The 82,824-nt window shown below is 62.3% G+C and carries 75 protein-coding genes and 2 tRNA genes (1 of these 77 running past the window's edge); 35 read left to right on the top strand and 42 right to left on the bottom strand.

What is annotated here, in order from left to right; all coding sequences use genetic code 11:
- Positions 1-6: 6 nt before the first annotated feature.
- The 14 genes from G522_RS0103040 to G522_RS0102970 form a co-directional block, all read right to left on the bottom strand.
- Positions 7-498: a chemotaxis protein CheW gene (locus tag G522_RS0103040; protein ID WP_026789780.1), complete on the bottom strand. Its 492-nt coding sequence runs from the start codon at positions 496-498 to the stop codon at positions 7-9.
- A 2-nt stretch (positions 499-500) separates the two neighbouring features.
- On the bottom strand, positions 501-2,348 hold the full coding sequence (locus G522_RS0103035; RefSeq protein ID WP_026789779.1) for a methyl-accepting chemotaxis protein: 1,848 nt from the start codon (positions 2,346-2,348) through the stop codon (positions 501-503).
- A gap of 74 nt (positions 2,349-2,422) precedes the next feature.
- Positions 2,423-2,926 carry a chemotaxis protein CheW gene (locus G522_RS0103030; RefSeq protein WP_026789778.1) on the bottom strand — a complete coding sequence of 168 codons (504 nt, stop codon included), beginning with the start codon at positions 2,924-2,926 and terminating at the stop codon, positions 2,423-2,425.
- A complete protein-coding gene (locus G522_RS0103025) occupies positions 2,923-4,956 on the bottom strand; it encodes a chemotaxis protein CheA (protein ID WP_026789777.1) in 2,034 nt (677 codons plus the stop codon). Before G522_RS0103025 ends, G522_RS0103030 begins: the two co-directional genes overlap by 4 nt.
- On the bottom strand, positions 4,953-5,321 hold the full coding sequence (locus tag G522_RS0103020) for a response regulator (protein WP_084632668.1): 369 nt from the start codon (positions 5,319-5,321) through the stop codon (positions 4,953-4,955). The genes G522_RS0103025 and G522_RS0103020 overlap by 4 nt, the downstream gene beginning before the upstream one ends.
- On the bottom strand, positions 5,318-5,635 hold the full coding sequence (locus tag G522_RS25325; RefSeq protein ID WP_051228180.1) for a hypothetical protein: 318 nt from the start codon (positions 5,633-5,635) through the stop codon (positions 5,318-5,320). Before G522_RS25325 ends, G522_RS0103020 begins: the two co-directional genes overlap by 4 nt.
- 526 nt (positions 5,636-6,161) lie before the next feature.
- A complete protein-coding gene (locus G522_RS0103010) occupies positions 6,162-7,235 on the bottom strand; it encodes an HD-GYP domain-containing protein (protein WP_026789775.1) in 1,074 nt (357 codons plus the stop codon).
- A gap of 300 nt (positions 7,236-7,535) precedes the next feature.
- Positions 7,536-8,354 carry a phosphate ABC transporter ATP-binding protein PstB gene (gene pstB / locus G522_RS0103005; RefSeq protein ID WP_026789774.1) on the bottom strand — a complete coding sequence of 273 codons (819 nt, stop codon included), beginning with the start codon at positions 8,352-8,354 and terminating at the stop codon, positions 7,536-7,538.
- A gap of 2 nt (positions 8,355-8,356) precedes the next feature.
- On the bottom strand, positions 8,357-9,202 hold the full coding sequence (gene pstA, locus G522_RS0103000; RefSeq protein WP_026789773.1) for a phosphate ABC transporter permease PstA: 846 nt from the start codon (positions 9,200-9,202) through the stop codon (positions 8,357-8,359).
- Positions 9,199-10,155, bottom strand: a complete 957-nt coding sequence (gene pstC, locus G522_RS0102995; RefSeq protein ID WP_156886797.1) for a phosphate ABC transporter permease subunit PstC — start codon at positions 10,153-10,155, stop codon at positions 9,199-9,201. The genes pstA and pstC overlap by 4 nt, the downstream gene beginning before the upstream one ends.
- Positions 10,156-10,306: 151 nt before the next feature.
- Positions 10,307-11,371 (bottom strand): phosphate ABC transporter substrate-binding protein PstS, encoded by a 1,065-nt coding sequence (gene pstS / locus G522_RS25320; RefSeq protein ID WP_036837650.1) that lies wholly within the window; start codon positions 11,369-11,371, stop codon positions 10,307-10,309.
- A 228-nt stretch (positions 11,372-11,599) separates the two neighbouring features.
- Positions 11,600-12,367: a MipA/OmpV family protein gene (locus tag G522_RS0102985; protein ID WP_051228230.1), complete on the bottom strand. Its 768-nt coding sequence runs from the start codon at positions 12,365-12,367 to the stop codon at positions 11,600-11,602.
- A gap of 395 nt (positions 12,368-12,762) precedes the next feature.
- Positions 12,763-13,263: a cytochrome b gene (locus tag G522_RS0102975; RefSeq protein ID WP_026789770.1), complete on the bottom strand. Its 501-nt coding sequence runs from the start codon at positions 13,261-13,263 to the stop codon at positions 12,763-12,765.
- Between the two features lie 148 nt (positions 13,264-13,411).
- Positions 13,412-14,299, bottom strand: coding sequence for a cation diffusion facilitator family transporter (locus G522_RS0102970; protein ID WP_026789769.1), 888 nt, complete (start codon positions 14,297-14,299; stop codon positions 13,412-13,414).
- A gap of 443 nt (positions 14,300-14,742) precedes the next feature.
- Here G522_RS0102970 and G522_RS0102965 point away from each other — a divergent pair, with 443 nt between their 5' ends.
- A complete protein-coding gene (locus G522_RS0102965) occupies positions 14,743-16,899 on the top strand; it encodes a methyl-accepting chemotaxis protein (protein WP_051228178.1) in 2,157 nt (718 codons plus the stop codon).
- Positions 16,900-17,059: 160 nt separating this feature from the next.
- On the opposite strand, the gene G522_RS0102960 is transcribed toward G522_RS0102965, so the two are convergent.
- Positions 17,060-17,446, bottom strand: a complete 387-nt coding sequence (locus tag G522_RS0102960; RefSeq protein WP_026789767.1) for a hypothetical protein — start codon at positions 17,444-17,446, stop codon at positions 17,060-17,062.
- Positions 17,447-17,867: 421 nt separating this feature from the next.
- On the opposite strand from G522_RS0102960, the gene G522_RS25315 reads away from it, so the two are divergent.
- Genes G522_RS25315 through G522_RS0102945 form a run of 3 tightly spaced genes read left to right on the top strand, consistent with a single transcriptional unit; the run spans position 17,868 to position 21,701 of the window.
- Entirely contained in the window at positions 17,868-19,400 is a 1,533-nt protein-coding gene (locus tag G522_RS25315) for a DUF4153 domain-containing protein (protein WP_051228176.1), read from the top strand.
- Between the two features lie 7 nt (positions 19,401-19,407).
- Positions 19,408-20,112: a response regulator transcription factor gene (locus G522_RS0102950; protein WP_026789766.1), complete on the top strand. Its 705-nt coding sequence runs from the start codon at positions 19,408-19,410 to the stop codon at positions 20,110-20,112.
- A complete protein-coding gene (locus G522_RS0102945; protein WP_036837907.1) occupies positions 20,109-21,701 on the top strand; it encodes a sensor histidine kinase in 1,593 nt (530 codons plus the stop codon). The genes G522_RS0102950 and G522_RS0102945 overlap by 4 nt, the downstream gene beginning before the upstream one ends.
- Positions 21,702-21,927: 226 nt before the next feature.
- Here G522_RS0102945 and G522_RS0102940 read toward each other — a convergent pair whose 3' ends face one another.
- From G522_RS0102940 to G522_RS0102885, 10 genes are all read right to left on the bottom strand, one after another.
- Positions 21,928-23,112 carry a Gfo/Idh/MocA family protein gene (locus G522_RS0102940; protein ID WP_026789764.1) on the bottom strand — a complete coding sequence of 395 codons (1,185 nt, stop codon included), beginning with the start codon at positions 23,110-23,112 and terminating at the stop codon, positions 21,928-21,930.
- A 13-nt stretch (positions 23,113-23,125) separates the two neighbouring features.
- Positions 23,126-24,181 carry a sugar phosphate isomerase/epimerase family protein gene (locus G522_RS0102935; RefSeq protein ID WP_026789763.1) on the bottom strand — a complete coding sequence of 352 codons (1,056 nt, stop codon included), beginning with the start codon at positions 24,179-24,181 and terminating at the stop codon, positions 23,126-23,128.
- A 161-nt stretch (positions 24,182-24,342) separates the two neighbouring features.
- Positions 24,343-25,413: a substrate-binding domain-containing protein gene (locus tag G522_RS0102930; protein WP_026789762.1), complete on the bottom strand. Its 1,071-nt coding sequence runs from the start codon at positions 25,411-25,413 to the stop codon at positions 24,343-24,345.
- Between the two features lie 50 nt (positions 25,414-25,463).
- Complete coding sequence (locus G522_RS25310) at positions 25,464-26,534, bottom strand: ABC transporter permease (RefSeq protein ID WP_169453467.1); 1,071 nt, start codon at positions 26,532-26,534, stop codon at positions 25,464-25,466.
- A 74-nt stretch (positions 26,535-26,608) separates the two neighbouring features.
- Positions 26,609-28,093 (bottom strand): sugar ABC transporter ATP-binding protein, encoded by a 1,485-nt coding sequence (locus G522_RS0102920; RefSeq protein ID WP_026789761.1) that lies wholly within the window; start codon positions 28,091-28,093, stop codon positions 26,609-26,611.
- 42 nt (positions 28,094-28,135) lie between these two features.
- Positions 28,136-29,245 (bottom strand): Gfo/Idh/MocA family protein, encoded by a 1,110-nt coding sequence (locus G522_RS0102915; RefSeq protein WP_026789760.1) that lies wholly within the window; start codon positions 29,243-29,245, stop codon positions 28,136-28,138.
- 107 nt (positions 29,246-29,352) lie between these two features.
- Positions 29,353-30,531 (bottom strand): AraC family transcriptional regulator, encoded by a 1,179-nt coding sequence (locus G522_RS25305; RefSeq protein ID WP_051228172.1) that lies wholly within the window; start codon positions 30,529-30,531, stop codon positions 29,353-29,355.
- 206 nt (positions 30,532-30,737) lie between these two features.
- Complete coding sequence (locus G522_RS0102905; RefSeq protein WP_026789759.1) at positions 30,738-31,586, bottom strand: sugar phosphate isomerase/epimerase family protein; 849 nt, start codon at positions 31,584-31,586, stop codon at positions 30,738-30,740.
- Between the two features lie 589 nt (positions 31,587-32,175).
- A complete protein-coding gene (locus tag G522_RS0102890; RefSeq protein WP_026789757.1) occupies positions 32,176-32,535 on the bottom strand; it encodes a PilZ domain-containing protein in 360 nt (119 codons plus the stop codon).
- Positions 32,536-32,755: 220 nt separating this feature from the next.
- A complete protein-coding gene (locus G522_RS0102885) occupies positions 32,756-33,790 on the bottom strand; it encodes a fatty acid desaturase (RefSeq protein WP_026789756.1) in 1,035 nt (344 codons plus the stop codon).
- A gap of 895 nt (positions 33,791-34,685) precedes the next feature.
- Here G522_RS0102885 and G522_RS29390 point away from each other — a divergent pair.
- From G522_RS29390 to G522_RS0102845, 8 genes are all read left to right on the top strand, one after another.
- Positions 34,686-35,417 carry an invasion associated locus B family protein gene (locus G522_RS29390; RefSeq protein WP_084632666.1) on the top strand — a complete coding sequence of 244 codons (732 nt, stop codon included), beginning with the start codon at positions 34,686-34,688 and terminating at the stop codon, positions 35,415-35,417.
- A gap of 53 nt (positions 35,418-35,470) precedes the next feature.
- On the top strand, positions 35,471-37,174 hold the full coding sequence (locus G522_RS0102875; protein WP_169453464.1) for a ShlB/FhaC/HecB family hemolysin secretion/activation protein: 1,704 nt from the start codon (positions 35,471-35,473) through the stop codon (positions 37,172-37,174).
- An 18-nt stretch (positions 37,175-37,192) separates the two neighbouring features.
- Positions 37,193-37,651 (top strand): hypothetical protein, encoded by a 459-nt coding sequence (locus G522_RS0102870; protein ID WP_026789753.1) that lies wholly within the window; start codon positions 37,193-37,195, stop codon positions 37,649-37,651.
- Entirely contained in the window at positions 37,561-38,424 is an 864-nt protein-coding gene (locus tag G522_RS0102865) for a hypothetical protein (RefSeq protein WP_156886796.1), read from the top strand. The genes G522_RS0102870 and G522_RS0102865 overlap by 91 nt, the downstream gene beginning before the upstream one ends.
- Positions 38,425-38,492: 68 nt before the next feature.
- Entirely contained in the window at positions 38,493-46,529 is an 8,037-nt protein-coding gene (locus G522_RS0102860) for a hemagglutinin repeat-containing protein (protein WP_026789751.1), read from the top strand.
- Between the two features lie 9 nt (positions 46,530-46,538).
- Positions 46,539-47,039: a hypothetical protein gene (locus G522_RS0102855; RefSeq protein ID WP_026789750.1), complete on the top strand. Its 501-nt coding sequence runs from the start codon at positions 46,539-46,541 to the stop codon at positions 47,037-47,039.
- A gap of 53 nt (positions 47,040-47,092) precedes the next feature.
- Complete coding sequence (locus G522_RS29385) at positions 47,093-47,431, top strand: hemagglutinin repeat-containing protein (protein WP_084632665.1); 339 nt, start codon at positions 47,093-47,095, stop codon at positions 47,429-47,431.
- On the top strand, positions 47,374-47,823 hold the full coding sequence (locus tag G522_RS0102845; RefSeq protein WP_026789749.1) for a hypothetical protein: 450 nt from the start codon (positions 47,374-47,376) through the stop codon (positions 47,821-47,823). The genes G522_RS29385 and G522_RS0102845 overlap by 58 nt, the downstream gene beginning before the upstream one ends.
- Positions 47,824-48,178: 355 nt before the next feature.
- On the opposite strand, the gene G522_RS0102840 is transcribed toward G522_RS0102845, so the two are convergent.
- Positions 48,179-48,253, bottom strand: a tRNA-Thr gene (locus G522_RS0102840).
- A gap of 227 nt (positions 48,254-48,480) precedes the next feature.
- Between G522_RS0102840 and G522_RS0102835 the strand changes: the two genes are divergently transcribed.
- The 6 genes from G522_RS0102835 to hisD all read left to right on the top strand — a co-directional run bounded on the left by G522_RS0102835 (position 48,481) and on the right by hisD (position 52,995).
- Positions 48,481-48,690, top strand: a complete 210-nt coding sequence (locus G522_RS0102835) for a hypothetical protein (RefSeq protein ID WP_051228167.1) — start codon at positions 48,481-48,483, stop codon at positions 48,688-48,690.
- Positions 48,691-48,744: 54 nt separating this feature from the next.
- The gene (murA, locus tag G522_RS0102830) at positions 48,745-50,034 is read left to right on the top strand and encodes a UDP-N-acetylglucosamine 1-carboxyvinyltransferase (protein ID WP_026789747.1); all 1,290 of its coding nucleotides are present in this window, start codon (positions 48,745-48,747) and stop codon (positions 50,032-50,034) included.
- Positions 50,035-50,039: 5 nt separating this feature from the next.
- Positions 50,040-50,480, top strand: coding sequence for a GNAT family N-acetyltransferase (locus tag G522_RS0102825; protein ID WP_026789746.1), 441 nt, complete (start codon positions 50,040-50,042; stop codon positions 50,478-50,480).
- Between the two features lie 105 nt (positions 50,481-50,585).
- The gene (locus G522_RS0102820; RefSeq protein ID WP_026789745.1) at positions 50,586-51,083 is read left to right on the top strand and encodes an SRPBCC family protein; all 498 of its coding nucleotides are present in this window, start codon (positions 50,586-50,588) and stop codon (positions 51,081-51,083) included.
- Positions 51,084-51,240: 157 nt separating this feature from the next.
- A complete protein-coding gene (locus G522_RS0102815; RefSeq protein ID WP_026789744.1) occupies positions 51,241-51,672 on the top strand; it encodes a DUF2948 family protein in 432 nt (143 codons plus the stop codon).
- A 33-nt stretch (positions 51,673-51,705) separates the two neighbouring features.
- Complete coding sequence (gene hisD / locus G522_RS0102810) at positions 51,706-52,995, top strand: histidinol dehydrogenase (protein ID WP_026789743.1); 1,290 nt, start codon at positions 51,706-51,708, stop codon at positions 52,993-52,995.
- 129 nt (positions 52,996-53,124) lie between these two features.
- On the opposite strand, the gene G522_RS0102805 is transcribed toward hisD, so the two are convergent.
- The 3 genes from G522_RS0102805 to htpG all read right to left on the bottom strand — a co-directional run bounded on the left by G522_RS0102805 (position 53,125) and on the right by htpG (position 57,276).
- Entirely contained in the window at positions 53,125-53,349 is a 225-nt protein-coding gene (locus tag G522_RS0102805) for a YgaP family membrane protein (protein WP_026789742.1), read from the bottom strand.
- 147 nt (positions 53,350-53,496) lie between these two features.
- Positions 53,497-55,179: a methyl-accepting chemotaxis protein gene (locus G522_RS0102800; protein ID WP_026789741.1), complete on the bottom strand. Its 1,683-nt coding sequence runs from the start codon at positions 55,177-55,179 to the stop codon at positions 53,497-53,499.
- Between the two features lie 228 nt (positions 55,180-55,407).
- Positions 55,408-57,276, bottom strand: coding sequence for a molecular chaperone HtpG (gene htpG, locus G522_RS0102790; protein ID WP_026789740.1), 1,869 nt, complete (start codon positions 57,274-57,276; stop codon positions 55,408-55,410).
- 205 nt (positions 57,277-57,481) lie between these two features.
- On the opposite strand from htpG, the gene G522_RS0102785 reads away from it, so the two are divergent.
- From G522_RS0102785 to G522_RS25295, 7 genes are all read left to right on the top strand, one after another.
- Positions 57,482-57,967 (top strand): UPF0262 family protein, encoded by a 486-nt coding sequence (locus G522_RS0102785; RefSeq protein WP_026789739.1) that lies wholly within the window; start codon positions 57,482-57,484, stop codon positions 57,965-57,967.
- Between the two features lie 32 nt (positions 57,968-57,999).
- Complete coding sequence (locus tag G522_RS25300) at positions 58,000-58,515, top strand: arsenate reductase ArsC (RefSeq protein WP_051228161.1); 516 nt, start codon at positions 58,000-58,002, stop codon at positions 58,513-58,515.
- 133 nt (positions 58,516-58,648) lie between these two features.
- Positions 58,649-58,867: a translation initiation factor IF-1 gene (gene infA / locus G522_RS0102775; RefSeq protein WP_026784394.1), complete on the top strand. Its 219-nt coding sequence runs from the start codon at positions 58,649-58,651 to the stop codon at positions 58,865-58,867.
- A gap of 79 nt (positions 58,868-58,946) precedes the next feature.
- Positions 58,947-59,576, top strand: coding sequence for a Maf family nucleotide pyrophosphatase (locus tag G522_RS0102770; RefSeq protein ID WP_026789738.1), 630 nt, complete (start codon positions 58,947-58,949; stop codon positions 59,574-59,576).
- Positions 59,576-59,761 (top strand): DNA gyrase inhibitor YacG, encoded by a 186-nt coding sequence (locus G522_RS0102765; RefSeq protein ID WP_036837638.1) that lies wholly within the window; start codon positions 59,576-59,578, stop codon positions 59,759-59,761. Before G522_RS0102770 ends, G522_RS0102765 begins: the two co-directional genes overlap by 1 nt.
- Positions 59,762-59,949: 188 nt before the next feature.
- A tRNA-Phe gene (locus G522_RS0102760) sits at positions 59,950-60,025 on the top strand.
- Between the two features lie 196 nt (positions 60,026-60,221).
- Complete coding sequence (locus G522_RS25295) at positions 60,222-60,458, top strand: thermonuclease family protein (RefSeq protein ID WP_051228159.1); 237 nt, start codon at positions 60,222-60,224, stop codon at positions 60,456-60,458.
- A 594-nt stretch (positions 60,459-61,052) separates the two neighbouring features.
- Here the strand turns inward: G522_RS25295 and G522_RS0102750 are convergent.
- Positions 61,053-61,457 carry a RidA family protein gene (locus tag G522_RS0102750; RefSeq protein ID WP_026789736.1) on the bottom strand — a complete coding sequence of 135 codons (405 nt, stop codon included), beginning with the start codon at positions 61,455-61,457 and terminating at the stop codon, positions 61,053-61,055.
- Between the two features lie 160 nt (positions 61,458-61,617).
- On the opposite strand from G522_RS0102750, the gene G522_RS0102745 reads away from it, so the two are divergent.
- On the top strand, positions 61,618-62,211 hold the full coding sequence (locus G522_RS0102745) for a TetR/AcrR family transcriptional regulator (protein WP_026789735.1): 594 nt from the start codon (positions 61,618-61,620) through the stop codon (positions 62,209-62,211).
- Between the two features lie 266 nt (positions 62,212-62,477).
- Positions 62,478-63,890 (top strand): CopM family metallochaperone, encoded by a 1,413-nt coding sequence (gene copM / locus G522_RS0102740; protein WP_051228156.1) that lies wholly within the window; start codon positions 62,478-62,480, stop codon positions 63,888-63,890.
- A gap of 16 nt (positions 63,891-63,906) precedes the next feature.
- Here the strand turns inward: copM and G522_RS0102735 are convergent, their stop codons facing one another.
- The 4 genes from G522_RS0102735 to G522_RS0102715 all read right to left on the bottom strand — a co-directional run bounded on the left by G522_RS0102735 (position 63,907) and on the right by G522_RS0102715 (position 66,366).
- Entirely contained in the window at positions 63,907-64,317 is a 411-nt protein-coding gene (locus tag G522_RS0102735) for a low affinity iron permease family protein (RefSeq protein WP_026789733.1), read from the bottom strand.
- A complete protein-coding gene (locus tag G522_RS25290; RefSeq protein WP_084632663.1) occupies positions 64,314-65,081 on the bottom strand; it encodes a siderophore-interacting protein in 768 nt (255 codons plus the stop codon). The genes G522_RS0102735 and G522_RS25290 overlap by 4 nt, the downstream gene beginning before the upstream one ends.
- Before the next feature lie 276 nt (positions 65,082-65,357).
- On the bottom strand, positions 65,358-65,942 hold the full coding sequence (locus tag G522_RS0102720) for a hypothetical protein (protein ID WP_026789731.1): 585 nt from the start codon (positions 65,940-65,942) through the stop codon (positions 65,358-65,360).
- Positions 65,943-66,003: 61 nt separating this feature from the next.
- Positions 66,004-66,366: a hypothetical protein gene (locus G522_RS0102715; protein WP_026789730.1), complete on the bottom strand. Its 363-nt coding sequence runs from the start codon at positions 66,364-66,366 to the stop codon at positions 66,004-66,006.
- A gap of 338 nt (positions 66,367-66,704) precedes the next feature.
- Here G522_RS0102715 and G522_RS0102710 point away from each other — a divergent pair, with 338 nt between their 5' ends.
- Positions 66,705-67,181, top strand: a complete 477-nt coding sequence (locus tag G522_RS0102710; RefSeq protein WP_245586574.1) for a sigma-70 family RNA polymerase sigma factor — start codon at positions 66,705-66,707, stop codon at positions 67,179-67,181.
- A gap of 220 nt (positions 67,182-67,401) precedes the next feature.
- Positions 67,402-67,896, top strand: a complete 495-nt coding sequence (locus tag G522_RS0102705; protein WP_026789728.1) for a ferritin-like domain-containing protein — start codon at positions 67,402-67,404, stop codon at positions 67,894-67,896.
- Positions 67,897-68,008: 112 nt separating this feature from the next.
- Here the strand turns inward: G522_RS0102705 and G522_RS29890 are convergent, their stop codons facing one another.
- The 4 genes from G522_RS29890 to G522_RS25275 all read right to left on the bottom strand — a co-directional run bounded on the left by G522_RS29890 (position 68,009) and on the right by G522_RS25275 (position 71,479).
- The gene (locus G522_RS29890; RefSeq protein WP_156886795.1) at positions 68,009-68,347 is read right to left on the bottom strand and encodes a hypothetical protein; all 339 of its coding nucleotides are present in this window, start codon (positions 68,345-68,347) and stop codon (positions 68,009-68,011) included.
- 35 nt (positions 68,348-68,382) lie between these two features.
- Positions 68,383-69,195 carry a BON domain-containing protein gene (locus G522_RS30430; protein ID WP_051228154.1) on the bottom strand — a complete coding sequence of 271 codons (813 nt, stop codon included), beginning with the start codon at positions 69,193-69,195 and terminating at the stop codon, positions 68,383-68,385.
- A gap of 185 nt (positions 69,196-69,380) precedes the next feature.
- On the bottom strand, positions 69,381-70,274 hold the full coding sequence (locus tag G522_RS25280) for an SDR family oxidoreductase (RefSeq protein ID WP_281168421.1): 894 nt from the start codon (positions 70,272-70,274) through the stop codon (positions 69,381-69,383).
- A 74-nt stretch (positions 70,275-70,348) separates the two neighbouring features.
- Positions 70,349-71,479: a sugar phosphate nucleotidyltransferase gene (locus G522_RS25275; RefSeq protein ID WP_051228152.1), complete on the bottom strand. Its 1,131-nt coding sequence runs from the start codon at positions 71,477-71,479 to the stop codon at positions 70,349-70,351.
- Positions 71,480-71,658: 179 nt separating this feature from the next.
- On the opposite strand from G522_RS25275, the gene G522_RS0102680 reads away from it, so the two are divergent.
- The 5 genes from G522_RS0102680 (at position 71,659) to G522_RS0102660 (ending at position 77,423) form a co-directional block, all read left to right on the top strand.
- On the top strand, positions 71,659-72,156 hold the full coding sequence (locus G522_RS0102680; RefSeq protein WP_026789727.1) for a YciE/YciF ferroxidase family protein: 498 nt from the start codon (positions 71,659-71,661) through the stop codon (positions 72,154-72,156).
- A gap of 383 nt (positions 72,157-72,539) precedes the next feature.
- Positions 72,540-73,913 (top strand): putative bifunctional diguanylate cyclase/phosphodiesterase, encoded by a 1,374-nt coding sequence (locus G522_RS25270; protein WP_169453462.1) that lies wholly within the window; start codon positions 72,540-72,542, stop codon positions 73,911-73,913.
- Between the two features lie 121 nt (positions 73,914-74,034).
- Positions 74,035-74,646, top strand: a complete 612-nt coding sequence (locus tag G522_RS0102670) for a glutathione S-transferase family protein (protein ID WP_026789726.1) — start codon at positions 74,035-74,037, stop codon at positions 74,644-74,646.
- A 114-nt stretch (positions 74,647-74,760) separates the two neighbouring features.
- On the top strand, positions 74,761-75,630 hold the full coding sequence (locus G522_RS0102665) for an SMP-30/gluconolactonase/LRE family protein (RefSeq protein WP_026789725.1): 870 nt from the start codon (positions 74,761-74,763) through the stop codon (positions 75,628-75,630).
- 26 nt (positions 75,631-75,656) lie between these two features.
- A complete protein-coding gene (locus tag G522_RS0102660) occupies positions 75,657-77,423 on the top strand; it encodes an IlvD/Edd family dehydratase (protein ID WP_026789724.1) in 1,767 nt (588 codons plus the stop codon).
- Between the two features lie 16 nt (positions 77,424-77,439).
- Here G522_RS0102660 and G522_RS0102655 read toward each other — a convergent pair whose 3' ends face one another.
- The gene (locus tag G522_RS0102655; protein ID WP_026789723.1) at positions 77,440-78,156 is read right to left on the bottom strand and encodes a FadR/GntR family transcriptional regulator; all 717 of its coding nucleotides are present in this window, start codon (positions 78,154-78,156) and stop codon (positions 77,440-77,442) included.
- A 205-nt stretch (positions 78,157-78,361) separates the two neighbouring features.
- On the opposite strand from G522_RS0102655, the gene G522_RS25265 reads away from it, so the two are divergent.
- Positions 78,362-79,324 (top strand): aldose epimerase family protein, encoded by a 963-nt coding sequence (locus tag G522_RS25265; protein WP_036837634.1) that lies wholly within the window; start codon positions 78,362-78,364, stop codon positions 79,322-79,324.
- Between the two features lie 80 nt (positions 79,325-79,404).
- On the opposite strand, the gene G522_RS25260 is transcribed toward G522_RS25265, so the two are convergent.
- From G522_RS25260 to mmsA, 3 genes are all read right to left on the bottom strand, one after another.
- The gene (locus G522_RS25260) at positions 79,405-80,025 is read right to left on the bottom strand and encodes a YceI family protein (protein ID WP_051228148.1); all 621 of its coding nucleotides are present in this window, start codon (positions 80,023-80,025) and stop codon (positions 79,405-79,407) included.
- Positions 80,026-80,210: 185 nt separating this feature from the next.
- Positions 80,211-81,515 (bottom strand): multiple monosaccharide ABC transporter permease, encoded by a 1,305-nt coding sequence (gene mmsB / locus G522_RS0102640; RefSeq protein ID WP_026789722.1) that lies wholly within the window; start codon positions 81,513-81,515, stop codon positions 80,211-80,213.
- Positions 81,515-82,824, bottom strand: the 3' portion of a protein-coding gene (gene mmsA / locus G522_RS0102635) for a multiple monosaccharide ABC transporter ATP-binding protein (protein ID WP_036837878.1). The gene runs 205 nt beyond the window's last position; 1,310 of the gene's 1,515 nt are visible here — the last part of the coding sequence; its start codon lies beyond the right edge, outside the window; it ends in the stop codon at positions 81,515-81,517. The genes mmsB and mmsA overlap by 1 nt, the downstream gene beginning before the upstream one ends.

The raw sequence follows: 82,824 nt of genomic DNA, 5'->3' as shown, positions 1-82,824 counted from the left end.
GCTTTTTCAGGCGGCTTTGGTCTTATCCTTGCCGCCGAGGGCTGCGATGTCCTTGGCGGTCAGCAGCCTTGCGAGGTCGATGACGACGACGAAGCCCTGATCGCGGCGGACGACACCGTCAATATAGTCGGAGTTCCAGTGGATGCCGATGTCGGGCGCCGCCTCCATCTGCTCGCCCCGGAAGGCGACCACTTCGAACACCCGGTCGGCAACCAGGCCCAGTGACAGCTGGCGGTCACCGAGCGTGATGTCGACCACCAGCACCCGGGTGTGCGGCGTCGGCACGGTGCGGCTGAGGCCGAGCTTCAGCCGGAGATCGATCACCGGCACGCCCTGGCCACGCACGTCGCGCAGGCCGATCAGGTAGTCCGGGCCGTTGGGGATGCGGAAGGCGTCCTCATGATCGAGGATCTCCCGCACCACGGCGACGGGGACCGCGAACACCTCGCTGCCGAGGGCAAAGGTGACGTATTGGGTCTCCGAGGGACGAGCCGTCATGGTCAGGCGCTTTCGCGGAAGTCGGCGTCGTCATCGTCAGGGCCACCCATGTCGAGGTCGAGCGCGAAGCCGCGTACCGCCTCCTGCTGGGCCTTGACGGTCTGACGCAGCATCTTGCCGGAGCCGGTGATCTTCGGCGCGACAGTCGGCTGCGGACGACGTGTGGCGGTCTGGCTGGCAGCCGGTTTGGCGGCCTTGCCGGGCGCCTTGCGCTGGGCAGTCTTGGTGTCAATGTTGTCGACGCGGAAGAAGGCGATCGAGGCCTGCAGTTCCTCGGCCTGGGCAGCCAGCTCTTCCGAGGTGGCCGACATCTCTTCGGAGGCGCCGGCGTTCTGCTGCGTCACCTTGTCGAGCTGCTGGATCGCCTGGTTGATCTGGGCGGCGCCGATGTCCTGCTCGCGGCAGGCCGCGGAGATCTCCGACACCAGTTCGGCGGTCTTGCGGATGTCCGGCACCAGGCGGTTGAGCATGTCACCGGCCTGCTGGGCAGAGGCAACCGTGTCGACCGACATCTGCGAGATCTCGGTGGCGGCGGCCTGCGAGCGCTCGGCAAGCTTCCTGACTTCCGAGGCGACGACGGCAAAGCCGCGACCATGCTCGCCGGCACGGGCCGCTTCGACGGCGGCGTTCAGGGCCAGAAGGTCGGTCTGGCGGGCGATCTCCTGGACGATGCCGATCTTCTCGGCGATGGTCTGCATGGCGGCGACGGCCTGAGTGACGGCCTGACCGGAGGTCTCGGCGTCCTTGGCCGACTGACGGGCAATCTTCTCGGTCTGAGCGGCGTTGTCGGCGTTCTGCTTGATGTTGGAGGCCATCTCCTCCATCGACGAGGAGGCTTCCTCGGCCGACGAGGCCTGCTCGGTGGCACCCTGGGCGATCTGCTCGGAGGCCGACGACAGCTGCTGGCTGCCGGCCGACACGTTGTCGGAGGCAACGAGAGCATCCGCGACAACAGACCGAAGACGCTCCACCATATCGAGCAGCGCCTGGCCGAGCGTGTCCTTGTCGGACAGCGGCTTGGGGCTCACCGAAAGGTTGCCATTGGAGATCTCGGCGGCGATGCTTGCGGTTTCCTGCAGATTGGCGGTCATTTTTTGCATGGCCGACATCAGATCCCTGATTTCGTCGTTGGCCTTATGAGTGACCGTCTGATTGAGATCTCCGATAGCAACGGCTTCGGCGAGGTTGACGCCTCGCTTCAAACCACGCGCTATCGAAAGCGACATCCAGGTGGCGACGACCACCGAGAACAGCGTAACCAAGCCGATGAAGGTCAAAAGCACGAGCCGTGAGGTCGCATACTGCTCGTCTGTCTCCAGGTCGGTTCTCTGCAAATCGTCGGATATTTTGGTCGACATGGAGTCAAGCAAACCAAACAGAGTGGTATTGATTTGCTTGGTAGTCACCATGCTGATTTGTGAGGCTTCCGCATCGCTTGCGGACGTGTTGGTTTGGCTAAGATCCAGTATGCGCTTCCGAAGGGGCTCGCGTTCTTGGAATAGCTTCAGGAACTCTTTGGCTTTGGAAGCGATTTCCGGATCGCTGGACGCGATAAGCTTATTTGTGAATTCGAGTGATTCGTCAGACTTCGAGTCGGAAGATTTCACATATTCTGAGATCTGTGCTGCATCGGTGTTAAGAACGCTATTCTTTTCCGCGACTATGCTCTCGTCGAAGGCCAATACCAGCCCGCGAATATTGTTCATGTCGTTGGCAGGACCGTTGACAATGTCCGAGATGGCCACGTTCAGGGATGAAAGGTCTGAAATGGCCAGCGTTGCCATGCCACCCACAAGAGCGATGATGAACGCAAATGACAGCGCGAGCTTTAGCTTGATAGTGAAACGCATGATACTCTTTCCCTGTGCTGCACCCCGGTCATCTGACGGGTCAACATGGTGAGATGGCTGTTTCGGCGTTTGACTCAGTCCGGTTGGCTCGGGCGTCCCTTCGACGAGAAGATGGCCATGAGATCCGGGAAGATGATGAAGGCGCCATCCCGGTGGACCAGGCATTCGATGAACTGAGGCGGCCATTTAAGGCCGACACGTGGGGGTGGCTCGCCACCGGCCTTCGATAAAGTCGTGACTTCGTTGACGCGATCGGTCCTGAGGCCGACCAGTGATGGCGTTCCGTCGAGGTCCAGTTCCACCACGACGATACGGCTGTCGATGGTGGTGGCCGTGGTCGGCATTCCCATGGCGACACGGATGTCGGCAAGCGGTATGACCTTGCCGCGGAAGTTGATCACCGCGTTGACGAACGGCCGGCTGCCGGGAACGATCGCTTCCGGCAGGAGATCGAGGATCTCGCGCACGATCGCCGCTTCGAGAGCGAAGGTTTCGCCACCGATCTCGAACGTCAGGACTTCGATCTCATCGGCCGAGGTGTCGTGGACGGCTTTGGTCTTCAGGGCTAGATCACTCATGCGATGGCACGCAAATGCGCCTCCTGCTCCTGGCCGAGCGACACCAGGTTGCCCACGTCGAGGATGAGGGCGACCGAGCCGTCGCCGAGAATGGTGGCCCCCGAGAAGGTGGTCACGTCATCATGCAGCTTGGACATCGACTTGATGACGGTCTGGTGGTGGCCGATGATCTGATCGACGATCAGGCCGACACGCTCCTCGCCGGTCGAGACCACCACCATCTTCTGATAGAGGTCGGGCTTGGTTCCGGTGGCAAACAGCTCGCGCAGACGGATGAAGGGCACCAGGGTATCGCGGAGCGACAGGAAGGCGCGACCGCGCGAGCGCAGATCCTCCTCCTGGCTGAGCTCGATACACTCCTCGACGGCCGGCAATGGGATCACGTAATGGCCTTCGCCCACTCGGACGAGCAGGCCGTCGATGATGGCCAGTGTCAGGGGAATGCGTAGAGAAACCGTCGAACCTTCCCCTGGACGGCTGGTAAGGTCGATCGATCCGTGCAGCGACTCGATTGCCTTTTTGACGACGTCCATGCCGACGCCGCGGCCGGACAGGTTCGTGACGGACGAAGCCGTCGAGAAGCCCGGCTGGAAGATCAGCTGTAAAAGGTCCTGGTCGGTCATGGTGGCGCCCGGCTGGATCAGTCCGGCGGCTTCCGCCTTGGCTCTCACCCGCGCCCGATCGATGCCGCGTCCGTCGTCCGTGACCGAAATGATCACCTCGCCGCCTGTCTGGCGGGCCGACAGGCGAATGCTGCCGGCTTCGGGTTTTCCGGCGGCACGGCGTGCCTCGCCGTCTTCCAGGCCATGGTCGGCGGCGTTGCGCACCAGATGAACCAGCGGATCGGCGAGACGCTCGATCACCGTCTTGTCCATCTCCGTGCTCTCGCCATCGGTCGAAAGCTCGATCTTCTTGCCGGTGTCGCGCTGAAGATCGTGGACGAGGCGGCGATAGCGGTCGAACAGTGTGGCGACCGGCACCATGCGCAGCACCATCATGGTGACGCGCAGTTCGCTGCAAAGGCGCTCCATTTCCTCGCTGACGGTCCGCAGCCCGATATCACTGCTGGTGGCGGCGATCTGTTGCAGGCGGGACTGGACGATGACCAGCTCGCCAACGCGATCCATCAGTTCGTCGAGGCGTTCGGCGGGAACGCGAACGCTTTCCATCTTACGCCGCAGCTTCTGATCGGTGGTGTCGGCAGATGGACGCGCGACAGCCTCGGGCGCTGCGCGCTCCGGCGACGGCTCGGCGATCGCCACCGCTGGCGGTGTCTCGGCTTCCGCAAGGGCGGGCTGGAGAGCCTCCGCCGCAGGAGCACTATCGCCCAGCGCCTCGATCTCCAGCGTCATGTCGTCCATGACGAACAGGAACACATCCTCGATATCGGCGCGGCTCCGGTCGGTGGTCAGAGTCACCTCCCAGCCGAAGTAGAGGGCCGTCGGGTCGAGCTTTTCAAGCGGCGGCAGAGCCGATTTGTCGAGAACGACGCGGCATTCGCCCATCGCCCTCAATTCATCGAGGAAGCTCAGCGGGTTGGTGCCGTTGACGAAGGTGTTCTCCGGCAGACCGAACTTGATACGCCATGTGGTGGGAACTGACGACGGTGCCTTGGCAGCCGGCGTGGCTGCCGGCGGAGTGACGAAGGCTGTCCGGATGCCGGAGACGGCGGCTTGCAGGCGTTCGAGAAGGTAGCGCTCCTCGTCGGCATGATCGCCGCTGGGGTCTTCCACCAGGGCACGCATGTGGTCGCGGGCTTCGAGCACCGCCGAGACCAGGGCTGGCGTTGCCTCAGCCTGCCCCTTACGAACGCGGTCGAAGGCAGTCTCGCAATGATGGGTAAAAGCGGCCAGTTGATCGAAGCCGAACATGGCGCCCGACCCCTTGAGGGTGTGGAGCGCCCGGAAGACGGCATCGACCAATGTGCGATCGTCGAGGCGGTGCTCGAGATCAAGCAGGCCTTGCTCCATTTGCTCGAGCAGTTCGGCCGCTTCAATGCGGAAGATATCCGCGGGATCTGGATTGCTCATTTGGCGAGCACCTTTTGTACGAGGCGGATCAACTGATCCGTCTCGAAGGGCTTGACCAGCCAACCGGTGGCACCGGCCGCCTTGGCGCGCCCCTTGAGAGTGGCGTCGGATTCCGTCGTGAGAAAAAGGATGGGCACACCGATCTGGTTTGGCAGGCGGCGCAGTTCTTCGATCATGCGCAAGCCATCCATATTCGGCATGTTGAGGTCGGTGATGACCAGATCAAAGCGGGTCGCTTTGGCCTTGCTGAGGCCGTCGAGACCGTCGACTGCCTCCGTCACTTTATAGCCGGCGCCGGTGAGGGCGATGCGCGTCGTCATGCGCACCGACATCGAGTCGTCGACGGTCAAAATACTCGCGGTCACTGGGCGGTCTCCTCGTGGAGCCAGAATGAACGATCTGCAATTGCTGCGGCCGTCAGAAGACCGCTTCGGTCCAGCGCGCGCCTAAGCTCGCCGCCGGCCGGCTCAAGAAGAGAAAGGGACTTGCCCTGTTCATTAGCTCTCAGCCTTGCGGCCTCGATAAGCTGGAGGAAACTGAGATCAACTGTCGCGTCGGTGGGAATGGCCAGTTGGATACTCGAAGATCCATCAATCGATTCTACGATGGTAGAATAAGATGTGCGGATATCTGAGACGCATAGGTTTGGATGCATCCGAACGACGGTTGTTTTCTCCATTGCACCGCTCCTGCTAGCGGCGGAAATATGGAAGGCAATTGCTAAATTTCCATAAACTACTTTCTTTACGTTGCTGAATTGAATAAATCGGCTGGAAATAGATTCAGATGGAACTGAGTGATCGCGTTAATACTCAAGAGTCACGAAACGCGTGTTGCGAGTACTGAACCTGTAATAAAAAGCAGGAATCCTGCGCGTTTGGCTAGGCTGGCGCTGAACTCAAGGCGATTCAGACTCGCGGGAGTTGTTAAAGGTAGTAGTAGCGCGGTCCCCTACCTCGGTGATTGTGCCGACCTGAAAAAAATGCCTAGGTGTTATTGCGGATATGGTTAAGGCCGAACACCTGCTCGCCGGACGCCGTCAATAGAACTTCTGTCGACGGTCACGGCTACCAACCCGGAAAATGTCGGTGCCATTGTCCAAAGCACTGGTAGGGCCCAGACCTCAAGACGCTTCAGAAAGTAGAGATCACCGAACCGCCTGTCCGATGTATCCGACCATGGTATTGCGCATCACGCGCCGCTGGTCAGGCGGAGCTTTCTGACGGCCAGCCTGCCGGTCCTTCCTCGTCGTCGCGAAGGGTACGGGCGATTTCTTCAATGGCTGGCCAGTTCTCGCAGAATACCCGGACGCAGTCTGGATCGAAATGATTGCCCGAGCAGCGTACAATTTCGTCATAGGCGCGTTTCGGCGTCCACGCCTCCTTGTAAGGTCGAGCTGAGGTCAGCGCATCGAATACGTCGGCGATAGCGGTAATGCGGGCCTCGATCGGGATATCGGTTCCCGAGAGGCCGAGCGGGTAACCGCTGCCATCCCATTTCTCATGATGGCCGCCGATGATGGCCGCCGCCACGCGGATGAGATCGGAGCTACCGTTTTCGAACAGCCGGACGCCATAATTCACGTGTTCGCGGATCTCGGCCATTTCCTCCGGGGTGAGCCGGCCCGGCTTGTTCAGAACGGCATCGCGAATGCCGATCTTGCCGATGTCATGAAGAGGTGCGGCAAGATGGATCATCTGGCAGAAGTGAGGGGCGAGCGACAACCCCTGGGCAATCACCAGACTGATCGACGCTACGCGCGAGATATGGGCGCCCGTACCGCCGTCGCGCATTTCGATGGCCCGCGCCAGGCGCCAGATCATTTCCTTCTCGCGAGACGCCAGTTCGGCGGTCGCTTCCCTCACGGCGTCCTCGAGGCGATGGGCGTGGGCAGCCAGTTCGATCTGAGTGCGGCGGAGCGATATCAGGTTGGTGACCCGCGCCCGTAATTCGATCGGGTCGAAGGGCTTGTTGAGGAAATCGTTGACGCCGGCGAGGATCGCCTGAAGCCGGATTTCGCTGCCCTGCTCGGCGGTGATCATGACGATCGGCACGGCATGATAGTCGGGCCGCAGGCGCAAGGCCTCGGTTACCTCGATGCCGGTGAGTTTGGGCATCAGATAATCGACAATAACGAGGTCGTATTGCCGCGTTGCCGCGAGCGCGAGGGCTTCTTCGGGCGTGTCGCAAAGATCGAGAACGAGATTGGGCAGCTCGGCCAAAGCTGCGCCCATCCACAGCAGTACCGATTTGCTGTCGTCGACGATCAATGCACGCATTGTTTCCGTGGGGTCGCCGGATACGCCATGACCTTCAGTCAGCACAGTCTCGTTTCCTCCGGCGGCGCGCAGAAGCAAGAGTATGGGCTGAGCCCAAGCCGATGGTCAGCCATCCTGGCAGGCAAGGGTGAACTAACGGTTCATCCCGCTGAAGGTGCCTGATGAGGGATCGGAAGCTGAGGATAGGCGGCCGGGAATCGACGCAATTGATGAGCCGGCAAATCTATTGCGGACGAAAAGCGCGGCGAACAGCCCTTGGACCGGGGCAGTTGAATTTGGCAATCACAACGAAGCCTTGGCCTAGCCGAAGCGCCCGGTGATGTAATCGGCGGTGCGTTTGTCCCGTGGATTGGTAAAGATCTTCTCCGTTGCACCGAACTCCACCAGTTCGCCAAGATACATGAAGGCCGTATAGTCCGAGGAGCGTGCTGCCTGCTGCATGTTGTGAGTGACGATGGCGATGCAATAGTCCGAGCGGAGCTCGGAGATCAGCTCCTCCACCTTGGCCGTCGAGATCGGATCGAGCGCGGAGGCCGGCTCGTCGAGCAGCACGACCGCCGGCTCGGTTGCGATGGTGCGGGCGATGCAGAGGCGCTGCTGCTGTCCGCCGGACAGGCTGAGGCCGCTTTGGCGGAGCTTGTCCTTGACCTCGACCCACAGCGCGGCTCGTTTCAAGGCATGCTCGACCCGGTCGTCGAGCTCGGACTTCGGCAGCGACTGATAGAGCCGGATGCCGAAGGCGATATTCTCGTAGATGGTCATCGGAAATGGTGTCGGCTTCTGGAAGACCATGCCGACCATGGCGCGCAGGGCGTTGAGGTCCTGATCACGATCCAGGATGTTGCGCCCGCCGATCATCACCGAGCCCTCCGCCCGCTGTCGGGGATAAAGGCCATAGATGCGGTTGAAGACGCGAAGCAGCGTCGACTTGCCGCAGCCGGACGGCCCGACGAAGGCGGTGACGCGCCGGTCTTCGAGATCGAGGTTGACGTTCTTCAGCGCCTGGAACTTGTCATAATAGAAGTGGAGGTCGCGGACCGATACCTTGACTTCGGCGCTCTCGGTATCGGCGGGCTTGGTATGTACCCTTGGGCGGGCAGTGAGCGTTTCGCCGGCCATCGTCAAACCTTCAGTTGGCTGCGCGCTGAAACAAGTCGCGCCAGTATGTTGAGAACGAGGATCGCAAAGGTGATCAGGAAGGCGCCGCCCCAGGCGAGCTGCTGCCAGTCGTCATAGGGACTGAGGGCAAAACGGTAGATCACCACCGGCAGGTTCGCCATGGGAGCGTTGAGGTCCGTCGACCAGAACTGATTGTTGAGTGCCGTGAAAAGCAGCGGCGCCGTTTCGCCGGAGATGCGCGCCGCCGCGAGCAGCACGCCGGTCAGCATGCCGCTGCCGGCGGCACGCCAGACGATCGACATCATCACCCGCCATTCCGGTGCGCCAAGCGCGGCCGCCGCCTCTCGGAGCGGCACCGGGACAAGGCCGATCATGTCCTGCGTCGAGCGTACGATCACTGGCAGTGCGATGAGCGACAACGCAATTGAGCCGGCCCAGCCCGAATAGTGCTGCATTGGCAGCACCGTGAAGCCATAGACAAACAGACCGACCAGGATGGACGGAGCCGACAGCAGGATATCGTTGATGAAGCGGGCAACACTGCCGAACCGGCTATCGCGGCCATATTCAGCAAGATAGGTGCCGGCAAGTACGCCGACCGGTGTTGCGATCAGCATGGCAAGGCCCGTCATCGCCGCCGAGCCGACGATGGCGTTGGCAAGGCCGCCCCGGCTGCCGGGCGGCGGCGTTTCCTGCGTGAAGAGATCGATGTTGATGGCCGCGAGGCCGCGCGACACCAGCGTCCAACCGATCAGTGCCAGGAACGCTAGCCCCATCAGCGCAGTTGCCACCGATAGCGACAGAACGATGATGTTGACCGCGCTGCGGCGGCGTACGCGAGCGCTCATCGGCGGCCCTCCCGCTTATCGATCGCCAGAAGCATCCACTTGGCGAGGGCGAGCACGGCGAAGGTGATCAGGAACAGGACGAGGCCAAGCGCGATCAGCGCCGACAGATGCTGTTCTTCAAAGGCCTCGTTGAACTCATTGGCGATCGCCGCCGAGATGGTGGTGCCCGGTGCCAGGAGCGACGCACTGATCTGATAGGTGTTGCCGATCACGAAGGTGACGGCCATCGTCTCGCCGAGCGCCCGGCCGAGACCGAGCATGACGCCACCGATCAGGCCGACGCGGCAGTAGGGAATGACGATTTTCGTGACCACCTCGGTGGTGGTGCAGCCCATGCCGTAGGCGGATTCGCGCAACAGCGGCGGCACCGTCATGAACACGTCGCGGGTAATCGAGGTGATGTAGGGGAGTACCATGATGGCGAGAACGATGCCGCCATCGAGAATGCCGATGCCGAAAGGCGGCCCTTGGAACAGGGCGCCGATGATCGGTAGCGGGCCGAGGGTATCGATCAGCGCCGGCTGGACATATTCCTGCAGCACCGGCGTCAGGTAGAACAGGCCCCAGATGCCGAAGACCACGCTGGGGATGCCGGCCAGAAGCTCGATGGCGGTGCCGATCGGCCGGCGCAGGAAGACGGGGCAGATCTCGGTCAGGAACATGGCGATGCCGAAACTGACCGGAATGCCGATCACCATGGCAATCGTCGCGGTGATCAGAGTGCCAGTGATCGGCGCGAGCGCGCCATAGACGTCTTCGACCGTGTCCCAGTCGGATGTCCAGAAGAACGACGGCCCCATGGCCGCTAGGGCCGGCAAGGCACCGTGCACCAGAAAGACGATCATGCCGGCAAGCACGACGACGACGATCGCGGCCGATAGGAAGGTGACGGCGCGGAACACGGCGTCCTGACGGCGATAGAGGCGCAAGATGCCGGTCATCTCGGAAGCCATTCTTGGCTCTTCGATAGCCGCGGCGAGGGTTTCATCGGTCATAGGGCAGGGCATCGCCATGAGGATGGTGCGACCGGAACTACGGTCGCGGAGACGGGGGCGCACGGTCCGTGCACCCCCGCAATGTTCTGTCGTCGACGTGCGACTTTTGTTACGAAGCCGGCTTGTACAGCGGGGCGTTGTTGTCGCCGACGGTGACGTCGCGAATCCAGGTGGCACGAGCCGAAGCCTTGACGGCGGCCGGCATCGGCACGTAGTCGAGCGCCTTGGCGGCGGCATCGCCGTTCGAATAGGCCCAGTCGAAGAACTTCAGGGCTTCGGCGGTGGCAGCCGGATCCTTCGGGCGGGCTTCGACCAGGATGAAGGTCGCGGCCGTCATCGGCCAGGCCTGAGCACCGCTCTGGTTGGCAAGGATCAGGTAGAAACCGACGGCCTTCGACCAGTCGGCGCTGGCGGCGGCAGCGGTGAAGGTGGAGACGTCGGGCGAGACGACATTGCCGGCGGCGTTGACCATCTTGGTGAAGGCAACGTTGTTCTGCTTGGCATAGGCGTATTCGACGAAGCCGATCGAATTGGCGGTCTGCTTCACCGTGGCGGCAACGCCGTCATTGCCCTTGGCGCCAATGCCGGCCGGCCACTTCACGCTGTTGCCGGAGCCGATCGACGACTTGAACGACGGGCTGACCTGCGACAGGTAGTAGGTGAAGTTGAAATTGGTGCCCGAGGCATCCGAGCGCCAGACGGTGGCGATGGCGGAGGCCGGCAGGGTGAGGCCGGGGTTCAGCTTGGCGATCGCCGCATCGTTCCACGTCTTGATCTTGCCGGCGTAGATGTCAGCGAGCGTCGGACCGTCGAGAACCATCTTGTTGGGGCCGATGCCCTTGAGGTTGACGATCGGTACGATGCCGCCCATGACGGTCGGGAACTGGACGAGGCCGGCAGCCGCCAGCGCATCCTTCTTCAGCGGATTGTCGGTGGCGCCGAAGGTGACCGTCTTCGCCTTGATCTGCTTGACACCGCCGCCCGAGCCGATGGCCTGATAATTGAGGCCGACGCCGGTCTTGGCCTTGTAGCTCTCCGCCCACTTCGAATAGAGCGGGTAGGGGAAAGTGGCGCCAGCGCCGGTGATTTCGGCAGCGGCAGCGGAGCCTGCCACGAGACCGGCGCCGATGAGGAGCGCGCCGAGCTTCAGCGCGACGGACTTGAGAATTGACATAGGGTGCCCCCGATAACTGTACATTGCCGGCTGCGATTGCAGCGGCAGCCTGCATCGCATAGGCCTCGCATGTGTCAGTCATGCTTCAGTTCTGTGAAGGTTGCCCAACGGTCGGTCTTTGGCGAAACGCCTTGGGAAAATATCAACTCCCGACCGAACGATCTTAAGCGAAACCGGGTGCCACAAACATCGCTTGGCGGCTTTCCCGCTCGGTGCTCGTGACCATATTCAGAAAGGCAGCGAGAAGCTGTGGCTGAGAGAAATGCCGGCCGTGTTCTGGAGGCGTCTACCGGAGTTCGACGCAGTAACCGGGCTTTTGGCGGCATTTCCGGTCAGATCGTCCAGGCGGTCATAGAGATCCAGCGACCATGTCGGCGAGATCTGATAACTGACCGAGGCTGTAAGCCCCGCCGATTTCAGTCCCGCTCCAGGATGGAAAGCCGACAGACCGGACGCGGCGGCCTCGCCGGCCGAAACGCCAAAGTAACTTTGCATATAGGACGCGTCGGCAAAGGAGAGACGAGGTCCTATCGCGAGAACCCAATCTTCGCCGAGGCGGGTGAACCAATCGACGCCGGTATCGACTTGCAAGCCACTGCCGTTGCTGAGGGCTTGGCGGACTTCGGTGCGAAAGCGAAGCCGATCGGGGATGATCCAAGTCTGAAGAAAGGCGCCCGCATCAACGTCGAACGCGACGTCGTGCAATCCCTTGAGGCCTGCAGACGCAGAGTTCCGGCGATCGCGAAAGCCGATCACCGGGCCAAGCTCGAATCCGGCAACGTACAAAAGGCCATAGTCGATGCCGTCGTCGAGAGCCGACAATTCTTCGACCTCGTCGAAACGCCGGATGTCGATCGAGGGAAGGGCGCTGAGGCCTGATTTGCGCGCGCCGGGGTAATCCGGCGAGATCTCGGCGGAGGCGCCCAGAGTAATAACAAGGCCGGACCCTTTTGCTGCCCCTGTCTGCATGTCGGCCGCATGTGCCGGGTCGATCATGAAGATCGCAACTATGGCAAGGAGGCCTTCATGAAGGCGCCCGTTTCCTGGTTCACTCATACTACGTTTGCCCCAGGATACTTCGGATAACGTCCAGGTGGCTCCGCCTTACCAGCTCAGCCTGATGCGAATATGAAGCAACAAACCTTTTGGCGCCAATTTCCATTTTCAAGGCGGTTTGGCGCGGATCGAGAAACGGCATGCAGCTCTTCCGGTGAGCCGGTTGTTCACCTGTGATCATCGCGGAAATCAACACCAGCTGCGGCGGGATGCGTGCCCTGGTGCCTCCAAGGCATCCAGAAGCGAACAGGTTCGCCGAACCCGCTGTTCTCTGCGCAAGAGCGGTGTGGCGGGCATAACGCAACGACCGCCACGCCGCTTTTCAGGCCTCCTTGTCAGGAGTTTCTGGGCCTTATCATTCGTACCAAGGTCTCATCCTTCAGCACGAAATGATGGTAGAGCGCGGCTGCTGCATGCAGGACGATCAGGACGATAAAGACGGGCTTCCCAATCGTGTGGATGTCACCCCACGGGTCCCCGACGTATTTTGCCAGAAGACCTGTCACCGGCACGATGACCAGCAGGGCATAGAACAGCCAGTGCATCGCCGTTGCCGCTAAGGTTGCCAGTCCTGGCGCGCCGATTACCTCCGGAGCGCCCGTAAACACCCTTATCGCCAGGCGGATAGCCAGCATGAAAAGGATTGCGATGCCAACCCATAGATGCGCCGAGGATAACTGAAGATCAGCGGCGCCAGGCGCGTTACCTTCCTCCAGAGCTTCGACGACATTGGTCATGCTCTCGCCAAATATGAGCTGAAACAAGACCGCGGCAACGATGAGCCAGTGTAGAACTATCTGTATTGTCGAGTAACCCGTGACATTTTTCTCCGCCATACTGAGCCCCCTAGGTTTGATCGGAGCGTAGATCTGCCCCGATCGCGGCCAAATTAACCGATTCCTCGTCCTCCGACATTGCGGCAATTCGGACGAGGGCTGATATGCCGCTCATACGTTTGGCAAGCGGCTGCACGCCTCGCCGGCGCTACAAAACCAGAACGCCGCGCTGCAAAGCCTGGTTGTCCGGTTCGACATGAATGGTGACGGTGACGTCACCAAACTCCTCCTTGATGGCTTGTTCTATCTTGTCGCAAATCTCGTGGGCCGCGCTGACGCTGATGTCTCCGGGAACGACGAGATGGAAGTCGACGAAGGTCATCTTGCCGGCGTGGCGCGTTTTCAGATCGTGGACCTCGATGGCTCCGACAGCGGCTGCCGAGATGACGGAGCGCATGGAAGTGAGCATGTCGTCCGGCACCGCTTCGTCGAGCAATCCGCTGAGCGACGACTTCACCACCTTCCAGCCTGACCAGAGGATATTGAGAGCAACAAGGCCGGCCAACAGCGGATCGAGAACATACCAGCCGGTTATGACTGCCAACAGAACGCCAAGCACCACGGCGCCGGACGACACCACATCGGAAAGCAGATGATGGCCATCCGCCACCAGGGCCGGCGACTTGTGTCTCCGCCCCCACACGATCAGCACCCAGCACCAGACGCCGTTGATCGCCGTGGCGAGACCATTGACCAGTAGGCCTTCAAGCGGGGCGTCGAGCGGGTGCGGGTTCAAAAACCCTTTGTAGGCTTCTTCGATGATCAGCACGGCGGCAACAATGATCATCACGCCTTCAAGAACGGCGCTGAAGAACTCGGCCTTGTGATGTCCATAGGGGTGATGGGCATCGGCTGGAGCTGAGGCGATACGGATGGCTATCAGCGCAACCAGGGCGGTCGCGACATTGACGATGCTTTCCAAGGCATCCGACATCAGAGCGATCGAGCCGGTCAGCCAGTAGGCGAAGGCCTTCAGTCCGAGAACGGTGACGCCGACAATAAGGCTGCCAATAGCTAAGCGAAGCGTTTGGGTCATGAAATCCTGTCCGGTCGATCTGTAATAGGCCTTCAATAAAGCATCTATTGGTGCTGCTACAATGTAAACAAGAGATATTTTGCAAAAAAATCCGAGGATTTACATGAAAATAGGAGCCATTATCAAATACTGGACTCATTTCGGTTCATAAATTACATCTGAGACCAACAAACGAAGCCAGTGCTACATTCTTACAGAGACACCGTTACCGATCAACTTGCGCTCCTGATCATGCTGCAAGGCATGGCATAAAGCGGTTATCCTTTCCGGCCGCAGAGGAATCGGGTCAATGCGCACCTGCGCCAGACCGAGCCAAGGCCGCTCAATCGACAGTGCTATAAATTACACCCTAAAACTTTCCACGTAAGTAAATACAACACTTACGGCGTGTTGGGTGGTATTTGGACAGTTTTGTTAACGGAAAACAAAAGAATTAATGATGCTTGAAGCCCGAGAAATCCTCCGTTGAACAGTTGCGGGCATTCGAGGCGATCATGAGGTTTTTGGGCGGCCTATCCATCAAGTGGACACTCGGCTTTTTTCTCGGTGTGATGGCGATAGCCGTCTTTACCTATGGTGTGACGGATCTCCTGAGTGCTGTTCGGCAGCGAGCCGAGGCGCGCTACATCCTGTCGTCATCGGAAACCAGCCGAGTTCTCCTCAAGGCGCTGCTCAATACGCGTCTGGAGCGTGGAGCGCTCAATTCGTCTCTGAGCGCCGACGATCCGGCAAAGCCCGAACAGCTCGCCAAGGTGCGTGGTTATCGTGACATCGTGGAAGCCTCCTATGGCGATGTCATCGAGCGTATCGGGACGAGCGGAATCGCAGCGCAGATTGCCACCCTCGATCGTCTCAAGCGGGCACATGACGCGGTGTCCGCGGCACGTCAGCAGCTCGACACCGATGCCGGTCTTGCCAAAGCCAGCCGGCAGGCTCAATCCGCCGCGCTTGCTCAAAGCGTCTATCAAGAGCTTCTCGATGCGCTGACGGCCACGACAGATGTGGTTGACGGCACCATCCGAAATTCGGACCGCACCGTTGACAAGTATCTTGCCATCAAGCGAGCTGCCTGGGCCTCGCGTGTTCAGATCGGCGCGGTGCAGGGAAAGCTGCAGACGACGATCGCCGCCGATCGCGCCTGGGAGCCCAACGAAGCGCTGACAGCCTTTGAGGATCGCGGCCGCGCGCTGAGCGTGTGGGCCAACGTGAAGGAAGCGGTTTCGACGGACGGGGTCGCGCCCGCCGTGGTGGATGCTTTCAAGAAAGCCGACGAAGGTAATTTCAGCGGCGCCGCATGGGATGAAACGAAAACTCTGTTCGGACAGCTGTCGAGCGGCAAGCCGGTCGTCCTGGCCATCTCCGAATTGCAGCCCAAGCACACGGCCGCCGGCGGCTTGATCGTCGACCTGGCAAATGCATCGCTGGATTACATGGTTGGCAGCGCAGAGGCTGTAACGCGGCAGGCGACATCCGCCCTCACCATATCCGTCATGTCGCTGGCGGGTTCTCTGTTGATCGTGTTGGTCGGTCTGTTTGTCATCCACTACCGGATCAGTCGACCGCTGACCTTCCTGAACGGCGTCATGCGGCGCCTCGCGGAAGGCAACGCCGACGTGGCGGTCCTCGCCACCGAGCGCGGCGACGAAGTCGGCGAGATGGCTCGATCTGTTGCCTTCTTCAAGGAAAACCTGGTCCGCAACAGGGAATTGGAACAGCATACGCGCGAACTGCAATCCGAATCCGAGGCGCGGCGGCGGCAGACGATGCTCACCCTCGCGGATGATCTGGAGCACGCGGTTGGCACCACGGTCGCAACCGTATCGTCGTCGGCGACCCAAATGGAGGCATCGGCCCGCTCGCTGGATAACTCGGCGGTGGCTACGCTGTCGCAATCAACGTCGGTATCGGCGGCGGCCGAGGAGGCCTCGGCCAACGTTTCCGCGGTGGCAGGAGCCGCTGAGGAGCTTGGCGCTTCGGTCAACGAGATCGCGCGGCAGATGGAGCACTCCGTCGAGAAGGCACAGTCGGCTGTCGGCGAGGCCGCTGCCGCGGCTGGCATCATCACCGAGCTCAATCAGGCCGCGACGCGCATCAACACCATCGTCGACCTGATCAGCTCGATCGCCGCCCAGACCAACCTGCTGGCGTTGAACGCCACGATTGAAGCCGCCCGCGCCGGAGACGCCGGCAAAGGCTTTGCCGTCGTAGCCGCGGAAGTGAAGCAGCTGGCCGACCAGACCGCCAAGGCGACGAGCGAAATAGGCCAACAGATCAATGGCATCCAAGCGACCACCAATCGCGCGGTCCAGGCCATCAATGGCGTCGCCGAAACCATCGGCGTCATTGATGCGGCTTCGCGGCAAATTGCCTCGACGGTCGAACAACAGTCCAAGGCGACGCTCGAAATCGTCGAGGCGGTGACCCAGGCTTCGGCCGGCACCGGCGAGGTGACCGAGATCATTACCCAGGTGGCTCACGCCGCAGGCGAAACTGGGACGGAAGCCAAACAGATGTTGAACGTCGCCTCTTCCTTGGCTCGACGTGCTGAGGAGTTGCGGGACAACGTCCAGAGTTTCCTTGCGACAATCAGGGCCGCCTGACCTCGGGTGATTTCGCCAATAGCGGGGTGAGCCATGACGGCTCGCCCCGCTGGACTATCAAGATCGTCAACGGGGGCGGGCTGATCCTGGTCGCGGAATTGCCGGCGGTGAGCTGAAGCGCAACGCCGGAGAAACTCAGCCTGGCCGGCGTCCGTGTGGATCACCGCATTTCGAACCTGATAATTCGCTTGTCACGCAAGACGAGGAACAAGCGTTCGTCCAGAAACACCGCTTTTCTGATCGCTGTGATGGTCACGTGATGTGACAGGCCCAATAGAAGAATGGCAAACGCGGCCCCAACAAAAAGCCACCACCATGCGAAGAAGGCGGCCAATGCGATGCCCGTCACAATGGCAGCGGACATGGCTATCCCGAGCAGGAATATCAGGAAACCTGTCCCGGTGCCGCTGAACGTTGTTTTCAAAGCTGAACGACGGTCGACGTGGAGCGCGATTCGCCCTTCCTCGTAGGCACGTTTTGTCTTGGACCATGACAGCGAGTTGATGTCACAGAGCCTGCCACAGGTCGGTCTATCGGCTTCGATCATGGCGTGAAACCCGAACTCACCAATCCAAGACGCCTCGGCTACATCAAGGGATGCGACGGGCTCTTCTACTCTTTAAGGTGGTGGATTCCAAGCGGAGTACGGCTTCCTACGGAGCCGGTCGACGGCTGACGCCAGTCCTGCACGAGCCCTGCACAAAAAACCTGAGAAGCTGCTGAAATCCGCCCAATCCGCTGCGATCCGGCATGCGACGACAGGGCATGTCGATGCGTGTCCGCCCTCATCCTTTCCCCACCCATTGCCTTCCCGATCGTCTCGTCCGGGATGCCTGGTGGCTCGCCGAACCGACGCCCGCCAACAAAGCCGCGCCAAGCCGCCTCGCTCCCGCGCCGCATGACGCGACGGCGATACCTGTCGCGCGTCTTGCGCCGCCTGCCCCGCTCTCAACCGGAATCATTCGCTCATGACTCTTTCTGCCGCTGAGCATCGCTCCATTTATGTCGGTCCTGCACTCTGGGTCAGGCGCCGCCTCGTCGCTCTTGGCGTGCTGGTGGCGATCGCCGACTTCCTCTTCTATTTTGAGCCGGCAGCCGGTTTGCCAATCGCGCTCTTCCTGGTCTTGCTGTTTGTGTCGGCTGCGGCGTTCAATCAGCTTCGGTCTTCCACGATCTGGCGCCTTGCCGCCGCCGCCCTCCTGCTGGCGGCCACCGTTGCATTGATCTTCGATGCCGATCCGCTGTCCGTTCCACTCGCCATCGGCTTTTCCTTTGTCGGCGCCGTTTTGTTCGTTCATGGCGCCGTGGGCTGGATGCCGATTGCCAGGACAGCCCTTCTGCTGCCCCTCGTCGGTTGGTTGCGGCTTAGCCGCGATTTGCTGCGCGTCAGGCGAGCGGTGATCCGGCGTGGAGGGTTGCGCTTCGACATCACCAGCTGGATTGTGCCCGTTGGCCTGTCGTCCTTCTTCCTCGCCGTGTTTCTCATCGCCAACCCGGTCATCGACCGCTGGGCCATCTTGTTGCAGCCTGACTATCCGATGGGCGGCTATGTTCAGCGTGTCCTCTTCTGGATGATGACAGCGCTTGTCGTCTGGCCGTTCCTGCATCTCGTCAGAAAGCGGCGTGCCTCAAAAGCGCCCGTCTGCTTGCCGGTCATGAACGGCCTTTGGGCGGGCTTTCTCGACGACATCGCCATCCGGCGGTCGCTCATCTCCTTCAACCTGTTGTTTGCGCTGCAGACGTTCACCGATCTCGGTTATCTATGGGGTGGAATGGCTCTGCCGGAAGGGATGACCCACGCCGAATATGCTCATCGTGGCGCCTATCCGCTGATGGCAGCCGCGATGGTGGCCGCCGCCTTCGTTCTGATTGCGCTTCGCCGTCGGCAGGGTGAGCGACACCCGAGGGACTTGCAGCCTCTCCTGACCGTCTTCGTTGGGCAAGGGCTACTGCTGGTCGCCTCGTCGATGCTCCGCCTCGATCTTTATGTCGAAGCCTATTCGCTGACGCTCTGGCGTGTGGCAGCCTTTGCTTGGATGGGACTGGTCGCCTTCGGCTTCGTCACCATCCTGATCCGTATTTTCAAGGAATGTTCTACACGCTGGCTGCTGGGCGTGAATGCGGGCACGGCTCTCCTCACGCTCTGGGCGTGCTGCTTTGTGGATTTTGCCGGCCTGGTCACGAGCTTCAACATTGCTCATTCGCGCCAGGCCACAGGGCAGGGGCCGGATCTCGACCTTATCTACCTCATCCACACCTTTGGGCCACGGGCCATACCGGCGCTCGACGCCCACCGCGACATCTTGGCCGGACATGGCGATAGCCTGTCCGTCTACAACCAAAACATAGGGGACTACACATCTCTCGACGATTGGCGCGATCAGGCGGCAATCGACGTTCGTACCACCGATCTTGGCTGGCGAACCTGGAGCTTTGCGGATTGGCGGCTGAAGCGCTATTTGTCGCAAGCGCCTCTGTGGACCGTTCACGAACCCCGGTGACCTCGCCATGCAGTCTGCTTCCATCTTGGTGGTCGATGACGATCCCGCCATCCGCTCGGTGATTACCTTTGCCTTGGAAAAGGCCGGTCACCGCACGCGTGCCGCAGGCGATGGCCGGCAAGCGCTGACCCTGTTTGCCGCCGAGGCGCCCGACCTCGTCGTTCTCGACATCGGCATGCCGGAGATGGACGGGTTCGCTGCCTGCCGCGAAATCCGCAAGGTCAGCGAGGCGCCGATCCTGTTCCTGTCGGCCCGCGATGAGGAAATCGATCGCATATTGGGGCTCGAGCTCGGCGGCGACGATTATGTCACCAAGCCGTTCTCGCCGCGCGAACTGGTGGCGCGCGTCGCCGCCATCCTGAAACGCAGTCTGGGGCCGAGGGAGGTGAAATCCGAGGAGCGTCGCCTCGGCCGGGGCATCGTCTCGCTCGATCCCGATGGGTATCGCACCTTTGTCGACGAGCAGCCGGTGGCCCTTACGGCTCAGGAGTTTGCCATTCTACGGGCGCTGATGAGCCGGCCGAACCAGGTGTTCGATCGCGAGCGGATCCTCGAGACGGCTTGGCCGGATGCCATCCACGTCTCCGACCGCACTGTCGACAGCCACATTCGCAACATTCGCGCCAAGCTCGGAGCGGCCGGGTGCGTTACGGCCATCGAAACTGTGCATGGCATCGGTTTCCGGCTCGGTTCTTGCGCGGCGGCATCGTGAGTACCCCGGCACCACGGGTACGGCAAAAGTGGCGGCCGCGCCTCGGCCTCGTCGTCGCCTCGGTGCTGGCGCTGGTCGCCTGCCTGCCGCTCGGCAGCGTGGTTTTCTTCCGCATCTATGACAATCAGTTGGTCCGTCAAACCGAGGCCGAACTGATCGCCCAGAGCGTTGCCATTGCCGCGCGGATCAGCGCCGACCTTTCAGCGCAGCCTCCGGCCAACCTGCGGCTTGGGCCGCCGGTGCGGGTCGGCACGCCGAATGCCGACGGTCTCGCCCCCGTCTTGCCCCGCCTTGATCTTGCCATCGACGATGCCCTGCCGATGCGTCCGGAGGCGGCCCCGGGTACAGGCTCCGCGAATTCGCCTCTTGCTGATCTTGGTCTTCGCCTCAAGCCTGAGCTGGCTCAGATCAGCGCGGCGACCCTGGCCGGTTTCCGCATCCTCGATGCCGATGGAATGGTGGTGGCCGGTGGAACCGAGGTGGGGCAGTCGCTGGCCGCTCTGCCTGAGGTAGCCGGTGCCCTGGGGGGAGAGTATCGGTCGGTATTGCGGCAGCGCAATTCCGAACGTCCGATACCGGCACTGGACTCGATCAGCCGCGGGGCAGACATCCGCGTGTTCGTTGCCTTACCTGTGGCTGTCAAAGGCCAGGTTGCCGCTGTCGTCTATGCGTCGCGTACGCCCGCCAACGCCCTCAAGCAGCTTTATGAGGAACGCCACAAAGTCGGTCTCGCTCTGTTGAGCGTGCTGGCCGCCACCTCAATGATCGGCTTCGTCTTCTACCGCACAATGATCGGGCCGGTGCAGGCCTTGATCGCGCGTACGACGGCGATTGCCGGTGGCGACCGCTCTGCCCTGAAGCCGCTCGATCATCACGGTACGGCCGAGTTCGCCCAGCTATCGCAAAGTTTCCTCGACATGGCAGCCAGCCTCGCCGTCCGCTCGGAATATGTCGCGGCCTTCGCTGCCCACGTCTCACACGAGTTGAAGTCGCCGCTGACGGCCATATCCGGGGCGGCGGAGCTTCTTGTTGATGACCTCGCCGATCCGGCCATGACTCCCGCCCAACGCTCGGAATTCCTCGCCGATATCCAATCGAACGCCGACCGACTCGGTGCGCTGGTGGCTCGCCTGCGTGAGCTGGCCCGCGCCGAGACGATGCCGACCGCCGGCGTGTGCAGACCGGCTGACCTGATCGATGCCTTGGGCGAGGGCAGGCCGGGGTTGACGATCGAGGCGACGGGTCAACTCGACCGAAGCGTTGCCATGTCGGCCGAAACGCTTGCCCTTGTTCTCAGTCACCTTGTCAATAACGCGATGCGGGCCGGTGCTGGTCGCATTACCATTTCGGCTCTGGCGGCCAACGATCGGCTCACCATGACCGTCGCGGACGATGGCCACGGCATCTCACCGGCCAACCGCGCGCGCGTCTTCGATCCCTTTTTCACGACCCACCGCGCCAATGGCGGTACCGGCATGGGCCTTGCCATCGCCCGCGCCATGGTGGCGACCCACCGGGGCAGCCTCGATCTCATGGAAAGCGACAAAGGCGCGACCTTCCGGATCAATCTGCCGCTTACCGAAGCCTAGAGAATTTCCGGTGAAAGCCGGTTCACCGAGAGTTCTCTAGCTCTTTGTTTTCACGCAAATACTGACGCAAAACCGCGGTACACTTTTGCTGGATTTGCTCTAGGCGAGGAGGGCCAATCGCCCAAACAGCCGCCGCGTCATCTTGGGAGTGTGCGACGCGGCGGCTGTCACCGAAGCCGGTCGGCTGTGGGCGGTCCCCGGGGGAAGGCCGGCTGCCCACGCCGGCTCAGACGTCGGCGAGCCTTGTCCAGGCGGCGTTGGCCCGGCTGGATGCGACAGCCGCGTTGATGAAGCGAACGCCTCGCACACCGTCGCGCACGGTCGGGACGGCCATCGCAGCTGGGTTTGGGCTGCGCTTCTCGATGCGGGCCAGGATGAGCTCAGCGGCGTCGGCGTAGATCTGAGCGAAGGCTTCGAGATAGCCCTCGGGGTGTCCGCCGGGAATGCGGCTCGCGTGGGCCGCGGCGGCGTTGGCACCCGGCCCCGAGCGGATGATCTTCCGTGTCGGTTCGCCGAAGGGTGAGAAATACAGTTCGTTGGGGTTTTCCTGAGCCCATTCGAGACCTGCCCGTTCGCCGTAGATCCTGAGGCGCAGCCCATTGGCATTTCCCGGCGCCACCTGGCTGCACCAGAGCATGCCGCGCGCGCCGCCGGCAAAGCGCAGCAGCATGCCGGCGTTGTCGTCGAGGCGTCGGCCCGGCACGAAGGTGGTGAGGTCGGCCGCCAGCGCCTCGCATTCGAGGCCGGACACATATTCGGCAAGCTGCATGGCGTGGCTGCCAATGTCGCCGACGCTTCCGGCCGCACCCGCCCGGTCCGGATCGGTGCGCCATTCGGCCTGCTTGGAGCCCATGGTCTCGGCGGCGACGGTCAGCCAGTCTTGCGGATACTCGACTTGCACCAGGCGGATCGGCCCGAGTTCACCGGCGGCTACCATGGATCGCGCCTGCCTGACCATCGGATAGCCGGTGTAATTGTGGCTGAGCACGAAAATCCGCCCTGTCTCTGCCACCAATGCCGCCAGCGCCTCGGCTTCGGCAACGGTGCGCGTCATCGGCTTATCGCAAATGACGTGAATTCCGGCCTCGAGAAAGGCGGTGGCGATGGGAGCGTGCAGATGGTTGGGGGTAACGATCGCCACGGCGTCGATCCTGTCGGGGCGCCCCGCCTCGGCTTTGGCCATCGTCTTGAAATCGGCATAGGCGCGGTCGGACGCGATATGGAGATCGGCGGCGCTGGCCCGCGCCCGTTCGGGATCGGACGATAGCGCGCCCGCCACCAGTTCGTAACGGTCATCGAGCCGCGCCGCCATGCGATGGACGGCGCCGATGAACGCGCCGCGGCCGCCACCGACCATGCCGAGCCGCAGGCGTCGACCGATCGTGGTGCTGTTGGATGCTTCGATTGTCATGGCAATCTCTCCTTCAGGCAATACCGAGGATCGCCTTGTTGGCCGCCAGATCGGTGCCGGATCCGGCGAAGTCGTCGAAGGCCTTTTCGGTCACGCGAATGATGTGATCCGCGATGAACGCAGCGCCTTCGGCCGCCCCCTGTTCAGGATGCTTGAGGCAGCATTCCCACTCCAGCACCGCCCAGCCATCAAAGCCATATTGGGTGAGCTTGGAGAAGATAGCCGAGAAGTCAACCTGGCCGTCGCCGAGCGACCGGAAGCGGCCGGCGCGATCCACCCAGGGCTGATAGCCGCCGTAGACGCCTTGGCGACCGGTCGGATTGAACTCGGCGTCCTTGACGTGGAACATCCGGATACGCTCGTGATAGATGTCGATATAGGCAAGATAATCAAGCTGCTGCAGTACGAAGTGGCTGGGATCGTAGAGCAGGCAGGCGCGCGGGTGGTTGCCGACGCGTTCGAGGAACATCTCGTAGGTGACACCGTCGTGCAGATCCTCGCTCGGGTGGATCTCGTAGCAGACGTCGACGCCGGCATCTTCGAACGCATCGAGGATTGGCCTCCAGCGTAAGGCGAGCTCGTCGAAAGCGGCTTCGATCAGGCCGGCCGGCCGCTGCGGGAAGGGGTAGAGATAGGGCCAGGCGAGGGCACCCGAGAAGGTGACGTGGGCCTTGAGGCCGAGATTGGCAGAGGCCTTCGCTGCCAGCAGCATCTGCTCGACCGCCCAGGCCTGACGAGCCCTAGGGTTGCCATGCACATCAGGTGGAGCGAAGCCATCGAGAAGCGCATCGTAGGCCGGATGGGCGGCGATCAGCTGCCCCTGGAGATGAGTGGCAAGTTCGGTCACTTCAAGCCCGGCATCGGCCAGAACGCCTCTGAGCTCGTCACAATAGGTCTTGCTCTCGGCCGCCCGGGCAAGATCGATCAACCGTCCGTCCCAGGCCGGAATCTGGACGCCCTTGTAACCGAGGCCGGCTGCCCAGCCGGCAAGGCCGGCGAGACTGTTGAACGGTGCCGCGTCGCCAGCGAATTGGGCGAGAAAGATCGCCGGTCCTTTGATCGTCTTCATCGTGTTCCTCCCTGGAGACGGGCTTTTGTGGTCGGACGCGACGCGTCGTTGAGCGCCCGCCCATATCGTGGAACAGCCCGGTCGGTTGTCGGCCACAAGTCAGCAAACGTCAGGAAAAGAGCCGGGAGGCTGCCATGACGGCATCCCCCGGCAAGTAGGCATCAATAACCGGGATTCGAACGGAACACCGGGTCCTTGATGTCGTAGACGAAGGCGCCAGCGTCACGCTTCTTCATGTAGTCGTCGTGGAAGAACGGCACGAGCTTGTCGACGTTGATATCCGCCTTGCTGAACGGGATCACCGAGACGAACACTGCCTTCTTGTAGGGCTCTTTGGCGAAGTAGGCCTTGATCTGCTGGTGGGCGATGTCGGCTTCGAGCGTGGCGGTCTCGTTCACGTCCATGGTGACGGTGCCGTCAGCCACCCATTTCCAGGCCTTTTCCTTACCGTTGCTGGCACCGAGCCAATATTTGCTCGGATCAAGGCCGGCCTCTTCCATCGCCTGCAGCACGCCCGCCATCATCTCGTCATTGTGGACATAGGCGCCGTCGAAGCCATCCGGTCCAAGGCTGGTGATGGCATCCTGCATGACCTTCTTGGCCGGATCGGCGAACCAGCCGCCCGAACCCCAGAATACCACCTGCAGATCCTTGCCGCCCGCGCCCTTGACGCCGACGCTCTCGGCGAGATTGCCGATGTCCTTGCCAGCTTCCTTGTAGGACTTGAGGAGGCCGTCCGTCTGGCCGGAGGCGGTGCCCTGACCGAGCTTGCCCTCGATCATGATCAGCCGCTTGACGTTATGCTGCATTGCGGACTGGCCGGCATACTCGCCGATCTTCACCCAGTCGTAGCCGGCAAAGCCGCCAAGACCGGGCTCGTTCGGCGGATTGTGCGTCAGATGGAACTCGGGGATGCCGGCGGCGGCCGCGAGCTTCAGAGTTTGCGAGGTGGTCTCCGGCGAATTCTGCACCACCAGCAGCGCGTCGACGCCCTGGGTGATGAAGTTCTCGACCGCCGAAATCTGGTCCGGCGCGGTCCCCTGGCCGACGACATCGAGAACGGTCCAGCCCTCGCGCTCCGCCAAGGTCTTGAACACCTCAAAGCCAGCCTTATAGAAGTCGTCGGAGTTGTCCATGTAGTAGCCGATGGTCTTGGAGCCGGCTTGGGCAAGGCCGACGACGCTGACAGAACTGATTGCAGCCAGAGCCAAAATCTTGAGTGCCAGTTTCATTTCGTTTCTCCCTATGGTCGTTATTTTGTGATGTTGTCCTTCGCTATCCGTCAGGCGGACGAGTTCTGAATGTCCGACTGCGCGCCTCCCTGCGCCGATCCTCCTTTCATCCGTTCTGCGGCCGCGGCTTGAGCGTCGGCCTGATCGCGCTTCAGAGCGCGGAACTCGGAAATTCTTGAAGAAATATCGCCGGCCGACACGGCGATGACGACGACCAGTCCCTTGGCCAGGAACTGCACTTCCGACGGCAGTCGCAGCATGTTCATCGCGTTGGCGATCGAGCCGAGGAACAGCACGCCGATCAGCGTGCCGACGATGTTGCCGCGGCCGCCGGACAGCGCCGTTCCGCCGATCACCACCATGGCGATGGTGTCGATCTCGAGGTTCTGGCCGAGCGTGATGATGCCGGTGTTGATGCGGGCGAGCAGCAAGGTTGCCCCGATGCCCACCAGCAGCCCCTGGATGACGTAGACGGCGAGCCGCATGTTCTTGACGTCGATGCCCGACAGGAAGGCGGCCCGCTGGTTGGTGCCCACCGCGTAGATGCGCCGGCCGAACTTGGTGAACTTGAGGGTCAGTCCGCCGATCAGTGCGATCGCGAAGAACAGCAGAACATAGGGCGGCATGCGCAGATCAAGGCCGGTGACCGGGTCCTTGACGCCCCCGAGCAGATTGGCGGTCAGGAAGGACAGTTCGCCCTTCATGACGACTTCGCGCGAGTTGCACAGCAGTAGCGCGATGCCCTGGAATGAAATCATGCCGCCGAGCGTGATGATGAACGGCTCGATACGCGTCCTCGAAATGATGAATCCCATCATCGTCTCGAGGATGACCGCCGAGATGACGCCAAGCAGGATCGCCGGACCGACGCCGAGCCCCCACTGGGAAATGCCCAGCGCGACGACGATAGAGACGAGCGAGGCGAGCATGCCGACCGACAGATCGATGCCGCCGGAGATCATCACCATCGTCATGCTCACGGCGATGATGCCGGGCACGGCCACCTGCTGGAGGATGTTGAAGATGTTCACGGGGCTGATGAACGTCGGAAACCGCGAACCGCCCGTCGTGATCAGCTGAAGGGCGACCACGATCACGACAAAGCTGACGAAAATCGACAAGACCGTAAGGTTTTCATATCTCTTGAAGAGAGATTCTTTGCGCGGGCCCGTCGAATGTGAGGTGCCGTGGGTGTTCACTCTATCGTTCCTCCAATCGAGAGGGTGAGGATATTTTCTTCGGTTATCTTTTCACCGATCAACTCACCGGCTATTTCGCCGCGTCTGAAAACGAGCACCCGGTCGCTCATCGAAATGACCTCCGGCATGTCGGAGGAAACCATCAGGATGGCTTTCTCTTCCTTCAGAAGATCGACCATGACCTTGTAGATTTCCTGCTTCGATCCGACATCGACGCCGTGCGACGGCTCGTCGAAGATGAACACCTCGCCGCCGGTGTTGAACCACTTGCCGAGCACAACCTTCTGCTGGTTGCCGCCGGAGAGGTTGACCGCCCGGGTTCGCGCATCCGGTGCCTTGATGTTCAGGAGTTTGCGGTATTTCTCGCCGACGGCGAATTCGTCGGCCGGACGCACCACGAATTCCCGGGTGTTCACCATGTTGGCGACCGCGACGTTCTCGGCGATGGTCTTGGTGAGGAACAGGCCGGTGTTCTGACGATCCTCGGTAATGAAGCACATCTTGTTGCGGATGGCGTCCTTGGGGCTTTTGTGCCGGACTGACCGTCCGTCGATCAGGATGTCGCCGTAAACCAGCGGCGCCGCGCCGAACAGCAACTCCATCAGCTCCGACCGGCCGGAACCGACCATGCCGGCGATGCCGAGCACTTCGCCCCGGTGCAGCTTGAAGGAAATGTCCCGCACACCGTTGCCGGTGACGTTCCTGACTTCGAGCGCCACATCGCCGCGAGGGGTATGTTCACGCTTGTAGAAGGTCGACGGATCACGTCCGACCATGTCCTTGATCAGGGTCGATTTGGAGAGACCGGCGATGGGGTAGGTGCTGACCTTTCGGCCGTCCCGTATCACCGTCGCCCGGTCGCCGACCTCGAACACCTCGTCGAGGTGATGCGAGATGTAGATGATGCCGATGCCGTCTTCCTTGAGGGTCTTGACGATATCGAGAACGGTCTCGATCTCCTGCGACGAGAAGGAGGCCGTCGGCTCGTCGAGGATGATGACGTTGCTCCGGAACACCAGCGCCTTGGCGATTTCGACGATCTTCTGCTGGCCGCTGGTCAGGTCGCTCATCTTCATGTCGGGCGACAGGTCGCTCTTGAGGTAGCGCAGCACCCGTTCGGTCTGCTCCCGCATCTCCTTGCGTTGCGGAATTCCCCAGCGGGCGATTTCGGCTCCGACGAAGATGTTCTCGGTGATGTCCAGGGCGTCGAAGACGATATGCTCCTGATAGATCGTATGGATTCCCATCTCGAGGGCCGTGCGGGGTGTCAGCGACACCTCCGCCCCGTTGAAGAAAATCCGCCCACCCTCGTCGGGCTGATAGGCGCCCGACAAGATCTTGATCAGGGTCGACTTCCCCGCTCCGTTCTCGCCGCACAGGCAATGGACCTCTCCCCTCCTGAGATCGAAGGAGATGTCCTGCAGCGCCCTGACACCGGGGAACGTCTTGGATATGTGCGACAGGCGCAGAATTTCATCCATGCTTTGACTCGCTGAGAAGGAAGACGGCATCGGATCCGGAGGTCAGCGCTTCAGGAAGTCCGGCACCTTGACGATTTCGCCGCCTTTGAGTGCCGACTGGTGCGCGCAGATACCCACGGACGTCCAGTTGGCCGACTGCTCGACGTTGGGGAACGGGTCGCGATCCTCAAGAAGCGCGTTGACGAACTCGTTGACCAGGTGAGGATGCGAACCGCCGTGGCCGCCGCCCTGAATGAAGGACAGATGGTCTGCGTCGACGATGCCACGGGTGAACTTGCGGATCGGCTCCGGCAGCAGGTGGGCGTAGTCGGGTACCTTGACGCGCTCGGCGATTTCCGGCTCGGGCTTCTTGGCCGTGTGCAGCACCGGCTCCTCGTTGCTCATCAGCTGCCACTCGAACGACTTCTTGGAGCCGTAGACGTCAATGCTCTCACGATATTGGCGCGCCGTATCCCAGAGGAAGCGCCAGATATGCGCCGCCAGGTCGGAATCCTTGATCTTGATATGGCAGGACTCGACGGCGAACTTGCTGCCCGACCGGCGGGCGCATTCGTCGTTGATCGTACCCGAACCGAAGCAGCTCACCGCTTCCGCCATGCCGCCCACCATGGCCATCAGCGGGCTGACGACATGGGTCGCATAGTGCATCGGCACCATGTCCTTCCAGTAGTCCGGCCAACCTTCCATGTCCTGCGGATGGGAAGCGGCGAGATACTGGATCTTGCCGAGTTCGCCCTTGTCGTAGAGCTCCTTGATGAAAAGATACTCCCGGCTGTACACGACGGTCTCCGCCATCATGTACTTGAGGCCGGTTTCACGGACGAGACCGACGATCTCCCTTGCCTCTTCGATGGTGGTGGCCATCGGCACGGTGCACATGACGTGCTTGCCCGCCTTGAGCGCGGCGATCGACTGCGGAGCGTGATCGGGAATCGGGCTGTTGATGTGGACGAAATCGACGTTCGGATCGGTCAATACTTCCCGGAAGTCGGTATAGCGGGTGGCGATTCCAAATTTATCGCCGATCTCATCCAGCTTGGCGCGCGAACGCTGACAAATCGCAACGACTTCAGCATTCGGATGAGCCTGATAGATCGGAATAAATTCGGACCCAAAACCAAGCCCGATGAGTCCAACTCTTACCTTCTTCATGATGGCTCCCCAGTTCACTTGTGGGGGTAGTATTGGGGAGCTATGGGAGAAAGAGAATGAGCATTCGCGCGAGATTTATGAGCTATTTTACCGCGCTCACCACGGGATCAGTCGGCGATCTTGAGGAAGGACCGCCCCCGAACCTGATCGCGATACTCCCTTGGTGTTAGTCCGGTCTCCTTTTTGAAGAAAACGCTGAGATATTCGGGATGCTCGATGCCGAGCGCCTCGCTGATTTCCGACAGCGACATTTCCGTCTCGAGCAGCAGCTCACGTACGGCATTGGTCCTGACGCGCAGGATTTCCTGGTGCGGCGTGCGGTTCAGCGCCTTGCGGAAACGCGCCTCCAGCACCCGCCGCGATAGCGGCACCTCGTGCAGAACATCTTCGACACCGATATTCGCGTGGGCATGTTGCCGGATAAAGGCCACCGCCTTCGCCACCTGTGGGTCGGCGACGGTCAGCACGTCGGTCGACACCCGTTTGCGCACCCCGAGCGGCTCGATCGAGTGCTTGCGCTCGGACAGCTTCTCACCGCTCATCATCCGGTCGAGAATCTCGGCCGCGTAGACGCCGGTCCGGAAGGCGTTGGGAATGACACTCGACAGGCTGGGCGTCGCCAGCTCGCAGAGCAGCTCGTCGTTGTCGACGCCGATCACCGCGATGTCGGCGGGGACCTTGAAATTGTAGTAGCGGCAGATCTCCAAGAGCTGCTGGCCGCACCCATCGTAACAGGCGAAGATGCCGACCGGCTTGGGCAGGCTTTCGAGCCAGCTGCGGATCTCCTCGCGCTGCGTCCACCAACGGACGCGCGGCTCCTTGCGGGTGGGGAGGTTGAAGATGCGCGAACGGATGATGTCGGGCCGTCCGAGAATGCGCTCGAAATTCTGCTGCCGCCAGATCGACCAGTTGTAGAAGGGGTCGCCGAAGAAGGCGAAGTTCTGCAGGCCGCAGTCGCGCAGATGCCCGAGGGCGAGGCGGGTAATGGCTTCGTCGTCGGTCTCGACCCAGGGAATGCCGCTCATCAGTCGGGCGGCACTGACATCCACCGTCGGCACGTTCATCGTGGTGATGATCTTGGCCATCCGATCGGTTTCGATGCGGGCAATGGCGCCGTCGAACTTCCAGTTGCCGGCGAAAGACTGGTCGATCTCGTGGCGTCCGTGCTCGGTCAGATAGAGTGTCCAGCCGTGGCGCGAGCGGGCATAGTCATGTATCCCGCGCAGGATGCCGCGGGCATAGCTGTTCGAAGTCTCGACGATGATCGCGACGTTCCGTTCTTCCACCCCACTCCCCACCACTTTCCTCGCCGCGCTGGCTCATCGGTCCAGTCGGCGCAACTCAAGCGACGTGCGCCCGCTCCGCGTCAGAATGTTCGCGGCGGCCTGGTACCGGCAGCTCACACCGTTTGAGAAACGGTAGCACAGGACCTGCCCGAACCGTCGAACGACTTTCGCCGGGTCGGGCCTTGTCTGCCATATCTATCCGGAACTTAGTTGAGCAGCTGCCTGAGGAAGCGCGCGCCGCCGGCCGCCAGCTCGTCCTGCGAGGGCGCAAGCGGCCGCCAGATCGAGGCCGCTTTGGCGATCTCGACCGCGCCCGGCGTGAAGGATTCGATCACCACCGGCCCACCATAGCCGATCTCGTGCAGCGCATCGCGGATGCCGTTCCAGTCCTGATGGCCGGTGCCGGGAATGCCGCGGTCGTTCTCGCAGGCGTGGACGTGACAGAGCAGGTCCTTGCCCGCCTTGCGGATGGCGTCCGGAATGCTCTTCTCTTCGATGTTGGCGTGGAAGGTGTCGATGTGGATGCCGTAAACCGGGCTGCCTACGTCACGAACGATGGCAATGGCCTGATCGACCAGATTGACCATGTCGCTTTCGAAGCGGTTGAGCGGCTCGACGCCAACCCGCACGCCGGCATCGGCGGCAATCTTGGCGAGTCCGCTGAGGTTGGCGATACACCAGTCTCGCTCGCGCCTTTTCTGTTCGTCGGAAATCATGCGGGTCTTGCCGACCGATGAGTAGACCGGACCGGAGAACAGGTGGCTTCCGACCGTCTCGGCAAAGCGAATGCCGTCGCGGATGTAATCGATGCCGATCCGGCGAAGCGCCGGATCTTCGTTGGAAATGTCGCGCGTTGGTCCGAAGGCGCCGCAGACGGTGATTTCGAGGCCGTTGTCATCGGCGATCCGTTTAAGCTCCTTGGCATCGATGATCGAGGGATCGTCGAGCGCCACTTCAAGAATATCGAAGCCCATTTGCCGGATCTTCGGAATAAGCCCGAAATCCTTCGTGCTGAACGGCGATGTCCAGACCCAGGTGTTCACACCGATCTTCATTTGACGCTCCTCCCAGGATCTCTTGGCTGTAATCCGCCAATTTGAACCGATCCCCACAGTGTCAGTGTCTATCGATCTGCTTGCGCGGTAAATGAGCAATCGCGCGAGTTTTTTGAGAAATCTGACCGTGGCAACTGGGGTGGTATGGGGGTGATCGGTTGGAGGCAGCCGATGGAGTCCGCGGCTTTACCTGATGCCCCCATCAGCGAGATGGTAGTCGTGGTCAGGTAACTGGCTGCATCGCTGGTCAGGAAGACGACAACGCCAACAATTTCGTTCCAGGCAGAAGCCTGGGTGATATGACACACATTGCTCGCGTGCGTGGCCTTTCGGGCGCGCGCTATTTCTCCGGGAAAGTCGATATCATCGCTTCCCCCAAAACGGTGTTCTCAAAGGAGCGTGACGCGCTCTGGCTAATGGAGCGATTTGCCCAGGGCTTTGAGCGCTTCCGGCAAGTTGGCCAGCCTCGGCATGATCTCCTGCGAGGCGCCGTAGCGGCAACTTGAGCCTTGCGTAAAGATGCTCACGGCCAGCAGGCAGAGCATGGCAAAGATAAGCCGGTTTGCGATGAACGTCAGAGCCCACCTGATCATATCGGCGACTCGCTGAGGTCCTTGATCTGCTGCGCCAGCCTGTCACGCTCTGCTTTCAGCTTGCGTATCTGACGCGCCAATTCGATCGGCACGACTGTCCCGGTGTTCGTATCCGTGAAAGCGACACCCAGTGTGTTTGCGTGCTTCCAGATCACCCGCACCCGGCGACTGTACCCCTTGGCAGGGATGATCAAGTCGAGCTCGCTCGGCACCAGCACCGGCAGTGGGAATTCGAGCCTCGCGCCACCCTGCGACACGTTCCGCACCAGGCAATCGATGGTACACCAACGGTTGTTGAAAGCGATCTGGCCTCCCAAATAGGTACGCCCTCGATGCTCCCTACGACGATCAAGCATGGCAAGTGCCTTCCTTTGAAACACATTGACGTCTCATGCTCCTATTCGGAGCAAACGAGATGCCAATGCAGTTCAGGGTAGTGGGGCTGCCTGCTTCTGGCTTTCTGGCCGATCGGAAAGCGACGGACTGGGCCCGTTTGCCCCGGAAGCGAACCTGGTGTTCGCGATCGGCGCGATTTCACTGGCCTCGAAGTTCGCCTCTGGCCGACGTCAGGCCCGCCTAGGCGTTCCCGGCAATACCCGCAGCCTGGCGAAACGAGATCAGTTTTCGGCTCTGCTCATCCCATAGAACCAGCCTCACGCATCTGAGGCTCTGCCAGAGCGTGATCCGACCGATTTCGGCGAGTTCCGGATGGTTTCGGAGAACCTCAGGCAGGCGATAGTAAGGAACCTTGCTTGAGAGGTGATGCACATGGTGGATGCCGATGTTGGCGGTCACCCAGCGCAGTACGGGCGGCAGATCATAATGGGAAGCGCCATGCAGGGCGGCTTTGGGAAACTGCCACTCCGGCTCTCTCGACCAGTGCGTTTGCTCGAACTGGTGCTGCACGTAAAACAGCCAGACGCCGATGGCCCCCGCCAGAAGGACGATCGGCAGGTGAACGACCAGAAAGGACGTGAGCCCCACCGCCCAGACCAATAGCGCCGCAATTGCTGCGACTGCAACGTTGGTGGCCATGGTCGAAATCCACGGGAGGAACCCGTCGCGCATCATGCCGAAGGGCAAACGCTGCTGGAAGAGGAAAAGCCAGGCAGGTCCGATGCCGAACATTACCAGCGGATGGCGATAAAGGCGATATTCGAGTCGTCCCCATCGGGAACGCGCGTAGTATTCCGCGACCGTCAGCGTCGTGATGTCGCCAACGCCACGCTCATCGAGATTGCCGGCCGACGCGTGATGCGAGGCATGCGCCCGGCGCCAATAGTCATAGGGAGTGAGGGTGAGCACGCCAAGGACACGGCCTGTCCAATCATCGAAGCGACGCCGGGCAAAAAAAGAGCCGTGACCGCAGTCGTGCTGGATCATGAACAGCCGCACCAGAAGCCCGGCCGCGGGAACGATCAGGACAAGGCCCCACCAGACGCCGTAGTGAACAGCCGCCCACGTCAGAACCCAAAGGCTGGCAAAGGGAATGGCTGTCACCAGCAACTCGAACGTGCTGCGTCCGGCGTGCGGCGTACGGTATTTGGCGAGGGTCTTCAGCCAGGCCTTTTCCGAGCTTTCGGAGGAGCCGGAAATCGTTTCTGCGGTCATTGTTGTTGGCCTGCCTTCTGTGGGCTGTTGAATCGATGGTGATATTCGGCATGTGAAAGGGATTGTCTGCCGGTCTGGTAACTTGCCTGAGTGTTTTGACAGGCTGGCAGAAGTCTCGGTACGGTGAACTCATGGTCCAGAGCTGTCGATACGAATTGTGCTTCAAGATCCGTATCTTGGGAATGTTCGGGAGCAATTTGCGCAGATGAAGCGCCGACGTTTGCCGCTTCCGGCGCGGCAATGCAACCGGGTGGTTGTCTATCCCGCCATTACGGCCTTTTCATGAGGCTGTCCGAAGAAGAGTTTCCGCGAATTACCTCAAGCCTCCCTCTCTAAACTTGGAAACGGTGAGCGCCTCGCCGGCAAAGCAGATGGAAGGCCGATGAACGGGAATCCCGAGCGGCTCATAAAAACTGGCTGTTCCATTCCGAGCTAACATACAACGAGAGCATATCGATCTAGGTGGATTGCGTCATATTCCCGTCGGCCCCTTCCCGACCGCGTCGTTCACAACGCCCGGTAGCTTGATCAGCCGATACGCCGACGAAGAGTTCTCGCCGAAACGTTCGGTTCTCCCATCTCACCAGTTGCACGTGTGTTTGCCTTCGCACCGTCCCATCTAAACTGCCGGCCCTTTTCAACCAACCCCTTCGGGGGATTAACACCTGTCTATCGTTCTGTTTCTTAAGTAATTTCACCTAACCGACTTCGTAAAATTCAAACCATCCTCTCAAGAGGATGTTCATCAACTTGCGGCGCAGAATGCAATCTGGGTTGTGTCCGAAACGCTAGGGACATAAAAAGCAACCACAGCGCGATACAACGATGGGTTTTAGGGCTTTCATCTACTCGATGTTCCGATGCCGTCGCTATCACGCAGGCATTCGGGCAGACAATGGTTTTCCTTCTTCCGATTCTCTCCGCTTTGCGGACAATTTGTTTTGGGCGCTGGCTCGTTATCTGGGGCGGTTTATTGCCGTCGCATCATCCGACGCGGAAAACCGTTTCCCACGTTTCCGCTCCATGCTCCTGTCTGGCTCTCGCGTTCCTTCTCGCTGTTCCCACCGCGGGGGGCGCGCAGACGAACGGCGGTGACACAGCGACAAAAGCGAACGTGTGGAGCCTTCACTGCGTCAACGTCGCGACCCCGGCAGGGTCCGACGACTCCCAGCCGTCGTCAACACGTGTGGCATGTGAGGCAAGCCAGACAGTTTCGGCGCGGCAGGGCGACCAGGATGTCGAGATCCTGAAACTGGCGATTTCATCGGTCGGCGAAGAGGGTGGAAAATCCCTGTGGGGATTGGTCACGCTGCTGCCGCTTGATGTGCTTCTCACCAGCGATTTCGGACTTGGAGCCGACAAGGTGCAGCCCGGCCTCCATCGCTATCGCAACTGCAATCATCTCGGCTGCTTCGCCGTTGTGCCGCTGACCAACAAACTTGTTGCTGGTCTCAGCCGCAGCAAGCAAGGAATGGCCTATTTCCGTTTGACAAATGGCAGGGTAGTCAAAGTCGTCTTTCCGCTTGAAGGCTTTGCCGAGGCCTTCAAGAAGCTCTCGTCCGGTAAAGACCTGCCGTCTCCAATTTTGCCGGTCGGATCCGCTGGTACACCAGAGGCGACGCAGTGAATATGTGTCGTCCCGCCATCCTCCCAGCATTCTTGCTGGAACTTCTGGCTGCCTTGCTGTCCACGCCCGGCGCTCGGGCGCAGGATATCCAGACACAGGCGCGGCAGCAGGCTGAGACGATCGAGCGGACGCAGTCCGAGGCATTTCGCCTGCAGCAAGAGCGGATGCAGGGCAGCCTCAGCCGTGCGCCCCAAGGTGAGCTCTCAGCGAAACCAGCCTTGCAGCCATCGCAAGGCAAGGAGAGCTGCTTTGCCGTCAAAACGATCGAGGTTGCCGGGGCAACGCTGGTGCCCGCCAACCGCATCGACGCCGCTGTCCGACCCTGGCAAGGACGCTGCCTGAGCCTCACAGAGATCAACGGCATCCTGGAGGCACTGACGGCGCTCTATGTCGATCGCGGTTATGTGGCGGCGCGTGCCTACGTGCCCGAACAGGACCTGTCGCAGGGACGGCTGCGCCTCACCATGGTCGAGGGGCGCATGGACGACATCGTGCTGAAGGGAGGTGGCGGTACGGCCGGCCAGCTCGCCACCGCCTTCCCGGAACTGAGGGGCAAGCCGGTCAACCTTCGACAGATCGAGCAGGGTGTCGATCAGATCAACCGGCTGAGTTCGGCCAAGGCCGGCGTCGCACTGGAGCCCGGCAAGACGCTCGGCGGTACCGTGCTCGCCGTTACCGTCGAGCGGACGAAGCCGTGGTCGGTGAGTTTCGGCGCTGACGATCTTGGCTCGCCGTCGACCGGCATTTACCAGAGCCGCGTCGATGTCGGTCTGGACAATGTTCTTGGTCTCAACGACCTCTGGCAGTTTGGCTATCAGCGCTCCATGGAGAAAAGTCCGCTGTTCTTCTCCGCCGAGCGCCCGAACAGCGACACGGTGACGGCGTCCTTCTCAATCCCTTATGGCCCGCTGACGGCCGGTATCGACGGCTCATGGAGTCAGTACCACTCCAATATCGAGGGACAATTCTCGACCATCGATACCTCCGGCCAATCGGTGTCGGTTGCACCTTATCTGACGCTCCTCCTCGATCGTGATCAGGTGTCGAAGACCTGGGCCACCGGCCGCTTTACCTGGAAATCGACCGACAATTTTCTGCTCGGCAGCCACGTCGATACGTCGAGCCGGGTACTGTCGATCGCCTCGCTGGAACTCGGCCACAGCCGGCAGTTCCTGGGCGGCATGTTGAGCGCGACACTCGCTTACCAGAAAGGCCTCGCCCTTTTCGGTGCCTTCGACGACGCTGACGCGCCGGCCTCCTCGCCCAAGGGACAGTTCGGCAAGGTAACGGCCTCGCTGGCCTATAGCGTCAGCGAGGATTGGGGGCCGGGATCGGTCAGCTTCAGTACACGTTTGTCCGGCCAGTGGTCGGACGATCCGCTGTTTGCCTCGGAGCAGATGGCGATCGGCGGCTATGGCTCGGTGCGCGGCCCTCGCGATGCGCTGCTATCGGCCGGCAACGCCTTCTACGTGCGCAACGAGCTGTCGTATCTGCTGCCCGAGCCGTCCTCGAAGGATCTCGCAGACGCGGTGGGCCGTATCGAACCCTACGTCGGTCTGGACATCGGCCGGACCTTCGCCGACGCGGCCGAAGGCAGCGAAACCGGCACGTTGGTCGGCGCGGCCATTGGCATCCGCAATCGCGGCGGCCGGGTCAGCTTCGATCTTTCTTACGCAAGTATCCTCTCCACCACGGTTTCCGGGCGTGGGCGCTGGCCGGACGGCCTCGTCCAAGCTCGCGTCTCGGTACAATTCTAGCAACAGGACCGGAGCAGAATGTCCTCGGAACTCAGCAGACCTCGATCCACGAAAGCGACCGTGACGGTCGCCTTGACCACGGCAGGCCTCGTCCTATCCGCATGCGCCGGACGGGAGGCGCATCCGATCGCCGCCACCAACCCTTCCGATAGCGTCTTCGATTGCGCCGGCATTCAGCGCGAGTTCGAGGCGAACGAGCGTCAGATACAGGCCACGCTCAAGGAGCGCTCCGCCGCTCAGGGCAAGAACGTCGTGCTCGGTGTGACGGGAGCCCTGATTTTCTTGCCGGCCCTGTTCTTCATGGACCCCAAATCTCCCGAGAAGGTCGAGATCGACGCCCTGCGCAATCGCAACAAGGTGCTCGAAGATATCGCGCGCTCCAAGAAGTGCAGCCCTCCGGTGTCGCAGTTGGCCGACGTCTACAAGAAGCTGGATGCGCCCGCGCCGCCGCCTCCGGGATCATCGAGTGCGCACTGATGCCCATAACAATCTTTACCAAAAGCCGGCGCGTCATCACCGGCGCAATGGCATGCACCGCCGTAATGTTGGTCGCCGGGTGCGTTCAGACCAAGAAGCTGGACATCGATGCCGCAAAGATTGGCAACCGGCCGGTTGCCGCCCTGCGCAATCCATCTGTGCCGATGGCAGTCGGGATCGACGTCAGCAATCCAGGCACTGAAAACCAAGCGCCGGCATTTGCAGTTGCGATCTTTCTGGTCGATGCCTCTGTCAGAGCGGCAACCGGGCTCAGCGAGCAGGCTGCAAAGGTGTCGCTCCCGTCGATCGATCCCGCGAAGATCGTCGAAGACAAGCTGCTCGCCGACCTTGCCGAGCGGTATCAGGCAAAGCCGGCAGCTAGCCTCTCGGTTCCCCTGAAGCCCATCGAATGGCGACAAGGCTGGCCAGACAAGAGCCGCATCGCGGCCATTTCGTCGGGTGCCAAGGCGCAGGGCTTCGATGGCCTCGTTCTCGACTTCGCACCCGTTGAATACGAGGGCCTGACGCAGGGCAATGGTTTGTGGATCGGCGGTCCGAAGGTTCATTTCCGCTATGCCGGCCGTTTCGCGCTGATCGATGCGGGCAAGGGCGAACTCCTCGCCTCCGCGACCTGCTTCACCGATCCGCAGGACAAAGGACACGAGCTGAACGCGGTGCTCGCGGGAGGCCAAAGCTTTGTCGACAACGAGGTCCGGCGGATCGCCGACCAATGCGCCACCGCCATCAGCAACAACGTACTGACTCACCCGTGAGGAAGCTCGGCTCTAGCCGGGATTGAGCACCGGAACAGAGACGCTTGGAGATCAAGGGAAGAACGATAATGACGACGCTTAAGAAGACTTCGATGTTGCAGAGCAACGGGGCGTCACGTCGTTTTGCTTTCGCGAACCCACAGCCTCTTCTCTCCGGCCTCAGCCGGGCGATGGCGGCCCTGCTGAGCTTCCTGCTGGCCTTCGAGCCGGCGCTTGTCCAGGCGCAATCCGTTCCGGCTGTGGTCCAGGCCGACCCATCAGCCGCTGCCGCCAATCAGCCGAAGGTCGGCGCGGCCAGCAACGGCGTGCCGCTCGTCGATATCGTCGCGCCCAACGGCGCCGGTCTTTCGCATAACAAGTACAGCGACTTCAACGTCGGTACGCCCGGTCTGATCCTCAACAACTCCAACCAGGACTTGGCGCGCTCCGAACTCGGCGGTCTTGTGCCGGGCAATGCCAATCTCAGGGGCAGCGGTCCGGCCCGCGTCATCCTCAACGAAGTGACCGGTGCCCGCCGGTCGCTGCTGGAAGGCGCGACGGAGGTCAACGGCACGGCGGCCGACGTGGTGATCGCCAACCCCAACGGCCTTACTTGCAACGGCTGCGGCTTCATCAACACGCCGCGGGCGACGCTTTCCACCGGCAAGCCAGAACTTGGGCCGGACGGCGCGCTGTCCGGGCTCAAGGTAGAAGGCGGCGATGTCGCCATTGGCGCCAACGGTGGTGATTTCAGCCGCTCGACGCTGTTCGACATCGTGTCACGAACCATCACGGTGGACGGGCCGGTCAAGGCGGGTGGCGATCTCAACCTGATCGCTGGGCGGAATTCCTATGCCTATGCCAGCGGCCTCGTCACGCCGCTTGCCTCCGACGGCAACGAGCCGGCGCTCGCCATCGACTCGTCGGCACTCGGTGGCATGTATGCCGGCCGCATCAAGCTGATCGCCACCGAGCAGGGCTCGGGCGTCAACATGCAGGGCGACATGGCGGCCAATGCCGGCGCCATGACCCTGTCCGCCGATGGCAAGCTCACCCTCGGCAAGGCCTACGCCAAGGGTCCGGCGACCGTTCGCTCCACCGGCAACGCGGTCAAGGTGGAGACCACGCTGTTTTCCGAAGACGCGGTGGTTCTGGAGGGCCGGACGGCCGTTGAGGTTGCCGACGCCGCCGTCGTGGCGGCCAAGGGCGATGCCAGCCTCTCCGCCTCCGAGGTGACGCTCGGCGCCGGCGCGCTCGCCGCGTCCGGCATGGATGCCGGCGGTACGCTCGGCACCAGCGGCACCCTCAGCGTGACGGCCGATCGACTGACGGCCGGCAGCGGCCGCCTCGCCGCCGGCGGTCTCCTGTCGATCTCGGCCGGCCTCGTCGATCTCGATCGGGCCGACGACACTGGCGGCGACAGCCTGCGCTCGCGCGGTGCCATCACCATCGAGAGCGGCACCGTCAAGGCGGCCAACGGTCAGGTCAGCGCCGCGGGCAATATCCAGCTTCTGTTTTCCGGCGACCTGCAGATCACCGGTGGCCGCTTCGCCGCCGGCGGCGATCTGCTGGCCCGCGCTGCGCGCCTGTCCGCCGACGCCAGCCTGTCGGCTGTGGCCAACGCACGCCTTGAGACGACGGCCGGCACACTTGCCTTCTCCGGCGCGGCGCAGAGCAATGGCAGTACGACCGTGCTGTCGGCCGGCGATCTCGACAATTCCGGGCGCATCCTGTCGCTCGACCATGTGTCGGTTACCGCCATGGGGACACTGACCAACGCCGCCAGTGGAACGATAGCCGGTGGCAATGGCGTCGAACTCACCGCGGGCCAACTCGCCAATGCCGGAGCGATCGCCGCAGAGGGCGGCGTGCTGAAGGTGAAGGTGGGCGGTGTTGCGAACAACGACGGCAGCATCAGCGGCCTTGCAACGCTGACGCTTTCCGCCGGGTCGCTGACCAACAGCGGCACGCTGGCCGCAACCGATGGCCTGACGGCGACGATCGGCGGCGACGCCCGCAACGCCGGCACCTTGCAGGGCGGCGACGTCACCTTGAGCGCCGCGACACTTGATAACGGGGGAACGCTGACCGCGACGAGCGGCGCCACCTCGCTCGTCTTGGCTGGGGCGCTTGCCAACAGGGGCGAGCTGTCGGCGCATGGCGATCTGACGCTGACCGGCATCACCGGCCTCAACAATTCCGGCAAGCTCGCCGCGCTCGGCACACTGACACTGGCCGGTGCGGGCGGCGGCGCCCTGGATGGCGTGACCAATACGGCGGACGGCGTCGTCAACGGCGCACGCGGCCTGGCCTTTGCTGCCGCCTCGCTCAGCAACGCCGGCCAGCTCGGATCGGCCGACGGCGATGTGTCGCTGCTTCTCACCGGCAATCTCGACAACACCGGTCTGCTCTACGCCGGCGGCTCGGCCGACTACGCTCTTGGCGGCACCTTCACCAACACCAACGCCGACGTCGTTGCCGAGCAGGACCTCTCCATTGCAGGTCTCAGCGGCAATCGTGCGGCTGGCATCGTCAACACCTCCGGCCTGATCGAGGCGACATCCGGCAACATGGTGCTGAAGGCGGACGCCATCAGCAACGCCCGTCTCGGCAGCGCCGCCGTCGTCACCGAAACCGACGATCCCATCGTCACCGCCGATGGCAACGTCACCACCACCGTGACCACCAGCCGCGAGAAGGCCGACCCGGCCGGCGCCGCCGGGCAGATCCTGTCCGGCGCCAAGCTCGACATCGATGCCGGCTCGCTCGCCAACAGCTATGGCCTGATCTCGGCGGCCGGCGATCTCAAGATCCGCGCCGACACGGTTCTCAACGAAGGGCGTGACCTTGTCGAGATCACGGTCACCGATATCGCCACGCTGAACTCCCAGCGCTACTGCAAGCACAAGGTTTTTGGCCACTGCACCTCCCACGGCACGCGGACGTGGACCACCCATGACGAGAGTACGGCCACCCGCACCTATAGTTCGCTGTTCGGCACCATCGAAGCGGGCGGTTTGCTCGACGCCAATGTCACGGGCTATCTGAACAACAATGCCGTGCGTGGCGGCGTGGGGCAGACGGGGCTTTCCTCCGGCCGTCCGGCCACTTCGCTTGCGGCTTCCGCCCCCTCCGCCGGCGCTACCCCCAGTGCCAGCGTGCCGCTCGACCGGCTCGCCGTCAGCATCGATGCGCTGAGCGGCCGTGGCGCCACCTTCGGGGCCGCCGCCTCGCCGGACATGCCCTATCTGATCGAGACGCGTTCCCAGTTCATCGATCCCTCGAAGTACCTCGGCTCGGACTATTTCCTGAGTCGCCTCAGCGGCTACCAGCCGGAGGCCACGCTGAAGCGCCTCGGCGACTCCTATTTCGAGTATCGCCTCGTCGAGAACCAGATCTTCGACGCGACCGGTAAGCGTTCCCTCGGCGCGTCGCTCGATCCACAGGAGATGATGCGGGCGCTCTATGACAACGCGCTCGCCGCGCAGAGCGCGCTCAATCTGGCGCCCGGCGTGGCGCTGTCGGCCGATCAGGTCGCCAAGCTCACCACCGACATCGTCTGGATGGAAAAGACGACGGTGAACGGCCGCGAGGCGTTGGTTCCGCGCCTCTATCTTGCCAAGGCGACAGCCGAGAACGTCAACCTCGCCAGCGCTGAGATCCGGGGCGGTTCGGTGACCGTCGCAGCGGCCGACGTGCGCAACTCCGGCGCCGTTTCCTCGAGCAGCCGCCTTGCCATGGGCGCTACCAACTCGCTGCTCAACGACGGCGGCAGCCTGTTTGCCGGTGGCGATCTGATCATCAACGCCGGCGGCGCCTTCACCAACCGTTCTGGTACGGTGAGCGGCGACAATGTGACCATCAAGGCTGCGTCGATCGCCAACGCCACAGCCGCCCAGCGGGATCTCTACGCCAACGGCTTCGCCGACCGGGCGCAACAGACGGCGCGGATCGAGGCCAAGGGCGGGCTGCTGCTCGATGCGGCCGGCGCCGTCACCTCCACCGGCGGGCAGTTTGCCTCCGGCGGCGCCATGACCGTCACCGCCGGCGCCGGCATCGACATCGGAGCCTTGCGGCTCGAGACCAGCCGCAACGACGCCATCCGTGGCGGCTACGACCGCGCGGCCACGGCGACCAACACGCTCGCCTCACTCGCGGCCGGCGGCAACCTTGCACTCTCGGCCGGCAACGACCTGACGCTGACCGGCGTCACCGCGACGGCCGGAGGCACGGCGAGCCTGAAGGCCGGGGGCGACGTGTCCATCGCCTCTGTCGAGGACCGGGCAAGCCAGGACCTGAAGCTCAACATCAAGTCGGGTGGCCTGTTCGGCACCAAGGTCAATATCGACAGGAGCTCGGAGACCAGCACCGTACGCTCCTCGTCGGTGACGGCCGGCGGTGGCCTTAGCATCGAGGCCGGACGCGACGCGACCGTTTCCGCGTCCAACCTGACGGCCGGCACGGCAGGTCCTGCCGATCTCACGGTCACCGCCGGGCGCGACGTGGTGGTCGCCTCGGCCATCGATACGGCTGGCCGCAGTTCCGGCATGGCGGACAAGGGCTTCCTGTCCGCCTCGGCCAAGACCTCGTCCTCCTATGACGAAACGACCGTCGGCAGTGAGCTCAAGGCGTCGGGCAACATTGCGCTGAAGGCGGGCGAGGCGGCGGCCATCTCCGGCTCCAGCCTCGACGCGGGCAAGGCGATCGACGTCACCGGCGCCAGCGTTTCGGTGATCGGCGCCGAGGAAACCCACGCTGCCAGTTCCAGCCAGAAGAAGAGCGGCCTGTTCGTCGGCTCGGGCGGCGGTTTCGTGTCGCTCTACGGCTCGAAGGCAACCACCAACACCGGTACTTCCATCGACAATGTCGGCTCCACTCTCAAGGCCGGAACCGACGTGACGCTGAAGGCGACGGGCACCGATATCGGCATCATCGGCTCGCAAGTCGAAGCCGGCAATGACCTGAAGCTGATCGCGGCGCGGGACGTCAACGTCACCCCCGGCGCCGAGGCCAGCAGTTCTTCCTCGGAGACCAAGCGTTCCGGCTTCGGCCTGTCCTTCTCGGCCGGCAACGGCTCGTTGTCGGTCGGCATCGGCGTCAAGAAGACCGACGACCGCACGCAGCAGTCGGCCGACACCAACGCGGTGTCGGTGCTGAAGGCCGGCCGCGACCTGACCATCGACGCGGGGCGTGATGCCAACCTTCAGGCGACGAATGCCTCGGCCGGACGCGATCTCGCCGTAACGGCCGGGCGCGACGTCAATCTTCTGGCGGCCGCCGACCAGACCGACTACGCCCGCCTGCATTCGGAAATGTTCGCCGGCGTCACGCTGTCGGTCTCCTCCAAGCTGATCGGCGCGGGTGAGAAGCTGGTCGACGCAGCCGGCAAGCTCGGCGGCGACAACGGCGCCTATGCCGCCGCGCCGGCGGCGCTGGCCATCTATCAGGGCTACAAGGCCGTCACGCCAACGGCTCCGGCCGATGGCGTAGGGCAAGCCACCGGCGGCCTCGACCTCAGCAAGATCAACGGCCTCACCGACTGGCAGGGCATGCAGGCGTCCGGTCTCGGTTCGGTCAGCCTGTCGGTGGGGGCGAGTTCTCAGAAGAGCAAGACGACGGTCTCCTCGTCGACGCCGGTCGTCACCTCGCTGGTCAGCGGCGGCTCGACGGCGATCAGCGCCGAGGAAGGTTCGATCACCGGCACCGGCGCGCAGATCGCCGCCGGCTTCAACGCCAACGGTCAGCCGGTGGCGACGGCCGACGCCAGCGCCGGCAATGTTCTCCTGAGCGCTGCCAAGGATATCTCGCTGTCGAGCGCCCAATCGACCAGCAGGACCGACAGCTCCTCGACCTCGAAGAGCGCCAGCGTTGGCATGGATCTGGCCAGCGGGTCGATCAGTGCCAACGCCGCCTACAGCACCGGCAAGACGGCGGCGACATCGAGCCAGGAGCTCGACAGCCATGTGACCGGCACCGGCACGGTGGCGCTGAATTCCGGCAACGACACCTCGCTGAAGGGCGCGGTGGTGACCGGCGGCACGGTGATCGCCAACGTGGGCGGCGACCTTGCCATCGAAAGCCAGCAGGATGCCTCGCGCTATCGCGAGAAGAGCACCTCGATGTCGGGCGGGATCTCGTCGAGCGGCGTGACGGTCGGCGCCAGCCGGAGCACGGTGAACGGCGACTTTGCCAACGTCGCCGAGCAGAGCGGCATCGTGGCCGGCGCCGGCGGCTATCACGTGGCGGTCGGCGGTGCGGTGGACCTCAAGGCCGGCGTGATCGCCTCGTCAGCGGACAAGAGCAACAACGCCCTTTCGGCCGATCACCTGACCTATTCCAACCTCGACAACGTCTCCAACGCGTCGTCGTCCGGCTTCGGCCTTTCGGTCGGCATCGGCTTTGACGGCAAGGTCAGCGCGCCGACACCCTCGGTCAGCCAGCCGGCCAAGGAGGAAGACTCCGGCCGGGCGCTGGCGACGCTGACGCCGGGTGCGCTCACCCTCGACAACCAAAAGCAGGATCTCTCCGGCCTCAACACCGATCTCGGCAAGGCCAACACCACCGTCACGCCCTATGACATCGACCGCCTGAAGGCCAAGCAGGAAAGCGCGGCGGCACTGTCGGAACTGCTCAACGGGCTAGCCGGTGACCTGTCGAACCAACTCCATTTTGCCGAAGGCTCGCCGGAGAAGATAGCCCTACACACGGCGGTGGGAGCGATTGTCGCCAAGCTGGCCGGTGGCGATATCGCCGCCGGAGCGGTGGCCGGCGCAGCCAGCGAGATCGCCAACGGCGTCCTCCAGGAGGTGCTGAAGGCCAACCCGAACCTCTCCGACCCCGATCGAAAGGCGATCACCCAATGGGTGGCGGTCATGGTCGGCGCGGCTGTCGGCGGTCAGACCGGGGCGGCGACGGCGATTGATAATGTCAATTTCAACTACCTGACTCACGAACAGCTCGACAAGGCCAAGGTTGCCGCCGCCAGACTGGCAGCTTGCACCAGCGCTGGAGGCAACTGTACCCCCGAGCAGATCGCTAGCCTGACCCAAGAGGTCATTGGCTTTCAAAACAAGTCTGCAGAGAATACTGCCAAGCTAATCGCCGAATGTTCGGGCGACACGCTGACGGCTAGCTGTCGTCAGCAAATCAGCGATCTCATAGATTTCGCCAATGCCATCGATAAAGATAATTCCTTCGGAAAGTACTTAGGTGACGGTGCGGGCGTGTTCAGTGTCAAGCAGTCTGTCTTTGACTATGATCATATTCTTGCTGACCATTACAAAGGTGTTCTTGACGGAAGCGTGTCGCCGGCAGCCGCTCAGAAGGCGGCCATTGCCGACATTACGAGTAAAGAGGGTACTATTAACGGCTTGGCAAGCGCACTTGGCGTGGTCGGTGGCTTCGCAGTTTGTGGGAGCGGCGCGGGAACGGCGGCCTGCATCGCGGGTCTGATCGCCGCTGCTGGAAGCGGTAATCACCTTTATGGCAATGTGCAGCAGGCAATCAGCGGAGAAGAAGCCAAGAGCGCATTGGTGCAAGCGTTGGTCAAAAAGGGGATGTCGCAGGAGGAAGCGGAGAAGTATCAGGCCTATGTTGATGCGGGTGTTATTTTCGTTACAGCCGGCGAAGGTATCTATAGCTTTGCGATCAATGCTAAAAGAGCTGGTGCCGCCGCTGAAGCCCTTAAGAAGCTCGACGGGGAGACATTTGTTCCGCCACAAACAGCGTCGGGCGGCGGAGTACCGTTGGTTGTTCCGGGACGCGTCCAGTCACGGATAAATCTTGCCAATGGTTCATCTCGGTACACGCCGCTTAATGAGGCAGGTAATCCCGTCGCTGCGGGGTGGGACCATGTAGTATCGCGTCATTTTGGCGGAACAAATTCACAGAGCCAATTTACCTTGTCGCAGACTGATATCAGGGGAATTTTACAGTCTCGGCCTGTGGTCTCCGCTCCGGTTTCGGAGGTAAAAATGATAAATGGAACGCCAACATATGTGAGGACCGTTGACGTGGGGCAGGTCGTGGGAACCGTAAGGCAGTCGCAAGGCGGTTTACCGACGTCGCGAATAACAATTCAGACTGATATGGCGGGTAATTTAATCACGGCTTATCCTGTGCCTTAGGAAATTAAAATGAAGCTTAACTCGCGTCGAGATCAACTTTCATTCTTTCTTGGCTATGTATCGAGACTGCGCAGAGAGAAACTGCGAGAGGCTGAGGATTACATAGAGAAGATTGGACACAAGAATTTCTCGACGGAAGATGTATTTGAGTTTTGTCCGTTCAACGACACTCAGGACCAGATAGATAGAAGCTACAATATATTCGAGAATGGTAAGGGATCTGATTTTGTTTTCAATTTGTCGCGTCTTTTAGAAGAGTACTTCTTCCTATTTTCGGATTTTGAGCCGCCATGCTGCGGTGATGCTCGTACATTCTACGGCCAAGATAGGCTTGGCCATATTCTTTTGTGCTGTGATCGATGCGGGGAGACCTATGCCCTTGACGGGAGTCCAACGGAAGAAAAAGTACACAAAAGAATGTCGAAAATTGATTTTTTATCTTTATTTGGTGAGCAAACGGAAGGGATGTGGCCTTTTCGAATTAAAGTATATGAATTATTGTTGAGGTAATAATTTATGTTTGTAAATGAATTGATATCAAAAATTCTTGATAGCGGCTTTGTATAAAATATACTTCTCTTGAAGAGCCAAGCGGGCGTTCTGTTGGCAAGAGTGAGTCGGTCAGTGCCAACGCCGCCTACAGCAACAGCAAGACGGCGGCGACATCGAGCCAGGAGCTCGACAGCCATGTGACTTGCACCGGCACGGTGGCGCTGAATTCCGGCAACGACACCTCGCTGAAGGGCGTGGTGGTGACCGGCGAGACGGTGATCGCCAACGTGGGGGCGATCTTGCCATCGAAAGCCGGCAGGATGCCTCCCGCTATCGCGAGAAGAGCACGTCGGTGTCGGGCGGCATCTCGTCGAGCGGCGTCACGGTCGGCGCCAATCGCAGCACGGTGAAGGGCGACTTTGCCAACGTCGGCGAAGAGAGTGGCATCGTGGCCGGCGCCGGCGGCTATCACGTGGCGGTCGGCGGCGGGGTGGATCTCAAGGCCGGTGTCATCGCCTCGTCAGCGGACAGGGACAACAACGCCCTTTCGGCTGATCACCTGATCTATTCCAACCTCGACAACGTCTCCAAGGCGTCGTCATCCGGCTATGGCCTTTCCGTCGGCATCGGCTTTGACGGCAAGGTCAGCGCGCCGACACCCTCGGTCAGCCAACCGGCCAAGGAGGGGGACTCCGGCCGGGCGCTGGCGACGCTGACGCCGGGGACGCTCACCCTCGACAACCAGAAGCAGGATCTCTCCGGCCTCAACACCGACCTCGGCAAGGCTACGTGCCTCGCTTAGCGCTCAGAGGGCACGTTGATAGTCGATCTCGGCGCGTCGCTTGGCTTCTTCCTCATTGGAGGTCTTGAGGCAAATGCGTTTCTGCCCTTGTCCAGTATGGAGAGGCGAACCCAGAGGCTCGGGCTATCGACCCGGGAAAACACGACATAGGGCAGTTTGGGCTGATCCATGGATCGCCACCAGCGAATTACTGTGCTGCGTCGGTGTGCTAGGTGCGTGCTAAAAGCACGCTGCACGCTACCGCTAACTTATTGAATAATAAGCAGGACAACCTCGTGCTAGCAGCGTGCTAGCCCGTTTTGTCCCGGAAACCCGTGGAACTCCCAGGAAAAGATCAGTGATTTCAAGGGATTAATGGTGCTGCGAGAGAGGATTGAACTCTCGACCTCTCCCTTACCAAGGGAGTGCTCTACCACTGAGCTACCGCAGCATCGTTTGTCCGTCGAGGGGGCCGAGGCCGGTCATCGTGGACGGGCGTTCTCCTGCCATAGTTCTGCCCCCCACGCAACCCCATTGAAGACGAAATCGACCGCTAAAAAGCGTCCGCCGGTCCGTGCGGCGCGGCGGTCGCGGGGAAAAGCCGGCTTTGCCGACGAAATCCCTTGAAAGGCGAACAAAAGGATCGCAAGGAAGGCCGGAAAAGGACGACGCGGCATCATGGCGAGCGATGACGGCACGGCAAAGGGCGGCGCGGGACGCGACGCCAAGGCGGAACGGGAGCGGCGTTTGGCCGAGGCCTTGCGCGAGAACCTTCTGAAGCGCAAGGCGCAGGCGCGCGGTCGCCGCGCCGGCGAAGCCGATCAGCGGGCCGGGCTTGCCACAGCCCGGCCGGACGACAAGACGTCGGACGATTCCGGCGAAGAGTGACGCGTAGGGCGCGACAGAACACGAGAGTGCCGGCATCGCCGGCCCGAGGTGAAGATGGACAAGATCAGGATCGTCGGCGGCAATCCGCTCAACGGCATCATTCCGATTTCCGGCGCCAAGAACGCGGCCTTGCCGCTGATGATCGCCAGCCTTTTGACCGACGAGACGCTGACGCTGGAGAACGTGCCGCGGCTCGCCGACGTGCGCCAGCTCACCAACATTCTGGTCAACCATGGCGTCGATTACGGCGTCAACGGCAAGCGCCAGGGCGAAGGCTTGCTCACCGGCCAGACCGTTTCGCTGACAGCCCGCTCGATCACCGACACCACCGCCCCCTACGAGCTGGTCTCCACCATGCGGGCGAGCTTCTGGGTGATCGGCCCGCTTCTGGCCCGCATGCATCGGGCGCGGGTGTCGCTGCCCGGCGGTTGCGCCATCGGCACGCGGCCGGTCGACTTGTTCCTGATGGGCCTTGAGAGGCTGGGCGCCAACATCGATGTCGAGGGCGGCTACGTGGTGGCGACGGCACCGGGCGGCCTCGTCGGCAACCGCGTCGTCTTCCCCAAAGTGTCGGTGGGGGCGACCCATGTCATCATGATGGCGGCGACGCTGGCCAAGGGCGAGACGGTGATCGAGAATGCCGCCCGCGAGCCGGAAATCGTCGATCTCGCGCGTTGCCTCGTTGCCATGGGCGCTCGGATCTCCGGCGCCGGCACCTCCACCATCGTCATTGAGGGCGTCGATCGCCTGCGCGGCGCCCGCCATAGGGTCGTCGCCGACCGCATCGAGACCGGCACCTACGCGATGGCCGTGGCGATGACCGGCGGCGACGTGCTGCTGGAAGGCGCCGAGGCCTCGTTGCTGGAAGCGCCGATCGAAGTGTTGCGCCAGGTCGGTACCGAGATCGAGGAGACCAACAGCGGCCTGCGCGTGCGCCGCAACGGCGCCGGCATCGTTGCTGCCGATATCGTCACCGATCCATTCCCCGGCTTCCCCACCGACCTGCAGGCGCAGTTCATGGCGCTGATGACGCGGGCACGCGGCACCGCCCGGATCACCGAGACCATTTTCGAGAACCGCTTCATGCATGTTGCCGAGCTCGCTCGCTTTGGTGCGCGGATCAGCCTGGAAGGGCAGGTCGCCACCGTCGAGGGTGTCGAGCGCCTGAAGGGCGCGCCGGTGATGGCCACTGATCTTCGCGCCTCGGTGTCGCTGGTGATCGCCGGCCTTGCCGCCGAGGGCGAGACCATCATCAACCGCGTCTACCACCTCGACCGTGGCTTCGAACGGCTGGAGGACAAGATCGGCCGCTGCGGCGCCGTGATCGAGCGGATCAGCGGCTGATCGCCATGGACGTCGCCGTTCGCGAAGCCGAAGCCAGTGATGAGGGCGCCTGGCGCCGCCTCTGGGCGGGCTATCTCGCCCATCTCGATTCGACGGTGCCGGACGAAGTGACCGCCCATACCTGGGCGCGTATCCTCGATCCGGCCAGCCCGGTGTTCTGCCGCCTTGCCGTGGCGGATGGCGCGGTCGTCGGGTTCGCAGTCTGCCTGCTGCATGAGGGCAGCTGGGCGCTAACCCCGCATTGCTATCTTGAGGATCTCTACGTCGATCCGGAATGCCGCGGCCGAGGCGCCGGCCGGGCCTTGATTGCGGATATCCGGACCCTCGCCAAGACGAAGGGCTGGAACCGGCTCTATTGGCATACGCGCGAGGACAACCCCGCCCGCCATCTCTACGATGGCTTCGCTCCGGCGAGCGGCATGGTGGTCTACAAGCTGACGCCATGATCTCCCTTGGGCTGGCGCTCCGGTTCGGCGACCCGACGTTGATATGCCGGTCGGCTCCGGCATAATGGCGCCCCGCGGCTCTCTGCCGTGTTCTGGGAGGACGCCATGACGCTCATCGACGCCTTCAACCCCGAACTCGATCTCGCGCTGGAGCGCGTCGTGCCGACGCCACGGCGGCTCGTCTGGAAGGCCTGGACCGACCCCGACACGCTCGTGAAGTGGTTTTGCCCTCGCCCCTGGGAAGCCGTGCACTGCGAGATCGACCTGTGGCCCGGCGGCAAGTTCGCCACGGTGATGCGCTCGCCTGAGGGCATCGAGGTCACCGGAACCCACTGCTATCTTCTTGTTGAACCGGACAGCCGGCTGGTCTGGACGTCTGCGCTCACCGTCGGTTTCCGGCCGCATGCCCAGCCGACGAGCGATACCGATTTCGTTTTCACAGCCGACCTGACCTTTGCAGAGGAGGCGGGTGGCACCCGCTACCGGGCACACGTCATGCACGCCAGCGCCAAGGCGCGCCAGCGGCATGAGGACATGGGTTTTCACGACGGCTGGAACACCGCTTTCGACCAACTCGTCGAGGCCATGGCCGGTCAGGTCTGAAGGGCGCCGCCACGATCGGAGCGAGTCGGCCTGTTTCCAGCCGTTCGAAATATGGCAGAGCCTTGCTTCGCCAGCTCATCCGCCCTATCTCAAGGCAACCTCGGCGGGGCGAGGTCATCTTGCCGCCCGCCGCCCTGACAGGAGCGGACAACCCTCCATGGACATGCTGAAACTTGCGGCCCTCGATGCCGAAGACCTCAAGGTGATCGCCGCCCACGCGCAGGATGCCGTCGGCAAGGTCGGCGACATCGTCTGGCGGCCGGCCGAGCATCGCCTCACCCTGGAACTCAATCGCTTCGCCTGGGAGAAGGCCAGCCGTCGCTCAAAGGAGCGCCGGCGCAGCCTCCTGCATTTCGCCCGCGTCGAGACGGTCAAGTCGGCGCATATTCGTCGCGACTTTCCCGATGCCATCGTCAGCCTGCTCACCATCCGCTTCGAAGGCAAGGACGAGGATCCTTCGGGACAGATCTTCCTCGAATTCGCCGGCGGCGGTTCGATGCGGCTCGACGTTGAATGCATCGAGGCGAGCCTCACCGATCTCGGCGCCGCCTGGTCCACCGAGCATCAGCCGAGTCACGATCTCGCTTGACGTTGTCTGATCTCTATTCTGCTGGAGAGACCCGTGGCACTCCGCCTCGATGACCGCGCGCCCGACTTCGAGGCACGCTTTTCTGCCTTCCTGACCACCAAGCGCGAGGTGTCGGCCGATGTCGATGCCGCCGTTGCCGATATCATCGCCGACGTGCGTGCGCGTGGCGATGCGGCGCTTCATGAGTGGACGGCAAAGCTCGACCGTTTTGACAGTCGCTCGCGCGGCCTCCGCGTGTCCGAGGCGGAGATCGACGCGGCCGTCGCGGCCGTGAAGCCCGAGGTGATGGAGGCGCTGAAGCTCGCCCGCGACCGTATCGAGAGCCATCACAAGCGCCAGAAGCCTAGAGACGATCGCTACACCGACGCCATCGGCGTCGAGCTGGGCTCGCTCTGGACGGCGATCGAGGCGGTCGGCCTCTATGTGCCCGGCGGTACGGCGAGTTACCCCTCAAGCGTGCTGATGAACGCCGTGCCGGCCAAGGTGGCTGGCGTCGATCGTCTGGTCATGGTGGTGCCGACGCCGGGTGGCGACGTCAATCCGCTGGTGCTGGCTGCCGCCCGGCTGGCCGGTGTCGATGAAGTCTATCGGATCGGTGGCGCCCAGGCGGTCGCGGCGCTGGCCTACGGCACGGAGACCATCCGTCCGGTGGCCAAGATCGTCGGGCCCGGCAATGCCTATGTGGCGGCCGCCAAGCGCCGCGTCTTCGGCACCGTCGGCATCGACATGATCGCCGGCCCGTCGGAGGTGCTGGTGATTGCCGATCGCGACAACGATCCCGACTGGCTGGCAGCCGACCTGCTGGCCCAGGCCGAGCACGACAAGGCGGCGCAGTCCATCCTGATCACCGACGACGCGGCGCTGGCCGACGCGGTGGAACAGGCGGTGGAGCGCCAACTGGCAGCGCTGCCGCGCGGCGGCATCGCCGGCGACTCCTGGCGCGATTATGGCGCCGTCATCCTGGTGGAAAGTCTCGATCGGGCCGTGCCGCTCAGCGACCGCGTGGCGCCCGAGCATCTGGAGCTGGCCGTCGCCGATCCAGAAGCCATGCTTGCCCGCATCCGTAACGCCGGCGCCGTCTTCATAGGTCACCACACACCGGAAGCGGTGGGCGACTATGTCGGCGGTTCCAACCACGTGTTGCCGACGGCCCGCTCGGCCCGCTTCTCGTCGGGTCTCGGCGTGCTCGATTTCATGAAGCGCACGTCGCTTCTCAATGTGCCGCCGGCTGCGCTGAAGCAGATCGGCCCGGCCGCCATCACCCTTGCCGAAGTGGAAGGCCTCGGCGGGCATGCGCGGAGCGTGTCGATCCGCCTCGAGTAACCTCATGCCAATTCGCGAAGATGCTGACGCGTCCGCTCATTGAGAGGATTGCCGATTTCTCATTTGCGTCAAGTGCATGAGAAATCGGCAAAACGGAATACCAAAAGGCATCTTCAATGCATCTTGGTATTACTGGCCGGTCTTGCAGGTGTTGATGCCGAGAAGCGCGTAGGCGCCGCAGAAGTTGAGCAAGCCTGTTGCCACGAGCGCAACGCCAATAAGGCCGACGAGCCATGCCCAGCCGCCAAGGCCGACGAAGGCCATGCCGGCGAGCGAAGGTACGGCGATGATGAGTAGAATGACGCCGGCAATGAGCCGGATGAGGCGATCGGTCGAGCCGACATTCTTGTTCATGGCACTCTCCCTGTCTGCCGCGGAACCTCTGTCCGTAACGGAAAGGTAGACCTGACCGGTACGCCCGGCAACGCGCCAAAGTGCGAGAATGACAAGTAAAAAGGCGCGACCTTCGCCGCGCCTTCCAATATTGCTCGCCGCGCTGGATCAGGCCGCTCTGAGGCCCTTCACGAAACTCGCGACTTCGCCCTTCAGGCTGGCTGCCTGCGTCTGCAGCACGCTGGAGAGGCCCATCAACTGCGTGGCTGCCGAACCGGTCATCTCGGCCGCCGTGCCGACGCCGGAAATGTTCTCGGTCACGTCGCTTGCCCCGCTGGCCGCCCTTTGGGTGTTGCCGGCGATCTCGGATGTTGCGGCGCCCTGTTCCTCGACGGCGCCGGCAATCGACTGCGTCACCTCCTGGATGGTGCCGATGGTCGACACGATCAGCGAGATGCTGTCGACGGTGACGGAGGTCGCCGCCTGCATTTCCTGGATCTTGCGCGCGATCTCCTCGGTGGCCTTGGCCGTCTGGCCGGCGAGGTTTTTCACCTCCGAGGCGACGACGGCAAATCCCTTGCCCATCTCGCCGGCCCGCGCCGCCTCGATGGTCGCGTTGAGAGCCAGAAGGTTGGTCTGTTCGGCGATGGCCCGGATCAATTCGACCACTTCGCCGATGCCTTGGGCCGAAGCGGACAGCGTCTTGACGTTCTCGCTGGACCGTTGAGCTTCACCGGCGGCGCTGCGGGCGATATCGGCCGAGCGGGTCACCTGCGAGGTGATCTCGCGCACAGAGGCCGACAGTTCCTCGGTGCCGGCTGCCACCGTCTGGACGTTTTCCGAGGCGCTCTCGGCGGCACCGGCGACGGCCTGTGCCTGCCGGCTGGTCTCCTCGGCGGTCGAGGCGAGGTTGCGCGCGGAATCGGCCACTTCGTTGGACGACTGCACGAAGCCTTCGGCCAGTGTGCCCATGGCGGCCTCGAAACGGTCGGCGATGGCGACACGCTCGGCGACGAGCTGCTCGCGATTGCGCTTTTCGGCCTCGACGCTGGCAAGCCGCAACCGCTCCGTTTCCATCAGGCCGTCGCGGAACACCTTCAGCGTCGACGCCATTTCGCCGATTTCATTCTTGGCTTCGGCATAGGGAATGGCGGTGGAGAGGTCGCCGCCGGCAACGCCGCCCATGGCGGCGGTAATGCGGTGCAGCGGCCGCACCACGCCGTAGTAGACGAAGGCAAGCGCCCCAAGCGCCAGTATGATGCCAGCGGTGACCGTACCGGCGGTCAGCGCAAAGGCTTGATTGTAGTCAGCGATGGCCTCGGCCTGAGCCGTGGCGATGTCCGCATTGACCTGGTCGATACCCGATTGCAGCGCGGCAATGACGGCATTGAACGGTGGCTGCGACGTCTTGTTGAGAATGGTCGAGGCCTCATCGCCCTTGCCGTCGACCATCTTCTGATAGATGCCGTTGTGCATCTCGACATAGGTCGGCCAGTTGGCCTTGAAGGCGGCCAGCACCTCTTGCTGCTTCGGGAGACCGGCAATCAGGCCGGAATACTCAGTCACGGCCTTGTCGACGTCGCCGATCGATTGGTCGGCGAGATCCTTGGCCTTTTGGCGTTCGCCGGCATCGGTGATCTGGGCAAGCCGGGCGGAGCGGACACGCAGGCGGGTCGTCGCATAACGGATCTCGCCGAGACTTCTGACCAACGGCAGCTTGTGGTCGGCGAATTCGCTGATCCGCTCGTTGGCAGCCGAAAGTTGAGTGACAGCAACCCATCCGAGGCCGCACGTCATCAGTAGAAGTGCGATGATGGTCGCCATCAGAGAAGTCTTGAGGGAAATAGTCATAAAAGGCCTCGAAGCACTATGCGTCGAGGGAGATTACATGCTTGGTTTGTTAAGGAAGTATTTCCACCCAGACAGTTTGGCGAATACTTTGGATCTCCGTTTGATTTTTCTTGGGGCTGTAGTGATCCTACAGGAAAACATGCGGGAATTTGAAGGCGGCCGGTATCTCGGGTCGGTCGCGAGAAGGTAAGCGGGGCGGAAGGATATGCCCTCCCGCCCCTAACTCTTTCAGGCGAGACTCTTTTCGAGCAGCGTCGCAACGGAAGCGGCGAAAGCCGCCGGATCGCTCGGCGCTTCGCCGTCGAGGATGCGCGCTTGCCCCACCAGGAGCGGCGCCGCCGCCGCCACCGCTGCGGTATCGCCGGCCGCCGCCTTGGCCGCCAGCGCCTTGATAAGGCTGTGGCCAGCGTTGAGTTCCAGCACCGGCTTGCCGAGCGCCGCCTTGCCCTCCTGGCGGGCGACCAGCTTCTCGGTCATGCGGTCGAGGCCGAAATCGGAGGCGACGAGACAGACGGGGCTGGTGGCAAGGCGGGCCGAAGTGCGAACGTCGGAGACGTCGTCCTTCAGCGCTTCCTTCAGCGTGGCGACGAGGCCGGCCACCTCGGCGCCCGGCTTTTCGCTCTTGTCCTCTTCGATCGGCTTGACGGCGTCGAGGTCCGCCTCGCCCTGCGTCACCGACTTGAAGGGCTTGCCCTCGAAGCCAAGCGCGGTGCGCACCCAGAAGGCATCCACCGGATCGGTGAGAAGCAGCACTTCCAGGCCGCGCGCCGCGTATCCCTCAAGGTGCGGCGACGCCAGCACCTGCTTCTCGTCCTCGCCGAGGGCGTAGTAGATCGCCGTCTGGTTTTCCTTGAAGTCCTTGACGACATCGGCGAGCGACCGCCAGGTGTCGCCGGAGGTCGTGGTCTTGAACCGGACGACCTTGAACAGCTCGTCGCGGCGCTCCGGCGCCTCGTAGAGGCCTTCCTTGATCACCGCGCCGAACGACGACCATACCTTCTGGAACAGGTCGGCGTCGGTCTCGGCCAGCTTCGACAGTTCGCTCAGCACGCGGCCGGTGACACCCTTGGCGATCGTCTCGATCACCGGGTTCTTCTGCAGCATCTCGCGCGACATGTTGAGCGGCAGGTCTTCGCTGTCGATCACGCCGCGCACGAAGCGCAGCCAGGCCGGCAGGATGTCCGCCTCGTCGGTGATGAACACGCGCCGCACATAGAGCTTCACCCGGCCCTTGCGGCTGGGGTCGAACAGGTCGAACGGCTTGTCGCGCGGCACGAACAGCAGCACGTTATATTCCTGCCGCCCCTCGGCGCGGTAATGCAGCGTCAGCGCCGGTTCGTCCCAGGCGGTGGCGACGTGGTGATAGAACTCCTTGTATTCCTCGGCCGTTACGGCGGACTTCGGCTTGACCCAGAGGGCCGAGCCGTCGGTCAGGTCGCGCGTTTCTTCGCCCTTGCTGAACCGGATCGGCACCGGCACGTGCGCCGAATACTCGTGGACGATACGTTCGAGCGTGTGCTCCTCGGCATAGGTCAGGGATTCGTCGTTGAGGAACAGTTCGACCACCGTGCCGCGCGTCGGCGCGTCGGCAAGCTCCACTTGGGTCAGCTCGAAGGTGCCGGCGCCATCCGATTCCCAGGCCCAGGCTTCCTCGCTGCCGGCCTTGCGGGAAACGACGCGAACGCGGCTCGCCACCATGAAGGCCGAATAGAAGCCGACGCCGAACTGACCGATCAGCGCCTGTCCCTCGGCCTTGTCGGCAAGGCCGTCCAGGAAGGCTCGGGTGCCCGAGCGGGCGATGGTGCCGAGGTTTTCCTTGAGCTCGTCATGGCTCATGCCGATGCCGTTGTCGGCAACCGTCAGCGTCTTGGCGTCCTTGTCAGCCGACAGCGTGATGGCAAAGCCGCCTTCACTGGCGAGTTGAGGCTCGGCGATGGACAGGTAGCGCAGCTTCTCGCAGGCATCGGCGGCGTTGGAAATCAGCTCGCGCAGAAAGATATCTTTGTTGGAATAGACCGAATGCACCATGAGGTGCAGCAGGCGGGAAACCTCGGCCTCGAAGCTGTGACGTTCCGTTTGCGTCATGGTCTCGCTCATATGAATGATAAGGGCCGGAAAGCCGGCGCGCGTCCGCTATGTGTTGCCGGGCGTGGCCGGAGTCAAGCGTCGCCGAGCCCGCCGGGCGGCTCAGCCGCCGGTGAACGGAGGCATGCGTAAAACTCCTGTCCGGGTCGACCTTTGCTGGCTTCGTGAGACAGGATGGTCGTGCTATGCCTCGACGACCATTTTGCGGAGGACAGTCGTGACCGACACCGCCAGTATATCCGGGCGCCTCGTATCGGTGACCCTCGACGCGGCATCACTCGGCCAGATTTCGCGCGAAATCGATCACGAGCGGCAGGTGGCGATCTTCGATCTGCTGGAGCAGAATTCCTTCGAACCGGTGGGCGCGCCGGGCGGCGAGTTCGTCCTGCGCCTGTCGCTGGTATCCAACCGCCTGGTGCTGCAGATCTTCCGGGCCGATGGCGAACCGGTGACCACCCACATCCTGTCGCTGACCCCTTTCCGCCGGATCATCCGCGACTATTATCTGGTCTGCGACAGCTATTACGAGGCGATCAAGGTGTCGACGCCGAGCCAGATCGAGGCGATCGACATGGGCCGGCGGGCGCTGCACGACGAGGGCGCCCAGATTCTTTGCGACAAGCTGGCGGATAAGATCGTCATCGACAAACTGACGGCGCGGCGCCTGTTCACGCTGATCGCCGTCTTGCACTGGAAAGGCTGAAGCGGGAGCTCGGGCTGCCTGATGGGAGGCTCATGACGGACGACGTGGAAACAGCAACGGAGGGAAAGCAGCCCGGCGCGGTGCTGTTTGCCTGTTCGTTCAATGCGGTGCGCTCGCCGATGGCGGCGGCCATCGCCCGTCATCTGTTTCCGGGCAAGATCTTCGTCGATTCCGCCGGTGCCCGCCGTGGCGAACTCGATCCCTTCGCCGTGACGGTGATGGACGAGATCGGCCTCGACATCTCCCGCCACCGTCCGCAGACCTTCGAAGATCTCGAGGACAGTAACTTCGACCTCATCATCTCGCTCGCCCCGGATGCCTATCACAAGGCCCTCGAATACACGCGTTACAATTCCGTCGAAGCCGAATACTGGCCCACCGCCGATCCGACGCTGGCGACCGGTTCGCGCGAGCGCATTCTCGACGAATATCGCGCCGTCCGCGACCAATTGATGGCTCGGATCAAGGCCCGACTCGCCTGGAAGCCGTCCTTCGAGCCGCGCCGGGAAGGCGTGATCGAGGAGGGGGCGGCGGCCGAGAACCGCTGATCGATGCGTCATCGACCCTCGTCACCGGTTATCTGCTCGCTTTTCTGAGCGTTTTTCGGCCGAGGTGGTTTATTTTGCGGCGCATTTCGGATAGTTATCCGCCACCAATTCCCGAAAACGGATCAATGCCCGCATGACCAAGGAAGAAGTCCTGGAGTTTCCAGGCGTCGTCTCGGAACTTCTGCCCAACGCGACTTTCCGCGTTCGTCTCGAGAACGACCATGAAATCATCGCTCACACCGCCGGCCGCATGCGCAAGAACCGCATCCGCGTTCTGGCCGGTGACAAGGTGCTGGTCGAGATGACGCCCTACGATCTGACCAAGGGCCGCATCACCTATCGCTTCAAGTGAGCGGCGTGAGGAGGCGGCGAACCGCCCCGGCTCGATCCGGGAGGCGGGCGGCTGTCTCCAAGCCACCGAAGGTGAGCTGATGACCAATCGTCCCGTCCTGGTTCTGGCATCTGCGAGCCCGCGCCGCGTGGCTCTGCTGAACCAGCTCGGTATCGCGCCCGACCTGCTGTTGCCGGCCGACGTCGACGAGACCCCCGGCCGCGCCGAACTGCCGCGCCGCCTCGCCCGTCGTCTCGCCCGTGCCAAAGCCGAGGTGGCCGCCCACCGCGTGCCGCTCCAGGACTATCCGGGGCGCGACGTGCTGGTGCTCGCCGCCGACACGGTGGTGGCCGTCGGCCGTCGCATCCTGCCGAAGGCCGAGACCTTCGCCGATGCGGAAGGCTGCATCGCGCTGCTGTCCGGCCGGACGCATCGCGTCTTTACTGGCCTGGCGCTCGCCACGCCCTCCGGCCTCAGGGAAAAGCTGGTCGAGACGCGCATCCGCTTCAAGCGTCTGTCGTCCCAGGAAATGGCCGACTATCTCGCCTCCGGCGAATGGCAGGGCAAGGCCGGCGGCTATGCCGTCCAGGGTTTTGCCGGCGCCTTCGTCGCCTCGGTGTCCGGCTCCTATTCCTCGGTGGTCGGCCTGCCGCTGCATGAGACCGCCAACCTGCTCGAATCCGCCCGCTATCCCGTGCGGGCGCGCTGGACCGATGGAGCACTCGCCTGATGGTCGCGCCCAAAAGCAGCCGCTGCCCCAATTGCGGCGAACCAACCGATCCGATCTTCACCCCGTTCTGCAGCAAGCGCTGCAAGGACGTGGACCTCAACAGGTGGCTGAAGGGCGCCTACTCGATCCCCGTCGTCGAAGACGACGATCTGCCGCCACCCGACGAGAGCGACGAGCGCAACTGAGCCACCCAAGGCCGGAAGACCCGCTTGGGGCGGGGTGGCCTTCCCCCTTGAAATAGCTCGCCTTTCCTAACCTTGCCGGCGTAGTTCATTTTTCCGGCCAAACCCACTGGACAGGTCCGCGCGGACTATCTATAAGGCCCGTGCTTCGCCGTTGGACGCAACCAAACGCCCAGTGGATCGCGGCAAGTGCCTGAGTAGCTCAGTTGGTAGAGCATGCGACTGAAAATCGTAGTGTCGGTGGTTCAATTCCGCCCTCAGGCACCATTCTCCAACAGGATTTTTTTATAAGGCAAGAACTTAGGCGTCACCTGGGCCTAATCGTTCCACCTTTCGCTCCACCTTTTGGAATTTGGTTCAGGGCAACCATGCGCGGCTGGGCGCTTCATCCAAAGGAGCAGGTAAGCGATATCGCTGCGGGTGAGTGGGCACCAACGCTCATACCACGTTTCTGGATGCTTCCATGCCGACCAGATGCAGCCCGACGGGCAGGAGCTACGAGCGCGTTGTTGCGGTTTGCCGCCGGGCTGACGGTGCTGATGTCAACCGCTGGCTTGTTGCCAACGGCTATGCGGTCAACTGGCCTAGGTACAGTAAGGGCCGATATGCCGACGAGCAGGAGAAGGCGCAAGCCGCGCGCCTAGGGATATGGGCTGGCCGGTTTGAGATGCCGTGCGCGTTCAGAGAGCGGAAGTGTTGAGCCGCAGTAAACCTCAATGACCGTCAGCTAGTCTTGCGCTATGGTTGTGTGGACCTGAGGGGGGTGGAATGCGCGTTGTATTGGCTGTTGTAGGAATTTCGTTGTTGGCGGCGTCTTGCGTGACGAACACAACGCCGTCAGATGGTACAGAACACCCGGGTACCCCGGAGCAGAGGGAACTAGGGCGCCAGCTTGTCTTGTGCGTAGCTCGTAACCAAGCATCTTTTGATGACGGTCGCTCCGATGCGGGAACCGTTGGAAAGGCCTTGATTGATGGTCCTTGCTATAAGGACGCTCTCAGGTTTTCAGAGACGTTCGCGCGAGATGGGGATCCGCAGGCCCGCCGGGAATGGATGCGTAGACCACAGTCTTTTGAATACGAACTTGCTACCCGGACTGTCAGGAGGAAACGCGGGGATATAATCGAGTGATAGGAGTTATCGTCCGCGTCGGGAAGTGGGTGCCTTCCGATCAACCGGTGCGGAAGGAACCCGTTCGCGCATTTCTGCCACCGATGTGTTTTTTTCCTCGGCCAGCTAGCGATCGGAAAAGCGGGGCGCTCGGGCGGCCCCGAAATACCCGGTGCGCTAGGCGTCACGCCTCTGCCGCAGCGGGAATCCGCGCGATCACCTTGATCTCGAAATCGAAGCCGGCCAGCCAGGTCACGCCGACGGCCGTCCAGTTGGGGTAGGGGCGCTCGCTGAAGATCTGCTGCTTGACGGCCATGATCGCTCCGAACTGGTTTTCCGGGTCGGTGTGAAAGGTCGTCACGTCGACGATGTCGTCGAAGGTGCAGCCCGCCGCTGCCAGTGTTGCGCCAAGGTTTTCGAAGGCCAGTTCGACCTGTCGGTGAAAATCCGGCTCGGGCGAGCCATCCGAGCGGCTGCCGACCTGTCCGGAGACGAACAGCAGGTCGCCCGTGCGGATCGCGGCGGAATAGCCATGCTCTTCGTAGAGGGCGTGTCTGTTGGCGGGGAAGACGGCGTCGCGCTGGGCCATTTCGATCTCTCCATGGATGGCTGGGGTTTGCAAGGCTCGCCGGCGGCTGGAGAGCTTCTCGCGTTGCTTCGTTTGATATACGATGCGTATGTGAGTTAAGTCATATACGCATCGTATGTCAAGTTCATATACGGAACGTATGTGAATTGAGGTGGAGACGATGGCCAAGCGACGTTTGGAAACCATGGAGGAGAACCGCGCCAAGCTGATCGTGGCGGCGCGGAAGGCTTTTGCCGAAAAAGGCTATTCCGCCGCTTCGATGGACGAGCTGACGGCCAGCGTCGGCCTGACGCGCGGCGCGCTCTATCATAACTTCGGCGACAAGCGCGGGCTGCTGGCCGCCGTCGTCGACCAGATCGACTCGGAGATGGCCTCGCGCGCCCAGGAGATCGGCGCTCGGGAGAGCGACGACTGGCAAGCCATGCTTGCCGAGGGGGACGCCTATATCGAGATGGCTCTCGATCCCGAAGTCCAGCGCATCGTTCTCCTCGATGGTCCGGCGGTCCTGGGCGATCCCTCGCAATGGCCAAGCCAGAGTCGCTGTCTGCAGGTCACTAGGCAGGCGATGGAGCGGCTCATCGAACAGGGCGTCGTCAAGCCGCTCGACGCGGAGGCGGCCGCGCGGCTTGTCAGCGGAGCCGCCCTCAATGCCGCCCTTTGGATTGCCGCCAGCGATCGCCCCGAAGAGGTGCTGCCCAAGGCGTTGGAAGCCTTTCGGGCCATGGCTTCGGGCCTTCTTGCAGACCAGACTTAGGCCTCCTGCAATTAGGAAGCGTTCTAATCAAGTGAGGGCTACTGCTAACTTGAGAATGATTCTCATATTTATGATAAGTCGAGGCACGGGCAGCGTTCGTTGATTTCCGTGACCGTGCTCAGGCTGGATTGAGCCTGTGGCGATCCGTAAGCAACAGGCATTTCGGTCAGCCGGATCGCTGGAAGGCGCGAGCCCGAGAGCATTCGCCGACCAGATTGAAACATCTGGTCGTCAAGCGAGTGCCCCAGCGTTGATGGAGAGCCGCGATGAGACCGTCATTTCCCGCTAAGATCCTTGTCCCCCTGTTCGGCGCCGTCGCGTCGCCCATGCTCGCCATCTCGCCCGCCGCTGCCCACGTTAAATGGTTTGCACCCTTCATCGTCGGCGCGCCGCCGCAGCCGGTGGCAGCAACGCTGCATAACACCTGGTTCTGGACCGGCATCGTCCTCGTTCTGGTGTTCTTCCTCGCCACCCGCCTCATCGAGCGGTCGCCAGCCGGTGAAGTGATCCTCCGTGGCCTCGACACGGCCACCGGCCCGCTTTGGCCGCGGCTCGATGATTTCGTCCGCGTGGTCATCGGCGCCTTCTTCGTCGCCATCTTCGCCACCGGCGGTGTCTACCTGACGCCCGATCTCAAGACGCCGGCCGAGTGGGTGTCGTGGATGCAGCTGCTGATCGCCGCGCTGATCTTCTCGCGCCGCACCCAGCCGCTTGCCGCCGCCGGCATCATCGGCCTCTGGCTCTTGGCGTTGCGTGACTATGACATCTTCCACCTTCTGGACTATCTGGCGCTCGGCGTCGGCGTTGCCGGCTATCTGGTGCTCGAGGCGCTGCCGAACCCGGAATGGCGGGCGCGCCGCTTCGAGGTGCTGCGCTGGGGCGTCGCCATCGCCTTGATGTGGTCGAGCCTTGAGAAGTTCGCCTATCCCGATTGGTTCTACCCGCTGGTCGTGGAAAAGCCCTTCCTGACCTTCGGCATGCCGCGAGACGTCTTCATTCCCATGGCCGGTGTCGCCGAGTTCACCATGGGCTTCGGCCTGATCTGGACGCCGCTGGTGCGCCGCCTGTCGGCCATCGCCCTGTTCGTCATCTTCAACGCCGCGGTCTATCCCTTCGGCCGTATCGACCTGATCGGTCACGCGCTGATCATGGCGATCATCGTCGCCATTGCCGCCGACCGTACCCGCGAGGTTCATTTCCTGCCGGCGGCCAAGAAGGCGCTCGTCGGCGTGCCGGCCGGCTTGGCGGCGGCGCTGGTGATCTTCGTGACGGGATACTGGGGGCTGCACATTGCCATTTACGGGGCTGAGGGCAGGGTCGGAACGGCACCGGTCGAGCATCTGACGCATACGCCGAATGCCGAGCATCCCCACGACGCCACGGGTACGACCGACGGCGTTTCCAACGCGGCAACTGCCGAGGCCGCCTATCGCGCCGCCATGGATCGCATGCATGGCCCGATGATGAACGGCATCGCCGACCCGGATCCCGATACCGCTTTCGTGCGCGGCATGATCCCGCATCATCAGGGAGCGATCGATATGGCCGAAACGGTCCTCAAGTTCGGCAAGGACCCGCAGAACCAGCATTTCGCCCGCGAGATCATCGATGCGCAGACGCACGAAATCTCTGAAATGCGGGATTGGCTGCGCCAGCGTGGCATTGCCGAGCAGCCTTGACGTTGCCACGCCGGCCTCAGCTGGATTTGGCGAAGCCGGCGTCGAGCATCGCCGCTTCGCTGTCCGCCTTCGTCGGGTCCGGCAGAGTGGCGCAAACCTCGTGAAGCGTTTCCTCATCGAGCTTCTCGATGCCGACGAATGTATTGCGCGCTTTCGAACTGCGAATGAGCTCGTCGAGCTTGGCCTGCAGCGCCTTGCCGTCGCGGTTCTGAGAATTCTGCAGCATGAACACCATCAGGAAGGTGACGACGGTCGTCAGCGTGTTGATGACGAGCTGCCAAACCGACGAGAAGCCGAGGAACGGGCCGGCGATTGCCCAAAGGAGTATCAGAGTCAGCGCCAGGGCGAAGGTCATCGGCCGCCCCGACCACTCGGAAAGCGCCGATGCGATCCGGGAAAACGAGCCCGAAGGATTAGTACGGCTCATGCTGCCCTCGTCTTTGCGGAGAAAGCACTCGAATCTCCAGACTGGCTGAACGGCATGCGCCAATAACCGGAGGTGTGGACCCGCTCGCGGGGTAGCATGGTTTCGAAGTGTTCGCGCAACTCCAGCGCGGCGGCGCGTTCCGCCGCCACCCAGACCGCTGCGGCCGGCGAAACCGGTGCCTCGCGCATGGCCTGAATTAACAGCTGTCCCTGCGGCGTCATCTTGCGAGGCAGAAAGCGCACTGAGACGGCGGGCGGAGCTTCGATGTGCTGAATGTCTCTGGCATCGGGTACCTCCAGCCAAACGATGCCCCGTGTTTGGCGTGGCAGGTTGGCGAGGATGCTGGCGACTGCGGAAAGACCGGTTTCGTCGACCCCCAGAACTACGTTGCCCGGTGGCCAGGCCAGCTTGCACCCCGGCCGCGGTCCGGAGACTTCCGCCAAGTCGCCAGGGCGGGCCCGCCGCGCCCAACTGGCGCAAAGGCCGCCGTGCAGCGCCATGTCGATCGAGAGCTGTCCCTCTCTCCGCTCACGAATGGTGTAGGCCCGGCCGTGCTTCTTGCCTTGGCCGCAAGTCGGCACATGCAGCTTGATCCACTCGGCCGGGCGCGCCGGCTCACACGCGGAAGGCTCCAGCTCCCTAAAGACGACCCGCCGCATATGTGGGGTGAGATCGAAAGCCTCGACGACCGAAACGCGCCGCCGTTGATTAGCACGCCGGATGGCATCGAGACGGTCAGCGTCTTCACGGGAAACTGGACGCATCAAATCCTCCCGACAGACGGGACTGACAGAGATGGGAACGGAAATTCGGCTCGTGCCGTCATCCGATGATCAACGCCAGGAGATGAGGCCGGGTTCCCCAAATGAACCGAGCCGCATCCATTTTTCTAGAAAATAAGCCGGCAAAGTAATGAATGATACCTGTTTGATAGACAGCGCCCGTCCCACCCCCTTGGGGATGGAGCGGGCGGTAGACCATTCTGCCGGGATCAAACGAGGCACGGCCCCGCCTTCACTCGGCAGATATCGCCAAGCGCGTCAGATCAGCGGCGGGCGACGCGTGGGATCGTCAACCGGCGAGGTCATGTTGGGGCTGGGCTCGTAGCCCGTCCAACCGCTCTCGCGATAAACACGTTCCCGCTCGGCGATGTTGACGGGCGGCGTCTCATCGAGAAGGCGGGCGACCAGGGCATCCTGGCTGTCCTCGGCGCGCACCGTGACCATGGTGCCGCCGCGGCGGATCGCCTCGGCATAGACCTCGGCTTCCTCGGACGACAGGCCCGAACTGGTCAGGGCATCGACGATGCCGCCGGCCACGCCGCCGGCAACCGCGCCGGCCGCGAGGCCTGCGAGCGTCGATACGAACCAACCGGTGGCAACGATCGGGCCAAGGCCCGGGATGGCGAGCAGGCCGACGCCGGCGAGCGCACCGGCGCCGCCACCCAGCACCGCGCCGATGCCGGAGCCGGCCGCGGTGGCTTCGGCGCCATCGCTGATGTCGTTGTCTTCGCTCTCGGGCGAGATCACCGAGATATCGTCATTGGAAATTCGGGCTGCGCGGAGCCGGTCCACCACGGCCATCGCGTCGGACCAGCTGTCGTAAAGTCGGGTATGGGTGCTCATGATGCTATCCTTCCCAGGGGATTGGAGTGATTGAGATTTTGCCGGCAATGAAGGCGATGCTTCATTGCGCGCTGATGGTGCCCTTGTAGTCGACGCCTACGCTGACGGTTGCGCCGTTATGGCGAGCATGTCCGCGCCAGATGCCGTCTTCGGACTGGACCAGACCGCTGATGTCGGTGTAGCCGGCGTCTTCGAGCCAGGATCGCGCCTGGGCTTCGGTGAAGCTGTTGGCGCCCGGCGTCAGATCACCCTTGTTGGGGGTCGTCTGGGCCGGCGGCGTATTCGGCGCTGTGGGGGCGGCCGGATCAGGTGCGGCCGTTGCTGGATCGCTCGCCTTCGGAGCGGCCGGCGCCGGCGTGGTCTGGGCAAAAGCGCTGCCGCCGAAAGCGAGAACAGTGGCCATGCAAAGTGAGGCGAGTTTCATCGGAATCTCCTCGGACGTTGGGGGTCACTGCCGGTCTAGTGGAGCCGGGAGACGGCAACCGGCCGGCGACTTTGGAGAATGCGGAGATGGCGTTTGCCACATCTCGGCACCGCCTAGTCAACGTCTCGCTTCAGCAATAGTTCCATGGCCGCCCCGAGGGCTTTCGTGAGTATCGGGGCTCATAAAGAGGCGCGTGAAAACTCCGCCAATTGAAGCGGACCACGGAACCGTTTCCCGTCTGCTGAATTCAGTTGAGGGTGTTTCGTCCATTCGAGGTGGATGGCCGAACTCGGAATCGCTCGCGTGGTTCCATATCGGCTCGAAACTCAAAGCGCATCATGATGTCCGATGATATTCTTACCTATTTGCCGGCCATGCGCGCTTTTGCGCGCTCCCTTTGCGGCAATGCTACCGATGCCGACGATCTGGTTCAGGAAACCCTGGTAAGGGCGATCGAGAATATTTCCAGCTATACGCCCGGTACCAATCTCAGGGCGTGGCTGTTCACCATCATGCGGAACCGCTTCTACTCCAACTGCATCAAGCGGGCGAGAGAGCGGACGGGTGACGAAGACTGCGCATCGCAGCAGCCCACCGTGTCGCCCCATCAGGAATGGCAGGTGCGCATCAAGGAACTGGAGCAAGCCCTGGAGGAGCTCCCCGTCCATTACAGGGAGGCGATCGTACTGGTGGTGGTGCTGGAGGAAAGCTACGCGCACGCCGCCGAAATCCTCGACTGCGACATCGGAACGATCAAAAGCCGCATCAATCGCGGCCGCAAAATGCTGCGTGCCGCCATGGGCGAGGAAATATAGCACCCGCCAATTTTCCGAAGCAAAGCCGAGCAGGTGGAACTTCTCGCGCCCTTGTCGGTTGGATTCTCCGTATGCCGCAAGGCAAACCGATTGCGAGCGGTGGCTGCAAGAGCGTGACCAACGCTGACAGCGAAAAGAGCAGGCCTTTCTTCTCTTCCCCGAGACGCATGACGAGACGTGTCGCCATAACCGAGGAGAGTAAATCCCATGGACGATATCCGTGAACATTATCTGGCATGGCGTCCGTGACGCCCATGCCATGGAAGAGCAGGCCCTCACCATGCTGCGCGGCATGCTGTCGCGTCTGGAGAACTACCCGGTCCTGTGCGCCCGGATGGAACAGCATGTCACCGAGACGGAACGTCAGGCTGAAGCGCTCAAGAAACTGCTGGAGGGACGCGACAGCGGTGCCTCGCTGGTGAAGGATACGCTCGGCAAGGCGACCGCCCTTGGGCAAGCGCTGAGCGGCATGTTCGCCGACGACGAGGTCATCAAGGGCGTCATGGCAAGCTACACCTTCGAACAGATGGAAGTGGCAGCCTACAAAGTCCTGATCTCGACGGCCGCTGTGCTCGAGGACACCACGGCAATGGCAATCTTCGAGCAAAATCTGACCGAAGAGCAGGATATGGCGGATTGGCTGTTTGATCATCTCGACCAGACGACGCGGATCTTCCTTGCCCGCGACGAAGCCGGCCTTCCTGCTCGTCGGTGATGCCGGCGGCAGGTGCCGATAGCCAATCCGACCACCCGGCACCAGCATCAAACAGAGAAGCCGCCGTGCGCTGCGCGGCGGCAAGTCTTTGAAGGTCTGAAGTCTTCGGAGTTCAGCCGGACGCTGACGGATCCCCCGCCGTACCTTTTTCCTGTTGGCGAGCCAGAGCTTTATTGAGCTCGACCGCCAATTCACGCAGCCGCTCGGGCACAGGCTCGGCGGCGATCGTGTCTATGAGACGCCGTGCGGCGGTTTGCAATCCGGAGAGGTCGTCGTTCTCCAGGGATTGTCCGCCGCATGAGGCATCGGAAGAGGTAGGATTCGGACACATGGTAACCACAGCATAGGCGGACAATCTGAAAATCACATTACCCGACGAAGCGCCAAGGCCGGTATTTCCGATAAAATCATCAGTGTGATTTTCCTGCACGCCTTTTGGCGCAGGTTTCAAGTCGCTGGCGCGACCCGAAACCTGCGAGGTGAAGCTTAAGCGTCTGTGGCTTTCGCCCTGTCATGCAACAGATCCCTGCCGGAGCTCGTCGAGTCCCGACCGGCACTTGCGCCGGTGCCAACCCGCAGATTGTTCTGAACATGGGTGACGCCAGCGCATTGCTCAGCACACTCCTCTGCAGTGTGTTTGGCCTGTCGCGAGTCGACATAACCGGAGAGCGTTACTTCACCGCCCGAGACCTCGACGGTGATATTCGAGGCGTCCAGCGTATCGTCGTCGCTCAGCCGGTCGCTGACATCCTCCTTGATGCGCTCATCCGAGCGGACATAACCCTTGGGCCCTTTTCCGCGAAACGAACCAGATCGCATGGCGTCTCGCCCTTGATCAGAGGGCCTGTCGTCATAGCGATCGGTCCACCATGTGTTTGTCTGCGGCCATTCTCCGCGACGCGCGCCATTGAAGGTTTCCGCACGGCCGTCATAGCCGGCTCGCGTATGGTAGCCTTGATCGCGGAAGCGGCCCTGGCCACCATCAGGGCGGTTGTCGTCTCGGCCGTCGAGGTCCGAACGCCCGGAATCCCGGCGAGCGAAGTCGAAGGCATGACCGCCGGCTCGATCGGGACGGCGATTGGGTTCGCCATAGTAACCGCCGGCGTTGCCCCAGTTCCGCCGATCCTCATAGTCCTGGTTGCCCCGGCTGCCTGGATAGGCTTCGTTCTGGTCGTCGTCCTCGAACCGCCGGCGCAGATAGCCCGTTTCGTCGTCCTGTACCCAGCGGCCGGTCAGTCTCTGTCGGTCGTCATGCTGGCTGCGCGAGGGTAAGTCTCGGTCGTCTCGTCCGTATGTCATGATCCGGCCTCCTTGCTGATGAGCGACGCCAAAGCGTCGGGGTGACTGACAACAAGCTGGCCGGCCGATTGTTCCGGCTTGCCATGGCGGGCAAGCCTTTCGGATTATTTCAAGAAAACGGCCCGCTCCCCGGCACATGACCGGACGGGAGCGGGCCTTATGTCCCTGGAGGGATGGCGCTTGTCTCAGATCAGCGGCTTGCCGCCAGTCACCGCAACAGTGGCGCCGGAGACGTAACTCGACATCGGCTCGGCCAGCATCACATAGGCCGAAGCCAGTTCCACCGGCTGTGCCGGCCGCTTCATCGGATAATTGGCGCCGAACTGCGATGTCTTCTCAGCTGACATGCTGGCCGGGATCAGCGGCGTCCACACCGGGCCGGGCGCGACGCAGTTCACCCGGATACCCTTCTCGGCAAGCAGTTGCGCCAAGCCGCCGGTGAAGTTCTGGATCGCCCCCTTGGTGGTCGCGTAAGCGAGAAGGCTGGGGCTGGGCGTGTCGGCATTGATCGACGCCGTGTTGATGATCGATGCGCCCGGCTGCATATGTGGCACCGCCGCCTTGGCGAGATAGAACATGGCGTGGATGTTGACGGCGAAGGTCCGCTGCCACTCCTCGTCCGGAATATCCTCCAGCGCCTCGAAGGTATCCTGATGGGCGGCATTGTTGACCAGAACATCGATGCGGCCCAGTTCGGCCACCACCCGCCTGACCATCTCTCGGCAGTTGGCGGGTTCGGAAATGTCGCCGGGAAGCTGCAGGCAGCGGCGGCCGCAGTCCGTGACGAGACGGGCTGTGTCGGCGGCATCCTCTCGCTCTTCCAGGAAGGAGAGGGCAATATCGGCGCCTTCACGGGCAAAGGCGATGGCGACCGCCCGGCCGATGCCGCTGTCGGCACCGGTGATCAGGGCGACCATACCCTCGAGCCGGCCGGCTCCCCGCCAGCTTTGTTCGCCATGGTCGGGTTTGGGGTCCATCACCTTGAAGCTGCCGGGCAGCTCCTGCGTTTGCTTCGGAAAAGGCGGTTTCGGATAGTTGGGATAGTGGGGCGATGCCCCGGACGAGGGGGTGTTCATCATTCATGTCCTCGTTGATGGTTGGGTTGATATTGGCTGGCGTCAGGTGGCGCCCGCCGTGGGGGAGGTCAGCAATTTCATGGCGACAGGAAGGGTAGGGCGGCGACCAGATGGAAGCGCGGACGCTCTTCGCGGTGCCGCTCGAGCATGGCGGGTGTGACCAGTGAGGTACCGTTGCAGGTGACGCGGAACCAGCGGCGATCCTCTTCCGGATCCTCACCGATGGCGAGGCCGTCGGGAACATACGACCCGGGGGCGAGAATGGCCCGTTTGGCGCGAGCTCTGTAGCCGAGGCGGGCGCCTGGCAGCAGAATAGTGCCGTATTCAGCTGCCTGCAGCATCTGGCGCGATGGCTTGACCGTGGCGGTGGGCAGCGCAATGGGCGCCTTTGCCGGATCGAGAAAATCGAGCTGGGCGAGCCGATAGCTGTCGAGCGTGCCAACATCACGCCAGTAAAATGCGCCCTCGATGTTCGATGACGGGCAATAGACTTGCGCCGATCCTTGACGCACCGCTTCCGGCAGGATGTCCTGCCCGAAATCGTCCATGGCCCCTTCAGAAGTTAGCAGCTGAGCCAGCCAGCGGCGGTCCAGCACGTAGACTCCCATGCTGACCAGTGCGCGCGTCGGGTCTTCCGGCACCGGCTGGGGTCGCGCCGGCTTCTCGGCGAAACCCGTCACCCAACCTTTCCCGTCGGCGGACAACACACCGAAACTGGAGGCTTGCGCCAAGGGAACCTCATCGACCGCCACGGTCACCTTGGCACCCGCGGCACGATGAGCTTCGATCATGGCGCGGTAGTCCATCTGGTAGACATGATCGGCTGAGAGAACGAGGAGTTCATCGGCTCCGCTCGCGGCGATTTCGGCGAGGTTGGCCCGCACGGCGTCTGCCGTTCCGCGATAACCACCGGGCCGCAGATGGCATCCATCCCGGATTTCGAGACCACCCGGAAACTGGTGCCGCCATTCACCGGCGAGATGCCGGACGAGGCTGTCCGGCAGATATTGCGTTGCCACCAACAGCTGGGCCATGCCCGACCGCATGACATTGGCAACAGTGAAGTCCACCAGCTTGCCACCGGCAAAGGCGACCGCAGGCTTGCACTCGGTCGATGTCAGCTCGTGAAGACGCGTCCCCTGTCCCCCGGCGAGCAAAACGCAAAACGCGTCGACAACCGGGGCTTTCGGGGAAAACGGAAAGGGCATGCCGGACCTCCAAGGGGTGGAGGTAATGAAATGCCTGAGGGCGGAGATTGTTCCCGACTACCGGACAGCTCTCGAGCGAGAGGATGTATCGCGTCGAATGACGCTCCGGCAGATGGAACAATTAGCGTCTTCGGCGGTTGAACTCTCCGCAACCTTTCTCCCAGCGTAGAGGTGAAACCATGAAGACCAAATCGCTTGACGATCTATTCCTCGACATGCTCAAGGATGTCTACTACGCAGAACGCAAGATATTGAAGACGCTGCCGAAAATGGCGCGTGGCGCTCAGTCGTCCGAGCTGAAGGCCGCGTTTGAGAAGCATCGCGAAGAAACCGAAGTGCAGGTCGAGCGCCTGCAGCAGGTGTTCGAGCTCATCGGCAAGCCGGCCCGCGGCAAGACCTGCCCGGCCATCGACGGGATCGTCGAAGAGGGCGAAGAAATTCTCGAATCCTTTGCCGGCTCAGAAGCGATCGACGCCGGCCTCATCGCCACTGCCCAGGCTGTCGAACATTACGAGATCGCGCGCTACGGCACCATGTGCCGCTGGGCCGAACTGATCGGCCAGAAGCAGGCCTCCAAGCTCCTGAAGGAGACGCTTGCCGAGGAAGAGGCGACCGATTTCAATCTGACGAAGATCGCTGACGGCTCGGTCAATCAGGCCGCTCTCAAGGCTGCCTGACCGATCTTTCAGCTCGCTATCAAATCGGCACGCGTCAATCCTCCCTCAGGTGGCGCATGCCGGTACGGACGGCCTCATCTCGCATGGGGCCGTCCGAATTTATATCCGCTTAGGCAATCCGACTCCGTGGTTGCATGCGGTCGTGTCAAAAAACTGAACTCGGATTTGCGAAAAATTCATAAGAGCGCTGTAAATTTGCCTAGGCATAAAGGTGAAGGATGGCGCTCGGAAAACAACTTCAAACCGCGCTGAGCGTCAGCCGGCGCGTTTCGTTGCTCGTAGGGGCGCTCGCGACATCCTGTCTGGCCATGGCACTGGCCTTGATGTTCGTCCTTCACGGTGCATTGCCACCCTCCTGGCAGCCAGGCTTGCTGGCGGGCTTGGTGTCCGAAACGCTGCTTCTTCTGCTGATCGTCGTTATCGGCTTCCTGCTGGTGCGCAAGAGTCTCGCCTTGATGCAGGGCGAGGAGCATGCGGAGAGCTCGGCCCGAGTCGATCCTGTTACTTTGGCGCTGACACGTGCCGATTTTCTCGACGAGTTGCGCCGTCGCGTTCAGACCGGTGGGGATCGCCGGCACGCCTACGTGATGCTGGACCTCGATCATCTCAAAGCGCTCAACGACACCTTTGGCCACGCTGCCGGCGACGAGGCGCTCGCCCAGTTGGTGCGCATTTGCCGCGATGAACTGCCGAAAGCCACTATAGGCCGGCTTGGTGGCGATGAGTTTGCACTGCTGCTCACCGATTGCGCGTCGCGTGGTGAGGTGGTGCAGGCGGTGAAAGCGCTACTCGACCGCTTGCGTCTGCCGGTACAGATCAATGGCCGCACCATGCGTCTGTCGGCGACGGCCGGCATCGCCATGGCGCCCGACGACACACACATCGCCCTTGAGCTCGTCAATCTCGCCGACCTCGCCCTTTACAAGGCCAAACAGGCGCGAGGAACGGTGCTGTCCTACAACGCCCGCATGCTGGTCGACGACCGCTATACGCGGCTGCTGACCCGCGAACTGCGCGCTGCCATCTACCTCAATCAGCTCGACATGCACTATCAGCCGATCGTCGCCGCCGACGGCGTCGAGCAAACGGCCTTCGAGGCGCTGATCCGCTGGCACCATCCGTTGCGCGGTACGATCCCGCCAGCGGAATTCATCTCGGTTGCCGAGCAGTCGACGCTGATCGAGGAAGTCGGCGAATGGGTGATCCGCCGCGTTATCCGCGACGCTGTCCGTTATGGACAATATCAGTTCGGGATCAACGTATCGGCCGTTCAGCTGAAACAGTCTGGCTTTGCTGCCTTCGTCGTCAATGAACTGACCACTGCTGGCTTACCGGCTTCCCGTCTCGTGCTGGAAATCACCGAGACCGTCTTCCTCGATTTCGGCTCGGTGGAGCGGGCCAATCTCGAAGGGTTGCGGGCGGCCGGCGTCATGATCGTCCTCGATGATTTCGGGTCGGGTTTTGCCTCGCTGCAATATCTCCGGAAATTCCGCTTCGACTGCCTGAAGATCGACAAGAGCTATGTTCACGCCGCTGGATCGAGCGATGTCGATATGACCTTCGTGACGGCCATCACCGAGCTTGCCCGTGCGCTCGGTACCCGCGTGTTGGCCGAGGGCGTCGAGACCGAAGAGCAGTATCTACTGATGAAGGCAGCCGGCTGTCAGGTTTTCCAGGGCTATTATTTTGGCCGTCCGGCGTCCCTACCGGAAGCGGTTGCCGCACCATCGGCCCGTGAGCGGCTCGCCGCCGGCTGACTGTTGAGGCTGCGAAAGCCCGTTTCGGCCCGCCGGGCTTTTGCCGTAAGCTATGGAAGCGTCGAACCATTGACCCGCAATTTTCCAGCGGGTCGCCATCTGCTTCATTTCGAGGTTTGTCATGCGCCTTATCGGCATGCTCGATTCGCCCTACGTCCGTCGTACCGCCCTGACGCTCGCCGCTCTCGACATTGCCTTCGTGCATGAATCGCTGTCGGTCTTCCGCCACTACAAGGAATTTGCCGCGATCAACCCGGTGGTCAAGGCGCCGACGGCGGTGAACGACGATGGCGTGGTGCTGCTCGATTCCACACTGATCATCGATTATGCGTTGAAGGTTTTGAGCAACGGCAAGACACTCGGACCGACCGAGCCAAAGCTGGCGGCCCTCGATATCCGTCTCACGGGCCTCGGTCTCGCAGCCTGCGAGAAGGCGGTGCAGACCGTCTATGAGCGTCAGCTCCGCCCGGCCGAGAAGCAGCATGCGCCCTGGCTCGATCGGGTCGCCGGTCAGCTCAAGGCCGCCCTTTCCGCCGTTGAAGCCGATATTGCCGGGGCAGACTGGTTGCTGGGGCCGCCTCTGAGCGAGGCCGGCATCACGCTGGCCGTGGCCGGAACCTTCATCACCGAGATGGTACCCGACGTGGTGACGCTGTCCGATTATCCTCGCCTCGCCGCCTTGACCACCGCAGCCGAGGCGACAGCGCTGTTCCGCGCGTGGCCTTATCAATAGGGAAAGCGATTAATTAGTACGACTAATTTGCGCTTTGGCTAGCCAAGCCGGAGGCGGAAAGCTATTGTCGTTTCCGTTGGCGGGTGGAGCGTGCCGACCGACGTGGAGGAGAACATGACCCAGGTTTCCGTGTTGTCCAGCCACGCCTGTCACCTCGGCGAGGGACCAAGCTGGCACCCGGGGCGAGTCAAGGCCTTCTGGTTCGACATCATGGAGCGCCAATTCCTGGAGATGGGGCTCGACGACGCGACGCCTCGCATCCACGACCTGCCTTTCCACGCCACTGTTGCCGCCCGTGTCGATGACCAAAGCCATTTGATCGCCAGCGACGCGGGGCTGCACCTCAGGTCGATCGACAGCGGCGCACTGATCGAGCTTCGTCCCTTCTGGGACGAGAAGCCTGGCACGCGCAGCAACGACGGCGCCGTCCACCCGTCCGGCGCGCTCTGGATTTCCACCATGGGCTGGCGGTTCGAGCCGGGGTTTGGCCGCATATGGTGGTATCGCGCCGGCGAACTCAGGCTGATCGCCGAGGACCTCACCATTCCCAATGCGATCTCCTTTTCTCCCGACGGTCGCACCGCCTATTTCTCCGATACGACGGAGCATGTGATCTACAGAATCGCCGTCGATCCGGCGACCGGCCTACCCATGGGCGACCGGCAGGTGTTCTGCCGGGTGAGCGGCGGTGGCCCCGACGGCGCCACGGTCGACGCCGATGGCCTCCTGTGGAACGCGCGCTGGGGTGGTCACGCCGTTGATGCCTACGATCCGGATGGCCGCCTTGTCAGAAGCGTCTCGCTGCCTGCCCGGCAAGTGAGCTGCCCGGCGTTTGCCGGCCCTGCTCTCGACCGTCTCATCGTAACCTCGGCTTATGAGGGCTATGACGCGGAAAAACGTGCCGCGGAGCCTGAGGCCGGCTGGACTTTTCTGGTCGATGGCCCCTTCCACGGACTGCCGCAGCCGACCGTCCTGATCGGCTGAACGCCTTATCCTGACAGGAGGACACGATGTCCAAGCCGCGCCGTCACAAGCTCTGGTTCGACAATCCGGACAATCCGTCGATGACGGCGCTCTATCTCGAGCGATACCTCAATTACGGGCTGACCCTTGAGGAGTTGCGGTCTGATCGGCCGATCATCGGCATCGCCCAGACCGGCTCCGATCTGTCGCCCTGCAACCGCGTCCATCTGCGCCTCGCTGAAAGGGTGCGCGAGGGCATCAGGGCGGCGGGCGGCATCGCCTTCGAGTTTCCGGTCCATCCCATCCAGGAAACAGGGCGGCGGCCGACGGCGGCGCTCGATCGCAACCTCGCCTATCTCGGTCTCGTCGAGATCCTGCACGGCTATCCGCTCGACGGCGTGGTGCTGACAACGGGCTGCGACAAGACGACGCCGGCGCTGATCATGGCGGCGGCTACCGTCGATTTGCCGGCCATCGTCCTTTCTGGCGGGCCGATGCTCGACGGCTGGTACGAGGGGCGGCTCGCCGGCTCGGGTACCATCATCTGGGAAAAGCGGCTGCAGCTCGCCACCGGCGAGATCGATTATGAGCAGTTCATCGAAGCCGCTGCGGCCTCGGCGCCATCCGATGGCTACTGCAACACCATGGGCACCGCCTCCACCATGAACTGCCTTGCCGAGGCGCTCGGCATGAGTCTGCCCGGCAATGCCGCCATTCCCGCACCCTATCGCGAGCGCGGGCAGATGGCCTATCGCACCGGCGAGCGTATCGTCGCCATGGTCGAGGAAGACCTCAGACCCTCGAAGATCCTGACGCGGCAGGCGATCGAGAACGCCATCGTCGTCAATTCGGCCATCGGCGGCTCCACCAATGCCCAGCCGCACATCGTCGCCATCGCCCGCCATGCGGGGGTTCCGATCGAGCCGATGGATTGGCAAACCGTCGGTTACGATGTGCCGCTGATGGTCAACATGCAGCCGGCCGGTCACTATCTATCCGAGGGCTTTCACCGGGCCGGCGGTCTGCCGGTGGTGATGAAGGCGCTGCTCGACCATCGTCGGCTCCACGGCGATGCGCTGACCGTCACCGGCCGGACCATGGCGGAAAACCTGGCGCCGTTCCCAGCGCCCGATGGCGAAGTGATCAAGCCCTACGATGCACCGATCAAGGAGAAGGCCGGCTTCATCGTGCTGAAGGGCAATCTCTTCGACGCTGCCATCATGAAGACCTCGGTGATTTCCGAGGAATTCCGCCTTCGCTATCTGGCGAGGCCCGGCTCGGAGAATGTTTTCGAGGGGCCGGTTGTCGTCTTCGACGGCTCCGAGGATTATCACCACCGTATCGAGGACCCGTCCCTCGGCATCGCGCCCGAGACGATCCTGGTGATCCGCTATGCCGGACCGGTCGGCTGGCCGGGCTCGGCCGAGGTCGTCAACATGCAGCCGCCGGCCGCTCTCATCGAGCGCGGAATCAGCGAGCTGCCCTGCATGGGAGATGGTCGCCAGTCCGGAACGTCCGGCTCGCCTTCCATTCTCAACGCTTCGCCCGAAGCGGCGGTGGGCGGCGGCCTGGGTCTTCTCAAGACCGGCGATCGTATTCGCGTCGATCTCAACGCCGGTACCGCCGACGCCCTTGTCGACGCCGAGGAGTGGGAGCGCCGCCGCGTCGCTTTCCAACCCGTGTATCCGGCCAGCCAGACGCCGTGGCAGGAGCTCTATCGAGCAACGGTCGGCCAGCTCGCCGATGGCGCCGTCATGGAAATGGCGGTGAAATATCAGAAGGTGGCGGACAGCCCGCCACGCGACAGTCACTGATCGCGTGGCCCCATCATTATCTCTTCGCCGCCGCGGCCACGCGCGCCGCGCCGGCCCGGATCGTTTCCACGATGGCGGCAGCCGCTGCCTTGTCGTCCGCATCGGCAATGGCCGTCACGACACGGCGGTGCGCCTCGCAGGAAGCGGCCTTGGCTGCCGGATTGTTCACTGGCGTCGTGATGGCAAAGGTAGCGGCCAGTGCCACCTCGATCAGAGCCGATGCCGTGCGGAAAAATGGGTTGCCGCTGAGGCGAGCAATGGTGAGGTGAAAGTCCAGATCGGCGGCTGCAAACATCTCGGGAGACGCCTCCGGCGCTTCCATGCGGTCGACCACCGCGTGAAGGGTGGCAACATCCGCCTCGCTCCGCCGCCGGGCGGCGAGCGACGCCGCCACTGGCTCCAAAGCGAGACGAACATCCGAGAGATGAGCGAGCAATTCCAGGCCGATGCCGCAGTCGAGATGCCAGCGCAGCATATCCGGATCGAACAGGTTCCAGTTCGTCCGTTCGACGACGCGAGTGCCAACACGGGTTTTCGGTTGAATGAGGCCTTTGGCGGCCAACGTCTTCAGCGTTTCTCGCAGAACGGTCCGCGATACACCGAAGCGGGCCATCAACTCGGCGTCCGACGGTAGAAGGCTGCCCTCCGGCCGGCGGCCACCGACGATTTCATGAGCGAGCTCGCGTACGATCTCGTCTTGGTGCGAGCGCTTCACTGCCATCCGTCGTGTCATGAAACCCCCACAGAACGGCTAAACACCCCTCCGCGAATCATAGTTTAGCAACGTTTGCGGAAGACTGGTGCGACTATGCCACAACCGACCGAGCATGGAAGTCGGTCGAAAGACCAACATCGAAAAAACCTTTTGTTTTTCGGGAACTTGAGCGAGATTACTGGATATTGAGAAGGTAGCTCCAGGTGAGCGCGGGGAGAGAAGCATGACACATCCGGTTGAGAACCTTATCACGCTTGACGGTGGCGAAGGCCTCAAGGCCATTTTCAGTCCGGCCGGCGCGCAATTGGTGGCGCTCTATATTCCGACGAAGACGGGCGGACCGGTGCAGACGGTGATCGGATCATCCGGCCGTCTCAACGCGCCGGATGGCGATGGCTGGGCCGGTGCGATCTGTGGACGCTTTGCCAACCGCATCGCCGGTGCCAGCTTCACCCTCGACGGCGTTACCTATCGTCTGCCGGCCAACGAGGGCGTCAAGCAGTTGCATGGCGGCGCCGACGGCTTCGGCCATCTGGCGTGGAAAGAGGAAAAGACTGGCAATGAAGTCATCTTTCATCTCGATTCGCCCGATGGCGACATGGGCTATCCCGGCGCGCTCGCCGTCAAGGCGGCCTATGGGTTCAGGGGGCACACGCTCTACCTGGAGATGACGGCGACCACGACCAAGCCGACGGTGGTCAACCTGACGCACCACGTCTATTGGAACCTTTTGGGCAAGGGCGACATCCTCGGTCATCTCCTGCAGATTCCGGCGAGCCGTTACACGCCGGTAAATGCCGATCTCATCCCCGTCGGGCCGTTGGCCGAGGTGGCGGGCACCCGCTTCGACTTCCGTGAGAAGCGGCCGATTGCCGGCCCCTATGACCACAACTTCGTTCTCGATGCTGGACGCGGCGATCTGCATCTCGGCGCTCGCGCCATTGAGCCCTTGACGGGCCGCACGCTGGAGGTCTGGACCACCGAGCCGGCCATTCAGCTCTATACCGGCGAGCATTTCACGCCAGCCATCAAGGCGCCGTTCTCCGAGCAGTTGAAGAACGCCGGCTTCGCACTGGAGCCGCAGACCTTCCCCAACGCCCCCAACGAGCCCAGCTATCCGAGTTCGGTGCTGCGCCCGGGCGAGACCTATCGTCATCGTATCGAGTGGCGCTTCTCGGGCTTCTGAGTCGCGCTCTTGGCCTGATGAAGAAAGGGGCCGCGTCCCGCGAGGGCGCGGCCTCTTGCGTCAGGGAGCGGGGCTTTTCGTTAGCTAGCGGCGCCCAGGTGACGACCGTCGACGGCGAGGTCAAACACCACGTCATCCGAGTAGAGCGGCCGGCCGATGTTCATTCCGAAGGCCGAACGCGCTACGCGCCCGACCACATGAAATTCCGGCCGTCCGTCGCCCTGACCAGTCAGCGTCACGGTGAAATGCTCGGCCAGCGTCTGCCCCTTCAGGGTCAGCAGGCCGTCCACCTCGGCGGTGGTCTCCGATGTTCGGCGCACGGCGGTCGACGCGAAGCGGATGTCCGGATGGTCTGCTGCATCGAACACGGCCGATGATCGGAGCAAGCTGTCGAGCGGGGCAATGCCGGTGGTGACCGAGCCCGAGGCGACCGAGAAGGCGACCGATGATCGCTCGGCATGCACGGGATCTAGATGGAAGGTTCCCGAGAAGCTGCGGAAGCTGCCATGCACGGTCGGGACGAGCGCACCCGTAATCGAGAAGGTGACGCTCGATCGCTCGCCGACGGCGTAGCGGCCGGCAAGGCCGTCGAAACTCGTGGCGCCCGCCGGGACGGCAGCGAGCAGGAGCGGCAACAGCGAAAGGATGGTCAGGCGTCGCCGGAAGCCGCTTGGGATGTGATCAGGCAAGGGGTGTCGCATCGGTTTTACTCCGGGGCGGCATGCCCCAGCCTCAACAACACCTCATGGCGGCGTTTATTCCCGCCGCTTCGATAATCCGATCGCGAGCCGCCTATAGCGCGTCACCAGGGACAGTAGGTGTCCCGGCCACAAAAAAAGCCGGGGCCCGCAGGCCCCGGCTCGTCAATGGAACGGCAGAGGAGAACTCAGCCCTTCTGCTTGTTGTAGAGGTCGAAGACGACGGCGGCGAGCAGGACGGCACCCTTGACCATCTGCTGGAAGTCGATGCCGAGGCCCATGATCGACATGCCGTTGTTCAGCACGCCCATGATGAAGGCACCGACCACCGCGCCGGTGATCTTGCCCACGCCACCGGTCGTCGAAGCACCACCGATGAAGCAGGCGGCGATGACGTCGAGCTCGAAGCCGTTACCGGCCTTCGGGGTCGAGGAGTTGAGGCGGGCAGCGACGATCAGACCGGCGAAGCCGGCGAGAACGCCCATGTTGATGAAGGTATAAAAGCTCAGGCGCTCGGTGTTGATACCGGAGAGCCGCGTCGCCTTCTCATTGCCGCCGAGGGCATAGATGCGGCGGCCGATGGTCGTGCGGGTGGTGATGAAGACATAGAAGACGACCAGGACACCCATAACAACAAGAATATTTGGTATTCCTTTGTAAGTGGACAGCTGTAGACCGACGAAAAGAATAACAATAGAAGTGATTAAATTTTGAATTACGAAGAAAATGCCCGGTTCAACTTCAATTCCGTGTCGCAGATTGATTTGTCTAGAACGGTAATTCGAATAAACCATTCCAAGTATTACGCAGAGCGTAAGCAGTAGCGTACTTGTATTAACAATTGTCCACTCAATGAAGGTCGATTGGATGTCAAATGGACCAACAGCCTGATCATTAAGGGCGATGAAGAATGAGTTAATCTGAAGCCAAGGAATGCTGAAGCTGAATGAGCCGAAGAACCATGTAAAATCGGGGACAAAGCCCGTTGATAGCCGCTGGAATTCTATCGGGAATGGGCCAATATTCATGCCGCCCAGCAGCCAGAGGGTAAGGCCACGGAAGATCAGCATGCCGGCCAGTGTGACGATGAAGGCGGGGATGTGGTGATAGGCCACCCAATAACCCTGTGCCGCGCCGATGGCGCCGCCAAGGATGAGGCAGACGAGCGACGTCGTCCAAGGATCGATCTTGTAGTTCACCATCATCACGGCGGCCACGGCGCCGATGATGGCAACGATGGAGCCGACGGAGAGGTCAATGTGTCCGGCGACGATGACCAACAACATGCCGAGCGCCATGATGACGACGAACGAGTTCTGCAGAACCAGATTGGTCAGGTTAACGGGCCGGAACAGTACACCGTGAGTGATGACCTGGAAGAACACCATGATCACCACCAGAGCAATCAGGATGCCATACTCTCGCATGTTCTGCCGGAGGAAGACGGCAAGCGACGGCGAGGCCGTCTGGGTGGCTTCGTTGGGCGTATTCATCAAACCTTCTCCCCCGAGCGCATGATGGCGCCCATGATGTTTTCCTGGCTGGCCTCGGCGACGGGCATTTCGGCGACGATCGCACCTTCGTTCATGACGTAGATGCGGTCGCAGGTTCCGAGCAGTTCCGGCATTTCCGAGGAGATGAAGATGACCGCCTTGCCGGCGGCGACGAGGTCGTTGACGATGGTGTAGATCTCGTATTTGGCGCCGACGTCGATGCCGCGCGTCGGCTCGTCGAGGATCAAGACGTCCGGGTTGGCAAACAGCCACTTGGCCAGCACGACCTTCTGCTGGTTGCCACCGGAGAGGTTGACGACATCCTGATAGATGCTGGGCGTGCGGATCCGGAGCTTCTGGCGATATTCGTTGGCCGCCTTGCGCTCGGTGTGCTCGTCGATGACGAAGTTCTTCGAGATGCCCTTGTGGTTGGCCAGCGTGGTGTTGTGCATCACGTTGTTGATCAGGACGAGGCCGAGCTGCTTGCGATCCTCGGTGACATAGGCAAGGCCCGACTTGATCGCCCGCTCGACGTTGGAGACGTCGGCCGGCTTGCCGTTGATCAGCACCTCGCCGGAGATCTTCTGGCCGTAGGAGTGGCCGAACACGCTCATGGCGAACTCAGTGCGGCCGGCACCCATCAGGCCGGCGATGCCCACCACCTCGCCGCGCTTGACGTTGAGGTTGATGCCGTTGGAGATCTTCCGGTCGGAATGGATCGGGTGATAGGCCGTCCAGTTACGTACCTCGAAGATGGTCTCGCCGATCTTCGGTACGCGCTTGGGAAAGCGGTCGCTGAGTTCGCGACCGACCATGCCGCGGATGATGCGCGCCTCGGAGATTGTCTCGGCATGGCAGTCGAGCGTCTCGACGGTGGCGCCGTCGCGCAGCACGGTGATCTTGTCGGCGACGCGGGAGATCTCGTTGAGCTTGTGCGAGATGATGATCGAGGTCAGGCCCTGCTTCTTGAACTCCAGGAGGAGATCGAGAAGGGCGTTGGAGTCGCTCTCGTTGAGCGAGGCGGTCGGCTCGTCGAGGATGAGCAGCTTGACCTTCTTGGACAGCGCCTTGGCGATCTCCACCAGCTGCTGCTTGCCGACGCCGATGTTGGTGATCAGCGTCGAGGGGTTTTCCTTGAGGCCGACCTTGGCCAGAAGCTCTGTGGTGCGACGCGTCGCCTCGGCCCAGTTGATGACGCCGCCCTTGGCAACCTCGTTGCCCAGGAAGATGTTCTCGGCGATCGACAGCATCGGGATCAGCGCGAGTTCCTGGTGAATGATGATGATACCTTCTTCTTCGGTATCCTTGA

The sequence above is a fragment of the Pleomorphomonas oryzae DSM 16300 genome, assembly GCF_000422965.1.
Taxonomy (GTDB): Bacteria; Pseudomonadota; Alphaproteobacteria; order Rhizobiales; family Pleomorphomonadaceae; genus Pleomorphomonas; species Pleomorphomonas oryzae.
This window is presented reverse-complemented; position numbering and strand designations above follow the sequence as displayed.

What these genes read in the sequence shown, in the direction of transcription:
- G522_RS0103040 (WP_026789780.1), bottom strand. Translation starts at nt 498, where the DNA reads ATGACGGCTCGTCCCTCGGAGACCCAATACGTCACCTTTGCCCTCGGC.
- G522_RS0103035 (WP_026789779.1), bottom strand. Translation starts at nt 2,348, where the DNA reads ATGCGTTTCACTATCAAGCTAAAGCTCGCGCTGTCATTTGCGTTCATC.
- G522_RS0103030 (WP_026789778.1), bottom strand. Translation starts at nt 2,926, where the DNA reads ATGAGTGATCTAGCCCTGAAGACCAAAGCCGTCCACGACACCTCGGCC.
- G522_RS0103025 (WP_026789777.1), bottom strand. Translation starts at nt 4,956, where the DNA reads ATGAGCAATCCAGATCCCGCGGATATCTTCCGCATTGAAGCGGCCGAA.
- G522_RS25325 (WP_051228180.1), bottom strand. Translation starts at nt 5,635, where the DNA reads ATGGAGAAAACAACCGTCGTTCGGATGCATCCAAACCTATGCGTCTCA.
- G522_RS0103010 (WP_026789775.1), bottom strand. Translation starts at nt 7,235, where the DNA reads ATGCGTGCATTGATCGTCGACGACAGCAAATCGGTACTGCTGTGGATG.
- pstB (WP_026789774.1), bottom strand. Translation starts at nt 8,354, where the DNA reads ATGGCCGGCGAAACGCTCACTGCCCGCCCAAGGGTACATACCAAGCCC.
- pstA (WP_026789773.1), bottom strand. Translation starts at nt 9,202, where the DNA reads ATGAGCGCTCGCGTACGCCGCCGCAGCGCGGTCAACATCATCGTTCTG.
- pstC (WP_156886797.1), bottom strand. Translation starts at nt 10,155, where the DNA reads ATGGCTTCCGAGATGACCGGCATCTTGCGCCTCTATCGCCGTCAGGAC.
- pstS (WP_036837650.1), bottom strand. Translation starts at nt 11,371, where the DNA reads ATGTCAATTCTCAAGTCCGTCGCGCTGAAGCTCGGCGCGCTCCTCATC.
- G522_RS0102985 (WP_051228230.1), bottom strand. Translation starts at nt 12,367, where the DNA reads ATGATCGACCCGGCACATGCGGCCGACATGCAGACAGGGGCAGCAAAA.
- G522_RS0102975 (WP_026789770.1), bottom strand. Translation starts at nt 13,263, where the DNA reads ATGGCGGAGAAAAATGTCACGGGTTACTCGACAATACAGATAGTTCTA.
- G522_RS0102970 (WP_026789769.1), bottom strand. Translation starts at nt 14,299, where the DNA reads ATGACCCAAACGCTTCGCTTAGCTATTGGCAGCCTTATTGTCGGCGTC.
- G522_RS0102960 (WP_026789767.1), bottom strand. Translation starts at nt 17,446, where the DNA reads ATGATCGAAGCCGATAGACCGACCTGTGGCAGGCTCTGTGACATCAAC.
- G522_RS25315 (WP_051228176.1), top strand. Translation starts at nt 17,868, where the DNA reads ATGACTCTTTCTGCCGCTGAGCATCGCTCCATTTATGTCGGTCCTGCA.
- G522_RS0102950 (WP_026789766.1), top strand. Translation starts at nt 19,408, where the DNA reads ATGCAGTCTGCTTCCATCTTGGTGGTCGATGACGATCCCGCCATCCGC.
- G522_RS0102940 (WP_026789764.1), bottom strand. Translation starts at nt 23,112, where the DNA reads ATGACAATCGAAGCATCCAACAGCACCACGATCGGTCGACGCCTGCGG.
- G522_RS0102935 (WP_026789763.1), bottom strand. Translation starts at nt 24,181, where the DNA reads ATGAAGACGATCAAAGGACCGGCGATCTTTCTCGCCCAATTCGCTGGC.
- G522_RS0102930 (WP_026789762.1), bottom strand. Translation starts at nt 25,413, where the DNA reads ATGAAACTGGCACTCAAGATTTTGGCTCTGGCTGCAATCAGTTCTGTC.
- G522_RS0102920 (WP_026789761.1), bottom strand. Translation starts at nt 28,093, where the DNA reads ATGGATGAAATTCTGCGCCTGTCGCACATATCCAAGACGTTCCCCGGT.
- G522_RS0102915 (WP_026789760.1), bottom strand. Translation starts at nt 29,245, where the DNA reads ATGAAGAAGGTAAGAGTTGGACTCATCGGGCTTGGTTTTGGGTCCGAA.
- G522_RS0102905 (WP_026789759.1), bottom strand. Translation starts at nt 31,586, where the DNA reads ATGAAGATCGGTGTGAACACCTGGGTCTGGACATCGCCGTTCAGCACG.
- G522_RS0102890 (WP_026789757.1), bottom strand. Translation starts at nt 32,535, where the DNA reads ATGCTTGATCGTCGTAGGGAGCATCGAGGGCGTACCTATTTGGGAGGC.
- G522_RS0102885 (WP_026789756.1), bottom strand. Translation starts at nt 33,790, where the DNA reads ATGACCGCAGAAACGATTTCCGGCTCCTCCGAAAGCTCGGAAAAGGCC.
- G522_RS29390 (WP_084632666.1), top strand. Translation starts at nt 34,686, where the DNA reads ATGGTTTTCCTTCTTCCGATTCTCTCCGCTTTGCGGACAATTTGTTTT.
- G522_RS0102870 (WP_026789753.1), top strand. Translation starts at nt 37,193, where the DNA reads ATGTCCTCGGAACTCAGCAGACCTCGATCCACGAAAGCGACCGTGACG.
- G522_RS0102860 (WP_026789751.1), top strand. Translation starts at nt 38,493, where the DNA reads ATGACGACGCTTAAGAAGACTTCGATGTTGCAGAGCAACGGGGCGTCA.
- G522_RS0102855 (WP_026789750.1), top strand. Translation starts at nt 46,539, where the DNA reads ATGAAGCTTAACTCGCGTCGAGATCAACTTTCATTCTTTCTTGGCTAT.
- G522_RS0102835 (WP_051228167.1), top strand. Translation starts at nt 48,481, where the DNA reads ATGGCGAGCGATGACGGCACGGCAAAGGGCGGCGCGGGACGCGACGCC.
- murA (WP_026789747.1), top strand. Translation starts at nt 48,745, where the DNA reads ATGGACAAGATCAGGATCGTCGGCGGCAATCCGCTCAACGGCATCATT.
- G522_RS0102825 (WP_026789746.1), top strand. Translation starts at nt 50,040, where the DNA reads ATGGACGTCGCCGTTCGCGAAGCCGAAGCCAGTGATGAGGGCGCCTGG.
- G522_RS0102820 (WP_026789745.1), top strand. Translation starts at nt 50,586, where the DNA reads ATGACGCTCATCGACGCCTTCAACCCCGAACTCGATCTCGCGCTGGAG.
- G522_RS0102815 (WP_026789744.1), top strand. Translation starts at nt 51,241, where the DNA reads ATGGACATGCTGAAACTTGCGGCCCTCGATGCCGAAGACCTCAAGGTG.
- G522_RS0102805 (WP_026789742.1), bottom strand. Translation starts at nt 53,349, where the DNA reads ATGAACAAGAATGTCGGCTCGACCGATCGCCTCATCCGGCTCATTGCC.
- G522_RS0102800 (WP_026789741.1), bottom strand. Translation starts at nt 55,179, where the DNA reads ATGACTATTTCCCTCAAGACTTCTCTGATGGCGACCATCATCGCACTT.
- htpG (WP_026789740.1), bottom strand. Translation starts at nt 57,276, where the DNA reads ATGAGCGAGACCATGACGCAAACGGAACGTCACAGCTTCGAGGCCGAG.
- G522_RS25300 (WP_051228161.1), top strand. Translation starts at nt 58,000, where the DNA reads ATGACGGACGACGTGGAAACAGCAACGGAGGGAAAGCAGCCCGGCGCG.
- infA (WP_026784394.1), top strand. Translation starts at nt 58,649, where the DNA reads ATGACCAAGGAAGAAGTCCTGGAGTTTCCAGGCGTCGTCTCGGAACTT.
- G522_RS0102770 (WP_026789738.1), top strand. Translation starts at nt 58,947, where the DNA reads ATGACCAATCGTCCCGTCCTGGTTCTGGCATCTGCGAGCCCGCGCCGC.
- G522_RS0102765 (WP_036837638.1), top strand. Translation starts at nt 59,576, where the DNA reads ATGGTCGCGCCCAAAAGCAGCCGCTGCCCCAATTGCGGCGAACCAACC.
- G522_RS25295 (WP_051228159.1), top strand. Translation starts at nt 60,222, where the DNA reads ATGCCGACCAGATGCAGCCCGACGGGCAGGAGCTACGAGCGCGTTGTT.
- G522_RS0102750 (WP_026789736.1), bottom strand. Translation starts at nt 61,457, where the DNA reads ATGGCCCAGCGCGACGCCGTCTTCCCCGCCAACAGACACGCCCTCTAC.
- G522_RS0102745 (WP_026789735.1), top strand. Translation starts at nt 61,618, where the DNA reads ATGGCCAAGCGACGTTTGGAAACCATGGAGGAGAACCGCGCCAAGCTG.
- copM (WP_051228156.1), top strand. Translation starts at nt 62,478, where the DNA reads ATGAGACCGTCATTTCCCGCTAAGATCCTTGTCCCCCTGTTCGGCGCC.
- G522_RS0102735 (WP_026789733.1), bottom strand. Translation starts at nt 64,317, where the DNA reads ATGAGCCGTACTAATCCTTCGGGCTCGTTTTCCCGGATCGCATCGGCG.
- G522_RS25290 (WP_084632663.1), bottom strand. Translation starts at nt 65,081, where the DNA reads ATGCGTCCAGTTTCCCGTGAAGACGCTGACCGTCTCGATGCCATCCGG.
- G522_RS0102720 (WP_026789731.1), bottom strand. Translation starts at nt 65,942, where the DNA reads ATGAGCACCCATACCCGACTTTACGACAGCTGGTCCGACGCGATGGCC.
- G522_RS0102715 (WP_026789730.1), bottom strand. Translation starts at nt 66,366, where the DNA reads ATGAAACTCGCCTCACTTTGCATGGCCACTGTTCTCGCTTTCGGCGGC.
- G522_RS0102710 (WP_245586574.1), top strand. Translation starts at nt 66,705, where the DNA reads ATGATGTCCGATGATATTCTTACCTATTTGCCGGCCATGCGCGCTTTT.
- G522_RS30430 (WP_051228154.1), bottom strand. Translation starts at nt 69,195, where the DNA reads ATGACATACGGACGAGACGACCGAGACTTACCCTCGCGCAGCCAGCAT.
- G522_RS25280 (WP_281168421.1), bottom strand. Translation starts at nt 70,274, where the DNA reads ATGATGAACACCCCCTCGTCCGGGGCATCGCCCCACTATCCCAACTAT.
- G522_RS25275 (WP_051228152.1), bottom strand. Translation starts at nt 71,479, where the DNA reads ATGCCCTTTCCGTTTTCCCCGAAAGCCCCGGTTGTCGACGCGTTTTGC.
- G522_RS0102680 (WP_026789727.1), top strand. Translation starts at nt 71,659, where the DNA reads ATGAAGACCAAATCGCTTGACGATCTATTCCTCGACATGCTCAAGGAT.
- G522_RS0102670 (WP_026789726.1), top strand. Translation starts at nt 74,035, where the DNA reads ATGCGCCTTATCGGCATGCTCGATTCGCCCTACGTCCGTCGTACCGCC.
- G522_RS0102665 (WP_026789725.1), top strand. Translation starts at nt 74,761, where the DNA reads ATGACCCAGGTTTCCGTGTTGTCCAGCCACGCCTGTCACCTCGGCGAG.
- G522_RS0102660 (WP_026789724.1), top strand. Translation starts at nt 75,657, where the DNA reads ATGTCCAAGCCGCGCCGTCACAAGCTCTGGTTCGACAATCCGGACAAT.
- G522_RS0102655 (WP_026789723.1), bottom strand. Translation starts at nt 78,156, where the DNA reads ATGACACGACGGATGGCAGTGAAGCGCTCGCACCAAGACGAGATCGTA.
- G522_RS25265 (WP_036837634.1), top strand. Translation starts at nt 78,362, where the DNA reads ATGACACATCCGGTTGAGAACCTTATCACGCTTGACGGTGGCGAAGGC.
- G522_RS25260 (WP_051228148.1), bottom strand. Translation starts at nt 80,025, where the DNA reads ATGCGACACCCCTTGCCTGATCACATCCCAAGCGGCTTCCGGCGACGC.
- mmsB (WP_026789722.1), bottom strand. Translation starts at nt 81,515, where the DNA reads ATGAATACGCCCAACGAAGCCACCCAGACGGCCTCGCCGTCGCTTGCC.